The organism is Acinetobacter sp. YH12040 (genome assembly GCF_013420005.1).
In the GTDB taxonomy this organism is placed as follows: domain Bacteria; phylum Pseudomonadota; class Gammaproteobacteria; order Pseudomonadales; family Moraxellaceae; genus Acinetobacter; species Acinetobacter amyesii.
The window spans coordinates 287,950-403,292 of the sequence record NZ_VOZB01000001.1 but is presented as its reverse complement, the minus strand read 5'-3'; the positions used below and the strand labels follow the sequence as shown (position 1 = coordinate 403,292).

Genomic DNA, 115,343 nt, shown 5'->3' with positions numbered 1-115,343 from the left:
GGATTTCGTGTTGCAACACGAACAATCACCGCTTCTTGGCTTTCTTCGTGGATTAAGGTCACATCATACAGCGTATAGTCTTGCTCTTTAAATTGCATGGCAGTTTTGCCAACTATATGCCCTTGGAACCATGCTTCATCTTCTTGTCCAAGATTTTCACCATATAGGTATGCCACCATTTTAGAAAAATCGACTGTGACTGGTGCTTTGTCATCTTCAGACTTTGGTTGCCATGCTTTAATTTGTTCGTGTAAGTCTGCAGGGGCAACACCGTTGTTTGCTGCCAAGATATCGTTTAAAGCACGATGATGTTTAATCGATGCAGGATCGTCAACGACAAGCTGTTCATGTTCTGCGACAGCTTCGAGTTCATAGGCCCAAGCATTGAGTTGCACACTGTAGGTTACATCTTTTTCATATTGGTCGTGATTGACGCTATATAAACTATCAAAAGCATACACACTGGTATTTGCGCCTAAGTCGAGGCAAAGCACAGCTTGTGTATTGGATTTACAGGTAATAATACGTTCAATGGTGGCTTTGGTTTTATACGGGCTATCAAAACTTGGAAATGCAGTTTTAACGGCTTTAGGTTTATTATTTTCTACCGCAATCACTTGGCACAGTTGAATCGACGCTTTTGATGGACCTTGAATCAGCCAGGTACTTTGATCCATATCAGATTCTTGTGCACATAAGCCCATCGGCATAATGGGTGCATCCAATGCCTGACCCAGCCAAACTGGTACATCCGTTGTCGGGTTGCCGGTGAGCAAATTCCAATGTTCAACATGACTACCAAAAGTTTGATCTTCAATAGTGATAATTTCAGGGCTATTTTGTTTTTTCATATGCACAATTGATATTGGGTTGGTTTCATAGTTAATAAATCGAGGGTTATTTGAAATTTTCAAGTCACCGACGTCATATTTATCATGAAATCATGCATAAAAAATGTTTTCAGTAGGATTTAAATGTTAAAGCATTGGAAAATAGGCTCAACTTTGGCTCATTTTGCAGCTTTTCGATTCTCATGATTAGAGAAATGTAGATCCATTCAGCGGATGCAGATCCCCAAATTGTCATGTAGATTTGTTACTATGGGCCATGTTTAAAAGTGAATGGAAAATCAGTGCTGCCATTTAAATTATGGGTGGATGCAGATGCGTTACCACGCATTTTACGTGATGTAATTATTCGTGCTTCTGATCGTTACAAGTTAGAAGTCACTTTTGTCGCCAATCAAAATGTTGGGATAACGCCTTCGGTGCGAATTAACTCGATTCAAGTCATGAGTGGGGCAGATGCAGCGGATAAAGAAATTATTCAGCGCATGAAAGAGCACGACATCGTGATGACACAGGATATTCCACTTGCTGCTGAAGTGATTGAGCGGGGCGGTATAGCGATACATCCTCGGGGTGAGATTTATACCACAGCAAATGTCAAAGCACGTCTACACTTACGCGACTTTATGGATACTTTACGGGGCGCAGGTGTGCAAACCGGTGGTCCAGCCCCGATTTCAGAACGTGATAAGCGCGAATTTTCTAGTAGCTTAGATCAAACCATTCAAAAGCAAAAACGTAAAACGGCGCAGAAGTAAAAACCATGCCATCTAAAACAAATCTAGCGACGACCTATGCGTTGTTGGTGTTCATTTGGTCGACCACGCCACTTGCCATCGTTTGGAGTGTCAGTGATATCAATGCGTTTTGGGCACTGACATTACGCTTTTTTATCGCATTACCCTTGGCTGTCGCATTATTGTTTATTTTTAAACATAAACTTCCGATGGATAAAACCTCGCTGCACAGTTATTTGGCGGGGGCATTTAGTTTTATTGGTTCTCAGATTTTTACCTATATGGCAACGGCCTATCTCAGCTCAGGCATTATTGCCCTGATGTTTGGTTTGGCACCAATTATGACGGGTCTGATCGGTCGTTTCTTCTTTCATACCTATCTGCATCGCTTGCAATGGATTGGGATGTTGATTGCCGTCTGTGGTTTAGCCATTATTTGCTTGGGCGGCAGTGATCAGCACGTACAGCCTGTTGGTATCGTCTTAATGTTAATGAGCGTATTCGTCTACTGTATGTCGATTTTTTGGGTGAAAAAAGTCAATGCACCATTGCAGCCCATGTCTCAAGCCACGGGTTCGATTCTTATCTCAGCACTATTTTCTGCTGCAATGCTACCGTTTATTTGGCAGTATGCACCGACACAGATGCCTTCGACCAAAGCACTCATTGGCTTATTTTATGCAGTGATTATGGCTTCATTGATTGCAATGTTTTGTTATTTCAAACTGGTACAAAACATCAAGGCGACAACTTTGTCTTTAACAACGGTACTCACACCCATGCTTGCTATGCTCTTTGGTGCTTTACTGAATGATGAAAAATTATCATTGATGGTTTTACTTGGTGCTGTGATTCTATTATCAGGCTTGTTTGTTTATTTTTATAAAGATTTTCGGGCGAACAGAGAGCTCGCCCACAAATTAAAACATTGATTAAAAATCACTCTTTGTATTGGGTCAGTGCGATACACTCTGCAAGTTTGACGCGGTCTTGAGGGAGCAGTGTGATAAAATAGGCACCCGTACGGTATAAGTTGCTTTCTTCTTCACGGCTATAAACCACTTGCGCAGTTGCCGCAATATGGAAGAAATTTTCAGGGTGGCTTAAGGTCACATGGATATAAGTACCTTCTTTAATCGCGCGTTCGCTAAAAAAGCTCAAACCAGTCTCTGAAAAATTCACATGCTCAGGCACTGGTAACATGCTTTGTACAATTGCGTCGTATAAAGAACCCGTAATAAGGTTTAACTTTTGGTTAAATAAGGATAAGATTCGAGCAATTTGTTGATCTTTCTCAGCTAATTGTTCTAATTCGTAGTTGAGTGCATGATCAAATTGATCTAATTCAGCAAGTAGTAGAAAATAGCGCGGCAATACAAAATTAGGATCGTAAGGATCATTCAGTGCAACATCATCAGAGATAATCTGATAGTTGATGCGCAAAGCAGCATCGATACGCGACATTACACGGCGTTCAGTTTGAACGCTTTGATGCTGTAAGTTTTCCATAATATATATTACCTCGGACTAGATGGTTATGTTTAAACCAATCTCGCTGTATATAGGGTTGAGATACACTCGCGCTCGGCGCAGTAACCACTTTATTTCTTTTATTGCTCTGGTATCCATGATCGGCCTCACGCTTGGTGTGGCAGTCCTTATTACAGTTTTATCTGTGATGAATGGTTTCGATCGTGAGCTGAAAACTCGTGTCTTAGGAATGATACCTCAAGCCACTGTTTCTTCAACACAAATTTTAACAAATTGGCCTGAACTTGCAAAAAAAATTGAGCAGCATGAGCATGTTCAAGGGGTCGCACCATTCACCCAATTACAGGGAATGTTGACGGCACAGGGTCAAGTGTCTGGCATTATGGTCAGTGGGATTGAACCGCAGTATGAAAAAAAGGTATCAATTATCCAAGACCATATGGTGGAAGGCAGTATCGATAATCTGAAAAAAGGTGAGTTTGGTATTGTCCTCGGCAAGCAAATGACAGATGCCTTAGGTTTAGGCTTGAATGACAGTGTGACGTTGGTCCTTCCTGAAGCAACACCTTCGCCGGCTGGGGTCGTTCCGCGTTTTAAACGATTTAAAATTGTGGGTATTTTCAGTATTGGTGCAGAGGTTGATTCGATGATGGGCTATGTGGCCCTGAACGATGCGTCAACTTTATTAAGACTGCCAGATGGTGCTCAAGGCATCCGTATGAAGTTGGATGATATTTTTGCAGCACCACAAGTCTCTCAAGAAATTGTGCGTGATTTACCTGCAAACTTTTATGCTTCAGATTGGACTTATACGCACGGTAATCTCTTCAGTGCGATTCAAATGGAAAAGGCAATGGTAAGTTTATTGCTGTTCCTGATTGTATTGGTTGCAGCATTTAATATCGTGTCTTCATTGGTGATGGTGGTCACTGATAAAAAATCCGATATTGCCATTTTGCGTACACTAGGCGCTTCACCGGCTACAATCACACGGATCTTCATGGTGCAAGGTACAGTGATTGGGGTGATTGGTACGGTGTCAGGGGCGATTTTAGGGATTATCGCTGCATCGAGTATTAGTAATTTAGTCGGTTGGTTGAATACAACATTGGGCTTAAATATGTTTGATGCTTACTTCATCAACTATTTACCGTCTTATTTAAGATGGCAAGATGTTGTGGTGATTGTATCTTTATCATTGGGTCTTAGCTTTATCGCGACTATTTATCCGGCATTACGTGCAGCTAAAGTTCAACCTGCAGAGGCTCTACGCTATGAGTAATTTAGTTTTAGATGCCCAAAACATTACCAAATCTTTTACGGATGGTAAGTCTACAGTCGATGTAATTCGCGGACTTTCATTACAAGTCAAAGCAGGTGAGTTTGTTTCAATTGTTGGTTCAAGTGGCTCTGGTAAAAGTACGTTGTTGCATGTATTGGGTGGCTTGGATCGTCCAACATCGGGTCAAGTGTTGATTAATGGTCAACGCTTTGACACTTTAGGTGAAGCAGAGCGTGGTTATATTCGCAATGAACATTTGGGTTTTGTGTACCAATTCCATCACTTGTTGCCTGAATTTACCGCGTTTGAAAATGTGGCGATGCCATTAATGTTACGGAAGTCGAGTAATTTCAAAGAAGTCAAGCAGCAAGCTGAATACCTGTTGGAACGTGTTGGACTTTCGCATCGTATGACGCACAAACCGGGTGAGCTTTCAGGCGGTGAACGTCAGCGTGTGGCTTTGGCTCGTGCATTGGTAGCAAGACCTAAGTTGATGATGGCTGATGAGCCAACAGGGAACTTAGACCGCAAAACCGCGGTGAAGATTTTTGAGTTGCTATCTGAGTTGCGTAAAGAATTTAACATGGCAATGCTAATTGTGACCCATGATGAATATTTAGCTCAATCTGCTGATGCGATTTTGCATATGCAAGATGGTTTATGGGTAGATGACTAAGCGCTAAATTGATTTTGTAAAAAAATTAGTGGATTAAGATTGTTTGATTGAAGCTCACCGCGGTGGGCTTTATTATTGCCAGCACATAATAAAAATAATGACGACTCATGTTACAAAGTTTTTGTATTGGCTGGATTTTAGGTATTTCTTTTATGGGGTTCATGTTTTGGAATCCACAACTCTCGACAGCTCAGTTGCTTTTTATTGTCCTGATTTGGCTAGTGCTACAGCTCTACATTTCACCAAAACTAAAAAGTATCTTTTCGAAAATCTTACAGCTCAGTGCAAATCTTTGCATAGGTGCAATTCTCGGTTTTAGTTTCGCCAATACTCAACTCGATCAGCGTTTGGCATTGGTTGAACATCAGAGCAGACAAGGCGAGTTTATAGCGTATATTCCACAGATCAGCCAACTCAAAGACCAAGCAATTCAGCAAAAAATTGAAGTGCTCAATGTGAATCAGCAGATTCAATATTTTATGGCGTATTTACCCAATTCAATTTTGCAAAATAATGAACAGACGATTCAGTTGGTCCCTGGACAATACTATCGTATGTATGGTGAGTTACGACCTACCCAAAGCTATGTGACAGAAGGTGCATTTGACCAAGAGCGGTGGAGCGTACAGCAAAACATACATGCCAGTTTAAAGGTGAAGTCGGTGGAATTAATACCACCTCAACATGTGATTGCGATGGGCTATGGGCAGCAGTATCAACGACATCAAGGTGTGCTACACCAGTTCAAAATAAAAGTCGAACAACAACGTTTATATTTAAGAGCGTTTATATACCAACAACCGCTGCAGAATCATGGCTTGCTGTTAGCTCTGCTTACAGGTGATAAAAGTTTACTCACTGAAGGCACCAGTGAATTATTTCAACGCTTTGGGATGAGTCATTTATTGGCGATATCTGGTCCACATGTACTTGTTTTTGCCAGTATGCTTTGTTGGGCGATGCAGTTAGCTATTCGAAAATATTGTCCCAAAATTTATCTCAAGTGGCCCAAACAATATGTATTGGTCATGCCCTTTATCTTCTGTGTCCTTCTATATTGTTCATTTACCGGTTTTGAAATACCGGCGCTGAGAACACTGACGATTTGCCTTGTCGCAAGTAGCATACTTTTGTTACGGCAAACCATTCAGCCTTTTCAACTGCTGGTTTTTAGTGCCGCAATTTTATTGCTTGTGGATCCCTTTAGTATTTTATCCGCGGCATTTTGGTTGTCTTATGGCGCATGCTTTATTTTACTGCGGATTTATCAAACCTTAAGGAAGCATTTACTGGCTCAAGCGGAAGCCAATTTTTGGCAAAAGTCAAAACATTCAATGTGGTTGATGGTGGAATCACAATGGAAAATCTTTGTCGCTTTATTTCCATTGATGGTGATTTTTTTCAAGCAAGTGACTTGGATTAGCCCACTAAGTAATTTATTTGCCATCCCGTGGTTAGGGGCAGTGGTGGTTCCTTTAGATATCATCGGAGGGGCACTTTCTTATATTTCGACTCCTCTGGCGCAATTGGTTTTTTTATTCAATGATCTGTGTTTAGAGATATTGCATGTATTTCTCTATGGCTTAGATCGACTCTTTGCACCAAAAATGCAAGATGTCGCATTGACGTCAACTCAGATCCTACTGTTGATATTGGCTATTGTGATCTTATTTTTACCTGAAGGTATCTTGCCAAAATATTGGTCGGTCATTGCCTTTTTTGCTCTGTTTATTCCATGGAAAAATTCAGCAAATTTTCAACTTTCAATTTTAGATGTGGGGCAAGGGCAGGCGATCTATATCCGTTCTGTAGATCATCATATGATGGTAGACTTCGGTGGAAACTATGATGAAAGTCAATTTAGTGTCGGGCAAAATATCATCCGGCCATTTTTGAGTGTGAATGGTGTCCATCGACTAGATCCGGTGTTATTGACTCATTTAGATCAAGACCATAGTGGTGGCTTTTTCTCATTGGAGCAACAGCTTGATATTGGGCAGCTTTCAAGTAATGAGCGGGTACAAACCATAAACCAAGCTCCACAGCGCTTATGTCAGCGTGGTCAGCAGTGGAATTGGGATCAGCAAGTCTATTTTGAAATACTCTCGCCAAAGCCTGAAGATCTGACAGATGCCAAATGGAATGCCAATGAACGTTCTTGTGTTCTATATGTCACGGTCAAAGACGTCAATGGCCCACGACATTTTCTATTGATGGGGGATGCGGGTTGGGAGACTGAATATCAAATATTAAGTGATTATCCAGACCTAAAAGTCGATGTCTTGGTGCTCGGACACCATGGTAGTCGGCACAGTTCATCCTATGCGTTTTTAAACCATTTTAAGCCCAAGTTGGCGATTGCTTCTGCGGGGCGATTTAATCGTTATGGACATCCTGCAAAGATGACCCAAACACGTCTCAAACAATTAGACATTCCACTTTTGCAAACTGCACAAAGTGGAAGTATCCATTTCAAGCAAAATAAACAGCAAATTGAACTAATTGAAGAGCGGACAAAGTATAAATGGCTCGATCTATATCGCAGGCTATCTAAAGAAGCCGAATAAAGAAACTCGCTCAAGGGCAAGGCGTGAAGATGTTATTCAGCCACTGTCATTGTTTGCTGCTGTTGATATTCCTCACGAATATCGTGGATTCGTTGAGCGGCTTCTTCATCACTAATATTGTATAGATTTCTCAATTTTGGATTGGCTTTAAAGCGTTTATAGCTCCAGTGATAATGCTCTGGGTAACGATGGATTAAATCTTCCACTGCTTTAAAGATAACCATCGAGCCATCATCTGCATTACCTTGATAAATATTGTCATCGATAGGTTCGATATGCATATCAAAACCATGATTATCGTTACGAATGGCATATAGTAAGAGCGCACGTGCTTTGGTTTTTTGAATTAGTTTTGCACTTAAGTTGCTGGTTTTTAGTGGAATACCAAAGTATGGAATCATTTCGCCGCCGGCATTGGGGGTATGGTCTGGCAAGATTACAGTCGTCCCACCTTGTTTTAAGGCTTTGAAAATTTGACGTACACCTGATTCATCCGTAGGAACCAATATTGCTTGCTCACGGCTTCGAGCAGCACGGACAAAATTGTTGGCAGATTCACTTTTTACCGGCTTGTACATGATGGTCATTTGAGTGTACTGCGCAACCCATGCATTCATGATTTCCCAAGTACCAAAATGTGGTACTACGAGTACAACGCCTTTTTGTAGGGCGAGCGCTTCATGTAAATATTCAGCGCCATGTACGTGATGAATTCGTTGAATATTTTTTTCTGTACTTGCACCCCAAATGTTAAAAAATTCAAAATAAGAACAAAGTTCGTTTCGAATCGCTTGTTTAGTGAGTTGAATGCGAGCTGACTCTGATAATTCAGGCAATGCAATTTTGAGATTGCGTTGAATCGTAGAGTAGGTTTTAGAGATTTTTAAAACATTGACTAACCCAGCCAAACCTTTTGCAATTAATCTTGAAATTTGAATAGGTTGACGGCTGATAAATTTTAACAGGTGATATGTGGTGTCCTGTGAATTTTGGTCGGTCATCTTATTTAAGTCTGAAAGAAATGAAAGAAAATTTAAAATAATTATAGGGGAAAATGAATTGATTAGACAGTTATAGCGATTAGCGTGTATATAATGACTACAAATTAACGATCAAATGGGTTTTTTTATGTCCGAATGGCCACCAAAACCTGAAGAAAAACAGCAAAGTTCTTCAAACAATATTCAGCAGCCAACTGGAAATGAATGGAAAATATTAGAAAAAGCCGTGCTTTCTTCCGTTGAAGAACAACGTAGAGCACGTAGATGGGGTATATTTTTTAAATTTTTAACCTTTGCTTATTTGTTATTTATTATCATTGCGATGGCAAAAAGTTGCAGTACAGCGAGTTCTGATCCTGCAGCAACAGCGGGTTCACATATTGCCGTGGTTGATATCATTGGGACCATTGCAGCGGACAAGCAAAGTGTAAACAGCGCAAATACCATCAAAGCTTTGAAAAAAGCCTATGAAAACAAACAAAGCAAAGCGATTGTTTTAAATATTAATTCACCAGGTGGTTCACCTGTTCAGTCTGATGAAATTTGGCAAGAAATTCAGTACTTGAAAAAAGCCCATACCGATAAAAAACTGTATGCCATTATTGGTGATACAGGCGCTTCAGGTGCGTACTATATTGCGTCTGCGGCAGATGAAATTATTGTCAATCCTTCAAGTTTAGTGGGTTCAATTGGCGTGATCATGCCGAATTATGGTGTTAGTGGTTTGATGCAAAAATTCGGTGTAGAAGATCGCACCATGACTTCGGGTGAGAACAAAGCCATTTTATCCATGACTCAACCTGTAGATGCAGCACAAAAAGCACATGTTCAAGGTGTACTTGATAATGTTCATGCGCATTTCATTAATGCAGTGAAGGAAGGTCGCGGTAAGAAATTAAAATCAAATGATCCAGCTATTTTCTCAGGTTTATTTTGGACGGGTGATCAGGCTGTGAAGCTAGGTATTGCTGACCGTACAGGTAGTTTAAATAGCCTGAAACGTGAATTGAAAACTGAAAAAGCCGTGAACTACACCATTGAAAATAGTCCGTTTGATTCTGTACTAGGTCGTATGGGAAGTTCGTTTGGTCAAGGTTTGGCAAGCGCATTGTCACAACAGGTTCAATCTGAAAACAGCACGAAGTTACAATGAAACCGTTAATTCATTTTGCGCACGCCAATGGCGTGCCATCACGGGTTTATCAAAAATTGTTTGATTTACTGAGTGATGAATATGATGTGATCTATGTACCTTTACTTGGGCCAGATAAGCGTTACCCAATCGATAACCATTGGAAGAGCTTAACACAGCAAGTCATTGACAGTATTGTACGTCAGGCCAATGGTCGTAAGGTTATTGGATTAGGTCACTCATTAGGTTCGGTTTTAACATTTCAGGCTGCTTTACAACGCCCAGAATTGTTTGAACAAGTGTTAATGATTGATCCGCCTATGATCATGGGGAAAGAGTCTTTTGCTTTGCACATCGCAAAACTCCTCAAACTTAAAGTCCTCGATAAAATGTCCCCAGCAGGATTGTCGAAGCGTCGTCGTGATCATTGGGACAGCCGTGAACAAGCAGCAGAGCTTTTAAGGCCGAAAGGTTTTTACAAAGATTTCGATCCAGACTGTTATCAAGCTTATATTGATCATGCCTTGATGGACAATAAACTGCGTGGTGGGGTGGAATTGACGATTTCACGTGATGATGAGGTTCATATTTTTCGAACTAATCCTTCACTGTGGTGGTTACCTCATGCTCAACCACAAGTACCTGTACAGCAGTTAATTGCAGAGCAGGGACCATTTTTAGCTCGGCACTTTCCACAAATGGTAGAGAAAAAATTTGCGATTCCATTTAAAGTTGCTGCGGGGAGTCATATGTTCCCCTTAGAACATCCTGTAGAAACTGTGGAATTGATCAAAGATTTACTTAAATCGTCTAAGCGTCATCATTGAACCTTAAAAAAGACAACACAAAAAAAAGCACTCTATAGAGTGCTTTTTTTATAAATGAAACATTCTACTTTCTACTTTGAGATTTATTTCGCATTTTCAAATTGTAAAACAACTTTGTTGTTGGCATCTAAAAATTTCAAATGATCTTTAGAGGCATCAAAATGAGTAACTTGGCTCAATGCCTGCGAAAAATGTTGAGGAATATTTGTCGCAGTCAAACACGCTCTTTGTGTTGTAGCAAGGTTTGAAAATTGGATTTTTGTGTTTTGCACAGCGTAACCGCCCATGAATCGATTACAACCATCTGAACCACTTACACGAGTGTCGTCGAAAGTGATGGTGGGTACGTTCGAATTGTTAGGGTCAGCTTCAAGCTTAACGCCTTGAATTTCACTCGCAACCCAATTTTTGTTTTGTAATTTATCTAAATTACGATCAGTAGCTGGATTTGATGTCGTAGCACAACCAATCATACCCAGTGTTATACATGCACAAGTCGCCAGTGTGATGGATTTTAACATGTGATTTTCTCCACTTTTGTTTGAAGGATGTAATATTTCTAGATTTATAAGGTTTTCTAATTGCAATATAAGCTTATTATTTTAATGATGCTAAAAGCTTTAATTTAACTAAAAACTACATATTGATCATAAAGTTGAACATTCTGCAAAAATGGATTTTAGATTTTAGATTTTAGATTTTAGATTTTAGATTTTAGTAATAAATAGAGTTTTATTTGGCCCTTAAAAAACAAAACGCACCCTAAGATGCGTTGATTGTTAAGTTATACAGTTGCTTAGAACTTACAGAATTGAACAGGTTGTTGCAAAGGCTCGCCACGATATAAAACACCGTTTTCAGTGTGTTGAATGGTGCCATTACAAATCCATTCTGCCACTTGAGGGTAAATCACATGCTCAAGCACGTGAACCCGATCTGCCAGACTTTCAGCATGATCATGCACATTGACTTTAAGCACGCCTTGAGCAAGCGCTTGACCAGCATCCAGCTCTGCAGTCACATAGTGAACTGTACAGCCATGGAAGACATCACCGGTGTTTAAAACACGTTGATGAGTATGCATTCCTTTATAATTTGGCAGCAGAGAAGGGTGGATGTTAATCATTTTTCCTTCCCATGCTTTGACAAATTTTGCGCTTAAAATGCGCATAAAGCCTGCCAAAATGACCAAATCAACATCCCAGTCGAGCAGTTGTTGATGCATCACATCATCAAAAGCTTCACGACTTGGATATTGCTTATGTTCAATGACTGCAGTTGCAATCTTTGCTTTTCTTGCACGTTGCAGTGCAAAAGCGTCAGGTCTATTGGAAATTACCCCAACGATTTGACCTGATAGATTGGCATCGATCAGGGCTTGCAGGTTAGATCCGCTGCCTGAAACAAGTACAGCAATTTTAATCATGAACGTTGCTTATGCGAAAACTACACGGATTTTTTCGTCAGCGCCTTCAACAGATTCAGCATTATCTGCAATGTGACCCATTGTGAATGCTTTTTCGCCAAGGCTATTGAGTAATTCAACAGTTTTGTCAGCATCGGCTGCATCAACCACGAGAACCATACCTACGCCACAGTTAAATGTGCGGTACATTTCAAATTGTTCAACACCACCTTCTTTTTGAAGTAGTTTGAATAATTCTGGCCATTCCCAAGATGCTTCATTGACTACCGCTTGAGCACCATTTGGCAGTACGCGAGGTAAGTTACCCGGTAAACCGCCGCCTGTGATGTGCGCCATAGCGTGTACATCCACTTCTTTCAATAACTGAAGAATTGGTTTTACATAAATACGTGTTGGTTCCATTGCTGTATCTGCAAGTGGACGACCATCAACGATTTGAGTAAGGTCAACGTTTTTCACATCTAAAATTTTACGAAGAAGTGAGTAACCGTTTGAGTGTGCGCCAGAAGATGCAACACCAACTAAAACGTCACCCGCTTTAACTTTAGAGCCATCAATAATTTTACTTTGCTCAACTACACCTACGCAGAAACCTGCAAGGTCATAGTCTTCGCCTTCATACATACCTGGCATTTCAGCAGTTTCACCGCCAACCAATGCACAGCCTGCAAGTTCACAACCCGCACCGATACCAGTCACAACATTTGCTGCAACGTCAACGTTGAGGTGGCCAGTTGCATAGTAGTCAAGGAAGAACAGTGGTTCAGCACCACATACAAGAAGATCGTTTACGCACATTGCAACCAAGTCTTGACCAATTGTGTCATGACGGTTCAAATTCAATGCTAAACGCAATTTTGTACCAACACCATCTGTGCCAGATACGAGAACAGGTTCTTCATAACCTTTAGGAATTTTACAAAGAGCGCCGAAGCCGCCTAGGCCGCCCATTACTTCAGGACGTGCAGTACGTTTCGCGACAGATTTGATACGATCGACTAACGCGTCGCCCGCTTCAATGTCGACACCTGCATCTTTGTAGCTTAAACCAGTGTTTGGGGTAGAAGTTGAGTTGCTCATAATGAAGTCTCCGCATTCGCGCGGGGATTATAACCTGAATATGCAAAACTCTTATGCTATTTCGCACTAAAATGTTATCTTTATTAAAATATTTTCCTTTCTATAACGATTACATTGAAAAAAGGTGACTTTATATGGGTGATCGCACCTTGCGCCGAATATTTATTCTTGCTGGGATAGCATTGATCATATGGGTTTTATACTTATTAAAGCCTGTAGTTGTTCCTTTTATCGGCGCATTTCTAATTGCATATTTATTTAGCCCTTTAGTCGATAAATTACATAATATTGGCTTGCCGCGCTGGTTATCTATCAGTTTGGTCTTTATTGGAATTGGTGTCGCTATATTCCTTTCAATGTGGTTCCTCGTACCACTGGTATGGGAACAGTTGATGTATGCGAAAAACAATATTCCAAGCAATATTCATTGGGTCAACTATACATTTCTGCCGTGGTTATCAGAGACATTTAATCTTGTACCGATGGAAATTGATACAGAGCAAATGTCAGCAGCGATCATGGAGTATATTCAAACCAACTATAGTGCAGACAGTATCCAAGCCATGTTGTTAAAAGTGGCACAATCGGGTCTGAATTTCATACAGATTGGTGGCACGATTGTCTTAATTCCAATCATAGCTTTCTATTTCTTATTAGATTGGGAACGAATGTTAGAAAACATGCGTCGCCTTATTCCACGCAAATACGAAAAAAGCACATTAACCATCGTAGGCGAATGTCATGAAGTTCTAGGCGCGTTTGTAAAAGGCCAGTTCTTGGTAATGTTCTTATTGGGCGTTGTATATGCGGTTGGACTTCAATTGGTGGGTATTGAGGTCGGCATCATCATCGGGATGATTGCGGGTCTAGCCAGTATTATTCCGTATTTGGGTTTTGCGGTTGGTATTATTTCGGCAATTGTGGCTTGCCTGTTCCAATTCGGTTTGGATTGGGTGCATTTGGCCTTAGTACTGGTGGTATTCATGGTAGGGCAGGCAATAGAAGGTTATATTTTACAGCCTTTCTTATTAGGCGACAAAATTGGTTTGTCTCCTGTGGCAGTGGTATTTGCAGTCCTTGCAGGCGCGCAATTGGCAGGACTCCTCGGAATGCTCATTGCACTACCCGTTGCAGCGATTATTGTGGTCTTATTACGTCATGCACGCGAAAATTACGAGAAAAGTAATTTATATCGAAATGATGTACTTGTCGTAAATGATGCTGCAAGTGGCACTTTAAACGTAGAAACCAATCAAGTTGCTGTTGATATTGAGCTCAAAAATCAGTCTGCAAATTCGCTGCAAGATCCTGAAATTTCGAGTAACATTGAAAGATCAGAACATAAAGATTGATAAGGCCAAAATATAGATATGCGTCAATTGCAGCTAGATATAGAACCACAACTCGATGCCCGAATTAGTGATTTTTCTGGGCCGAGTTGGGGGCATGTAATCGATGGTGTTCGTCAGTTACATGCTGGTTTAATGAATCGTTTCTATATCTATGGTGGAGCTGGCACAGGAAAAAGCCATTTACTGTCTGCAATATGTGACTCCTATTTAGAAATTGGCAAATCAGCAATTCAAGTTTCATTGCTTGAATTGCTCGATGCGCCAACTGAAGCGATTACTTCGCTTGATCGCTATGATTTGGTGGCTTTAGATGATATTGAAGCCATCAGTGGAGTTCCACATTGGCAAAAAGCTGTTTTTCACCTGATTAACTATAATAACGAAGAAGGTGGTCAATTGGTCTTTTCATCTCGACTAGCGCCAATTGAACTCAAACTTGAACTGCCAGACCTACAGTCTCGATTAACTCAGGCTGTCAGTGTAAAAGTACCAAATGGTAGTTTATACGCAGACCGTCAAGCGCTCGTGAACTCTGTTTTAGCGCGACGTGGCATCCATATGGATCAACAAATTGTGGATTATTTGTTGGCACATGGGCCGCATCAGGCGTCTATTTTACTTCGCTCTTTAGAACAACTGATTCAGATGTTAAAAGGTGAAAAAGTCAAATTGAGTCATGCCAATTTAAGACAAATTTTTGCCCTAATTGATGAATATCGGTAAGCAATAAAAATTCTTGAGTAATTACTCAAGCTGTGACAAAGTACATAAAAATATTTTAATGTTGCAAGGATTGTGCAACTTAAGAATAAAAAGATAAAAAATATTTAAGGAGATGGATATGCTCAAACAGAGCATAGGCATTGGCATGCTTCTCATGGCAGGTCATGCATTTAGCGCAGAAATTACCGTTACAACCACTGAAGATGTTGTAAAGGATGACAAGGAATGTTCACTTCGTGAAGCCATAGAATATATCAATAATGGTATGCCAGAAGCCGGATATAATGGTTGCGGGGGGAAAGACGCCTATGCCTCAATTTCTCTGAAGAAAAATGAAGTTTATAAACTCACTAAAAAAATTGATATTAAAGCGGAATTGAACCTGAAAACGGTGTATGACAGTAACGTCAATGAAGATGTCGTACTCGGTCTCAATAATGCCGTCATTGAAATGACCGGTAAGGATCAAATTTTTAATATTAATGACGGCGAAAAAGAACTAATTGCGATCAATTTTAAAGAGATTTCATTTAAAGGATGTAAGCAAGATCAGTGCGCTGATAAAGGCGGCATCCTTTTTAATAATGAAAAACTCACACTTGAAAATGTAAAGTTTGAAGATGGTAATGCACGACTTGGTGGTGCAATCTACAATGTTGGATTCTCAGAAGATGGCGCAGCTGTAGCAAGCCGTCTGTATATGCGAACCACGATTTTTCAAAACAACAAAGCGGTAGATGGTGGTGCAATTTACTCAGAAGCACCTGCTTATGAAATCTATACATCTTTGTTCAAAAATAATGAAAGCACTTCTGGTCGAGCGATTGTTTACAATCAAAATGGACTCGCGGACATCAGCAAGTTAGTGTTCAGTAACCCTCAAAATATCATTGCCAATAGTACCTTTTTCAAAAACAAAGGTTTTGCTGTCAACTTACGTGATGGTTTAGCACTCAATAATATTACAGTACTGAAGAACAGTGGTGGTATTGAACTAAATAGTACCTCTGAGCATGCTTATTTAGCCAATAGTGTGGTGATTGGTAATGCGCTCAGTGGCACCGCTCAAGATTGTAAAGTTGTGAACTCAGGAACAGACAAATCTGTTTTTTATAACAACTTAGTGGCTGCGAGTTGTCCTGTTGGGCCTGTTGCAAATTTAAATGATGTGTGGTCTGGGACAAGTTTAATCGCGGGTGAAGATGAAGGTAGCTGTAAAACCTTAACAGAAGATCGTAATGCACTTTTCTGTCCATTTACCAAAGCAAACAACGCATTTATTGGTTATTTACGTCCTCGTATTTTATTAGATTACGAAACGATTTTCTCAAGCCCGATATTAAATAAGGGGAAGACCACAGCAGATGGCAATGAGCATCATGTGTATTGTGAGTCTTCTGATCAGCGTGGAAAAAATCGTAATTTGGATGATGTTTGGTGTGATCGTGGGGCTATCGAAATTGTGGTTCCTGTGAGCATGCCTCGCTTAGGTAAAGACATACGTACAGGTGAAGTGGCGAAGTTTAATATCTTAGATGCTTTAGGTGACAGTGATTTAATTCCAAAAGAAGAATGTACAAAAGTGATGGGTATGGCAAATCCAACAGGTGAGCCATGGCAAGATGGTTGTCCAATAGTTGTACAAAGCACCGAATCAAAAGGTAAATTTACACTGAATTTGAATGGTGATTTTGAATACACGCCAAATGGAAATTGGCATGGCGCAGATATTTTTGAATTGCGTGTGGTGACGTCTTCAACCCGTTTTAATACTTCGGCAAAAAATTATTTAGCTGCAGAAGTGCGTATTTTCCAAGAACCAAACAATGAAATGGAAAGTAAAACAGTTAAAACATCAGGTGGTGCTCTAGGCTGGGCAGGTATTTTTGCACTACTTGGCTTAGTTGGATTTCGTCGCTTTAAAAAATAGTCTGGATAGAATTAAGGACAGCACATGAAAAATTATAAAAAAGGATTGCTGGCGGTCATGGTCCTTGCGGCTATGTCATCTATGGCAGCGACAAGTAACATCATCAAAGTTACGACCTTTGAGGATGAAAATGGTGAAAATCTCAATCAATGTTCTTTACGTGAAGCGATTGAAACTGCACGTAAAAACAAATCTTTTGGTGGATGTAATGTCGGTAACCCAAATAATGGGCAGACCGATTATATTCAACTTGAAGCAGGTGAATATCTTCTGACCAAAGGTGAGTTAGTTCCGCTCAATCAGATCGTGATTGAGGGGAAAAGTCGCTTTAACTATGATTCAAAAAATTTACTGACGCAGAAATTTCCTGCCTATGAAGATATTAGAACGACGATTAATGCCCAAGGCAAATCGCGTATTTTTAATACTTCACGCTCAGAAGCCAACTTTATCGTCAATAATGTACGCCTTACTGGCGGGATGGCAGAAGACCGTGGTGGTGCCTTGTATTTAGGGGGAGCATTTACCTTAAATAATGGTGCAATTGAAAACTCTCAAGCCAAAGTTGCTGGCGGTGCAATCTACTCCGTTGCGCATAATATGTCGAAAAAAACATTATTGGTGAGCAGTTTAGTTCAGGGCAACATCGCACCTAAAGGTAGTGTTGTCGCTATGGATTGTATCGGGAACTTGGGGGATACCCAGCCTGAAATTGTGTTCCAACAAAGCAGTATTATTCAAAATGGTTCATCGACGAGCAATAGTGTGATGGACTTCTGTGGAAATGCCAAAGTTGAACTGACAGCAAATACGATTGCAAAAAACCAAGCAAATCTAAGTACGGGTAGTATTATCCGTGCCATTTCTCAGGGAACGGAACGTTTAAGTGCTTTTTCTAGCTTCGTTTTAACCAGTAATACAATAGTCGAGAACAATGCGGCTAGTACCTATTATTATGATAACAATGGTACAAAGGCTTGGTATTTCAATGTATTGGCCTACAATACTGGTGGGAAATCTTGTCGTTATCTGAATAATGCAGTACCTGATAATGGTCAAAAATTTGTGGCAAGTAATAATGCATTTGAACTTGCAGCCGCACAGTGTGATTTACCAGAAAGTGTGCTGAATAGTACGGAAAGCTTTCTGCAAAACCATGATGTAAGTAGCTATGCTATGGGGACTTTGTTAAGCGCCCTACAAACAAAATCTGCTTATAATTTGTATTTACCTTTGTATTATCCGAAAGCAATCGGCAGCGGTTTTGACTTGATCAATCTTGGCTTAGAAGGTTGTAGTGATGCGGATCAACGGGGTATTTTGCGGATCACAGATGGTACTTTACAGTTATCACCTACGCAAAGAAACACATGTGATATTGGTTCGGTTGAGTTAATGAATTTAACCGCAGCAGATATGGCAGATATTACCAATGAGTCTTTAACAGCTCTGCAAGATAAGTATCAAAATACAATTGATGCTTTGAAAAAGGATATCGATGATCCTGATTATGCAGAATACAAAGTTGCCAATCAGGATGATTTAACAAAGTACGAAGCGGTATTAAGTGCATTAAAAAATAACCTTAAATATCGTGCGGTTTATTTTGATCCGTTCCCGGCATCATTACCTCAAGAAGAGTCTGTGAATGGTAGTGCTGAAACACGACAAATTGCCTTAAATGCTGACAACTATACCGTGACGACTTCACCAATCGGCATCGGTAGTGAAATTACGGTGTCTAGTACAGGCGAAGCAAGTATCGTAGGTAATCCACCGCATGACCTGCACTGTGATTGGGATGCGGGAATAAAACAAATCGTTATTTATCGCACCAGTGGGGCAACAACAGCACCTACCGAATACGGTTTTTGTAAATATACGCTAAAACAAAAGACAGGGAGTCAGGCGGAATCCTCTGGTGTAGTACGTGTGGCCTTTAAAAATATGACCCCAGTGGCCAAAGCTGCCCAATATACGATTAGTCCGTCAAATAATTTGTCTGTTACAGTCAATAATTTATTAGAAAATGCTAATGATGATGGTGATGGTCCAGTTGCATCTATGCCAGCGGGTAAATCGGTATGGCATAAAAATGAAGAAGGCCAAATTATTCCAATTCGTTTTACGAAAATCCCAGCAGGTTTAAACTTTGAAGCTGAGTATAGTGGTAGCTGTCCAGCAAGTTATTTAAAGGAAACCTGCTACGGTGGCAAAATCACCTTCTCTGTAAAAAATGGCTTTAGTCAGTTTGACTATCCTGTTGAATATAGCGTTATTGATAGTGATGGTATTGCCTCAAGTAATGCAATTCTGACCCTTAAGAATACAGCGAAAAATACCAACTCTTCTTCTAGCGGCGGTGGCTCAATGGGAGTTTTTGGACTGTTGGCATTGATTGGGTTAGGTGTGTATCGTCAGCGTCGGTTGAGCAAGTAAGACAATAAAAAAGCCTCGATAAGAGGCTTTTTTTAAGGCTTAACTAATCTAATTGATTTGATTTTCACAACACTGTTGTTTTTGATTAGTGAACGACAGCGATAGGTTGTAAGTATTTATTGATATACTCATCGCGAATAGCAGGTCGTTCATCAGGACTAGCTTTTTGCATACGTGTCGCGAGTTCTTTACGTTCTAAAGTACTCATTTTTTGCCATGTTTCGCGCATACGCTGCTTTTCACTGTCCGGAAGTTGGGTGAACCAATCCATGCGCTGTTGCAAGCTGACACGTTGATCTGCAGGAATCTCTTTGAGTGCCTGATACTTTTTAATTAAAGCCTGTTGTTCTGCTTCAGATAGCGAATCCCAAGTTTCATTAACTTGAGTATCAGCATCTTTTGAAAAAATCCAAAAGCGATCAAAGCCAGCAAAACTGGTTTGCAAAAAACTAAAAGCACAGAATGCAATTGCTAATTTTTTAGCTGCCATGTGGAACTTTGTCCTCACCCAGAACCATCAACATTTCAAGATCCTCCACCATTTGAGGGGAGAGCTTAGGGGTTGAAATCACCTGATTTTGTGGTTTGTCATCCAGTACAGTCGCATTCGGTAAAATGACGAAACCTGCAATTGCTGCTGCAAGTGCAAAGCCAGACATTTTCCAGAAACCATAACGTGAAGTTTCGCGCTGATGAATATCTTCAAGCACGTTATTCATGACAGTTGCTTTGTCTTTATGGTGCTGTGCGAGTCCATCAAGTTTGGAAGTTACTTGCTTTAAGAAATCATCTTGTTTCATTCGGATGATCCTCCCATATGTGGATTCAAATGTGCCAAAGCGGTACGTAAACCCTGAATGGCACGGTGGTAATGTGTTTTCACACTGCCTTCGGAACAATTCATAATTTCTGCAGTTGTATGCGTATCAAAGCCTTCCCAAGCTCGCAACATAAATGCTTGTTGCTGGCGAACTGGAAGTTCTGCGATAGCATCTTGTATTTCCTCTGCAGTGACAGCCTGATCCAGAAAGTCGAAAGGGTTTGGTGTAGATTCATCTACCACATCCTGTATCTCGACATCGTCGTCATCTAGGCTGACTTTTCTAAATAAGGAAAACGGCTGCGAACGACGTGCTTCTTTTCGACGCCAGTCTTGCAGCTTGTTATTTAAAATGGTGTAAAACAGGGGATACCATTCCTCTGTGGACTTTTCAGCATAAGCTTTATGTAAGGAAATAAAGGCTTCTTGCACCAAGTCCATGGCAATGCCATGTTGACCGTGCGTTGCACTTTCCATCATTACTAAAGCACGCCCCGTCACTTCATTCATGAAGTTTTTCAGGCGAGACTCAGCCGTGCTTTTTAAAACACTGCTGTCTTGCGTCTCGGACTTTTTGGGTGCTAAATCCATAGAGATGGAAAATCCTGTCATCGGATACCCACCATTATTTCCATATTCATATACAAATAACGATGGAAATAATGGTTAGGTTGACAAAAAGAATTATTATTTTTTCTAGTGTAGTCTATTTTTTTCAGGCTTAAGCGCTAAATACAATAAAATAACGATTTTACTGACGCTGACGTACCATTTCAAAAAAACAGATCGAGCCAGCAATGGCTACGTTTAACGATTCTTGACCACCCGGTTGAGGAATCGCAACGGCTTCTGCATGTTGTAATGCATACTCAGAAACACCTTGACCTTCATTGCCTAAAATCCACACACATTGTTTGCGTAAATTTTTGCTATATAGGTTTTCAGACTGATGTGAGCTTGTTGCATACACTGGAATTTTGAATTTCGTCAAAATATCTTCAAGGGCAATATTTTCAAAGGTATTTAATGAAAAATGTGCGCCCATACCTGCGCGTAATACACGCGGTGACCAGAGCGATGCAGAGCCTTTGGTACAAACGACTTGCTCAATACCTGCAGCGGCAGCAGAACGGAGTAGGGTGCCTACATTTCCTGGGTCTTGAATGTTGTCTAAAATTAAGGTGTCTTCACTGAAGTTAAGCGCTTCACTTGAACTTGGTAAATCCACAATCGCTAAGCAAGCAATAGATGTTCCAAGTGTACTGATATCTTTGTATAAAGATTCACTTAGAATAAACACCGCACCTTGATATTGTTCCGCAATGCGGTCGAAATCGGCATGGTTAATTGCTTGTTCAGTGGTGAAAATCGATTTGATTGGACGTTTTGAGTCTAACCATGACAACACCAAGTGTGTGCCTTCCAAAACAGTTTGACCTTGTTTTTTACGGTAGGCATTTTGTTCAATTAAGCCACGGAGATGCTTAATTTTCGGGTTGTCTTTTGATTCGAGATAAATCAGAGCCATGAGGGAGATATCCACGAAAGTCAGCAAAAATACTAACTTTCGTTATAAGAAATTAATTATGGTATGACGTAACTAGGTCAACTTCGTTTTTAGAACCAATAATCACAGGAACACGTTGATGAAGTTCTGTTGGTTGGATGTCTAGAATGCGGACACGGCCTGTTGTAGAAGCACCGCCAGCTTGTTCCATCAACATACTCATTGGGTTTGCTTCGTACATTAAACGTAGACGGCCTGCTTTTTTCGGATCTTTGAAATCGTATGGATACATGAATATACCGCTACGGCAAAGAATACGATGAATATCACCCACCATGCATGCAACCCAACGCATATTGAAGTCTTTTTCACGCGGGCCAGTTTTACCTGCAAGAAGTTCGTCGATATAACGTTTTACAGGCTCTTCCCAGTGACGTTGGTTCGATGCATTAATTGCATATTCTTTAGTGTCTGCTGCAACCGCAATCGCATCTTTAGTTAATAAGAATTCTTTGCTTTCTGGATCAAAAGTAAAGAAGACTACGCCAGCACCGACAGTTAGAGCCATCATTGTTGATGGGCCATACAGTACATAACCTGCAGCCGCTTGGTTAACACCCGCTTGCATGAAATCTTCAGCTTGCGTTACCGCATTTTTTGCAGGAAGAATTGAGAAAATTGTGCCTACACACATATTGATATCGATGTTGCTTGAACCATCTAATGGGTCAAACAAGACAAGATAATCGCCATTTTCTTGAGCTGGAGTGAATTCATCTAATTCTTCAGAAGCCAAACCACCGACATGTGGATGAACTTTCAATGCATCGATGAGGTAATCATTTGAAATGACATCAAGTTTCTTTTGTTCTTCACCTTGAACGTTTTCGTGTTGCGCGCTACCCAATACACCAGCCAAAGCACCTTTTTGTAATAGAAGGTCAATGTCTTTGCATGTATTACCAATTGTTTCAATAACTTGTGCTAATGCAGGAGTAAGATTACCACTTTGTTGTTGTAGAAATTGGGAAAGGGTGAGATTTGACATAACCGGAAAACTCCAAATATTAATTTATCAAAAATGATAAAAATGTGATTGTGCAACATTTTAGATGAGAACGAAGGAAAAGAAAAATTAAACTAGACTATTTGTCGTGATTTTACCCTTGCAAGTCCTGAATAACATGCTATGTTGAACCTAATGTATAAATCGAAAGACAGGGAGCACAACAATGACCACACAAAAATTTGATGCGACTCCGACTGCAACTGAGGGATTGAATTTAGACGATATTTCTGCGGATACTGTTAAAGCTGCATGGAGCAGTTACGAAGCAAAAGCAGAGTATAAAAAGTTCAATAAACATGACCTCATTGAGTCGATGCAAACAGAAAAAGAAAATGCTGAACATCCAGAAGCAGAAGCGTAATGATTTGGATTGTTAAGCTAATTTTCTAGTTGGTAAAGCTAAGGATCTCGTTTTTAAAGTCGTTCACTTGCATTTTCATTGGATATTTTCTTAAAGTTCTAAAGTTGCTAACTGAATTTATCCTGAGTTAAAGGGCTAAAATTAGTAAAAGCACAGAACGATGCAAATGAAACGATATAAATAAAAAAAGCACTCATCAATGAGTGCTTTTTTTAGCTCAGACTTATTCAAGTCTTATTTAAGTAGTGGAGGAACAGCTTCGTAGTTAATTTCTACACGGCGGTTTTCTTTCCATGCATTTTCATCATGACCCGCATTGATTGGCATTTCTTTACCATAGCTGACTGCTTCAAGCTGGTTAGGGCTTACACCTGTTGTAATCAGGAAGCTTTCAACAGCTTTGGCACGACGCTCACCAAGCGCCATGTTGTATTCACGAGTACCACGTTCATCGGTGTGACCTGTTAAAGCCACGCGTGAGTTTGCATTAGCAACAAGGAACTGTGCATGAGCTTGAAGGGTTTGTAAATCTTCATTGCTAAGCTCGGTACTATCGTAGTCAAAGTGTACTACGCGCTTCGCTAAAAATGCTTTATTCGCTTCAGTTACACCTTTCGATGATGCACCGGCTAGGTTTTGTGCATTGAGTGCTGCATCTTCACTTAAACCAGAAGTGTTTACAGTGGTTGAGCTATTTGGGTTTTGTCCTGCTTGTACGTCTGCTGCAGGTTTACGGCTGGCACAACCAGTCATTACTAATGCTGTAGCTAAAACAGGTAATGCAATCAGTTTCATCGCTTTCATATTGATCTCCATGACGGTTATTTATGATGTTTCATTAAAAAGTTATTGTTGAAAAAATCATGCAGTGTTTATTTCGGTGCCCAAGCTGGTTCACGAACTTCACCTTGTTCACTTGGTAAGTTCATGCGGAAACGACCATCTAAAGACATGATCGAGAGCAAACCACGGTTTGCTTCACGTGTTGCATACACGACCATTTGACCATTTGGTGAGAAGCTTGGGGATTCATCTAAACTAGTTGGCGTTAAAATATTGGTTACACCAGAACCAATGTCTTGAACCGCAACTTTATAGTTACTACCGCTAGGACGATGTACCAAAGCTAATTTTTTACCGTCCGCACTTAACGTACCACGTGCATTGAAAGCGCCACGGAAAGTTAAACGTTTGACACTTTCAGCACTTAAGTTGTAGGTGTAAATTTGTGGAGAGCCACCACGGTCAGAGGTAAAAATAAATGATTTACCGTCAGGTGCATAACGTGCTTCTGTATCAATCGCTGTGTCATTGGTCATGCGTTTTAATTGGCGAGTCTGTAAATCCATTTGATAGATTTCAGGATTGCCATGCATCGATGCGGTAAATAACATTGATTTACCATCAGGTGAGAAGCTTGGTGCACCATTCAGGCCACGGAAACTTGCTACTTTTTCACGGTTACCACTTGCTAAATCTTGGATGTAAATCGCAGGGCGTTTGGTTTCAAATGAAACATAGGCTAGCTTTTTCGCATCAGGCGTCCATGCAGGGGACAAGATTGGATCACGTGAAGTCAAAATGGTACGGGGTTGTTCACCATCCGTATCTGCAATTTGTAGGGTATAGCGCTGATCTGGTGTTGCTGCATTACGCAATACATAGGCAATACGGCCGCTGAAGTCACCTGGAATGCCAGTTAAAGCTTGATAGATTGCATCACTGATCATATGCGCTGCTTGACGATAACGTGAAGCAGGTACAGTGAGTAGTTCATTTAACAGGTATTGTTTTTTTTCAACATCATACAGTTGGTAGTGAATTTCATAAGAGCCATCAGCCGTTGTTTTTGATGTGCCTGTCACGACATAGGGTACGCCCGCAGCTTTCCATGCTTCTGCATTAGGTGAATTTATTGTTGCAGTTGCAGGTAAGTTTTTAGAGGCACTGGTAAATTTACCTGAGCGGTTCAAGTCATTTTCAACCACTGGATAAATATTTGAGTCATTACTAAAAGGCACGATCGCAATTTTAGGTGCTTCTTCAGGAGCTTTAGTGATTTCGAGGTGAAGCTGCGCATGCGTTTGAGTCACTAAAACTGGGCTCAAAGCAGTGAATACGGCTAAGCAAAGAAGATGTTTACGCGTCATTTCCATCATTCGCTAATTACTCTAAAAATGTGAGTTATTGTCTGTATTTGGTTGTGTCACATAATGGCATGATTTTGGGATATTAAAAGCATGAAAATATGACTGAACTGTTATAACACTGTGAAAAATGCAGAGATTTTATCCGAGTTTCGTCAAGTCTAGCTTAAAAATCATGAACACAACATCACATTTTGGAATGAAAATGATAATTCTTTAGTTATAAGATTCTATTTTTGAATCAAGTGTTTAGAAAATTTTAGTAATACTTGATGTTGCTGAGTCCCACATACACGGCGTTATATAGAACGAAGACAAGAATGGATCAATTAGTCGGGGCTAGAGCTTTATAAAAGCTCAAGTATTGAAACACACAGGTACAATCGATTGAGTATTCATTTTAGGAAAGGGGGGAACTGGGGGGATGGATGTAGAAGCTTAAAAATAAACATCATACCAGCGATGAAACTTGATCTATTGAAGATAAGAAAAAATGGGTATGGGGTGATTCATTGCTTAACCACAAAAAAATCCCCGCAATCAATGCAAGGATTTATCAAACTTAATTTGAAGATCTAAATGTAGAGGTAAAACTTTGTGCTTCACGTCTAGCATCTGGGTCGCTAGGCATCGGATATGGTGCAGCAGCACGAACTGCAGCCTCAATACTGGCTTTCATATCAGGATCACTGGAGCTTACGATGACTGCTTGGACAGCACCTGTTTCAGATAAAATCACGCGAGCAATGGCCGTTTTACCGCTAGAGCCAGGTGGTGTATCCCAAGCACGTTTGATTTTATGTTCAAAATCACGTTTAGCGGTTGAAGCGATTTTCTTGGCTTCCGCTTTTTTCTTTGCATCTTCTTCATTTAGAGCATGTGAAATGGTTTTAAGAGGCGTTTTTACGTCCTGTACTGATTTCTCAAGTTGAGTTGTTTTAGCATGATCCATCAGCAAAGCATTAAATTGTTCAGGTGGAATATGGTCAGGCATGGTCGAAGAAGGGATGTAAATTGAACGATTTTCGGCGAATGATTGAGAGCCTAGGAGTCTTAGTGTCGAAAATAATAATGTTTTCATGTTATATAATTCAGTATATAAGTAAATGAAAAATCCCCACAAGGTTTGCAGGGATTTAAAAATTAACGTGATGACTTGAAGGTGGACGTAAAACTTTGAGCTTCACGTTTTGCATCTGGGTCACTCGGCATTGGGTATGGTGCAGCAGCTCGAACAGCAGCCTCAATACTGGCTTTCATATCAGGATCACTAGAGTTCACAATCACTGACCGAACTGAACCACTTTCCGTAAGGGTAACGCGAGCAGTTGCCGATTTACCCGCAGAGTCAGAAGGTGTGTCCCATGCACGACGGATTTTATTTTCAAAATCTTTCTTTGCAGTAGATGCAATCTTCTTCGCTTCAGCCTTTTTCTGTGCGGCTTCTTCAGCTGCTTTTTTAGCTGATGAAGCTTTGGCTTCTTCGGCTGCACGTTCGCGTGCTTCGGCATCGGCTTTAGCCTTTGCATCTGCCTTGGCTTTTGCATCGGCATCTGCTTTACGTTTTGCAGCTTCCGCATTGGCCTTAGCTTTGGCATCAGCATCTGCTTTACGTTTTGCAGCTTCCGCATTGACTTTAGCTTTTGCATCGGCGTCTGCTTTACGTTTTGCAGCTTCTGCATTGGCCTTGGCTTTCGCATCAGCATCAGCTTTACGTTTTGCAGCTTCTGCATTGGCTTTAGCTTTGGCATCAGCATCAGCATCTGCTTTACGCTTTGCAGCTTCAGCATTAGCTTTCGATTTGGCATCAGCGTTTGCCTTGGCTGCTGCCGCAGCTTTGGCTTTGTCAGCTTCTGCTTTTCTTAAAGCATCGGCACGGATTTTTTCAGCCTTGGCTTTGGCATCAGCATCTGCTTTACGTTTTGCTGCTTCAGCATTGGCTTTCGCCGTAGCATCTGCTTTTGCCTTAGCCGCATCCGCTTTGGCTTCTTGTTGTGCTTTTAGTTTTGCAGCTTCAGCCGCTTTAGCTTGTTCTTGAGCACGCTTTGCATTGTCCGCAGCTTTTTGTTCAGCAAGCTGCTGTGCTTTTGCCGCAGCGAGTGCCTGTTGAGCAGCAATCTGTGGATCTGCCTTAGGTGGTTCTGCTGGTTTAGGTGGTGCAGCCGTTGGAATCTCGGGTGCTGGTTCAACGCTAGGTTCTGCTGTTTGCGTGATTTGTTCAGCTACATTTTCATGTGCGGTTTCATCAAACTCAGTGACTTCACGTGTTACAGGTTTTAAATCTTCCGGTTTTACCAAAACAGTGGTTATTTTTTTAGGGGGCTCAGGTGGTTTACTCATGCCAAGATAAAGTAAGCCAACCACAGCGACGATATGAACACCTAGTGTGAAACCAATCGCAACGGCTTTTTGTTTAAAAGGCGGCTTGTTGAAATCTTTCATAAATTATTTTAATGGCTCAGTCAGTAAACCTACTTGTGTTAAACCTGCATCTTGAAGGGCAGACATGAGTTTCATGACTTCACCATAAGGACGAGATTCACTGCCGTTAATCAGGACACTCATTTGCTTTTTCTGTTCGTTGGCTTCATTTTGCGAGGCCGTTAAAACAGATTTTAGTTCATCGAGTGTGAGTACATCATTTTGATGATTTTTATCTTCGAGTTTGATCGTCCCATCCGCCTCAAGTGTAACAATCGCAGGGCGATCTTCCGCTTGCATAGGCGTGCCATTCGCCTGTGGTAAGTCGACTTTGACACCTGTGGTGATCATAGGTGCAGTGACCATGAAAATCACCAAAAGAACTAACATGACATCAATATAAGGCACGACGTTCATGTCACTTTTTAATGGTTTTTTGATGCGCTCAAAGCGTCCAGAACGTTGAATAGCCATTAGTCATTGTCCTGAGTTGAACCTACAGACTGGCGTTGTAATAACGCAACCATTTCTTCGGCAAAAAGCGCACGATCGTTATAAACGGCTTCACCTTTGGCTGTAAAATGGTTAAATGCAAGTACAGCAGGGATTGCCGCAAAAAGACCAATGGCCGTTGCAATCAATGCTTCTGCAATACCAGGAGCAACCGTAGCAAGGGTGACTTGGTCAACATCTGCCAAACCAATAAAGGCATTCATAATGCCCCAAACGGTACCGAATAAACCGACATAGGGTGCAACCGAGCCAATACTCGCAAGCGCGCCTAAACCATTTTCTAAATGTCCTTGGTCACGGCTTAAACCCACACGAAGAATACGTTCTGTACCTTCAATTGATTGTTCTGCGCTGGCATTACGTTTTTTAAGTTTGAAAAACTCGCCTAAACCTTGATAGAAAACATCTTCAAGGCCAACACGTTTCGAGTTGAGTTGAGCATTGTTGTATAAAGTGTTGAGTTCGGCACCAGACCAAAAGATTTTTTGGAAATGTTCATCGTCAGCCTGCGCTTTTTTATAACTCATGTGTAACTTGGCAATCAGATACCAACTGAATAACGAAGCTAAGAGCAGCAGGAGCATTACCAGTTGTACGACAGGACTTGCTTGTAAGATGAGGTCTGAAACTTTGAGTGTTGATTCTAGTTGAGTTGCCATAGTTACTACATGTGCCAAATAATTTTTTTAATCTTGTTCCAATTCTTTCAGAATCAGTTCACGTATTTCATCAGGAAGGCGACGGGGTTTCATCTCTGCACTGATACATGCCAATTCTACCTCACCTGATGCCAGCATAATATCACCACGATAAATATTTTGTTGCAACACAAATGACGTAGCCTTACACGAAACTACACTTGCTGTAACAGTAATCAGGTCATCCATTAATATAGGACGTGAATATTTCACATTAATTTTATGAACGACAAAGTTGTAATCTTTTTGATGCCAATAATGGTCTACACCTGAAGCGCGTAGCCATTCTGTGCGGGTACGTTCCATAAAGCGAATATGATTTGCGTGGTAAACAATGCCACCTGCATCTGTATCTTCAATATATACACGAATGTTGAATTCGAATTTATTCGCCATGAGAGTGTTCCGTCTTTATAAAATCTGAAAAATATTGGTCTGCACTTCAGCAAAGAATTAGAGCATTTAAAAATGGCGATAATTCAATGATTCGTCAAGTGCTTCAATGACGGGCAGTTTAGCACCGTGAGTCATCAGTCCAATGGCACAAGGTTTCAACTCACGTAAATCTTTAACTTTCGTAGTTGTCATTATTGTTTAAAAAAAGAGACTACTTTTAATTTGTTTGTTCATCTAATTTAAATTTTGCATCGACAAAATCCTGTAGATGAGCTGCTAAATATCCCGCAATATGAAAGTGAGTTTCTTCCATTTTCTTTTTCTGTTGCTTGGGGAGTAATGCCTTCAAAGATTCATACATATACGTTAAGCAGCAAAAGCCAAGGCCAATAACTAACATAAGTGAAAGTTTATTAGGTAGATCTATCCAGAAAAATACATAAACGAGTATGGCTAAAGCAAAGAATGAGAAGCTGAAATACAAAGTATTAATTTTTGCTGGCTTAAAGTTTTCCTTGACCAAAACTTGTACGTCGTCGTGATAGTACGTCCCAATAAAAATGAGGGCAGAAGTATAGTTGAAGCTCAGGTTTTTTATACGATATGCAGAAGGCGATTGTTTAATAGTTAAGATATTATCTTCACTTACTTCTATGGTTTCTTTGCTGAGAATTTTTTCACATTCGACAGTGATAAAATAATTGTATTCGGCGTGAAATAAGCTTTCAAAATCACTCATTTGTTTAGGGCTAAATGAACTGATGGGTTGTTCTCTGGGAATGTGTTCAATGGCACTGTCTAATGGTAGGTTTTGAATGTATTCGCTATTAATTTTGTTAATTATTCTATTCTCAAGATTTATCATATCAGTCTATTGTTTGTAGTGGCTTGAATTTATTTTAAAAATTTAAATAAACATGCAGGGAGCATTTAACTCCCTAAAGTTGTTCAGTGAATAATCGTTTACTTATCCTTCGGCTCTGGTGGTGTCATCCCAAACTGTAAATACGCCATATTGGTGGCAATACGTCCACGTGCAGTACGCATGACATAGCCTTGCTGAATGAGGTAGGGTTCGATCACATCTTCTAGGGTCCCTGAGTCTTCTGCCATAGCAGCAGCTAGAGCTTCTACACCTGCAGGGCCACCATCAAAACGCTCAAGCAGCATTGATAAATAACGACGGTCTAGTGTGTCTAAACCATCTTTATCGACATTCAGCATGTCCAAAGCACGTTGAGCCATCTCTTGGGTTACTTCACCCGTACCTTTAACTTGCGCATAATCACGGACTCGGCGTAATAAACGGTTTGCAATACGAGGTGTCCCACGAGCACGGCGTGCAACTTCCTGTGCGCCTTCGGCAGTCATGGGTACATCCATCAAGTTTGCAGATCGAGTCACAATATGCGTTAAGTCTTTGACAGAATAAAACTCTAAGCGTTGTACGATACCAAAACGGTCACGTAAAGGAGAGGTCAGTAGGCCTGCACGAGTCGTCGCTGCAACAAGAGTGAAGGGTGGTAAATCCAGTTTGATCGAACGGGCAGCAGGGCCTTCACCAATCATGATGTCGAGTTGGTAATCCTCCATCGCTGGATAGAGAATTTCCTCGATGACCGGTGAAAGACGATGGATCTCATCAATAAATAAAACATCACCTTCTTCGAGGTTGGTTAGCATTGCAGCCAAATCGCCTGCACGCTCAAGGACAGGGCCTGATGTCGATTTTAAGTTACCACCCATTTCACGGGCAATAATATTGGCCAGTGTGGTTTTACCTAAACCCGGTGGGCCAAAAATTAAGGTGTGATCGAGTGCTTCTTCACGGCCACGTGCAGCACCAATAAAGATTTCCATTTGTTCACGGACGACAGGCTGCCCGATGTAGTCATCGAGGGAAGTTGGGCGAATGGCGCGGTCGAAGTGGTCTTCGGGTTTTTCTGAACCACTGATAAGACGGTCTTGCATAATTATTTAACTAATCTCTATATGGTTGTGGAAGAATCACAGCCTCAAAAAGCGATTGAACTTTAAATGCCATTGTATAGGCGATTCTCACTTTTGACTGGGCAAAAGTGACAAAACCCATTTGTTAAACTGATGCTACGTCCTTGTAGCACAGTTTAACGGCGACATCCTTGTCGCCTGCGTGATTCACATACTGTCTATAACCCTAAAAGGCAAAGGATGCAGTGCTCATTAGAAACTAAAAATTATTTATTCATCGACTTTAATGCAGCACGGATAATGTCGCTGGCTTCAGTAAAGTCACCTTTGGCAGCATTCACTAATTTTTGTGCTTCAATTGGTTTGTAGCCTAATGATTGTAAGGCCGCCTCAGCTTCGGCTACGGCAGAGTTGCCCGTAAATTGAATTTGTTCAACAGTTGAATTCGTTGGTGCAGTGCCTGAAGCCATGGCTTTAAAGCGATCACGTAACTCAATCATGAGGCGTTCAGCGGTTTTTTTACCTACACCCGGAACTTTGACTAAAGTGTTTACATCTTCATGTTCAACCGTGTGAATCAGCATTTCAACGTTTAAGGTCGACAAAATGCCCAGTGCCATTTTAGGGCCTACGCCGTTGACTTTTAATAGTGTGCGAAAGATCAGTTTTTCTTGAGCATTGCTAAATCCATACAGCAGTTGTGCATCTTCACGAACAGCCAAATGTGTCCACAGGGTGATTTTTTGACCTTTCTGTAGTTGGCAAAATGTTGAAAGTGGGGTGTCAATCTCATAGCCCACACCATTTACATTGAGTAATACTGTTGGTGCTTCCAATGCCAGCACTTCACCAATTAAACATCCGATCATGTCATTTATTCACTTTATTTCAGTTTAGTCTGAGCTATTTGCTCAATTTCAATTTGTTGTGAGATTAGCTTGAAGGCCAGCGAATTACTAGCCTTCACATTTTTTCAGCTTTAAAAGAAACCAACTTTATTGCCTTGAAGTTCTTGTGCAAGGTTATAAGCCTGATGGTCTGAAAACTTAGAGATGATATCGAGTACTTGCATAATATTGTCATAATGCGACATACCAAAATGTGCTCCTGAACGATGTAAAATAGACATCAATCGTTGCTCTTTAAAGCTCAAAGTTTTATTGGGCGTGGTCAGTGGAATAAAGGCATCCAAAATATTTTGCAAACTTTGGTGTGCAATAATTTCCAAACCTGCCTTATGCGGATGTTCAAAGATTTTATCACGAGCCAGTTCTTTGGCACGGTTAATCCCGATTTCAATATCTTCACTGCAATATTGCAATAAACTGCCTTTAAGTTGGCCAGACAAAATTTCATTATGATGACGTGCAAAAGCTGTAGTTACTTCTTCAACCAAACGCTTCATCACACGGCCACGCAAAGCGGCAATTTTCTGCTGCCAAGTGGTATCGGTCATCGCCAATTCGGCAGGTATGCCATAGTCACCGACCAAATCAAGGAAAATTGGCTCAACTTCCTTATAGTTCAACATGTTGAGGATAATGCCATCTTCAAGATCAATTAAGGCATAACAAATGTCATCTGCGGCTTCAAGCAAATAGGTCAATGGATGACGGCAATAGTGATATTCGCCCAGTTGAATTAAACCCAATTGTTCTGCAATTTGCTGCAAGATTTCTTTTTCTGCTTGATAACAACCAAACTTTGCACGTTGACTCGCAGGTTTATTGCCTTGCGATGCAATGGTTTTTGATAGCCACGGGTATTTTAAATATGCACCCAACGTTGCATAGGTTAAACGCATACCACCATCATTCGGGTGATAGTCAATTTTAGTCAGTAAACGTAAGCCTTGTGCATTACCTTCAAACTGACGCACATCGGCTTCTTCTTCAGGGCTTAAGTCCTGTAAAAAGTTGGTATGCGATGCGTCATCAAACCATTCTCGAATGGCATATTCGCCTGCATGGCCAAAAGGTGGATTACCAATATCGTGTGCCAAGCACGCAGCTTGAATAATTGCACCGACATCGGCAGGTGAAATCCACATCGGGAGTTCATCTTTAATTTTTTCAGCCGCCAGCATCCCCAATGAACGTCCAATACAAGACACTTCTAAAGAGTGAGTCAGGCGAGTATGAATACCATCGTGTTGGGTGAGGGGATGGACTTGGGTCTTGCGGTTTAATTGTCGAAAGCTTTGCGAAAATATAATGCGGTCATAGTCTTTGTGGAAGGGGCTTCGTGCCTGTTCAGAACTGTGTTTATTGCTACCAATACGAACTGTAGAAAGAAGTTCAAGCCAACGCATTTGAGTCATTTATCATTATTCAATTATTACTTGAATTGAATAATGCCAAACTTAGCAGAAAAGCACTAGTCTGGGGCGACACAACTTGTCTTAAAAGATGTATGAGTGATTTGCCTTAATGAAATGCAAAACAAAACAGAAATTTAAAAATGGGCTGTTAGTATAGATGGGCAAATTTTACCTTTTATCCCATTTTTTAATTTTCAATGAGAATAATTTAAATGTATAGAAAACAATTTCTTCCTACTTTGACTGCACTAAGTTTGGGCGTGACATTTTTTTTGTCAGGTTGTAGAAGTTTCAATACAGAAAAAAATATAACGAAAGTGCAGCCAAACCAAAATGTTGCTGCATCAGAAAATAGCATGATGCATCATTTACAAACATTTGAAGAAATTGCGGAACAAAATGGTGGCAATCGTGCAGTAGGTACAGCAGGTGGATTGGCTTCTGCACAATATATTCTTGAACAAGCCAAGAAAGCAGGCTTGCACGCGCAAATGTTGCCATTTGAAAATCGAGAAAAGACCGTTGGGCAAAATATTGTGATTGAGATTGAAGGGCAATCCAAAGATACCGCTGTGATTGTCGGCGCACACTATGATTCGGTGAAAATGGGGCCTGGGATTAATGATAATGCTTCAGGCGTTGCAGTATTGTTAGCATTATTACAAGACTATGCGAAGCAAAAGGTAAAACCTAAACACACACTATATCTTGCCTTTTGGGATTCGGAAGAGGTTGGTATTGCAGGTTCACAAGCTTTTGTGAAATCACTCAGTGAGAAACAGCTTCAAGGCATTCAAGCCTATATCAATGTTGATATGGTGGGAACAAAGAATCCGAATATCATGATTGCCGATGGTGACCATTCATCAATTGCAGAAATGGCGGCACAGTTTAAAGCCAATGGACTTGCACAAAGTGATTATCAGCCAATCTTAGACAGCATGAGTCAATTACCTAAGCACCCGCAGGATGCTGCATTAGAACAAAGTATGCGTCAATATTTTAAAACCAATAATATGCAGATTAAAGATGATGTAACGACTTTAACAGCAAGCGATACTTTGCCATTTTTAGGGAAAGTTCCCGTTACTTCACTAATTTTATTTAATGAGCAAATGAAAGGTGATGAACTCGAATTTGCACCGTGCTACCACAAGGCTTGCGATACGATTGATGGTGTAGATGTAAACTCACTGAACTTAGCCCTTAATGTTATTCAACATCTATTGTCAGATTTGAATAAATAAAATGTTTCAATTTCAAATGTGAATTGATTTTAGTCTTTATGAATTTCAGGTTTAAATCTCACACATTTAGACCTGAAATTAATTTTCAAATATGGTTTGAACGCTTGATTAAAAAGTGAGTTGTTGTTGAAAAATAAAACATTTTTCTAGTTTGAATATTATTCTTAGGATGAAATGAAAAAATCAGATAATTTTGTGTTAATCTGTGCGACTAAATTCAATTTTATTATTTAAAAATAAAAGCATTATTGCCTAAACTTCCCGATATAAGCACTACAATTTCACTTTCACATCTAGCTGATTTAACTAATACACAGTAGAATATGCGCTCTCTCAAGTCACATTGTGGCATGGTCTTTTCGATCATCCCGTGGAGCCAAAATCAGCATGTTTATCGTTGCCGGTGCACCTGCACATTCTTCATTTAAGAAAACTCAACTATTATCACGTTTAACGTCAATTAGTTCTGTTCAATCAATTGAAAGTCAATGGGTTTACCTTTTTGACCAAGCGCTCAACGAGCAACAACAGCAATCCGCTTTACAGCTTCTCAACGATGGTCAATCTTTTGAATTGCACCAAGCAGCAAGTGACGAAGTCCAAATTTTAGTGACGCCACGTGTTGGAACCATCTCTCCGTGGTCGTCTAAGGCAACAGACATTTTTGCCAACTGTAATACACCGGTTCATCGCCTTGAACGCGGTGTTTTGTTTACTTTGAAGGGTGTAAATGCTGTTTCTGATGAAGTAAAACTAGCATTACATGATCGCATGACAGAAAGCGTTTTCAATGCTATTGAAGATGCTGCGGCACTTTTCTCTGAAACTGAACCAAAGCCTTTAAACTCAATTGATATTTTGGGTCAAGGTAAAGAAGCGTTGGTGAAAGCTAACTCTGAATTTGGTTTTGCGCTTTCTGATGAAGAAATCGATTATTTAACCGATGCTTTCACAAAAATGGGTCGTAACCCGCATGACATCGAATTGATGATGTTTGCCCAAGCGAACTCAGAGCATTGCCGTCACAAAATTTTCGGTTCTGAATGGACAATTGATGGTGAAGTTCAACCATTGTCATTGTTCCAAATGATTAAAAACACCTATAAAGAATCACCTACAGATGTATTGTCGGCATATAAAGACAACGCTTCTGTAATAGTTGGCTTTGACACTCAACGTTTCTATCCGAAAAAAGACGAAGAAACAGGTCAGCACGTTTACAAATATAAGAGCCAAGCTGCTCACATCTTAATGAAGGTGGAAACGCATAACCATCCGACAGCAATTGCACCATTTGCGGGTGCTGCGACAGGTTCAGGCGGTGAAATCCGTGATGAAGGCGCAACTGGCCGTGGCGGTAAGCCAAAAGCAGGTTTAACAGGTTTCACTGTTTCTAACTTGAACATTCCGGGCTTTGAACAGCCTTGGGAAGAAAACTACGGTAAGCCATCTCGTATGGCATCTCCGCTTCAAATCATGATTGAAGGCCCATTGGGCGGTGCAGCGTTTAACAACGAATTCGGTCGTCCTGCATTAAATGGTTACTTCCGTACCTTTGAACAAAATGTAAATGGCGACGTAAAAGGCTTCCATAAGCCAATTATGATTGCCGGCGGTTACGGTAACATCCGTCCTGACCACGTTGAAAAAGATGCAATTCAGCCAGGCGATCTTTTAATCGTACTTGGCGGTCCTGCAATGCTAATCGGTCTTGGCGGCGGTGCAGCATCTTCTGTAGACAGCGGTAAGTTAGGTGAAAATCTAGACTTCGCTTCTGTACAGCGTGAAAACCCAGAAATGGAACGCCGTTGCCAAGAAGTGATTGATGCATGCTGGCGCATGGAAGACCATAACCCAATCGTATCTGTACATGACGTGGGTGCGGGCGGTATCTCAAATGCAATGCCTGAACTTGTGAACGATCACGAGTTAGGTGCAATTCTTGATCTTCGTAAAATTCCATCATTGGAAAAAGGCATGTCTCCAATGGAGATCTGGTCGAACGAAGCGCAAGAGCGTTATGTATTGGCGATTCGTCCAAGTTCATTAGAATTATTTGAATCACTATGTGCACGTGAACGCTGCCCATTCGCCGTACTTGGTGAAGCAACTGAAGCGCGTCAATTGACAGTGAACGATCCATTGTTTGAAAACAAAGCTGTGGATATGCCAATGCAAGTCATGCTTGGCGGTACACCGCGTATGAGCCGTTCATATGAAACGATTGAACGAAAAGGCGATGACTTCACTGCCGAAACAGTAACAGATTTGAAAGATGCGATTTACCGCGTTCTTAAGAACCCAACGGTTGCATCTAAATCGTTCTTGATCACGATTGGTGACCGTTCGATTACAGGTATGGTTGCACGTGATCAGTTTGTAGGTAAGTGGCAAGTGCCTGTAGCTGATGCTGCAGTAACAACGACGAGCCTTGTTGGTTATACAGGTGAAGCAATGGCAATGGGTGAACGCCCGCCAGTTGCGTTGTTGAATCCTGCTGCTTCTGCACGTTTATCTGTAGCAGAATCAATTTCAAACATCATGTCTGCAAAAATCGACCAGATCAGTGACATTAAATTGTCTGCAAACTGGATGGCTGCTGCAGGTCAACAAGGTGAAGATCAAGCGCTATTCGAAGGCGTTAAAGCCATCGGTATGGAAATGTGTCCTGCACTAGGTATCGCAATTCCAGTAGGTAAAGACTCATTGTCTATGCGTACCACTTGGAATGACGAAGGCGAAGACAAATCTGTCACTTCACCAATGTCAGGCGTGATCACAGCATTTGCACCTGTGACGGATGTTCGCAAAACATTGACACCTGAACTTAAAAATATCGAGTCTGTACTGGTACGTATTGATTTGTCTAAAGGTCAATTTCGTCTAGGCGGTTCGATCCTTGCTCAGGTTTATAAAGCAATCGGTTCTGTAACTCCTGATGTAGACAGCTTCGATGACTTCAAAGCATTCTTTGCCTTGGTTCAAGACTGGAACAACCGTGGTCTAATCAAGGCTTACCATGACATCGGTGATGGCGGTCTGCTGGCAACTGTTGCAGAAATGATGTTTGCTTCACGCCTAGGTGTAGCACTTGAAGATCAATCTACTGCAAGCTTGTTTGCAGAAGAAATTGGTGCAGTGCTTCAAATCAGCAAAGCGGATTGGGCTGTCTTAGAAGCTGAAGTTGCAGCGTCTAGCCTTAAAGATGCAATTGCGGTTGTAGGTACTGTAAACGATACAGATACTTTAACTGTAAATGGTTTGAGCTTAGACCGTGCTGAATTACAGCAAGCATGGACCGAAGTGTCACATCAAATCCAGCGTTTACGTGACAACGTAGAAACTGCGGATCAAGAATATGCGCTAATTGCTGACAAATCTCATGCGGGTTTAATTGCAAAACCAACATTTGATTTGAACGAGCCAATCGAAGCACCGTACATCAATGAACGCCGTCCAAACATGGTGATTCTGCGTGAACAAGGTGTAAACGGTCATGTAGAAATGGCTGCTGCATTCGATAAAGTCGGCTTCAACACTGTAGACGTACACATGAGCGACTTGCTTGCTGGCCGTATCAGTCTTGATGACTTTGAAGGCTTAGTGGCATGTGGCGGTTTCTCTTACGGTGACGTATTGGGTGCAGGCGGCGGTTGGGCTAAATCTGTATTGTTCAATCCTAAACTTCGTGACCAATTTGAGAAATTCTTTAACCGTGACGAAACATTCTCCCTAGGTATCTGTAATGGCTGTCAAATGCTGTCTCAGCTTGCACCATTAATTCCAGGTGCAGAAGCTTGGCCTCGTTTCCACCGCAATACTTCAGAGATGTTTGAAGCTCGTGCTGTAAACGTACGCGTTGAGAAATCAAATTCTGTACTGTTAGAAGGTATGGAAGGTTCGATTCTTCCTATCGCTGTAGCACATGGTGAAGGTCGTGTGGTTACAAGCGCAGAAAACATTGCAGCATTGAATGCTGGCGATCAAGTGATCTTGCGTTATGTAGATAGTCACGGCAACCCAACGCAGCATTACCCAATGAACCCGAATGGTTCGCCAGAAGCAATTTCTGGTGTAACGTCTAAAGACGGTCGTGCAACGATTATGATGCCGCACCCTGAACGTAACTTCCGTGCGATTCAGCATTCTTGGAAACCTGAAGATTGGGATCAAGATGGTGCATGGTTACGTATGTTCCGTAATGCACGTAAATTTATTGGTTAATCTTAGATAGATGAATTATAGAAAAGAGCCGCCTTCGGGTGGCTTTTTTTATGGTTAAAATTTACCAAAAGATATATTAATTATTGTGAATGTTTATTTTTACACATATAATCGCTCTCGATTTTTAACCACCTGCGGGTGGTTTTTTGTTGGTTTTAAATTTTTATTTCTCCCGCTGAACTTGGTTTAGATTTTGCTTTTATATTTGTGGAAACATGCTAGTGTGTGATTTATGCGCAATAACTATGCAAGATTAAAGACAGCAAGATAAAAGAAAGATGGATAACTAAACGAGTTCAGTATCAACACTCATGATGAGGTGATGACATGATTAAAACAGCGGAATATTCGGCAGTTGATAAGTCTGCGCTGCGTAAAAAGGGCTGGAAGCTTTTTGGTGCAGTGGTGTGTTTGCAGTTGGTGTTTTTAGTTTTGGGTTATGCTTTGCAGATGTAATATTTGAACAATTGAAACCGCCGTGAGGCGGTTTTTTATGTAAACTAATGCATAATTAAAAAACTGCAAAAATTAATAATGAGCTTTAAACAATTTGTATTATTAAAAGATATAAAAATATTTTTACTTTTAGGCTTTATGTTTCCGTCAACATTGTTAAGTGGGTGCTTTCCTATTTTAAAAACGAAGCATCCGAAAATTAATATAACTGTTATCAATGATCAAAATGAAAAGTTGGACGATGCAGAAGTATTTTTAAATCTTACAACATGGCAAGGCAAGTCTTTTACTGAATTTACATATAAAAAAACACAGGACGGAATTGCTACATTTTCTGCAGAGAAAAGTTTACAATTTATTCATATATTTCCAGCAAAATATAGTTGGTCGATTTGCGTTTATAAAAATGGATATAGTCAAAATAGTTTTGTGCCAAAAAGTTCAAATAATCGAACACAAAATTTAGTATTGTTGTTAGATAAAGCTGAAATAGGTGTAGAAAAAAAACAACATTGTTGGAAAGAAAAATCCTAAAATATTGAATTAATAAAACCACTCGAAGGTGGTTTTTGATTAAATAGCCAATTGGATCTGCTTTAACACCGCCTTCAACGTATTTTCAAAATCAAAAGCAGCATTGGTACTGTCTTGGTATCGCCAAGCCACATAACCATCTGGACGAACTAAGACAGCGCCTGATTCATGAATTTCAGATTTAGCATTCCACGTACCGTACACATCACGGTATTCACGGTAACCAATTTGAATCACATCTAAATAAGGTAGATTCAACGATTCAGCAGCAGATTTCCAACCTTTGCCTGAAAGACCTGTCAGTAGGGTGAAACGCCCTTTGCCTGTGATGTCTAAGGTTGAAATTTTTTGGCCTTTGGTATTAATCAACCATGTATGCGGAACTTTTGCCCCCGGACGTGTGGTCGCTTGCAAGTAAAGCTGTTGATCTTTCTCAAAGACTTCCGCTTCAGATTCAGCAATCATGGCATTGGATGTATAACGCTGATTCAGCTCTACACCTTGGGCATTAAACTCAAAGTTTTTAATTTCTAAGGCTTGATAAAGCTTTTGACGTATTTCTGCAGCTTGTTCATCTTCTGCAAAAATACGTTGCATCATTTGAGCTTGAGTTGTGATGCCTTGGTCAAAACCAAATACCTCTTTGAGATGCTTATAGTCAAAGCGAGATTGATTGGCACGCGCCACGATTTGCTTGCCCACAGGCGCACGCTCTAATGTATAAGAATCAAGTAGAGTAGGAGCAGCCCAACCTTTAATGGCATATGCCAATTTCCAACCGAGGTTAAAAGCATCTTGCATACAGGTATTTGAACCTAAGCCACTTGATGGTGGATGACGATGTACCGCATCACCGCCGCAGAATACACGACCTTTTGAATATTCGGTTGCCCATGTTTGGTTCACATACCAATAAGACAATTTTTGAATCTCGACATTTTCAATTTCAGCACCGACAAAGGTATTAAGTCGAGCACGAACTTGTTCTTCGGTGACTTGTGGTTCGCCTTTGGAAATATCAAAGCCCCAACCCATGATCCATTCATTCCAAGGTGTAATGGCACGGAGTAAGCCCATACCCAGATCACCAAAGCTGGCTTCAGGGTTAACAATCCATTGCAAAATAGCAGGGCGGTGTTTCACGTATTTGGAAAGATCAGCTTTAAAGGTTACATAGACTGTACCTGCACGAGACATCACCCCTTCAAGGGGTAAATCAAGCTGTTCAAGGACTCTGGATTTTGCCCCATCCATACCGACCAAATATTTGGCACGTAAGCTGAATTCAGTATTTGTAATACGATTTAAAAAGGTTGCTGTTACACCATGCTCATCTTGCACATGGGACAAATATTCAGTATTAAAATTATAAATTGCACCACGTTCAGCCGCATTTTTTACCAACAAAGCTTCCATTTTCGGCTGAATGAGATCGACCAATGGACAAGGACTGCCTTTAATATAATCGCCATGACGTTCATCACCGGTTCCCCAAGCACTCATACGGGCAATTTCTTCACCGACAAGGCTCGTGGTAATGAGGCTTTCACCCATTTGTTCCCAAGGTGTGGCAATGTCGAGAACTTGTTCTTCGATACCTAAGTCACGTAACACTTCCATCGCACGTTGGTTGGTAATATGGGCACGAGGACTATTGGCTAACCAATTAAATTGGGTAAAAAGCTGAACCTGAATACCGTAATTTGCCAAGGCTAAACCTAAAGTAGAACCTGCAGGCCCTGTGCCAATAATCAGAACATCGGTATCGTATTGCTGTGTCATACAAAACTCCATGTGTATGTGAAGCGCAAACTTGGAATAGTCCGCAGTCTAGGCAAATGATTTTCCGAGTAGAATGGATATTCATATAAACTATAGATCTATTGGTATTTTGACTGCATGACACGGGTGATGTAGTGAGTGTGTGGAGTGAAGCGAATGGAATTACGACATTTACGTTATTTTGTGACGGTGGCGAAAGAACAGAGTTTCACTAAGGCAGCGGAAAAACTATTTACAGCACAACCATCGCTCAGTCAGCAAATTAAAGACTTAGAGCAGGAGGTTGGGGTGCAATTATTTGAACGTTCTGCCCGAAAAGTCTTACTGACCGATGAGGGGCAGGCTTTTCTGAAATATGCAGAGCAAGCACTAGAAAATGCCAAACAAGCTATAGCAGCAGCTCGTCACGTGGCGCAAGCCAAAAATAATCAAATACATATTGGCTTTTTAAATGTCGCAGAATTGAAAATTATGCCGAGTATTTTGGCGCAATTAAAACAACATATCCCTGATTTGAAAATTCATTTACATAGCTTGACGTGTACAGAGCAGATTCAAAAACTAAAAAATACTGAATTGGATATTAGCTTTACTCGTTATCACTTAAGTCATGATGACTTTACGAATATTCAGGTTTTAAGTGAGCAGATCTATCTAGTCGGTGCAGCGCATCTGCATCCATCAGATCGAATCTTAAAACTTCAAGAATTAAAAAATCACACCATTATTATGTGTGAGCAAAATGCTTCTCCTGTGTTTTACGATACCTTAAATGCCTTGATTCCTTTTGATCAGCATCAACATGATCATATGCTGTGGGTAACAAATGTCATGCAGCATTTAAATTTGATTAATATGGGCATGGGCCTGAGTTTTGTGCCCGAATATTTACTCAAATTTTTAAATGATTCGGTCAAAGTCATTCAAACAGATGTGGATTTACCGAAACTAGGTTTATATGCTACCTATCCGCATGCATCGAATAATGTGGCATTGAACATGATTTGCAGTGCTTTAAATGATGTGACTACACAATAGCGTCTGGAATAGTCAATGTTAAAACTAATTTATTATGTACCTGAGTCTCACTTAGAGTCGACTAAACTGGCCGTATTTGAAGCTGGAGCAGGTGGTATAGGCAACTATGAACACTGCGCTTGGCAAGTACTTGGAACAGGGCAGTTTAAACCTGTAAAAGGTGCAAATTCTTTTATTGGTGAGTTGGATCAGCTAGAGTCTATCCCTGAATGGCGTGTGGAAACCATCGTGCCTGAAGAGAAGGCGAGTGAGGTCGCAAGGGCTTTAAAAGCAAGTCATCCTTATGAAGAGCCGGCATTTGAGTTTATTCAAATGGTGGATGTAAGTTTTTAATTCATAATGAAAGTTCCCTCTCCTTTTAAAGGAGAGGGTTAGGGAGAGGATTTATCAGATTATGCCCCTCATCCTCTTACGAAGAATGCTCCTCTTCCCGAAGGGAGACGGGACTTACCTAATATTTAAAGTTATGCAGTCAATTGCGGTTGTGACTATTCTTTTGAAAGCAAATTATATCTTCTGAATAAACAGCTCACGGTCAAAACGATACTGCGGGAAGAACACACCATCTTTAGCACGTTCACCTGCACCAATCACCATCACTGGGTATTGCTGAGCATTTAATCCTAAAATTTTCTTCACCAAAGGTTCATCAAAACCTTCCATCATACAACTGTCAAAACCATAGGCACGTAAAGCCAAAACTAAGTTTTCACAAGCCAAGGCTGTAGTTTTGCTCGCCCAAAGTTTAGCATCGGCTTCATTAAATGCTGTTACAGGCAATTGTTTATCCAATGTCCGTGCAACTTTGAAAGCTACTTTCTTAAAGTTACCTAGTGCGTTTAAGTAACCTGTTTTATAGTTATAAGGAATAAACTTGTAATACTTTTGCACAGCTGCAGGTGCTTCAGGAAATGGGAATTCCGAAATATTACGCTTTGCCATTTCATCTACACGGTCGGTACGCGCGACACAGACAATCAATTCAGCAGCAGTTTTTGCAGCTAGTTGCCCTAGGCAAGCTTTCACTAATTGTTTTTTCTTTGTAGGGTTTTGAACGACGTAGAATGTCCACGGTTGTAAATTCGATGAATTGGGTGCAAGTAAGGCGAGGTCTAAGCATTCATCTAAAACATCGTTTGGAATGGCCTTGTCGGTAAACTTACGTACAGAACGACGGCTTTGTACAATTTTTTTAAAATTCTCGATATCGATGCCTTCAGGCGCAGGCTCGTAGTAGCGTTTCTTTTCAGGTTTAGTTTCAGTTTGTGATGCTGCAGTCATGTGGAAACATCCAGTTTTTAAATTTAGAAAATAGATTGGGGCTAAGATGAAAAAAACCACCCAAATATGAGTGGTTTTTTACGTTCCATTAAAACATTAATTGAACTGAGAGAAGTCAGGTTTGCGTTTTTGCATAAAGGCTGCAACAGCTTCCATCATTTCTGGAGAACCTACTCGATCCATGAAAATCTCAGCTTCATGGTCAATCCATGCCACGATTTCATCTACATTATGTTTCATTAATGCTTTTGATTGAACCAAAGACGCTAGTGGAAGTGCAGATAACTGTGCTGCTTTTTTCGCAGCTGTCGCATAAGCATCTTCTTCAATACTATTGACCAAATTTGCTGAAAGCGCTGTCGCACTATCAAACTTTTGAGCAGTTAACAGTAATTCAGCAGCTTTATGGTAGCCGGCTTGTTGAACCAATAGCTTGCTCGATGCACCTTCAGGTGATAAACCAAGGCTCACAAACGGAATTTGGAATAGGGCGGTATTGTCGCTGTAGACTAGATCGCAATGAAGCAGAATCGTAACACCAATCCCAATGGCAACACCGCGAACCGCAGCAATCAGCGGCTTAGAAAATTGAGCAGCAGATTTTAATAAAATGAACGGTGCGCCTTCTGAAGCTGGAGCTTGTCCTTTTTGAGCAGCAGATTTCATAAAATCTTGCATGTCATTGCCCGCACTGAAGTCCGCATCTTGACCACGGAGTACAATTACACGCACTGAAGTATCCTGATCAGCTTCATCTAATGCTTTTGCAATCCACAGATATAATTCTGTATACAGCGCGTTCTTCGCCTGAGGTCGGTTAATGGCTAAGGTCAGTACGCCATTGTCCAAATTCGCATTCAAATGTTCATGGGGTTGTTGAATACAGCTCAGTGTCATCGTACTATCCTTGCGTAAAAGTTTCGTTTTGATTTTATGCTCGACATTATGTCGCATATTTCAGCCTGTGGCACAACTGCTCAGTTCATAAAAAGTTTGATTTGATATGAAATATACATTTGATTATTTGGTTTTCATTGGGCGTTTTCAGCCGTTCCATTTAGCACATCTGCAAACCATTAAAATTGCCTTACAACAAAGTCAGTATGTGCTTTTAGCACTGGGTTCAGCGCAAAATGAACGTAATATCAAAAATCCATTTTTAGCGTCAGAACGTGAGCAGATGATCCTGTCAAATTTTTCAGAGCAAGATCAGAAGCGAATCAAGTTTGTGCATGTGATAGATGTATATAACGATGAAAAATGGCAAAAGTTAGTCAAATCTTTGGTGAATGATTTAGTTGAAACGAATGCAAAAGTCGGTTTGATTGGACATTTTAAAGATGATTCTTCTTATTATTTAAAATTCTTCCCCGAATGGGAAATGGTTGAGCTGGATAGTCTAGAAGGGGCGATCTCTGCGACACCGGTACGCGAGGCGTATTATCGTGGTGAAATTCAGCATGATGCTTTTCCTCAAGGTACCGTCGAATTTTTGCAAAAATTTCAACAGACAGACATTTATAAACAACTTCAACACAAATTTATGACTCAGGATAAAACAAATCTGCTATAAAAAAACGCTAAAATTTCTAGCACTACAATGGAGCAAAAAAATAAACGTTGTAGTGATTTTAGGCTGTGTTTTATTCAGGAGAAAAACATGAATTTGCGTCACGGAACGTTAGCAAAATATATGGGAGCCTTCGCTTTATGCTGCGTATTGCCCCTACATGCTGCTGAATGGACGCTAACGCCTAATAGTCAGGTCACTTTTGGTATTAAATCTGTGGGGCTGTCGATTGTTGAAGGGCGCTTTAATAAGGTTCAGTCGAACCTTAAGTTTGATCCTGAAATTCCACATAAAGGTTCAGCTCATTTGGTGTTAGATGTAGATAGCATCAGTTTTAGTAACCCAAGCTTAAAGGGATTAATCTTGGGAAGTGAATATTTTGATGCCGCTGAATTTAAGCAAGTGAAGTTTGTCAGTAAACAAATCGAACCCGTGGCTTATGCGAAATATATGATTCGAGGGGATCTGACCATTCGTGGTATCACTAAACCTGTGATCTTCGATACTACACTTACCCCAAGTCCGCAAAATCCAAAAGTGTTGGATGTTCAATCTTTAGCAACCATTAAGCGTAGTGATTTTGGTATGCGTAAAGCACTCGGTGGAGTTGGTGAGCAAGTACTGATTCAGCTCAAAGGCCAATGGCGGCTTGAATAACCGCAGTCTTACAGGGTTTAACACATATGATCTTTGGCATGTTGCAGCACAACAGCAGTCAATTTTTGTAATTGAACAGATTGTTGGTTCCAATGATGCCAATACAAAGCTAGATCAATACTGAGTTCTGTTGAAAGCTCTATCAATTTTCCCGCTGCTAATAAGTCTTTACTTTGATAGTCGGGTAACCATCCATAGCCCAAGCCCATCGTAATGGCATCAAAAAATGCCGTTGAAGAGGGAATGAAATGATGTGGATATTGTGAAGGGTTGAGTCCGAAATTCTTCTGAATCGATTGTGTATGTAAGTCATCTTTCTCATTAAAAATCAGTGCAGGCGCAGCCCTTAACGCATTTCGCGTCACACCTTGACCGAACCATCTTTGGATAAAATCAGGGGTTGCTACAAAGCGATAATGCATTTCTCCCAGATATTCTGCGACGCAGCCCTTCATGGCTTCTGATTCTGTTGTGACACAGGCATTGACCAAACCGGCTTCTAATAAATGATGTGTTTGTGACTGATCATCGACCTGAAAATGAATCACGATTTTTTCTTCAATTAAGAGATCTTTGAGTAGCGGAAGCAACCATGTCGCAAGTGAGTCAGCATTGGTCGCAATATTGACTTGATAGAAAGCATTCGCCGTTTGTCCTGTTAGATTTTGCAGAAAATTATGTTCTAGTAATTTGCTGTGTTGTAAATAATGTAATAATGATTGGCCCGCGAGTGTTGGGCGGCAGGGTCGTTCACGTACAATGAGTACATGACCTAATTTCTTTTCTAAGGTTTGCAGCCTGAGCGTGACCGCAGATGCCGTAATGTTTAAACGCAGTGCCGCTTGTTCAAAGCTTCCTGTTTCAGCAACTGCAAGAAAAGCTTCACTATGTTTGCTTTGTAACATGAGTCACCTATGAGCATTAGAAATTTTATAAACTAAGAAAAACTTAGTTATAGTGATATTTATTTATAAATACTTATTTTAAACAATAAGCTTGGATAATAGCTACATTCATTTAAAGCTTTGAAAGTGTAGTTAAAAATGTTGCACAGTTATATGCAAGGGCTAGCAATTGGATTCAGCTTAATTATCGCGATTGGTGCGCAAAATGCGTTTATTCTCAAGCAAGGGTTAAAAAAGCAGTATGTCTTTTGGCTTTGCGCTATTTGTGCTACTTCTGATTCGATACTCATCTTACTGGGAGTGCTCGGATTCTCCCAATTGGTTGAAAGTCACCCTGAAATTGTGAGTGGGGCGAAATATTTGGGCGCAACGTTTTTAGCAGTTTATGGTGCACAGCATTTTCTGCAAGCCTTTAAAACTTCGAGCAGCTTAGCGCCAAGTGAGAAGAATGAAACCAAACTATTGAAGTTGGTGCTGATTTGCTTGGCTTTAACGTGGTTAAATCCACATGTATATCTCGATACGGTTGTGCTGATTGGGTCTATTTCAACGAAGTTTGAGTCGACTGCTGTATATTTTGCGGTTGGGGCAATTACAGCTTCATGGGTATTTTTCTTTGTCCTCGGATTTGGTGCGCGCTATTTATTACCGCTCTTCCAAAGTGCAAAGGCATGGAAAATTTTAGACTTTATTATTGGCGTTGTGATGTGGGGAATTGCAATTTCATTATTGCTCTAGTTTGAAGCTCTTATTAAGTTTGAGCCCATTCCTATAGGAGCAGGCTCAAATCATTACATTTATGCTGCTTGTAGTGCTTTTAAATCTTCTAAGACTTGTTCTGCATGGCCTGCAGCTTTGACTTTGCGATATTCTTTTACCAGCTTGCCATGATGGAAAATAAAGGTTGAACGTTCGATGCCCATAACCTTTTTGCCATACATATTTTTTTCTTTAATCACGTCAAAATGCTGACATAGCACTTCTTCTTTATCACTGATTAAATCAATGCTTAGATTTTGCTTTTCAGTGAAGTTTTGATGGGCTTTAACCGAGTCACGAGAAATGCCGTAGATTGGGGTATTAAGCGCATCAAACTGATCTTTTAAGCATGAAAACCCAATGGCTTGCGTCGTACAACCCGGTGTTGAATCTTTAGGATAGAAGTAGACGATCAGCCAGTCATTGTTGACTTCTGCAAGGTTGACTTCACCAGTCGTTGTTGGAAAGGTTTGATTTGGTAAGCTAATTTCAGTCATGAAGATTTCCTTTTTCATGTCTTATCCCTAAACGGGCTTAAACAAAGTATGTGAAATATGACCATCATACAGAATTTACTTTGAACTTAAAGCAATAAAAAAGCCTGCAATTGCAGGCTTTTTTAAGACGAAAAATTATTTTTTCGCTTGAGCAGATTTCATTGCTTCTTCAGTTAAAGTTTTTAATTTACCTGTTAACTGAGGACCGAAGCATGCTTGTAAATCTTTATTTTGTTTTTGAACAAAAGCGAGTGTTGCAGGGCTTTTCTTCTGGTTGATTGTGCTTTGGATTTCCCATTTTTGAGCATTGGTTAAACGACCATCTGCTTCAACAGCACAAGTACAGTATTTGCTAACTTCAGCGGCAGTTAGTTTTTTACCTTTGCCAGTTTCTTCTTTACAAACATTAATTAACGAAGATTTTACGTTAGTGCTCTTATATGCTTGTTGAAGCTTGTCGTTGTCAGCGTGTGCAACTGAAGCAAACAATGCAGCTGCAGAGAACGCAGCAGAAAGAATAATGTTTGATTTTAAATTTTTCATAAACCCTACCTTGTTATTTCGGTATGTAACGTGTCGGATCTTCAACACCTGCGTCAACGAAACCTTGTTTACGAAGACGGCAGCTATCGCATTTACCGCAAGCACGACCTTGGTCATCTGCTTGATAGCAAGACACCGTTTGACTGTAGTCTACGCCATGTTCTATACCTAAGCGAATGATATTTGCTTTGGATAAATGTAACAGAGGTGTTTCAAATTTAAGTGGTTTTCCTTCAACGCCAACCTTCGTTGCAAGGCGAGCCATGTTGGCAAATGCTTCGATAAACTCTGGACGGCAGTCTGGATAGCCTGAGTAATCAACTGCATTGATACCAATGACAATCGCTTCTGCACCAAAAACTTCCGCCACAGCTAAAGCATATGACAAGAAAATCGTGTTACGCGCTGGTACATAAGTTACAGGAATACCGGCTTGTTCATGATCAGGAACTTCAATGCTATGGTCAGTTAACGCAGAGCCACCTAAGTTACCTAAATCGATATTAATAACACGATGTTCTACACCAGCCTGCTTAGTTAACTCACGAGCAGCATCTAGTTCTGTCGTAGAACGTTGACCATACATAAAACTCAAGGCGATACATTCATAACGCGCTTGAGCCCAAGCTAAACAAGTGGTTGAGTCTAAGCCGCCAGACAATAAAACTATGGCACGAGGGCGCATATGCATTACTCCAAATAATTCTTTAAAACTTAACGACCAGTTTCATCGTTCCAAAGCAACTTATGTAATTGCAATTGGAAGCGAACAGGGAGATGGTCTTCTAAAATCCATTGTGCTAAATCACGTGCAAGCTGAGGCAAACGAACAGCACCTTTTTCAACGGCAAAGGCCGGAGAGAACCAAATGGTGCTAACTTTTTCGTTTAGCTTATAGCGCTCAACTTGCTGTTTTGACCATTCATAGTCTTCACGATTACAAATCACAAATTTGATCTGATCATGCGCTGTTAAATGGTCGAAGTTGCTAAGCAAGTTTCGTGCAACTTCACCCGATGTCGGGGTTTTTAAATCCATAACCTTTGAAACACGTGGGTCAACTTTAGACACATCTAAAGCACCACTGGTTTCTACAGATACTTCGCAGCCTAAATCGGCCAGACGAGTCATAAGGGGAAGGGCGTTCGGTTGAGCAAGCGGCTCACCACCCGTCACGCAAATATAAGGGGTTTTAAAATCTAAAGTAGTTTGAATAATTTCTTCTAATGATTGGCGTTCACCGCCTTCAAACGAATAGGTTGTATCACAATAAGTGCAACGTAACGGACAGCCCGTTAAGCGGATAAAGACCGTAGGCAAACCTGCGGTATTGGCTTCACCTTGCAATGAATAAAAAATCTCCGTAATACGTAAACCCGCAGACGGATCAGAAACAGGAATAGCGGAAGATCGAAGGGTACTCATAACAAAATTAACCAGATATAAAAAAACAAAAAATCTCTACGATTATTGCTAACCGTAGAGACGAGGAGCGATAGAAGCTCCACGGAACAAGAATGCTCCGCTGAAATAAAACTTAGTCTTCGCGTAATAATTCGTTCAAGCTTGTTTTCGCACGAGTTTTCGCGTCAACTTTTTTCACGATTACTGCAGCATATAGGCTGTATTTGCCGCATTTTGAAGGCAGGCTACCAGAAACCACAACAGAGCCAGCAGGAACACGGCCGTAATGGATTTCGCCAGTTTCACGGTCATAAATTTTAGTCGATTGACCAATGAATACACCCATTGAAATCACAGAACCTTCTTCTACGATCACACCTTCAACGATTTCAGAACGCGCGCCGATAAAGCAGTTGTCTTCAATGATTGTTGGATTCGCTTGAAGTGGCTCAAGAACGCCACCAATACCAACGCCACCAGATAAGTGAACATTTTTACCAATTTGAGCACATGAACCAACAGTTGCCCATGTATCAACCATTGTACCTTCATCAACATATGCACCAATATTGACATATGAAGGCATCAATACAACATTTTTTGCTTGGAAAGAACCTTTACGTGCTACAGCAGGTGGTACTACACGTACACCTGCAGCTTTAAATTGTTCTTCAGTCCAGTCAGAGAACTTAGTATCAACTTTGTCATAGAAGCGTAAGTCACAAGCTTCCATTGGTTTGTTGTCGTTCAATTTGAATGAAAGCAAAACGGCTTTTTTCACCCATTGATGAACAATCCATTCACCATCAATTTTTTCAGCAACACGTAATGTACCGTTATCTAGGCCAGCGATCACTTCTTCTACTGCTGCACGTACTTCAGCAGGACAGTCAGCTGCAGTGAAATTAGCACGGTCTTCAAACGCTTGTTCAATGATTGTTGAAAGCTGAGACATGTTCTTCCATCCAGAAAAAAATTTTCCAAGATTTTACACTAAATCGAGTTAAAAATAGATGGTAAATCGGCCTAGGATCGGAATTAATTATTAAGCAAGCACTAAAACCAAGAAATTAAGAGTGATGAATTTAGCATTTTCATAAGGTTTGTATAAAAAATACGCAAAATATACAGAATTGTTCCTTAACATCATTATTATATTTAAAAAAATGAAACAAAAACTCTTTATTAATCAATATTAAAATCTAAATGTATCAAAAGTTAACAAAAAATCAGTAAATTTGCATAAATGTTGAGCTGTGTTTCCTTTTAACATGTGCCATATAACAAGTCTGTAAAATCTGAATAACAGTTTATTTTGAGGAGAAACACATGAAATCATTACGTTTATTAACAGTAGCTGCTCTACTTACTGCTGCAGGTACTGCAATGGCAGATACCTCTGTAGTTCATGATGGCTATGCATTTGATCAAAACCAACTTATCCCAACTGGCGGTCGTCTAGAAGTGGGTACGACTGGTTATGGTGGTGCGTTACTTTGGACTGCGAACCCATACGTCGGCCTTGCATTAGGTTATAACGGTGGTGATATTTCATGGTCTGATGATTTATCTGTCGATGGCGTAAAATACGACATGGATATGGATAACAAAGTTGGTTACTTAAATGCAGAAGTTCGTCCTTGGGGTGCAAGTGCTAATCCATGGGCTCAAGGTCTTTATGTTGCTGCGGGTGTAGGTTATATCGACACTGAATATGGTTTGAAATCTACAGCGAAAAGCGGTGAAATCGAAATTGATGGTAAAGAAACTTCTTTCGAACGCCTAAACGGTAAAGTGTCTTACGATAACGATATCGCACCATACCTAGGTTTTGGTTTTGCACCAAAATTAAATAAAAACTGGGGCGTATTCGGTGAAGTAGGTGCTTATTACACTGGTAACCCAACTGCAAAATTAACGGCTGTTGGTGGTACTGCTGCTGACCGCGAATTACTTGCTGACCATGAACGTAGCATCGAACAAGATGACAAATATGAATGGCTTCCAGTAGGTAAAGTAGGTGTGAGCTACCATTGGTAAGTTCTTACTGAAACAAAAAAAACGAGCTTCGGCTCGTTTTTTTTGTTTTTAGAAAGCGTTTAAAATCTGTGACCAAATTTCAGACCATAGATCATGGCATCATTGTCTGAGACACTTGCAAGACCTGAAATATGCGATGTTTCAGTATTAGATGGTTTTGAGAGTTTCATATAATACAGGCCAGTCGCTAGAAAATTGTTCGGGTTAAATTTATGCATCATACCTAAACCTAAACCTCGATAGCCATCACTTGGGTTTAAGGTCGACGCCGGATTTCCTGTCCCGTTGTCCCAAATAAACTCTGCAGCAGCGAGCCAACTCGGATTCAATTGATGTGCAATCCCTAACTTTCCTGACCATTGATCTTTCTGATATTCCACCAATTGGATATCAGTTAAATCACGGTATTGTGGATCGAGTGCTGCGTATTGAAGCACGGCATTAAACTGCGGTGGCTGAATGTTGAAATCTTTCCAATTAATCCACCGAACTGTGCCATATACAACATTGTGTGGGCTAATGGCTGTTTGAAAATCAAAATTGACGCTTTGTGGCGTTTGAATTGAGGTATGGGTGTCAAGTACTAATTGAAAAGGACCATTTGAATATAAAGTTGATTCAGAGGTCTTATTTTCATGTTTGATTTTTGAACGAAAGGTTAGGCTAGTTTTAATAGCATATTCAGGGATTTGATAACTGAATCCGAGCAGCCAACCAAGCGCTTCATCTTGTTTAAAATCGGCATGGTAGCCATTGAGAGCAGCATATTGTTGTCCAGAAATTTTTAAATCACCTTTAAATGTTTGTAGGCTTAAACCGCTATAAATATTCCAATTATTATTGGGTTGATAGCCTACCAGTCCAGTTAGGTTATGCGTTCTAAAGTTAATATCGGCGCTTTCAATATCGATATTTGAGCTATCTGGTAAGCGAGGACTATATTGGTAACTGATATCAGTATGAAAAGGTTGCTCATAAATTACTCCCGCAGAAATATTTTCATGTGGTTGAATTTTGAGTGCCAATTTCCCAGAAAATTGTTGATGGGCGAGATTCCCTGTAGAAAAATCAGTTACACCTAGTTCACTAATTGAAGCTTGGTTCTGTACTTTCCCGTTAATTTGAGCATCAACATAAGCGAAACTGGCTTCAGTATAATTTCCGGGTTCAAGAAAGGCCGAGATCGATTGATCTGAGTTTTCTATCCCTGCTGCATACATGATTTGTATGGGGCAGACGATACCGACTGCCACTGCGACGAATTGATTTTTCATAAAGTCCTGGCTTATGGGTCGGAAGTAATGAAGTTTTAATTTTTATTGTGTTGAACGTATTTTAATCACAATTAAAAATAAAGCCAAGAAAACCTAGATAAAATATGTGTTTACCAAAAAAAGAGGACAGCAGGTGTCCTCTTTAATTCGTCAATTGGTCTATCAGTCTTCTGGGTAAGCGACTTTTTTCAACGCTTTGATGTCAGCATCTGGTGAACATAAAGAAATAAACTCATAGCCATAACCGCGTAGTAAATGTCCTTTGCGAACAGCAATCCAAGTGGTATTAACACCAAAAATATCGGTAGGAATTTGTTTTAAACGGTAATCACGTTCTGGGTCATATGCCACATCGTTGACAATACCCACTCCCATATTAAGTTCAACATAGGTTTTAATAACGTCTGCATCAAGTGCGGACATCACGATATCAACATCAAAGCCTGAATCTTCAAAGGCTTTATCAATTTTTGAACGACCTGTAAAACCACCGTGATAGGTAATAATTGGATAGTTCGATAAATCTTCAATGGAGATATTTGATTTTTGGGTCAGTGGGTGCTCTTTAGGCGTAATGATGCTGTGTTGCCAGTTGTAGTAAGGCACGCTTGCCAGGTTATCTTCATTGGTTAATGATTCGGTTGCGATCCCGATATCCGCTTCACCTTGAAGGAGCATTTCTGTAATTTCAATAGGGCTTGCTTGTTGCAAAATTAGATGAACTTTTGGAAATTCTTTTTTAAATTGGTTCACAATCGGCGGCAAGACATAACGTGCTTGCGTATGTGTGGTCGCAATCGTCAATGTCCCTTCATCTACTTTGTTAAAGTCATCTGCCAGACGTTTAATATTATCTGCATCTACGAGCATGCGTTCAACGATACCCAATAATGACTGGCCTGGTTCGGTTAAACCGAGTAGACGTTTACCTTTACGAATAAATAGCTGTACACCAAGTTCATCTTCTAGATCTTTGATGTGTTTACTTACGCCAGACTGCGAGGTGTAAAGTGCAGCAGACGCTTCTGTTAAATTAAAATTCTGACGTACTGTTTCTCGAATAATTCTTAATTGTTGGAAATTCATAATTTTATTTTACCTTAAAAGCAAGTGGGGCTTGTGAAGGCCCCAACTTTTTGTTTTATGCAACTTGGTTTTCAAATAAATGCAAGTTCGTTGCACTTAACCATACCGTTTGATTTGGGCGGAATTGATGCGCTTTCGCTTCATCTGCCGTTAATGAAATTTCAATCAGATTGCCTTGACGGTCATGCAGTTCAGCAATGACTTTACCTGCAATCCAAAGCTCACGTACAAAAGTCGCTTGGATGGCATTTTCTTGCGGCTGTGTATGAATACGCAGTTCATCCGGACGAGCGAAGGCAATGACATTTCCTTGCGGCGCATTGGAGTTTTGTGGCAACAAAATTCGGTCTTCACCAATTTGAATGAGGCCATTGCTATTTTGACCTTCAAAACGGTTGGCTTGACCTAAAAAGTCAAATACAAACGGTGTTGCAGGTTTTTCATAAACTTCACGTGGCGAGCCAATCTGTTCTACGTTGCCTTTGTTCATCACAATGATTTGATCAGCCACTTCAAGCGCTTCTTCTTGGTCATGGGTCACGAAAATAGAGGTGATGTGGAGTTCGTCATGCAAGGTACGTAACCAGCGGCGTAATTCTTTACGAACTTTGGCATCCAATGCACCAAAAGGTTCATCCAGTAATAACACACGCGGTTCAACCGCTAAAGCACGCGCTAAGGCAATACGTTGACGTTGACCACCTGAAAGCTGAGCTGGGTAACGGTCAGCCAAGAAACCAAGCTGAACAAGATCAAGCAAACGAGTAACCCGTTTTTTGATTTCAGCTTCAGATGGGCGTGTTGCACGTGGGCGTACACGTAAACCAAAAGCAATGTTGTCAAATACGGTCATATGACGGAACAGTGCATAATGTTGGAATACAAAACCAACTTCACGTTCACGGACATGAACTTTGGTGGCATCTTCACCTTCTAGAATGACTTGACCGCCATCGGCAGATTCAAGTCCTGCAATGATACGGAGCAGGGTGGTTTTGCCACAGCCTGATGGGCCAAGCAGCGCAACGAGCTGGCCATCAGGGAAATCTAAAGAGATATTTTTAAGTGCATGGAATGCACCAAAGTGTTTTTCAATATTTTTTACTTGAATACTCATGAGGTCATTCCTTAAGAAACTTGTGAATCTTCTTTACGCTTGTCTTGTCGTTCCTGACGTAGTTCAACCCATGTTTTTAAAATCAGGGTCACAATCGCCAAGAGCGCTAATAGTGAAGACACAGCAAAAGCAGCACTAAAGGTATATTCGTTATAAAGGATTTCTACGTGTAGCGGTAAGGTGTTGGTTTCGCCGCGAATGTGACCTGAAACCACAGAAACAGCACCAAACTCACCCATTGCACGTGCATTACAGAGAATCACGCCGTAGATTAAGCCCCATTTGATATTTGGAAGTGTCACTTTCCAGAAGGTCTGCCAGCCTGAAGCACCCAATACGATTGCTGCTTCTTCTTCCTCAGTCCCTTGAGCTTCCATTAATGGAATCAACTCACGTGCCACAAAAGGAACGGTAATAAACACAGTAGCAAGGACAATGGCTGGAACGGCATATAAAATTTTGATGTCGTTATCCATTAGCCAGCCGCCTAACCAACCTTGAGTACCAAAAATCAATACCAACATTAAGCCAGCAATAACTGGAGAGACTGAAAATGGCATATCAATAATCGTGGTTAAAATAGATTTACCACGGAAATTAAACTTGGCAACAGACCATGCCGCAGCTACACCAAAGACGACGTTCAACGGTACGGCAATCACAGCTGTCAGTAACGTAAGTTTTACTGCTGATAATGTATCTGGATGAACCAGTGCTTGGAAGTAAACGCCAACACCTTGTTTAAAGGCTTCAACGAAAACCAAAACCAATGGCAGAATCAGGCAGCTTAAGAAGAAAATTAAAGCAATGATGATCAGGGTATAACGAACCCATGTCGGTTCACGCGTTGCATCACGCGACTGTAATTTTTCCGCAAGCGCATTACTGTTCGTATTCATCGTGCAGTTCTCCCTGTACGGCGACTTGCCCATGCTTGAACCAAGTTAATTAAGAATAAAATGGCAAAAGAAATCACCAGCATCACGACTGCAATCGTGGTCGCGCCTGCATAATCATATTCCTCAAGACGAGAGATGATCATCAATGGCGCAATTTCAGTTTTGAAGGGTTGGTTACCTGCGATAAAAATCACCGATCCATATTCACCCACACCACGAGCAAATGCCAGAGCAAAACCTGTTAACAGCGCAGGAAATAGAATAGGTAAGATCACTTTGGTCACGATCTGAAAGCGGTTTGCGCCCAGTGCCGAAGCTGCTTCTTCAAGTTCAGTTTCTAGATCACTCAGTACAGGCTGTACAGTGCGAACCACAAAAGGAATACCAATAAAGATGAGGGCTAAGGTAATACCGATCGGGGTATATGCGACTTTAATGCCAATAGGTTCAAGGTACTGACCGATCCAACCAGTCGGTGCATATAACGAAGTCAATGCAATACCCGCAACGGCAGTTGGCAATGCAAAAGGTAAATCAACCAATGCATCGACAATACGTTTACCCGGGAAGGTATAACGAACCAAACACCATGCTAAGAGCAAACCAAAAACCACATTGACTAACGCAGCAATAATGGCGGCACTAAAACTCAGTTGTAACGATTTTAAAATACGTTCTGAGCTTAAAATTTCCCATAGTCCATCCCAACCGATACCTAAAGATTTAATAAATACGGCCGAAAGGGGAATGAGCACAATTAAGGATAAATACGCTAGGGTAAAGCCTAGAGAAAGACCAAATCCTGGCAGCACTCGGGATCGCTGCGACATGTTGACTCCTCAAAATGAGAAAAGCTGACTTAAAAGGTCAGCAAAATTGAATAAATGATTTTGCGACAAGCTTAATGCTCAGTACTTAAAAAGCAAATTGAAATAAATACTTGTTTTCATCAGTAAAGCTGATATATTTCATGTGGTTTTCTGAAATTAAGTAATTGAAAATTTCAGGAAACGGTCCAAAACCTGATGCAACATTAATGTGACCCACAGCACCCATATTCACAGGGTAAAGCTTCCAAGCATCAGCAAGTTGTTTTGCATCTTCAAAGCCAAGCCAAGGATCATTTTCACTAATCAACATCGTTGTCGGCACACGAATACTCAGCTGATGAAAAAATGCTTTGTAATCCGTTGTACTGTCGCGTGCAAAGCCGTTTTCTCCAAAGCGAGCTGGATTGGCTGGCGCAACCAAAACTAAATTTTTGATTTTTTTATTCAGTTCAGGATGCAAGGCCAATGCTGCCACTGTGGTCAAACAACCAAAGCTATGCGCCACAATTTGAATTTCACCCTGTAGAGGTCGTACGGTTTGAACAAATTGTTTAATCCAGTCTTTTAGTACAGGGTGATTCCAATCTTTTTGCTGAACACGAGAGCTAGACATGAGCTGACGTTGTAACCAAGATTGCCAATGTGCGTGTTCACTACCGCCTACACCCGGGACAATTACTGTATGTGTCATGTCAAGTTCTCCTGATTCAGTCAATGACTGGTCTTATTTTCCGTTGTTGGCTTTAACGATTTGGTCAAACACGCCGCCATTTTCAAAGTGTGCTTTTTGGACTTTATCCCAACCACCAAATTCTTTATCAATGGTTACGAGTTTAAGTGGCTTAAAGACTGATGCGTATTGTGCAAGCGTTGTAGCGTTACGTGGACGGTAAAAATTCTGAGCTGCGATTTGCTGACCACGTGGTGAATAAAGGAAGTTTAAATAGCCTTTGGCTAAATAAAGATTGCCTTTTTTCTCCGCATTCTTTTCTAGAACAGCAACAGGTGGCTCAGCTAAAATTGAAAGTGAAGGGGTCACAATTTCAAACTTACCCGGTTGTTCACGAATCGCTAAATGTGCTTCATTTTCCCAAGCCAATAACACGTCACCAATACCACGTTCAGCAAAGGTTGTAGTCGAACCACGTGCGCCTGAATCGAGTACTTTCGTGTTTTTATAAATCTTACGGACAAATTCTTGAGCCGTTGTATCATTACCACCCGCTTGATGTTTTGCCCACGCCCATGCAGCTAAATAGTTCCAACGCGCACCGCCTGAAGTTTTCGGGTTTGGGGTAATAATACCCACGCCTGGTTTAACTAGATCGCCCCAATCTTTAATCGCTTTTGGGTTGCCTTTGCGTACTAAGAACACAATCGTTGAGGTATATGGCGTTGAGTTTTGCGGAAGTTTCTTTTGCCAATCTGCAGGTAAAAGTTTGGCTTTTTCTGCAATCACATCAATATCTGCTGCGAGAGCTAAAGTCACCACATCGGCATCTAAGCCATCAATGACGGCACGCGCTTGTTTACCTGAACCACCATGAGATTGTTTAAAATTAATTTTTTGACCTGTACGGCTTTCCCAATATTTACTGAAGTCTTTATTCACACTTTCATAGAGTTCACGCGTTGGGTCGTAAGATACGTTTAAGAAGTCTTTTGCAGCTGCGCCAAAAGAAACCGTCGAAATGACTGCAGCAAGAACACCCAATTTTAATTTTGCGGAAATACTCATGTGAACCTCAATAATTTTTACTTTATCTGTAACATGGGTGAAGAATAGCGCCAATCTTTATGCATAAAAAATAATTAAAAACGAATTTTATATGAATAAAAAAGATAAAAGGCATGTCTATGAAAAAAAAGCATCGACCTTATGCGAAAGGACGATGCTTTTCGGTATTTAAAGCATTATTTGGAATTATTGGTCTTCACGATTTGGTCAAAGATGCCACCATTTTCAAAATGCTTTTTCTGCACTTTGCTCCAACCGCCAAACTCTTTATCAATAGTCACTAATTTTAAAGGTTTAAAGACGGATTTATATTTTGCTAGTACCGCAGCATTACGTGGACGATAAAAGTTCTGTGCAGCAATGGTTTGACCTGCAGGTGAGTACAGATAATTTAAATACGCTTTGGCTAAATTTTCATTGCCATCTTTCTTGGCATTTTTTTCTACAATCGCAACAGGCGGCTCGGCCAAGATAGAAAGTGAAGGGGTCACAATCTCAAACTTACCTGGCTGTTCACGAACTGCCAAATGTGCTTCATTTTCCCAAGCCAGCAATACATCACCAATACCACGTTCAGCGAATGTAGTTGTTGCACCACGTGCGCCTGAGTCGAGAACTTTGGTTTGCTTATAAATTTGACGTACAAATTCTTGGGCTTTTGTATCATTACCACCTGCTTGATGTTTGGCCCAAGCCCACGCTGCTAGATAGTTCCAACGCGCACCGCCCGATGTTTTTGGGTTCGGGGTAATAATGTCGACACCCGGTTTAATTAAATCGCCCCAGTCTTTGATGCCTTTCGGGTTGCCTTTATGTACTAAGAACACAATGGTTGACGTATACGGCGTTGAATTTTGTGGGAATTTCTTTTGCCAGTCTTTTGCAACTAAACCACGTGCAGCAATTTCATCAATATCTGCAGCCAAGGCCAAAGTGACGACATCGGCATCTAGACCATCAATAACAGCACGAGCCTGTTTACCTGATCCACCATGAGATTGTTTAAAGTTAATGTCTTGGCCTGTGGTTTTTTTCCAGTAAACACTAAAGTCTTTATTGAAGTTGTCATACAATTCACGGGTTGGATCATATGACACATTTAAGAAATCTTTGGCAGATGCACTGAATGCTGTGGCAGAAATGAATGCAGCCAAAACCCCAAGTTTTAATTTAGATAGATTCATGTTGTCCTCAATTTTTATACATGTTTTGTTGGATGAGGCAAGAATATCTGTAGTTTTTATGCAGAAAAAATAATTAAAAAAGAATTTAATATGAACAAAAAAGAAATATATGCTGAGCGATTATTTTTTAAAATAAAGTGATGTAATTGGGATGACGACGTATGCAGTGTTTTAAAAATGCGCAGCAAATAGAACAAGTTAATTTACTTGATCGAGCCTTTCACTATGGCGATGGCTGTTTTAGCACGGCACGTATTCGCCAAGGACAAATAGAACTTTTAGCTTTACATATTACACGATTAAAACTGAGCAATGAGCGATTAAAGCTAAATGCAGATTTAAACCTTATTGAAGACACTTTAAAATTGTTACGTAAACAAGATGTCGTCAATGGCACTTTAAAAATTGTGTTGAGTCGTGGTATTGGTCAGCGTGGCTATAGTTTACCTGAGCACCCAGCAGATGTTTGGGTGTTTTATTACCCCAAAACCGTTGCAGATTTTGAGTACGAAACTGTCGAAAGTGGTGTATTACATCAAGCTATTGGGTTAACCATGCCAAGTTTGGTGGGCTTAAAGTCCTTAAATCGATTAGAACAAGTCATGCTCAAAGCAGAGTTGGATCAAACCCCATGGGGCGAAGCTTTGGTGACGGATGTACAAGGTACAGTTGTTGAAGGTGTGAGCAGTAATTGTTTTATTCGCACAAATGAAGGATGGATTACGCCCGAACTTCGTTATAATGGCGTACATGGTGTCATGCGTGCAGAAATTTTAAAACGGATGCAGCAGCTTCAGATTCCATGTACTCAACGTCACGTCAATATGGATGAAATTACGCATTTTCAGAGTGTTTTTTTCTGTAATGCCTTAAGTCCCATGAAAATTGCATCAACTCTGAATGGAGTTGAGTTAGATGTTCAAGCTTGTATTGAACTTTTCCGAACACTTCAATTAAGTCAGATTCGTTAATATGTCCACCGTGTCTAAAAAAACAAATAAGAAAAAATCTGCCAAAGCAGGTTTTCCATTTAAAGCATGTTTGGTTGTGCTACTTGGTATCGTTGTACTTGTGGCGATCTTACTGTGGTCGAGTTTGTTTAAAGCCTATCCTGTGGAAGGCAAAAAGCAAATGTTGGCGATTGGTGCAGGGGATACCTATTCAGGATTTATTGACAGACTAGCCAAAGAGAAACAAGTTCATTTTCCTATTATTTTGAAGTTGTACCAAAAGTTCATGATTAATGACACCTTAAAAGCAGGTGTGTATGAAATTCATGAAGGTATGAGTGTACGAGAAGTTATGGAGTTGATTTCGAATTCTGAAAATGCGCAAATGAATCGAATTTTAGTGATCGAAGGGACGACATTTAAGCAACTGATAGATGCTTTAAAAAATGACCCTTTGGTGACGCATGACATCAGTCATTTACCGTATGCAGAAATCTTAAAAGAGCTCGGCATTCCCTATTCACACCCTGAAGGATTATTTGCACCGAATACGTATTTCTTTGCAAAAGGCGAGTCTGATCGAAAAATTTTGAAGGATTTATATAACCGACAAATCAAAGCCTTAGATCAGGCTTGGACTAATCGAGCTCAAAATTTACCGTATAAAGATAAATATGAAGCCTTGATCATGGCATCGATTATTGAAAAAGAAACCAGTATTGATAGTGAGCTTGAACAAGTGTCTGGTGTATTTGTGCGTCGTCTCAAACAAGGGATGCGTTTGCAAACAGATCCAACTGTGATTTACGGTATGGGTGATAAATACCAAGGCAATATCACTCGCCAAGATTTACGTACACCTACAGCATATAATACTTATACGATCAATGGCTTACCGCCTACACCGATTGCTTTGCCAAGTCAAAAAGCTATTGAAGCCGCGATGCATCCAGATGCGTCAAATAACATCTATTTCGTGGCAACAGGTAACGGTGGTCATAAATTTAGCAGTAATTTGTCAGACCATAACCAAGCGGTACAAGAGTATTTATCGGTAATTCGTGCGAAAAATTGAGGAGTGAGCATGTTTATTAGTTTTGAAGGCACGGAAGGTGTGGGTAAAACCACATTGATTCGTAAACTACATGAGCATTTCCAAAATTTGGGTAAAAATGTCGTACTTACACGTGAGCCGGGTGGTACACCTATGGCTGAACAAATTCGTGCATTACTTCTGGCCGTCAATCATGATGAAGCAATGAGTGATGATACAGAGTTGTTACTTATGTATGCTGCACGCGCACAGCATTTGGCGCGCGTGATTTTACCTGCATTGGCAGAAGGTAAAATCGTTTTATGTGATCGTTTTGCCGATTCGAGTTTTGCTTATCAATGTGCAGGACGTGGTTTAGATCGTGACAAGCTCAATGTCTTAAATGCAAGTTTTGTTGCGCGTATACCGGATATTACTTTTTGGCTTGATGCACCGATTGAAACAGGAATGTTAAGAGCAAGAGAGCGTGGTGCTTTAGACCGTTTTGAACAAGAGAAAGCAACTTTCTTTGAGAAAGTAAGATCAGGTTTTGCTGAGATTCATCAAACGCACCCTGAACGAATGAAACGCCTTGACGCAACCCAAACACCTGAGCATGTTTTCCAACAGGCATTATCGCATCTACAGCAGATCTAAAATGCCATAGTATTTGTTAGGCAATTGATTTAAAAATCATTCATAGCAAAAGTTATGGATGATTTTTTATGCATGCTACAAAACAGGAGATTATCAATTTCCTTAAGACTGAATTTGCGCCAAGCTTAAAGCATTGCACTATCGTTGAAGTTGGTGAAAAGGCTGCCACTTTAATTTGGCATGTGACTGAAAAAGATTTGCGGCCTGGCAATACTGTTTCAGGCCCGACTATGATGACTTTGGCGGACTTTGCATTGTATGTGGCAATACTTGCAGAGATTGGAATTGTCGGACTTGCAGTCACCACAAGTATGAATATTAACTTTTTAAGGAAGCCTGAGGCGAATAAAGATTTGCGGGGAGAATGTCGATTACTTAAAGTCGGTAAAAGCATCATTTATGGTGAAGTGTTGGTGTATTCAGCAGGTGTGGATGAGCCTGTGGCACATATTACTGGTAGCTATTCGATTCCACCGCAGCGACACTGAACTGAAAATATGCAGTTGATCCATTAGATTGGATTAAAATGCAGCAGTCTGTCTAAATAAATTGTGCATTGGTTGGTGAATTTTCTGCGTAGTGTATTTTTATTTGCATAATTTCAAAAACTTAGTAGGAATCAATCAGCTCACAAGTGCTGTTTTAAATCTATAATTGAATCACAGATTTGATTGGTTAAATACATGACTGCTACTGCACATGAAGTTGTTCGGCTCTTTCAGGAGCATGCATATCCTTTGTCAGAAAAATTGACAGAAATGCTGAATGAGCATTACTCACATCAAACAGAACGACGTGGCTGTGGATATACTCAAGCCACACGTGTATTAGCTGAATATATTAATTTGCCGCGTGCATCACATGAATTTCAAGATCTCAAACTCTTTGATCAATATGACACGCATGGTTTACGCAAAATTTTAGATCAAAGTCGTGCTTATCATTTAGATTTGTCAGGTTGGCGTCATCTAGATTTAAATCAAAATTTAATTCAAAATATTCAGCAATTGAAACAATTTACAGACTTTTACGAGGTTTTACAGAAAGAATTACATCTTCAAAAAAGTTTGCGTCAAATTCAGCAACATGCAAATTTGGAAGAAAGTCAGCTTATTTGTACCTTGATTGAAGATCTGATTTTGCCAAAATCGTCAACTGAAAACCAAATCGTTGAAGTACAAGCACTGGCTAATAAGCCAAAAGTTGGCTCTTGTCCAATGGCTGAAAATTTCTTTTTAAAAATTGCACATCGACGTGTATTTCGTAGCGGTGAAATTAATATTTTTGTAGATGAATACGGTCAGCCCTTATTTATGGAAAAATTAAATATGGGGGATAACCATTCTTGTATCAGCTTGAAACCTGTACTCATGAATGGTGTCCGTATTCCAGCCGGTTCACTTTTTTCCGTCGATTATGATGCAGAACAATTAGTTGAAAAACGGGGGAATCGTGAATTTAAAGGTTTTGTGATTCCTTATCAGGCCATTTCTGGGTGGTGGTTTTTACGCTTAACGACTTTGGCTGTGTCGCCACAAAATCGAAAACGTGCATTCAGTACACATTTTCAGCAGCAAGTGGATAATGGTCTGTATAGTCCAGGTACGACTGAGCTTCAGCAATTAATAGATGTGGCGATAGCGCAACTTTGAGTATTTCCATCATGTTAGATGTATGCTTTTCGCCAAAATATTTTGCTCATACCCATACCAATAGTATGGAAAAATTATTGGCGGTTGGAACAGCTTTAGAACAATGGCAGAACATCCGAATACATGAACCTGAGTGTATTGACGCTGAAATTTTAAGCCAAGTGCATGATCCTGTTTATGTGGACGCATTTATGACAGGGCAGCCCACTAAGCTTGCGACCTTTTCAGGTTTTAAGCCTTGGAATACTCAGCTTCGAGATGCAGTGCTGAGAATCAATGCAGGGCAGTTGATGGCTGCAGATTTGGCTTTACAAAAAGGTATCGCAGCGAATGTTGCACAAGGTTTTCACCATGCAGTGTTTGAATATGGCGGATCATTTTGCACATTCAATGGTTTGGCTTTGGTGGCACAGCAGAATCCGAATAAAAAAATCTTTGTACTCGATTGCGATCAACATGGGGGGAACGGCACAGCTGATTTTACTAGACGGTTAGAGAACCTTTTTAATTTTAGTATTTATGGGCTACATTTTGGTTGTCCTACTTATGAACGTTCTTTAACACGGAATGTGCATAAAGATCGTGGAAATTTCGCACAATATACTTTGGCTTTACATGAAGGAATACAGCAAGCTAAAGCATGGGGTGCAGATTTAATTATTTATCAAGCAGGGATGGATTGTCATCAAGCTGACCCTTTTGGTTCATCATGGTTTAGCACCGCTTTGATACAGAAACGCGAAGAAATGGTCTTTAAATTGGCTAAACGTGCAGATATTCCGCTGATGTTTGTATTGGCTGGGGGCTATCAAAATATGAATGATCTTGTAAATCTGCACTTAGAAACTTTCAAAGCGGCATTACATATTTATGGGTAGTAAAATCAAAAAAAGCCGACATCATGTGCGGCTTCTTTTTTAATTTAAAAGTTTTAAGAGACTAACTCAGTATTAACTACAGGGCAATCAACCGTGAAATCAGGTGGTGTTAACACTGTTTTACGCAGTTCATCGGCTTGTTCTGGATAATCCAAAGTAAAATGTAAGCCACGAGACTCTTTACGTTCCATTGCACAGCGCACAATCATTTCTGATACCAGTACCAAGTTACGGAGTTCAATCAGATTTTTACTGACTTGGTAATCTTGGTAATACTCGGTAATTTCACGATTGAGCATTTCAATACGATGGAGCGCACGTTGAAGCCGCTTGGTTGTTCTGACAATACCCACGTAGTTCCACATGGTTTGGCGAAGCTCGTCCCAATTCTGCAAAATCACCACGTCTTCATCAGGGTTGGTCACTTGCGAGTCATCCCATTCTGGGACATGAGGCGCCTGATAAGTCCCTTGATGCTGTGCAGTGATATGTGCTGAAGCACTCATGCCATAAACGAAACATTCCAGTAAGGAGTTACTCGCCATACGGTTTGCACCATGTAGACCAGTATAAGAGGTTTCCCCAATGGCATATAGGCCTGGAATATCGGTCTGACTGTTTTCATCAACCACAACGCCGCCACAGGTGTAGTGAGCAGCAGGAACCACAGGAATCATTTCTTTGGTGATATCAATGCCAAGTTCCATTAAGCGTGCATACAATGTAGGAAAATGTTCTTTGACAAATTCTGCAGGTTTATGGGTGATATCAAGCCAAACATGACGTATGCCCAGACGTTTGATTTCATAATCAATAGCGCGCGCTACAATATCGCGTGGTGCTAATTCGGCACGCTCATCAAAGCGCAGCATAAAGCGTTCACCATCTGGAAGACGTAAATAGGCACCTTCGCCACGCATCGCTTCGGTAATTAAGAAAGAGCGAGCTTGAGGATGATATAAACAGGTTGGATGGAATTGGTTAAACTCCATATTGGCAACACGGCAGCCTGCACGATACGCCATGGCAATACCATCACCCGTCGCAATGTCGGGATTTGATGTATATAAATATGCCTTCATGGCACCACCACAGGCAAGGGCAGTGAACGGTGCTAAAAAGGTATGTACTTTTTCGGTTTTTTCATCTAAAGCATATAGACCGAGAGCACGGTTTTCAGCTTCAGGATTTAATTTTTGTGCGGTGATTAAATCGATTGCAATAAAATTTTCAAAAATATGAATATTGGCTTTTTCTTGCGCACGTTCAACCAATGTTGTGGAAATAGCACGACCTGTGGCATCTGCTGCATGGATAATCCGCCGGTGAGAGTGACCACCTTCACGTGTCAGATGTAACTGTTCTTGTTCGTCTAAAGTAAATTGCACACCCTGATTCAGTAGAAAATCGACAGAAGATTTACCACCTTCAACGGTTTGTTTTACCGCCGCCATTTCACATAAATGCGCACCGGCAATCATGGTGTCATTGATATGCTGTTCAATGGAATCTGTTTTATCGAGGACGGCAGCAACACCACCTTGGGCATAATATGTGCTGGCATCCGTCAGCGTCGATTTAGCTAAAACAGCAATATTAAAATGATCTGGTAGCGATAGGGCTAAACTTAGGCCTGCACCGCCACTTCCCACAATAATTACATCAAATTGATGTATCGTGTTTAAATTAGACATGTCCATCAGCTAATTTTAAAAATGTCCGATCATCACAACTGTTTTTGCCTAAAAACGCAATGACTATAAATTAACTAAATAATGAAAAATATTCATAGATCTGTAATATTTAAGGAATGTTTAAGATTGTTTATCATAAATAATCATCAAACATTTTATTACGAAGCTTAGACTTGCATTGTGATAAAAACTAACGTATTTCAAATGATAAGCACAATTGAGTGAATGCTAACAATGAATAAATCGTATTTACAAAAGGGACTCTATGCAGCTGTGTTTACGGTTGCTAGCGTGCAGACTCAGGCAGCGGGTCCTGTTGATTTTTCCAATTTGGTTGAACAAGTCAGCCCAGCTGTCGTAAGCGTGAATGTGGTTAAAAAGCTTAGTCAAGAAGAGCTTTTGCAGCAACAAGTCCCAGAAATATTACGACGCTTTTTCGGTAATCAGGTGGTTATTCCGCAGCAAAAAATGCCGCAAGAAAAGACCGGTTATGGAAGCGCATTCTTTATTAGTAAAGATGGTTATTTATTGACAAATCACCATGTGGTAGAAGATGCCTCGAAAGTCACCATCGTACTGAATGACCGCCGTGAAATTGATGCCACAGTTGTGGGTAGTGATGAGCGGACTGACGTGGCTTTGTTAAAGGTCAAAGGTTCAAATTTTCCTGAGCTACGCACAGGCAATGTTGACCGTTTACGTGTAGGTGAGCCAGTGTTGGCCATTGGTTCACCATTTGGCTTTGACTATTCAGCTTCGGCAGGAATCGTTAGTGCTAAAATGCGTAATATGATGGGAGAAACCTCGGTTCCATTCATTCAAACCGACGTGGCATTGAACCCGGGTAATTCTGGTGGTCCATTATTTAATCAGTCTGGTGAAGTGGTCGGGGTAAATTCTCGTATCTTTAGTGGTACAGGCGGTTATATGGGGTTATCGTTCTCGATTCCCATTGATGTTGCAATGGATGTTGCAGACCAATTAAAGAAAAACGGCAAGGTAACACGTGCTTATTTAGGCGTCATGCTACAAGATATCGATCGTAATCTTGCAGAGTCTTATAACCTTTCAAAACCAGAAGGTTCTTTGATTACTCAAGTTGCACCAAATTCACCTGCTGCAAAAGCTGGCTTTAAAGTGGGTGATGTCATTTTGAAATTTAATGGCACACCAATTTCACGTACAGGCGAACTGCTGAATTATCTTAATCGTACAGGTCCAAATCAAAGTATTCAGCTTGAAGTACTGCGTGATGATAAACGCCAAAATATTTCAGCAACTTTGATCACAGCACCAGATGATACGCCTGCAAAAGCTGAAACGACATCTGTGAAAAAAGGTCCAGTGATTGGGGTGTCGATCCGCAACTTAAACGCAGATGAATTAAAACAACTGAGTCTAAAAGGCGGTGTCTTGATTCAAGATGTGCGAGCTGGTGGTATAGCTTCACAAGCGAGAATTCAGCCGGGGGATGTTGTCACCCAAGTTAATAATAAAGTCGTAAACAATGCTGAAGATTTTGTGAAAGTTATTTCTGAGTTGAAAAATGGTAGCATTGCACGTGTTTCTTTGATTCGTCAGGGACAGCGTGCGATTGTGGGCATGCGTATTCAGTAATGAGTTACTAAATGAAAACCACTCCAAGCGAGTGGTTTTTTAACTTTAGCGTTTTTGCAATTCACCCTTAGATAAAAATGGGTAGACTGTGGGCCACAATTTAAAATTTGCAGGACGCTATGAGCGATATCTTTGATTTAAAAATTACAGTTCAAGCTGAACATATCGACACATTAAATCATGTGAATAACGTGGTGTACGTCAGTTGGATGCAAGATGTCGCGACAGCACATATTGAAGCTTTGGGTTTAGGCTTAAAAGAATATATTGAATTGAAGCATGCCATGGTCGCTGTTGAGCATCATGTGCAATATCGTAAAGCAGCGCTCGAAGGTGAGGAGATTATTTTACGAACTTGGCTAAATGATATCAATGCATTGTATTCGTTTCGGCAGTACGTATTTTATCGCCCTAAAGACAAAGCGATATTATTTACAGGCAATACACAGTGGGCATGCATTGAAATTGCTACAGGCCGTCCAAAGCGCATGTCGCCAACATTTACCCAAGCTTATCAACCCATCGCAGATAGCATAAATCCGCTTGATTTTAGTGCTTATGATCTCTGAGTTTTAATTGAAACCTCATATTAATGCGAAGACTAGTTAAGTTGTACACGCAGGAAAAGTGGTTAGCATAAAAGCAATGCATTATTTTCGATACTTTGAAAAATCCATCTGCTATAATCCTCGGCAATTTCTATTCGGCTTTTGCTATGCATAAAGAATTGCATGCATAGCGCTTTTATTTTTCCAAGGTAGCCCATGGCGCAAGCTAAAAAATCTGTTGATATAAAAAACATTCGTAACTTCTCGATCATTGCGCATATCGACCATGGTAAGTCGACGCTTGCCGACCGATTTATTCAAACTTGTGGTGGCCTGCAAGATCGTGAAATGCAGGCACAGGTTCTAGATTCTATGGAATTAGAACGTGAGCGTGGTATCACGATTAAAGCTACGTCTGTGACTTTGTATTACACTCATCCTAACGGTGAAGAATACCAACTCAACTTCATTGACACACCTGGGCACGTTGACTTTTCTTATGAAGTTTCACGTTCATTGGCTGCGTGTGAAGGTGCACTGTTGGTTGTCGATGCTGCACAAGGTGTCGAAGCACAGTCTGTTGCTAACTGCTATACAGCAATTGAACAAGGTTTAGAAGTCCTACCTGTTTTAAATAAAATTGATTTGCCGCAAGCAGAGCCAGAGCGTGTTATTCAAGAAATTGAAGACATTATTGGTATCGAAGCGACTGAAGCACCTACATGTTCAGCTAAAACCGGTCTAGGCATTGAAGGGGTGCTTGAAACACTAGTCAATGTCATTCCTGCACCCGAAGGCGATCGTAATGCACCATTACAAGCCTTAATTGTTGACTCTTGGTTCGACAACTATTTGGGCGTGGTTTCTTTAGTTCGTATTAAAGAAGGTCGTGTGCGTAAAGGCGATAAAATGTTGATGAAATCAACTGGTCAAACGCACATTATCACCTCAGTAGGTATTTTTAATCCTAAACATACAGAAACTGACATGCTCGAAGCAGGTGAAGTTGGTTTCGTGATTGCGGGTATTAAAGATATTTTTGGTGCTCCAGTTGGTGATACGATTACCTTGGCAACTACACCAGAAGTTGAAAGCTTACCGGGTTTCAAAAAAGTGAAACCACAGGTCTATGCAGGTTTATTCCCAATCGATTCAAGTGAATTTGAACCGTTCCGTGAGGCGCTGCACAAACTGCAAATTAATGACTCAGCGTTGTTCTTTGAACCTGAAAGTTCAGATGCACTTGGTTTTGGCTTCCGTTGTGGCTTCTTGGGTATGCTGCACATGGAAATCGTACAAGAGCGTTTAGAGCGTGAGTATGATCTTGACCTGATTTCTTCAGCACCAACCGTAATTTATGAAGCGGTGATGAAAAATGGTCAAACCATTTATATCGACAGTCCTTCTAAAATGCCGGATGGTTCAACAGTTGAAGATTTACGTGAGCCAATTGCTGAATGTCACATTTTAGTACCGCAAGAATACTTGGGTAATGTGATGACTTTATGTGTTGAACGTCGCGGCGTTCAAAAGAATATGAAGTTTATGGCGAACCAAGTGGCCATTACGTTTGAAATTCCAATGGCTGAAGTAGTGATGGATTTCTTTGATAAATTGAAATCATGTTCACGCGGTTTTGCATCGTTAGACTATAACTTTGTGCGTTTTGAGTCTTCATCCCTAGTTAAGGTGGATGTGTTAATCAACGGTGAAAAGGTTGATGCCTTGGCTATGATTTGCCACCGACAAGATGCACGCCATCGTGGTATTGCACTTGTGGAAAAAATGAAAGATTTGATTCCACGTCAAATGTTCGATGTGGCTATTCAAGCAGCAATTGGCGCGCAAATCATTGCACGTTCAACTGTAAAAGCGATGCGTAAAAACGTATTGGCAAAATGTTATGGTGGTGACGTGTCACGTAAGAAGAAACTTCTTGCGAAACAAAAAGAAGGTAAGAAACGTATGAAGCAAGTGGGCAGTGTTGAAATCCCACAAGAAGCGTTCCTTGCGGTATTGAAAGTAGAAAGATAATAAATAGAGGTTTATGAGCTCATGGATTTTGACTTTAATTTGATCCTTGTTCCTGCCACAGTCATTTTTTTCTTAATTTGGCTGTTGGATAAGTTTGTCTGGAAGCAACGGCAGACCAAAGGTAAAGGGAATGAAAATGTCGTTATCGCATGGGCTTATGATTTCTGGCCGATTCTAGCGATAGTCTTGGTGATGCGTTCATTCTTATATGAGCCATTTAATATTCCATCTGACTCTATGGTTCCAACCTTAGAAACAGGTGATTTTATTGTGGTGAATAAATATCAGTATGGCGTACGTTTACCTATCGTCAATAAAAAAATTCTTGATGTCGGTGAACCTGAGCGTGGTGATGTCATTGTATTCCGTTATCCACCACAACCAACCATCAGCTATATTAAACGAGTGGTCGGTTTACCAGGTGATCATATTATTTACGATCATGGTCAACTGAGTGTGAATGGTCAAAAGGTGGCAAAAGTTCCTGTAGAATTTAGCCGTGAAAAAGATCAACTTGATACACCTACATCGATTTATCATAAAGAAACCATGGGTAAGCATACGTTTACCATGCGTGAGCTTGAAGGCGTCAATGTTGCGCGCCAAGCACCATTTATCAACTATGTTGAAAATGGTAAATATTCAACAGAAAATGGTTTATATTGGGAAGTTAAGGTTCCTGAAGGTCACTATTTCGCGATGGGGGATAATCGTGATCAAAGTGCGGACAGTCGTTTTTGGGGCTTTGTGCCTGAAGAAAACCTCACTGGACGTGCTTTTTACAAGTGGATGCATAAGGAACCTGGTTTAAAACTGCCTTCATTTAGTCGTAATGGCAGTATTGATTAGTCTTACATCAGGAAAATAAAATGAGACATCAACGGGGAACGTCTTATATCGCAATTTTAATTGCTGTGATTGGTTTTGCTTTTTTAGCTAAAGTTGTTGTTGCGGTTTGGGGACCGTATCTCGATAACAAAATGATTAATGGGTTAATCGAGGAGCAGTTAAAAAGTGGACCTGCGAATATTAGTCCAAGTAAATTTGTTCAAGAAATGGATAAAAGATTTTCAATGAACAGTATTCGCGATGTTAGTTTTAAAGATATTGCTCAAGTCTCTAATGAAAAGGGGCTTGAAGTAAAAACGGATTATGAAATAAGAAAACCTTTCTTATTGAATATTGATATTGTGTTGAAGTTCGAGAAAAGTTTTGATCAAAGCTCAGTCCAAGCTAAATGAAGCTCGTTTAGCAAGTCGTATCGGTTATCAGTTTAAACAACCTGAATTGTTACAACTGGCCTTGACCCACCGATCGGTGAGCCATAAATACAATTATGAACGCCTAGAATATCTGGGCGATTCATTGTTGGGTATGATAATTGCCAATTATCTGTACCATGCCTACCCGCATGAAAATGAAGGGCGTCTAACGCGTATGCGTGCGACACTGGTTCGTCAGGAAGCGCTAGGAAAAATTGCCAATGACTTAAAACTCAGTCAAGAATTAATCTTGAGTACAGGTGAGTTGAAATCTGGCGGTCATCATCGTGAGTCTATACTTGCGGATACCGTTGAATCGATCATTGGTGCAATCTATGTCGATTGTCAGGATTTAAAAATTCTGGAACCGATTGTTCTTAAATGGTATGTGCCATATTTAGATCATATTGAACCGACCGATCAACTGAAAGACCCTAAATCACGTTTGCAAGAGTATTTACAAGCACGTAAAAAACCTCTCCCGGTTTACGAGGTTGTAGATATTCACGGTGATGCTCCGAACCAACATTTTAAAGTTGAATGTACAGTTGAAGGGCTCCCTGTTAAATACGGTGAAGGTTCAAGCCGTCGCTTTGCTGAACAGGCAGTAGCGGCAGAAATCTTAGAAATTTTGGAGAAAAAGTCTTAATGACTACTCATTCCGATCACGTAGATGCTGATCACGAGTCGCAAGGCGACAGTAACGATTTAATTAGTCAGTTCTTTAGTGCACAAGGCACTGAAATTCCAGCCGATTTTAAAAGTGGGTTTGTGGCGATTGTTGGTCGTCCAAACGTGGGTAAATCAACGTTGATGAACCATATTTTGGGTCAAAAACTTTCCATTACCTCTCGTAAACCACAGACCACACGTCATAAAATTGTGGGTATTGACTCACGCGAAAAATCTCAAGCGGTATTCGTAGATACCCCGGGGATGCACAAAAAAGAAGTCCGTGCCATCAATAAAATGATGAACCGTGCGGCACATTCTGCACTTCGTGATGTGAACTTAGTTTTGTTTGTGATTGATGCAGACAAATGGACACAGAATGATGATTTAGTGTTAGAAAAGCTAAAAAATGCCGATATGCCAGTGATTCTTGTGATCAATAAAATTGATACACTAGAGAATAAAAACCATGCATTACCATTGATACAAGAGCGTGCAAAATTAATGAATTTTGCAGAAATTGTTCCTGTATCAGCATTACGTGGTGCAAATTTAGATCATTTGCGCAGCACGATTGAGAAATATTTACCATTCCAACCACCACTGTATTCACTTGAGCAATTAACGGATCGTTCAGAGCGCTTCCTTGCCTCTGAAATTATTCGTGAAAAAATCATGCGTCAATTGGGTGAAGAGCTTCCTTATGATTTAACGGTTCAAATTGAGTCGTTTAAAACAGAAGAAGCAACAGTTAATCCAAAAACTGGTCGTCCTAAAGCGGCGTGTACCTATATTGATGCGACGATTTTCGTCGATCGCTCTGGCCAAAAAGCGATTGTTATTGGTGAGAAGGGTGCCAAACTGAAGAAAATCGGTATGGATGCACGTGTGGATATGGAAAAAATGTTCGAGCAAAAGATCATGTTGACGCTTTGGGTGAAAGTCAAAGGCGGTTGGTCTGATGATGAGCGTGCATTGAAAAGCTTAGGTTATAGCGATATCTAATCGTTAAATAACAAACTTTGAGGGAAGAGTAATGATGAAAGTATTGGCCGTAGTTGCATGTGTTTTGTTTCTACAAGGGTGTATTCATAAAATCGTTACTGTTCCTGTCAAAGTCGCTTATAAAACCACAAAAGGCGTGGTTAAAGGTACTGCTGCAGTTGTGGGTGCAGTCATTCCAGATGGGGATGAAGATGAAGAAGACAAGAAAAAGAAAGACAAGGATTAATATTTCAAATCATGCGTAATGAGATACTGCATGGTTATTTAATTCACCATCGTAAATATCGTGAAAAAAGTCATATTGTGCACTTGTTTACTCAGGAGCATGGTCGAATTGATGGTATTCTCAGGCAAACGCCACCTCCCCAGTATCAACCAATTTGCTTGCAAGCATCTGGTAAGTCCGAACTTAAAAACTTTAGTAAACTCGAAATTGTAAATCAACCGATTTTCTTTTTTGGTGATGCTTTTTTTTCAGGATTTTATCTAAATGAAGTTTTATTGAGGCTATGTCCGTTAGAGGTTGAGATGCCTGAGACATTTGCTCAATATGCACACACCTTGGAAAAACTTCAATGCATGTCTGTCCAGGCCCACCCAGATCTATTCTTACGGCAAATCCTTAGACAATTTGAGCATGTGCTGCTTGAAGAGTTGGGTTTTGCGTTGGATTTTTCAATTGATGCAAATCAACAGCAAATTCAGCCTCATGAAAATTATCAATTTCATTTAAACGAAGGTTTTCAACCTGTCATTAAAGCCTCACGCGCAACATTGTCAGGTCAACATATTTTAAGTATGTGTGATTATGAAAAAGGTGGGGAATTTAATTCTGAACAGTTACAATTACTTTCTAAGTTGTACCGACAAATGATTACTTCCTTGCTTGGCGATCGTCCATTAAAAAGTCGTCAATTGTGGATACAGAATTATCAAACTCAACGTCATTAGGAAAGAATTATGGCAGCTTTGCTTGGTGTAAATATTGACCATGTGGCAACACTACGAAATGCACGTGGGACAACTTATCCAGATCCTGTGAATGCCGCAATTATTTGTGAGCAAGCGGGGGCGGAAGGGATTACGCTGCATTTACGTGAAGATCGTCGCCATATTAAAGATAATGATGTACGTCGTATGCGTTCTGTATTAAAAACCCATATGAACCTTGAAATGGCAGTGACCAATGAAATGGTTGAATTTGCCAAAGAGATTCAGCCGCATCATGTATGCTTTGTTCCTGAAAAGCGTGAAGAAGTCACGACTGAAGGCGGTCTAGATGTGGTTGGGCATTTTGAAGATGTAAAAAACGCGACTCAAGCACTCGCGGCGATTGGTTGCGAAGTTTCATTATTTATTGATGCTGACTTTGCTCAAATTGATGCAGCGATTGCCTGTGGTGCGCCTACGATTGAGTTGCATACAGGTGCATATGCAGATGCTGAAACACCTGAAGCGCAGAAAGCAGAGCTGGAACGTATTATTCGAGGTGCTGAATATGCGGCATCTAAAGGATTGATTGTGAATGCTGGCCATGGCTTAAATATTGACAATGTCACTCCGATTGCGCGCATTGCGCAAATTCATGAATTGAATATTGGTCACTCGATTATTGCTGATGCTGTATTTATTGGATTGGCACAGTCTGTAAAACAAATGAAAGCTGCGATTAAATCTGCACGTTAATTTTTAAGTAAAGTATATGTCAAATATTGATTATGATGCCCTAATGAAGCCAGTCATTGGCTTCTTGGGGTGTGAAACACCAAAAGCATGGCTAGATGAAGCTTTAAATAATTTGGATATCCTGATGCAGGATCATGCCAATTGTGAAAAGAAAGCAGCAAGTACAGCAATGAATTTGATGTTTCGTTATAGTTTTTTCTCGGATTTACAAATCAAACTGGCACAGCTAGTACGTGAAGAAATGCTGCACTATGAGCAAGTGCTGGAACTGATGGCAAAACGTGGTCAGGAATGGACTGCAATCAGTGCTGGTCGGTATGCAGGTGGTCTACGTAAAGAAGTGCGGACTTACGAGCCAGAAGCGTTAATTGATATCTTGGTGATTGGCGCATTTGTTGAAGCACGGTCATGTGAGCGTTTCTATGCGCTTGCACCACATGTGGATGAAGAGTTGGGGCGTTACTACCGCTATTTGCTAAAGTCTGAATCACGCCATTATGAGGACTATTTGGCATTGGCCATGGATGTGGCGATGACCAATAAGCTAAAGAACCCGAAAGAAGATATTCAGATGCGTATTGAGCATATTCGTGAAGTTGAAAAAAATCTGATTAGCAGCCCAGATGATTTATTCCGCTTTCATAGTGGTGTGCCAGTCAAAGCAGCTTGATAAAAAGAATCCTCCAGAATGGGGGATTTTTTATACACTTAAAATAAACGATAATAAGAATTATTTACAATTGTCTTGGGTGAATCTAAAATGAAACGATCTCTATGAATCAAACAATTTAAGCTCACTTATTCAATATGAAATTACAATTCACTTTACTCTGTATCGCTTTGTGTGCGGTTGGTCAGGCTGAAGCGCATTATCCTTATGTTGCACCTCTAAACTATCAAACATTTAATAATCATAGTGCCATTCTTTCTGGTTTTTATGACAATCCGTTTGTTTCTGAAATAGCCATTAAAAATTTTAATTTCCATGTACATACACCGTCAGGTGAAAAGCTGCATTTAACGGATGCTGATTGGGCAAAAACTCAAACAGTCAGCAGTTATAGTTTAGAAAATAAGCAGGATGGCACGTATCGTATTCGTGGTGAAAAGCAGGGAAGTACAGCGCGTTTTGCTTATGATCAAAAGCAATGGAAAGCGTTAATCAATGGTGTACGTGATCCTCAAAAAACTGCGAATGCAAATGTCATTTATACAGCCGAGTTGACTAAAAAGTCGCAAATCAAAAGTATTCAAACCCAAGAAATCATTGAAACTTTTGTATCGCGCCGTGTAACGTCTACAAATGTAGTGAATTATTTGCATGATGGTTTTGATGTGCAATTTAGAACCCATCCGAATGCCATTATGCAAAATGAGCCAGTACAACTGAAAGTGCTAGATCAGAAAAAAGCGGTTGCGGGTTTGCAGATTGAAATTTTGCAGCAAACAACGGATTACAGCCGTGAAGGAAAAGTTTATAAAACGCTTAAAACTGATCAAGAAGGAAACTTGAATTTTAGCCTATCAGATCGTGGTCAGTATTTACTGAAAATTGACTATCAACAGCCTTTTGAAATGAAAGGCGATACATTAAAACGATATAAATATACCTTGAGTTTTAATGTGATTTAAGATTATTAAAAGAAAAAAGCTCTGCGATTTGCGGAGCTTTTTTATGAAAATGATTTAGCTATCTTTAGGTTCAAGATAAAACATCGATAAACCTATCAATAAAATTAAACTGGTTTGGGTGAAGAAGTGTTTATTAAAACCACCATAATATTGCTGCGAATAGCCTGCAATTAGTAAATAACCCGTTAAATAAAGCAATCGATAATATCGGCTCTCAAAACAATAACAGACACTTGCAAAACATAAAATCAGGCAACCAATCACCATATAGTGGATATCCCAAATGATGGTGTTGATTACAAATAAAAGTGCTGAAAGTGCGCCGATAGATAAATTACGAAGGCTTTCAAACCCTTGAAAAATATGCATCAAAGCGAATATGAAGAGTGGTAATAGTGCAAGTACATATTTTATTTTCATATTCTTTTGCGTCATGAGCATATAATTCTGCTGTTTCTCAACAATGGGGCTAGTACTGATGCTTAGGCGAAGCCATTGCAGGGTTAAGTGTTCAGGGATGTTGGCTTTAACTAGAAATTTGAGAGTGGCTTGTGGTGGAATAATATAATTTTCTTGGAAATCATGGCCATAAAAGATCCAAGATTTATTGGTCTCCAATGTGCGATATTGCGTATTTTTTTGAGTTGAGATGTTAAAAAGTTGTCCACTTGCATTTAATCCAGCTTTCATACATGGTGTTTCTTTTTCGTTAACAATGCATAACGGAAGTACCGAAATTTCAAGATCTTTTCGTGTTTGTTGCTGACCTGCAAAATCGATATGAACATATAGCTGATCAGAGTGGTTTTGCAGCGTAATCGGTGTGCTTGACCAATATAGTCCTTCTGTCATATCGTTCAATACAGATTCAGATATTTCGGGAATAGTATTGTGATTTTGAATCTGCTGAGGTGGAATCAACCATTGTAGCTTGCTGTCAAGAAGGGTGTTAGATTCACTATTATATAAATTGGGTGGTGTTTTGAAATGTTGCTCAATTTCACTTTCGGGTGTGCAGCTCACCAAATAAATTGCAAATGGGCTGATAATAATTAAAAGAAAAATGAATGCAGTGAGGTAGTGTTTTAAGGCAGTTTTATTTGATTCAGCATCAACTTGAATGAACATTTTTTTTATTTTAATGACAATGACTTATAGATTATATGTAAATCATAGGCATTAAAAAAGCCCATTTAAATAAATGGGCTTTAGAATTTGGCTCTCCAACCTGGGCTCGAACCAGGGACCTGCGGATTAACAGTCCGTCGCTCTACCGACTGAGCTATTGGAGAATCTGAATGCGATTATAAGCAGATTTTGAGGAGGGTCAAGCTAAAAATACCAATATGAGAAGAAATGCGTGATAGATGTTTTTTATTTGAACAAAAAGAAGGATTTTTTAGAAAAAATGAATCTTAGGCTTGCAAAGAAAAAATTCAATTGATAGTCTGAATGCAACAACAGAGCGTTTAAACATATGTTTAAACAGTGTGGATTTAAACCCAACTTGCCAGCACTAAAATGGCTAAACAGGAGAAAGCGAATGAATACGCTGACTATTTCTCAGATTTTTTCAAATTTTTCTTTTTATCAAGAAAACTATCTTTCCATTATTAGTAATCAAGAGCAATATCAAACACCTGTGGAAGGTGCGTACGTTGACGTTTGGCCTTTGGGTCGACGTGACTTGGCATTGGGTGATTTATTACAACTGTGGTTTAGTGAAAAATGGTTGATCAACACGCCATGTCATTTACGTTTTGAACATCAAGATGATGGCCGTCGTGTGCCTTTGCAACGCAAGCAAGATTTGTATTTATACCAATTGGCCGGTAATGCGTTATCAGGCTCAAATCGTTCTAAAGTATGGTCTATTTCAGAACAACGGGAACTTCGTGTTGAGTTAGATAGTGCTTTAAAATATTACTGCTTTCAAAAGGGCAGTAATCGCATTGATCTAAGCGAAGGCCAATTAATTCGCGCCTTACATTCAGCAATTTAAGTTTGAACCATCATCTGCTCGCATTGAATTGCGAGCAGAAAAATAAAATATTAAGGACGTATAATCATGCATGTCGCTGTTGCATGAGCATATATCTTTCCATTGTTATCCATAATTCTGCCTTCTGAAATTGCTAAATTTTTGCTGATATTAATTAAATGGCCTATTGCGGTTAAATCTTGATTTTTAGGGATAGGTCGACACATTTTTATATTGAGATCAATGGTGCCATAGCCTATACCAGCTTCTAATGCCGAGTGTACGACACACCCTGTAACTGTATCTAAGACTGTTGCTGCAAAGCCACCATGCACACCACCAAGGGGATTTAAATGGCGCTGATCGGCTTTTACAACAAACTCTACATTATCTTGCTCAATCTTTTTGGGTTGCATTGGAATAATTTCACTAATGCTTGCAGGTGGAATTTGGCCTTGCATCATTGCCTTTAAAATTTCTAGTCCAGTCATTTCTTTGATGTTCATTGGTATATCTCTGGATAGGTTAGTTTTGTGGTTGTTTTGGGTTCTAAAAAGGAACTTATTTAAATAACATAGCTGAAAACGTAAAAAGAATGCAAACCAAAGATTTGAATATGAAGGTTAGTTTTAGGTTTTATCGTTTGGTTTTTTAATATTTAAGTTGATTTGAAGGAAGTCAAATGGGCTGGATGAGCTTTGTTATTTAGTTTGAACCGCGAAAAAAATTGATCAAAAGCGTGTAGAAGTGAAGCGTATTAATTTATTTTTTTGATGAGTATAAAAAAAACCCGCGATATTCGCGGGTTTTTTAAAAGCAGATTATTTTTCAGCAGCAATTGAAGCAATCGCAGCATCTACGCCTTCGATTGAATCAGCAGCTTTCTTAATACGTGCAAGCGCATCTACAAGTACTTCGTCTGCAGTTGCATAAGAAATACGCATGTAGCCACCAAGACCGAACGCATCGCCAGGAACTACTGCAACACCAGTTTCTTCCAACAACCATGCAGAAAATTCTGTGCAAGATTTTAAACCTTTGGCACGAATTAAAGGACGGATGTTTGCGTATGCATAGAATGCACCGTCAGCAGGAAGGCAAGTAATACCGTTGATGTCGTTCAAGCCTTTCACAACTAGGTCGTGACGGCGTTTGAATGCTTCAATCATTGGCTCAAGAACGTCTTGAGGGCCATTCAATGCAGCTTCAGCAGCAACTTGTGAAATAGAAGTTGGGTTTGAAGTTGATTGAGATTGGATTTTTTTCATCGCACCGATCAGTTTAGCAGGGCCCGCTGCGTAGCCAATACGCCAGCCAGTCATTGCATAAGCTTTAGATACACCGTTAAGAACGATTACACGGTCGTAAAGGTCTGGTGCAACTGTTGCGATGTTGTAGAATTCGTCGTCCCAACGGATTGGTTCGTACATATCATCAGAAGCAACTAAAACTTCTGGGTATTTACGTAGTACGTCAGCTAAAGCAAGCAATTCTTCTTTAGTGTAGATCATACCTGTTGGGTTAGAAGGGCTGTTTAGAACCACTAAACGAGTTTTGTCAGTGATTGCAGCTTCTAATTGAGCAGGCGTAATTTTGAAACGTTGGTCTTCACCACATTTCACGATTACAGGAGTACCTTCAGCAATGATCACCATGTCTGGGTAGCTTACCCAGTAAGGAGCAGGGATAATTACTTCGTCACCTTTGTTTAACAAAGCAAGTGCCAAGTTAAAGAAAGATTGTTTACCACCACAAGAAACCAAGATTTGGTTTGCAGCGTAATCAAGGTTATTGTCGCGTTTTAATTTAGCAATAATTGCTTTTTTAAGACCTGGAGTACCGTCAACAGCTGTATATTTAGTGAAGCCATTGTTGATAGCAGCAATTGCAGCATCTTTGATGTGTTGTGGGGTATCGAAATCCGGTTCACCTGCGCCTAAACCAATTACGTTTTTACCAGCAGCTTTCAATTCAGCAGCTTTGTTAGTAACAGCAAGTGTAGGGGACGGTTTGATGCTATTTACACGATCAGACAGACGTACGTCCACGGCAGTATTCCTTCTTATAGGGATTAAAAAATAAAAAGCACACTATCTTAGCTTAAATGTACAGTAATGGGGAGTGGCAAAATCAACAATGTGCAAAAAAGTGTGATATTCCATCCTAACCTTATAATTAAGAAAATTTACATTGAGTTACTTAAATTTTTAATCAAATTTTATGGAAAAATCTTAAAGTCACGGATAAAAAAAGGCATAAAAAAGGCCACAATATGTGTGACCTTTTTAATTAAATTTTATACTTCAAATACTTTGCTTATTGAACAAAACGCGATAAATCTTCTTCAGGGCGAGCAGTTAGCACTTCTACACCATTTTTTGTTACAAGTAGCGTGTGTTCGTACTGTGCAGACAAGCTATGATCTTTAGTCACGACAGTCCATTTATCGCCAAGAAGTTTGGTTTTCCAGTCGCCACCATTCACCATTGGTTCAATCGTGAATGTCATGCCTTCTTCTAAGATCATGCCTGTATTTGGTTGACCGTAGTGTAAAACTTGTGGTTCGTCATGGAAAACGGTACCAATACCATGACCACAATATTCACGTACAACACCAAAACGTTCTGATTCAACATATTGTTGAATAGCATGGCCGATATCACCCATGGTTGCGCCTGGTTTTACCACCGCCATACCACGGTACATGGCTTCTTGGGCAACTTTGCATAAACGGTTCGCTAAAATAGTGGTTTCACCACCCACGATGTACATCATGTTGGTATCACCATGGTAACCATCTTTGATCACAGTGACATCGATGTTTAAGATGTCACCTTTTTTTAATTTTTTGCTTTCAGATGGAATACCGTGACACACCACATGGTTCACTGAAGTGCAGATCACGTGCTGAAATGCTGGACGACCCGGCGCAGCGCCATAACCTAAACATGCAGGAATAGCTTCTTGTTTATTGACAATATAGTCATGACAAATCGTATCAAGTTCGAGGGTAGTCACACCTGGAACAATATGCGGTTTGATCATATCCAAAACTTCTGCCGCCAGTCGACCCGCGACGCGCATTTTTTCAATTTCGTCAGGCGTTTTAATTAATCGACGTGGAGCTTCGTAAGTACTGTTCATGATCTCTAAAAACTTTTGGAAATTTGTATGTGACTATGGTATAAATAGCCGCCCATTTTATCAAATGCTTTTTCGTGAATATCTTTCACGAGCTTTGTGCGATGGGGCAATAAAATCCGCACATATATCGACACATTTCTCTGGGTGCCTTTTTAGGTGGAGAATGCGGGTATATGGAGGCCTAACCCAAACTTTAAGGTAAAGAAAATGGCAGATTACAACGTAAGCATGCGCGACCTTCTTCAAGCAGGCGCACACTTCGGTCACCAAACACGTTTTTGGAATCCAAAAATGCGCGAATACATCTTCGGCGCGCGCAACAAAATTCACATCATCAACCTTGAGCACACTGTTCCTGCGTTAAATGATGCTTTGAACTTTGCTAACAACTTGGCTAGCAAAAAGAACAAAGTTTTGTTCGTTGGTACAAAACGTGCAGCTTCTGCAATCATCCGTGAACAAGCTCAACGTGCAGGTCAACCATATGTTGATCACCGCTGGTTGGGTGGTATGTTGACTAACTGGAAAACTCTTCGCCAGTCAATCAACCGTCTAAAAGACCTTCAAACTCAATCTACTGACGGTACTTTCGCTAAACTTACTAAACGTGAAGCTTTAGAACGTACTCGTGAGATGGAAAAACTTGAACGCGCTCTTGGCGGCGTTAAAAACATGGGTGGTTTACCTGACGCATTATTCGTAATCGATGTTGATCACGAAGCAATTGCAATTAAAGAAGCTAAAAACCTTGGTATTCCTGTAATCGGTATCGTTGATACAAACTCTAACCCAGACAACGTAGACTACGTTATCCCTGGTAACGACGATGCGATCCGTGCAGTTACTCTTTACGCTTCTGCTATGGCTGATGCGATTCTTGCTGGTAAAGAATATGCTCAATCACAAGCAAATGCACAAGCTAAAGGCGAAGAAGCTCCTGCTTCTGAGGCTTAATGCGTTTGACGTAAGCTTGTCATTTTTGCGACACGTGATGGTGGCAAAGTAAGCGTCATGTATGCAGACGGCCCAAGAGACAGCTCTGGGCCGTTTCTGTTCTAAAAAAGAATTCATTTTCTACCGTATTTAGGAGATTAACATGACTGCAGTTACAGCAAGCATGGTTAAAGAATTGCGCGATCGTACTGGTCTTGCAATGATGGAATGTAAAAAAGCATTAACAGAAGCGGGCGGTGACATCGAATTAGCGATCGACAACCTTCGTAAATCTGGTCAAGCTAAAGCTGCTAAAAAAGCAGGTAACATTGCTGCTGACGGCGCGATCACTATCGCTCAAGAAGGTAATAAAGCAATCCTTTTAGAAGTTAACTGTCAAACTGACTTCGTTGCTAAAGACGAAAACTTTGCTGGTTTCTCTGCTAAAGTTGCTGCTGCTGCGCTTGCTGCTGGTGTAACTGACGTTGCTCAAATTGCTGAATTGAAACTTGAAGATGGTGCTACTGTTGAAGAAGCTCGTATCGCGCTTGTTCAAAAAATCGGTGAAAACATCCAAGTACGTCGTGCTCAAATCGTTGAAGGCGACAACCTTGCAGTTTACAAACACGGTTTAAAAATCGGTGTTGTAGTTGCATATGCTGGTGATGCTGAAACTGGTAAAGGTTTGGCTATGCACATCGCTGCATTTAACCCAGTTGCTGTAAACGAAGCTGGCGTATCTGCTGAACTTATCGCTAAAGAAAAAGAAATTGCTGAAGCGAAAGCAATTGAATCTGGTAAACCAGCAAACATCGTTGAAAAAATGGTAACTGGTTCAGTTCAGAAATACTTGAACGAAGTTGTTCTTGAGAACCAAATGTACGTTATCGACAACGATAAGAAAGTTGCAGAAGTTCTTAAAGCAACTGGTACTACTGTTGCTAACTTCGTACGTTTCGAAGTTGGTGAAGGTATTGAGAAAAAAGCTGAACTTTCTTTCGCTGAAGAAGTTGCTGCTGCTCAAGCTGCTGCAAAATAATCTCTGATTATTTGTAGAAAAAAGCCCTCGTTTTTGAGGGCTTTTTTTATGGCTGTAGCTTTACTGATTTCAAAGCTATTTAAACTTTATATTGTGTGCATTCTTGTGCATAGATTCTATTTTTATCCATATTAATGACTATAATGAGTTGAAAATTTAGATTTAAACTATCTTATGGCAAACAAAACAAATTTAACCATCGGCGGAATTATTGTTGCGCTTACAGCCGCTTATTTCGGAATCGATTTACAACAACAAAAATCTGCACCAGTTCAGACGACAGCGGAACAAAACGCACAGCCACAAATAGAATCAGTACAACCTGTAGATGCTCAACAAAAAGGGCAGAGTGCTGAAGATGTTATTGCGCATGCATTTAAAAATAAACTCAGTAATGTTCAGGTTGAGGGTACAGGTCGAGTGAAAGCGGTACTTCGAGATGATAATGAAGGTAGTCGCCATCAAAAGTTCATTTTGACCTTAAATAATGGTCAAACGCTTTTGGTCGCGCATAATATCGATCTTGCTCCACGAATTGATGATTTGCAAAAAGGCGATACAGTTCAATTTTATGGTGAATATGAATATTCAGATCAGGGGGGTGTGATGCACTGGACACATCACGATCCGAATGGACGTCATCAGGATGGTTGGTTAAAGCATCAAGGTAAAACCTATCAATAAAAATCACGTAGTCATTTTTAACTTTAGTCATTTAAATGATCATGATTCAGATGAAGCTATCAACATAAAATTGGATTAACCATATTGAGTAAAAGCCAGTGTTTAAACACTGGCTTTTTGGTCGTATAAATAGAAAAAATGATTGGAAATACCAGAGATAAATACACCTATAAACAATAGGGTTTTAAGCATCGAATATGAAGAAAACCGATGTGGAAGAAGTGAAAAAGAGATCTATGAAATTAATCGTGCTCTAAATGCTCTTTATTTGCGATTTATGGCGTGTTTTCCAATTACTAAGTACTTTTCCTGCAAATGTATCTAAACACCAAATAGGGCCAATGAGGAGGAATTGGAGATCTTTGAAAAAAGAGGGCTTTTTACCTTCAATTTTATGGCCATAAAATTGACCAATCCATGCGAATATAAAGAGCGCGATATAAAAGCCATATCCAACTGGTAACACCCAAATTAGCCATGCCATGATTAATGTTAACGCGGCCATTGCAACAGCAAGGACAATGTCTAAACGTGCGTAAAAGATAAATGCTAAAGCAAGTAAGACAGCAGTAAGTAGCGCGCTAAAATGCGCCAATATGCCAACGATTGAAAAATAAATCGTGGGTACGCAAATCCAGTGAATCATTTTATTGGTTTTATTTTGATGACTTTCGCTGTATTCATCAAACCATTCGTTGATTGTTTTCATGATAGTCCTTAATCATGGGGAAGGACTCCAATATAAACAAGAATGGAGGAAGGGTCAAAATCAGGATTACTGATGATTTGAAAGGCTAAGAGGCTACAAATAAAAAAACCACGCTAGGCGTGGTCTGTTAAATGCAGTCACTTCATTGGAGAATTAAGAATTTGGACCGTCTACGCGCTCAATGCTCACATTTGCAGTACCCGCACTGGTAATACCTAATTGCTTAGCAGCACCATAAGATAAATCAAGAACACGGTTACCATGGAATGGACCACGGTCATTTACTTTCACCACGACGCTTTTACCATTATTGCGATTCGTAACACGAATAAAGCAATTAAGTGGCAGGCTACGATGTGCTGCTGTAAGTGCGTTCATGTCAAACGTTTCACCGCTTGCTGTTTTACGACCGTGGAATTGACGACCGTACCAAGAAGCAGTACCTGTTTGAGTGAACTTACGAACAGTATTCGATGCAACAGTATTTAACTTTTCAATCACTGAAGGCTCATCTTCAGGAATTTCGATTTTAGCAGCGATTGTTTGACGACGAATTTTATCGCCAGAACGCTCAGTGATTGAAAGGCTACTTAAATTCGTAAAGTTTGAATTGAAGCTTTGAGCTTCTTTATTCAATACACGAGCTGCAAGACGAGAGTTGCCATTATCATGATTGAATGATGATGACTGAACCATCTCAGCTTGTGACTGACTTAGCGCAACTGCCGTGGCAACCGCTAAGGCATATTTAATAATTGATGACTGCATTGTTTATCTCCCAATGGCATATTTACTGGTTCAACTAAGTCGCTGATATCCATGTAAACACGTCTGATATTTCACTTTTGCAACTATATTTAACGAGATGGATAATATTCATGCCATCAATAGGCTGTCTAGTGTTTAATTAAAATACTTTGAAAATGTCTAAAAAATTAACAATAGTTGGTTAAAAAATAATCAATAATGTAACAAGGTGTGTAAAATGTCGAATAAATGCTCATTTTGGTGAAAATATTTGTTGACTTTTTTGCTTTATAAGAAAAAACCAGTCTTATCGACTGGTAACTTCAGTGCCTAAAAGCCATAGTGCAGTCGCATACATACGGCTTTTGTTATAGGTTGTAATGACCTGAAAATTTGGATAAGTGATGTAATAAATTGGTCCATAACTATCTTGCAATTGGATGACATTGACTAAATCGAGATCATCGATTTTTACCAATGGATTCATAGGGGTTACACCTTGAGCCTTGAGTACACCATAGGGTGTTGGCTGGTTTAAATCCTTTGCAATAATAGCATCTGGGTTGTTTCCGCTATAGCGAGCAGCAAAAGCAATCGGTTGATTACGCTGCCAACCATAATTTGCTAGATAATTTGCAATTGAACCAATGGCATCGACAGCCGAATTACGCAGGTCAACATGACCATTGCCATCGTAGTCCACACCAAATTTTGGAATGTTACTTGGCATAAATTGAGGATAACCCACAGCACCTGCATATGAACCGACGACAGAGTTGGTTGGAACACCATCTTTATATGACCAAGCAATCAGTGCAGCAAGTTCATCTTGGAAATATTGCGCACGGCGTTCATAGCCAAAACCAAGGGTCGCCAAAGCATCACGGGTAATAAAATTACCTTTATTGCTGCCGTAGCCTGTTTCAACACCCAAAATGCCTAAAATCACGGATTGAGGCACACCAAATTGTTGTTCTGCACGATTTAAAGTGTCGGCATATTGATTTTTGAAGCGAACGCCGCGTTGAATTGTACTTTCAGCTAAAAAATTGGTTTTATATTGATACCAAGGCTTTGATTCGCCGGGTCGATTCATAATGCTAATAATATTGGGTAGGTTTTTACTACCTTGCATTGCCCAATCAATTTGATTTTCACTCAGACCATAGGTTTGCATTGCATTTTGTTTAAAGCTTGCATATGCCGGATGAGATTGGAAGTCGTTGGCCTGACAAAAACTGGTCAGTGAAAGTGAACCGGCCATAATGGCAATATGTGATAGTTTTTTATAAAAATTTCGATTTAGCATAAATAAAAAATTTCCAGTTGCTTTAGCGATGAGTATGAACAAAATTTCGAGGGGGTAAAGGTCCTGAAAATTGTGATGACCTTCTGGTTTCATAGCTAATTAAAGGTAAAGGTTACCAATAGCAACTAAGATACCACTGACAGTGCATGCTTTCATAAATAGATATACAAAAAAAGACAAAGCAAAGGTTTTTTTCGCAGTTAACATATTGAAAAGTGACATATTCATTTACATAACTTGCAAATATTCACAAATCATTTGAAATAAAGATGACTCTAAAACTCATGCGTCATAAAAACGCAGAACGAATAACCTTTATTGTGTTGCGAAATATTGTTTAGAAGCTACAAATTTTGCAAAGTAAAATCCAAAAACGAAGAGGCTTGATTAGAAAAGTACCGGTCTAAAACACCCATATGCAAGCAGTGGTTTATTCATTACATAGTTTTTTTCGCTAACGCTTCAATGCTGTTGAAAACGTCGCTATATATAGTAGAAATATAGACTGAATGATAAAAAAGAAAGAGATTGAATATTAAAATGGACGCATTGAAATTTAAACCAAAATGACGGCTCACATTAAAATATGATCTATATTCAGGTTCTTCCTGTTCTTTGTAGATTTTTAAAAATTGTGAATATCAATGTACTGTCTTTCTTTTAATAAAAATCTGTTCAATTCTAGAACTGTGTTTGCATGACTATATAGTCATTGTATCGGGATTCGATTTTATGCGTTTAGCCATAAAAAAACCTAGCCAAAGCTAGGTTTTGACGAAAAGCGAGATTTATTTGTTAAACATCGCATCATGTGCTTCTGCAAGGGCACCTAGCTCTTCTTTAGTTAGATTTGGGAAAATCTTATCAATTGCAATATGAATAGCTTTAATTACTGCAGAAGAACCGATATCGGCTGCTTTACGTTTAATCATGCCTAAATCGAGTGTTTTATTAAAGTCATTCATAAAATGACGCACTGCAGCTTCGGCAAACTGTTTATACAGTTCACCAAAAGCAGCTTTATTGATATCTACACCCGATTTAATTTCGGCATAACTGTTCTTAAGGTTAGTGACTAGTCCAGCATCTAAGCTCAGACCTACACGATGAGCGCCGGCTGTGTCCTGAAATAAACTTCGTTCTGAAAATTCAATGGATTGTTTCACCACATCATTCGGAGATTTACCCAATAGCTGCTTTAACAATACAGCGACTGTTGATTTGACATAGCCTGCCAGTTTTTCTGCTGTGTCGCGCTTGTCGCTTGCAGGAAACAGATGAACAGGAGCTAATATAGTTGCACCAATGATTTCTTCATTAATCAGCAAAGCTGTTTTATCACGTAAAGGATAAAGGGGTTCACTCGAATTTTTTTTCGCGTGACCATTTTGGATACTGCTTAGAAGTTCCTCAGAAGGAATAAAACCAAAAAATGGCATCACTAACCTCAATTTTTTTATTGTCGCGCCAATCGAATGGGGCGAGGCATCCATGTTAAATCCGATACACGACAAGGGTTGATATCCAATCCACCACGGCGTGTATAGGCAGCATATACCATCAGCTCACTTGGTTTTAAATGTTGCCAAATATCGGCAAACATTTGCTCCACACATTGTTCGTGGAAACCATTATGCTGACGGTAAGAAATAATATAAGCCAGAATACTACGATAACAAGGCTTAGTACCTTTATACCGTATAAATACCGTTCCCCAATCAGGTTGACCCGTGACTGGACAGTTACTTCTTAATAAATGTGAATAAAGTTGAATTTCAACTTCTTCTTGCGCTGCATCTTCATCTAAAGCGAGTAAAGCTGCATTTGGATGATTTTCTAACTGGGTGGGTTCTAACTCATCAATACAGATGCCTTGCGGTTTTGAAATTTCAACTTCATCAACATGAAATAGATCAATAGTCACAGCGGCATTGGCTGCAGCAGATAAGTCTTTTTCAACGGTTGCTTTAAACGCTGCCTGAGAATCAAATTTGGTAAAGTTCATACTATTAAAGTAGAGCTTTAAAGATTTCGATTCGATGAGGTTGTCTGAACTTGCAGGCAAAGTTAAACGGCCAATAGCGACTTGAGGCACACCAGAAGCATTTAACCAAGAAATTTCAAAAACATGCCACCAGTCTTTACCTTGGCGTATGCCTTCCACATGGGCATATTGTTCACGTGCAGTGGCACGTGCAATCGGAAACAGAATATCGGGTTGATATTCTGTTGGGTAGTTGGTGTCTTTACCTAAAAGGGATTGTTCTACACTCATTATTCACGCATTCCTGAACCACGAGAAAGTAAATGATACGCCACGCCATAAAGTACAACGCAACATGCAGTAATAACTGTCAGTGAAATGCCGACATTCACATCGCTATGGCCCAAAATACCGTAGCGGAAAGCATTGACCATATACACGACAGGGTTGATTAAAGAGAGATTTTGCCAAAAAGGACTCAGTGATGAGATGGCATAGAAAACACCGCCTAAATAAGTCAGCGGAGTCAGGACGAAAGTCGGGATAATCGAAATGTCGTCAAAAGATTTTGCATAAACAGCATTAATAAATCCGCCAAGAGAAAACAGCAGCGAAGTAATGAGAACTGTATATATAGTTACGAAGATATTGGTCAGGTGTAATTCAGTAAAAAATAGGCTCATCACAGTGACAATAAAACCGACTAAAACACCACGGCAAACACCACCGATCACATAACCCCAAAGCACCATGTGTAACGGCACTGGACTCATGATTAATTCTTCGATGCTTTTTTGAAATTTTGCACTAAAGAAACTGGATGACACATTGGCATAGCTGTTGGTAATGACCGCCATCATAATTAAGCCGGGCACGATGAACTGCATATAGCTAAAACCACCCATTTGCCCAATGCGTGAACCGACTAAATTACCGAAAATCACAAAGTACAAACTCATGGTGATTGCCGGTGGGAGAAGGGTTTGCGGCCAAATACGCATGAAACGGCGAATTTCTTTATACACTAAGGTGTAGAGGGCAATACACAGTTGGTTAAAATTCATTGTGCTGCACCTTCAAGATTTTTTTCGACCATACGGACAAATAGTTCTTCTAGTCGGTTAGATTTATTACGCATACTTCGAACTTGAATACCTTGAGATTCCATGAGTTGGAATAAATCATTCAAGGTATGGCCTTTATCCATAGTGACTTCTAAGGTGACAGGATCTACTAAGTTGAAACGAACACCAATAATTTCAATATGGATCGGTTCAATGGGTTCGGCTAAATCGAAAATAAAGGTTTCTTCATTCAGCTGACTAAGGAAACCTTTCATGCTGGTGTCTTCTTTAATCACACCACGGTCAATAATTGCGATTCGACGGCACAACATTTCTGCTTCTTCTAAATAGTGTGTCGTTAAAATAATAGACGTACCTTTTTCGTTCATTTCTGTGAGGAAATCCCACATCGAACGGCGTAGCTCAATATCAACACCAGCAGTCGGTTCATCTAAAATCAGCAGTTTAGGTTCATGCATCATGGCACGAGCGATCATTAAACGGCGTTTCATACCACCTGATAGCATACGTGCTTGGGTACTACGTTTTTCCCAAAGACCAAGTTTTTCTAAATATTCCTCGGCACGTTTTTCTGCAATCTTTTTGGGAATGCCGTAATAGCCAGCTTGAGTCACTAAAATATCAAATGTTTTTTCAAATTGACCAAAGTTAAATTCTTGAGGGACAACGCCCAAACACTGCTTTGCATGCGAGGGATGGGTATCTAAATTATGGCCAAAGATTTCAACAGAACCTGAAGTTTTACGGGTAAGTGAACTGATAATACTAATCGTGGTAGATTTTCCTGCACCATTGGGACCTAACAGTGCATAAAATTCACCTTCGGGTACTGTTAAATCAATACCTTTAAGCGCCTGAAACCCGTTTTTATAGGTTTTTGACAGCTGCTTTAACGTTAGTGCATCAGTCATAAATAATTCACTCTATAAATAGTGTGAGTATTGTGCGATATCGGGGCAAATAAACCAAGTAAATCGTATGGAATTCTGCATTTTAAAAATAGAACGTTGTATAAAGCTTAAGCAGAAAAAAGCCTAACATCTATATAGTTGCTTTACCTTACAGTTTTTTTTGTTATGATGTGCGCAATCCAAAATAAGCGCTCATAGCTCAACTGGATAGAGTACAGGTCTCCGAAGCCTGTGGCGTGGGTTCGAGTCCCGCTGAGCGCACCATTTTTTAGTTTTGATTGTTTAACTAAATTTTGCAAATCAACTGCTTTTTTTATATCTCTATTTCTATTCATCCCAATCAATTTCAAAAAACAATATTGATGTATCTTTTTCCAAACACATAAATTTCAAAATATTTCTCAATCTTTATATTGAAAGTTAAAAGTGATACAAAACTTTAAATTGAAAGCTTATAAATAGTGGCAATAGTAATTTCACTGTATTTAGATCTGCATCTAAATGAAAAGAATCTATTGAAAACACGATTATAAAAGTCATGCACCAAAATAGTGGAGCTTGGAAACTTAATAGAACACTTATCGTTTTATATTGCCTAAATAAAATAGGGAAATGATTGGTGTTTTTATAATAAGATATTGAAAAATAATAAAAAATTAATTTTGGCATGATGTGTGCAATACAGTATTCAAACTTGGATACAAGAATGAGCACATCAATGAACCCAATAAAAACTTTAGGTTGGACTTTAGCAGAATGGAAAGCGGGCTACGCGAATAACACAATTCAATTGGAAGACTTATATGCCTTGGTTGAGCAATTTGACCATGCAGATCCAGCATGGATTTCAATTGCCTCTATAGAACAATTAACTGCACAGATTGACGCTTTAAAACAAATCGAAAATGCTGGGGCCTTACCTTTATTTGGTGTGCCTATTGCAGTGAAAGACAATATTGATGTGGTGGGCTTTGCGTCAACGGCTGCGTTTAAATTATTTACGGACATAAAAACTGAAGATGCTTATGTGGTGCAACGCTTAAAACAAGCGGGTGCGATTATTGTAGGCAAAACCAATTTAGATCAATTCGCTACTGGTTTAGTGGGTACACGTTCGCCATTTGGTGCAGTACCAAATACTTTTAATCCTGACTATGTAAGCGGTGGTTCAAGCTCAGGTTCAGGCAGTGTGGTGGCGCGCGGTTTAGTCCCGATTGCGCTCGGTACAGATACAGCAGGCTCAGGGCGTATACCCGCAGCATTTAATAATATTGTTGGCTTAAAGCCGACCAAAGGTCGCTTTTCAAATACTGGCTTACTGCCTGCGTGTAAAAGCTTAGATTGCATTTCAATTTTTGCTTTAACTGTCGTTGATGCAACTGCAGTGGCAGAAGTTATGGAAGGTTTTGATGTAACCGACAGTTATTCACGTGTGAATCCTGCTACAGCGCCTGCAAAGTTCAGCGCACAATTAAATTTAGCCATTCCAAAACAATTAGATTTTTTTGGCGATGCTCAATCTGCTGTTGCATTTCAGCAAGCATTAATTGAATTAAAAAACTTAGGTGCAGAACTGACTGAAATTGATTTCAGTGCTTTTGGTCAATTGGCGAGCCAACTTTACCAAGGGTCATGGGTTGCAGAGCGTACTGCTGCAGTTGCAGACTTATTAGAAACATCGGTACACGACTTTGATCCAACAGTTTTAGAAATTATTCAAAAAGGCCAGCAGTACACTGCGGTTGATGCTTATAATGCCGAATATTTAAAGCAAGAATTGGCTCGAGACATTCAGCAAACCTTAGCGCAATTTGATGCCTTAGTGGTGCCAAGCTCGCCAACCATTCACACACTTGCAGAAATGGCTGAAGCGCCAATTGAAAATAATAGCCACTTTGGCACCTATACCAACTTTACCAATTTAGCAGACCTCAGTGCCATCGCTGTACCTGCAGGCTTTCGTGCCGACGGGCTGCCTTTTGGAATCACATTCATTGCACCGGCTTGGCACGATACGGCTTTAGCAGATTTTGCCGAAAAATGGCAAAAGCATTTGAAATTACCACTCGGTGCAGTAGCTAAAACATTTCCTGAAGCAAATTCAGTCATGTCTGCACCATCCGCACAACATTTTCGAGTTGCAGTCGTAGGCGCACATCTCACAGGCATGCCACTCAATTTCCAACTGACAACACGCCAAGCCGTGCATGTTGAAACCACAACCACTTCTGCCGATTACGCCCTTTATGCACTGTCGGGCACTGTACCGCCGAAACCAGGTTTAGCACGTCAGGAATCGGGTCAAAAAATTATTGTCGAGCTTTGGGATATTCCAAAAGCACGCTTTGGTGAATTTGTCGCCGAAATTCCAACACCACTGGGTATGGGCAATATCGAGCTTGCCGATGGACGTTGGGTGAAAGGCTTTATTTGTGAACCTTATGGCTTAAACGGTGCAAAAAATATCAGTGAATTTGGCGGCTGGCGCGCCTATATCCAATCACTGCAAGCAACAACAGCAAAATCAAATTAAAAAATTCGGGGAAATAATCATGTTTAAAACAGTTTTAATTGCAAACCGTGGTGAAATTGCTGTTCGTGCGATTCGTACATTAAAGAAACTCGGTGTTCAGTCGGTTGCCGTATATTCAGAGACAGACCGTTATGCACAGCATGTCTTAGATGCAGATGTGGCGGTTTCACTTGAGGGCATCAAACCTGCAGAGACTTATTTAAGTATTGAAAAATTGATTCAAGCAGCCAAACAAACTGGCGCTGAAGCAATATTTCCCGGTTATGGTTTTTTGTCAGAGAGTGCTGACTTTGCCCGTACATGTGAAGAAAATAACATTGCCTTTATGGGGCCAACGGCTGAACAAATTTTAGAGTTTGGTTTGAAGCATCGTGCACGTGAATTGGCTGCGGCAGCCAATGTACCCATGACACCGGGCACAGGTTTATTGGCAAGTTTGGATGAAGCACTCGCATCTGCTGCAGAGATTGGCTATCCCATCATGCTGAAAAGTACCGCAGGCGGTGGCGGGATTGGTTTAACCCGCTGTGATGATGAGCAATCATTAAAAGACGCGTATGAAAGTGTAAAGCGTCTAGGCGAGCAGTTCTTTAAAGATGCGGGCGTGTTCCTCGAACGTTTTGTCGATAAAGCCCGTCATGTCGAAGTACAAATTTTTGGTGATGGTTTGGGGCAAGTCGTTGCCTTTGGTGAGCGTGACTGTTCATTGCAGCGCCGTAACCAAAAAGTTGTTGAGGAAACACCGGCACCGCATTTACCAGAAGCAACCCGTCAAAAATTGCACCGTGCTGCTGTAGAGCTCGGTCAATTGGTGAAATACCGTAGCGCAGGCACGGTTGAGTTTATCTATGATGCTGCCCGTGATGAAGTGTATTTCCTTGAAGTGAATACCCGTTTGCAGGTTGAACATCCAGTCACTGAAATGGTGACGGGTTTAGATCTGATTGAATGCATGCTGAAAGTGGCGGCAGGTGATGCTTTGGACTGGGAAAAACTTAGCAATATTCAGCCCAATGGCGCTGCCATTGAAGTGCGCATTTATGCGGAAGACCCAGTGAAAAACTTCCAGCCAAGTCCTGGTGTACTCACGGATGTATATTTCCCAGAAGACATTCGTGTGGATACTTGGGTGTCTACAGGCACTGAAATTTCACAATATTTTGACCCGATGATTGCCAAAATTATTGTGCATGCTGCAGATCGAGACAGTGCGATTGCTAAGTTAAAAATAGCCTTGGCGGAAACCCGTTTGAATGGCATCAGCACCAACTTAGACTATGCACATACCGTAGTTTCAGATGCACGCTTTGAAAATATGCAAATCTGGACACGTCTGCTGGATGATTTTAAATATGTGCCAAATGTGATTGAGGTGCTGCAACCGGGCACGCAAAGTACGATTCAAGACTATCCGGGGCGTGTGGGCTATTGGGATATTGGTGTACCGCCATCAGGCCCGATGGATGATTATGCATTTCAGTTGGCCAATCAAATTGTCGGTAATCCAAAATCGGCAGCAGGCTTTGAGTTTACCTTACAAGGGCCGAGTCTAAAATTTCATGCAGACAACATTGTAGCCCTTGCAGGTGCGCCATGTAGCGCGACTCTAGATGGTGTGAATGTCGATTTTTGGCAACCGATCAGCATCAAAGCAGGGCAAACATTAGTACTTGGACAAGTTGAGTCGGGTTGCCGTACTTATCTTGCGATCCGTAACGGGCTAAATGTACCTGAATATCTAGGCAGCCGCTCAACCTTTGCATTGGGTAATTTTGGCGGTCATGCAGGGCGAGTGCTGCGTGCAGGTGACATGATTAAAATGGTCAATCCAAGCTTGCCTTTAGATGGATTGGAAATTGCAACAGCAGCACCGCAAGCTTTAGCTGCAGACCGTATTCCAAGCTATGGCAAAGAATGGAAAATTGGTGTGCTCTATGGCCCGCATGGCGCACCAGATTTCTTTAAACCTGAATATATTGAAGAATTTTTTGCTTCAACATGGAATGTACACTTTAACTCAAACCGTTTAGGCATTCGCTTAACAGGCCCAACCCCAAGCTGGGCACGTGAAAATGGTGGTGAAGCAGGTTTGCATCCATCCAATGTGCATGACTGTGAATATGCTATTGGGGCGATTAACTTCACCGGTGATTTCCCTGTGATTTTGGCTAAAGATGGCCCAAGCCTCGGTGGCTTTGTTTGCCCAGTGACGATTGCCAAAGCTGAACTTTGGAAAATTGGTCAACTTAAGGCAGATGACAGTATTAGTTTCTATCCGATGAGTGTTGAACAAGCCAATGCATTGGAAGTTCAGCAAATTGCCGATATCCAAAACTTTGCTCAAGCACCTGAAAAGTCAGCGTTGGTCAATTTTGAATGCAAGCCTGAAGGGATATTGGCTGTGCGTGAAGCGGATGCACATGCGCCAAAAGCGGTCTATCGTCAGGCAGGTGACAGTTATATCTTGTTGGAATATGGCGAAAATGTCCTCGATCTTGCATTGCGCTTACGTGTTTATAGACTGATGCAGCTCATTCGTGAAGCGAATATTGATGGAATCTTAGAGCTTTCACCAGGTGTACGTTCACTGCAAATTAAATATGATGGATTGCGTTTCAGCCAAGCGAATTTAATCCAGTTCTTATTAGGACTCGAAAATGAGATGGGAGATTTGAGCCAAATCAAGATTCCATCCCGTATTATTCACTTGCCGATGGCATTTGAGGACTCGGCCACTTTAGGTGCTGTGGAACGTTATCAAGAAAGTGTCTGTGCCAAAGCGCCTTGGTTGCCAAATAACGTCGATTTCATTCAGCGCATTAATGGCTTAGACAGTCGTGAGCAAGTCAAAGACATTCTTTTTGATGCAAATTACTTAATTTTAGGTTTGGGCGATGTGTATTTAACTGCACCTTGTGCAGTGCCAATTGATCCGCGTCATCGTTTGCTCAGCTCGAAATATAACCCTGCACGTACTTTTACTGCAGAAGGCACAGTGGGTATTGGCGGTATGTACATGTGTATCTATGGCATGGACTCACCGGGCGGTTATCAGTTGATTGGCCGTACACTGCCTATTTGGAATAAGTTTAAAAAGAACAAACAGTTTGGCGATCAGCAATGGTTCTTACGCTTCTTTGATCAAATTAAATATTATGAAGTAACCGAAGCTGAACTGGATCAATTCCGTGCCGACTTTGCCAATGGTGTGGCGGAAATCAAAATTGAAGAAACTGAATTTGATTTTGCAGCCTATCAAGCCTTTTTGGAAACAGAGAAGGACAGTATTGCCGAATTTAAAGCACAGCAGCAGCAGGCATTTACAACTGAAGTTGAACGCTGGAAAGATGAGTTTGATGCACCTGCGGAAATGGAAATCCTGCAAGATGATACCGACTATAGCCAGTATGCAGCTTTAAATGCATCGATGACCGGCAACATTTGGAAAATTTTTGTCGAAGCTGGACAGTCTGTGAAGAAAGGTGAGACTGTAGCCATTATTGAAGCGATGAAAATGGAGCTTCCAGTCTATGCCGATGATGATGGTATCGTGAAAGCGATTATTTGCCGTGCAGGACAAACGGTACATAGCGGTGAACCGCTAGTTTATATGGAATAAACATGAGCTCAGCTATTGTTGGGAAAAGCTCAGACAACTTGTCTGAGCTGGTTTTCCAAAAAATAAAAAACGATATCTTTGATTTTCAGCTCAAACCTGGTGCACGTTTTACCGAATCTGAAATTGCAGAATTGTATGAAGTCAGCCGTACACCCGTACGGCAGGCTTTATACCGTTTACAGCAAGATGGTTATGTAAGGGTGCATTTTCGCAGCGGTTGGGAAGTGAAGCCACTCAATTTTAAAGCCTACGAAGAACTGTACGATTTACGGATTTTGCTGGAATGCTATGCCATTGAGCAGCTCTGTAAAATGGAATCAGAGCAGCTCAAACAGGCTTTACAGGACTTAGTAAATGTGTGGTGTATTCCGCCTGAGCAGTTTTTGCATGATTTAAAAACTTTATCGATGCAAGATGAAGCATTTCACTGCCAATTGCTTGAAGCAATCGGTAATAGTGAAATGGCAAAGGTGCATCGAGACGTCAGTGAAAAAATCCGTATTATTCGCCGTTTAGATTTTTCTAAAGATTATCGAATTGAAGCCACTTATGCAGAGCATCAACAGATTTTACAATTGATCCTTGGGCATAATGTGACAGCGGCATTAGAGAAAATGCGCAGCCATATTCAGCAAAGTAAAGAAGAGGTGAAAAAAATTACTTTGGAAATGTTGGCGCGAATGGCATAGAACTATTTGCAAAAGATCTAGCTCACGATAATTCACGGTAGATATGTATTTTACGAGTCAATCTGTGTCGTTAGGGGCGTACTTAGAGCTATAAATAGATGTATTCATTGGTTAATATGATGGAGAAAAATAAAAAAGACCACGAAGGGGAGATTCTTTATTTCAACTTTAGAAAACGCGATTTCATTGGCGACTGAACGCCATTTCGAACAAGTCGATAAAGCGGGTCAAGCTTATATTCAGCATCCACTTCGTGTGATGCAAAATGTGCAACATCCCGATGCTAAAATCGTCGCTGTATTACATGACATTTTAGAAGATACTGCGACAACGACGGATGAGCTTCGTGCTATGGGTTTTCAAGCCCATATTATCGACGCGATACTAGCACTGACTAAAACAGCCGGTGAGAACCGATTTCAAGCTGCGCAGCGTACTGCTAAAAATGCAATTGCGTGTGAAGTAAAACTCAGTGATTTACACGACAATATGGATTTGTCTCGCTTAACTTTGGTCACAGCAAAAGATCGACGTCGTTATCAACAATATTTAAAAGTTAAAAGTAGATTAGAGCGTGCTCGGAGCGTCCATTTACATTTGATCGATTTAAATCTAACAACAGATTATCCGAGATTTCAATTTCAAAGTTCAAAGCAAAATTTTCAATATCTGCTTAATGCGATGTTTGATCTAGAGCATTCATTAGGTGGCGTTCAGATTGGAAGTCCACATGAGTGGTGGATTTTATTTGAAGATGTCAGTGCATATTTTGCATATTGCCAAAGAAAGGGTGCCGTTCCCAAGCAGGCAACATTCTTAGATTTAATTTTAACCACAGATCGGGACTATTTCGGGGGCATCTTTCAAGCTGAACAAGATCGGCAATTATTTGCTTCTATGTTTGGCGTCTTTATGCAAAATCATTTTTATCGCGTGGAAACTTAAGACAGAAACTGTAGACTGTATCGGCAATACAACAATATAAAGTCACCATTGATTGATGAATTTTATCTAAATGTTGAGCTACTGAGCGTCATTTAAAAACATCTCAAAATGCTTGATTTCGAGATGTTTAAAGTGATTCCATCTATTTAGACGTAAATGAATTTTGAAATTTTATCGGCACATTCTATGACGGTATTGGCAACTTCTCCACGGAATTGAGCTTCTGTATAGGTGCTCAAAGGGCAACTGACCGACAAAATAGCGCTCATTTTCCCACTTGCCTGACTATATATAGGCGCAGCACAAGCGGCCATATCTGTATTGAAATGTCCCCAGCTCACCATAAATGGCTGATTGCGTACTTCACGTAGTCGTTCTAATAAAGCCTCAATATTACGCGGTGTACGTTCCGAAAATATTTTCCAATCTTGAATATTTTCATAACGCTTGATGACTTCAGCTTCCGAAAGTTGCGACAAAATCAATTGACCAATCACCGTTGCATGTGCAGGCCAGCGTGTGCCGATATGCACGGTACTGGTAAATGGACCATTGGACTGAACATTGCTGACGAAAACAATATCTGTGCCTTCTAAAACCGATAAATGCACCGCAATTTTAATTCGGTCACGCAGTTCGCGCATGATCGGCGCAGCCAAATCGGTCAGTGATGATTTAGATAAGCTGTTAAAGCCCAGTTCCATCACATTGCTGTTGAGCGCATAGGTTTTTTGCGACATTTTTCGCAGGTAGCCGCAGTGCTCTAAGGTGTGAATTAAACGAAAAGCGCTGGAACGGTTTACATCTATTTTTTCCGCGATTTCAGAAATGGTCATTTCCTGATGATGTTGATCGAATAATTTTAAAATGGCCAAGCCACGAATTAAGCCTGGGACTAAATAGCGCTCGTCATTGGAAGATTCAGTTTCTTTCTCTAAAGAGGCATCGTTATTAATTGAATTCATTTGCCAAGCTCATCTTTGATCAAGTTTATATAAAAATAAATAACCTATTGGGGCTATTTTAGCGGCCTAAAAATGAGATCGCAATGTTTATATATAAAACATTTATTTGTAAATAAAACATTGCAAAATGTGTTTTTTAACTATCTTGATGAAATATATAAATTTATAAAAATTGACAATTAAATTGCTCACGCATTATCCTATTATCAATGTTTCAAATATTAAATATTGTTTTGCATATAAAACATGGAAGATGAGCATATGAACTGGATATCTGTTTGCAAAGTGAATGAAGTCGCTGATGAAGAGCCAAAAGCGGTTGAAGTCGAAGACAAAAAGATCGGTGTCTTTCTTATCGAAGAAAATTATTTCGCGGTTGAAAATGTATGCCCGCATGCATTTGCGTTACTGACAGAAGGCTTCATTGAAGGACTGACAGTTGAATGCCCGCTGCATGAAGCGATTTTCAACTTGGAAACAGGGGCTTTGGAAAGTGGCCCTGGTTGCAGAGATTTATGTACTTACCCAGTACGCGTTGAAAACGGTGAAGTTCAAATTCAACTCTAAGGCTGAAGGAAGAAAAGGAAATATTCACATGAAAGCATTTAACGAAAAGCTAGCTAAATGGATTAACGCAACGCCTTCGAATGACGCAGGCATTAACAATATTCAAATTCCGGGTCAGGTTGAACATTTGGTTTGGCAAAACCGCAGCCGCGCGCCGAGCCAATATGAATTGGATTTTGTGCAGCATTTAATTCAAGCCTTCAATAACGATGTGACAGAACTGGATGCATTAACCGATGCACTGAATCAGCAAGGGTTTAGAACAGTAGCAGGAGAGGTTTGGACCACTGAGAGCTTCTCGAAAGAAATGCAGCGTCTAGGCTATTAAGAAAAGGATTTCATCATGACTGCAGAAATTAATTTAGAACAATATTTGGATCTTGGCCTGCGTGATCAATGGTATCCAGTCTTAGCAAGTTGGGAAGTGGGCTCAAATCCAGTTGGGATTACTCGTTTAGGCGAAAATATTGTGGTCTGGCGAGATGAACAAGGCGCGGTGCATGCACTAGAAGATCGCTGTCCACACCGCGGCGCACGTTTATCACTAGGCTGGAATTTGGGTAATCGGGTTGCTTGCTGGTATCACGGTGTAGAAGTGCGTCATGACGGCGTGGTGGAAGATGTGCCAGCAGTCCATGATTGCCCGCTCAAAGGCAGCGACTGCGTAAAATCATATCAAGTCAAAGAAATGAATGATGCAATCTTTATTTGGTTTGGTCTTGATGCTGCAGAAGCGCCTGCGGAACTTAATTTGCCCGATCAGCTATCAAGTGATGAGTGGAGCTCATTCTTATGTATGGCGGATTGGAAAGTGAATCATCAATATGCCATTGATAACGTGATGGACCCGATGCACGGCACATACCTTCATTGCACATCGCACTCGATGGCGGAAGGTGAACGTACAGCAGAAATGAAGCACCGCGCAACCCAAGATGGTTTTGTCTTTGAAAAAGAAGGCCAAACTGGTGTGAACTTTGACTGGGTTGAATATGGTCAAACGGGTGCAGCATGGTTGCGTTTATCGATTCCTTACCGTAAGTCTTTTGGTCCGGGTGGTGAGTTTTGGATTGTCGGTTTTGCAACTCCAATTGATGCCGACAACACGCGCGTATTTTTCTGGCGCTGCCGTAAAGTCTCTGGCTGGCAGCGTAATGTATGGCGCTTCTTGTACCGTAACCATCTTGAGCAATTGCACTGGGATGTACTGGAACAAGACCGCATTATCTTAGAAAACATGGCGCCCAATGCACGTCAACACGAATTCCTTTATCAGCACGATGTAGGCTTATCTCGCTTACGCCGCCTGATGAAAAAAGAGGCGGAAAAGCAAATCAAAAAAATCTTAGCGCTGCGTGAAGTGAAAGATGAAAATCGCATTGAAATGAAGGAAGCGTCAAATGGCTAATGTGCAGATTTTAGCCGGCAAGCGCATCTTGGTTACCGGAGCTGCGCGCGGCCTAGGACTTGATTTCGCCCAAGCGGCTGCTGAAGCAGGCGCTGCGGTGGTGATGGCTGATATCTTGGCCGATCAAGTGCATGATGAAGCGCAAAGCTTGGCGAAAAATGGCTTAAAAGTCTCATCTGTCATGATTGATTTGAGCGATAAAAATTCGATTCAAAATGCCGTACAAATTGCCGTAGGTGTTTTAGGTGGATTGGATGGCTTGATCAACTGTGCTGCTTTGGCGACAGGGGTGGGCGGTGTCGACATGATGAGCTATGACGAAGCGCTTTGGGACCGTGTGATGACGGTCAATGTTAAAGGCACTTGGTTGGTTTCTCAAGCTTGCGTACCACATTTAAAAGCGTCAGGGCAGGGCAAAATTATCAATATTGCTTCCGATACAGCGCTGTGGGGCGCACCAAAGCTGATGGCTTATGTTGCAAGTAAAGGCGCCATTATTTCGATGACCCGTTCAATGGCAAGTGAGTTAGGCGCAGATAATATCTGTGTGAATACCATCAGCCCAGGTTTAACACTAGTCGAAGCCACAGAATATGTCCCGCAATCACGCCATGATTTGTATGTGAATGGAAGAGCAATACAGCGTCAACAACTTCCGCAGGATGTGAACGGCACAGCGATTTATCTGCTTTCAGATTTATCATCTTTTGTGACCGGACAGAATATTCCTGTGAATGGCGGTTTCGTATTTAATTAAGGAGCAAGACATGATTACAGGAATTGAAGTCCTTAAATTTGGTGTCGAAAACCGCCAAGAGGCAAAGACATTTTTAGCTGATTTTGGCTTAAAGTCGGTGGCAACAGATATTGATGGTACAGATTTATATCAAACGCAAAATGGCAGCAAACTGTATCTTTTTGATACTTCTGATGCACGTTTACCGCCAGCCATTGAAGCCGGTTCAACACTACGTGAAGTAACATGGGGTGTTGAAAATGATCAAGATTTTGACAGTTTAAAAGCAAATTTAGCCAATGAGCCGGGTTTTGCAAGTTCAGCATCGCATGTGCAGTGCCGCGATCCTAACGGCATGACCATTGTGTTTGAAAAAAGCATAACGCATGCATTGCCAGAAGCAAAAACAGAAGGCATTAACCAATTTGGCAATATACAGCGTGTGAATGCAGCTAGTCCTGTGTATGAAAAAGCAGAACCGGTAGCCATTGGTCATGTGGTGTTTTTCACACCAGATTTGGAAACGACACAAGCATTTTATATTGAGAAAGTTGGCTTCCATTTATCCGATGCTTACCGTAAGCGCGGTGCATTCTTACGCTGCCGCGGCGAAGGTTTCCATCATGATTTGTTCTTATTGTCCGTGCCGAATAAACCAGCGGGCTTGAACCATGTCGCATTTGTGGTCCGTGATATTCATGAAGTCATTGGCGGCGGTTTAAGTATGAATCGTCAAGACTGGTCAACCTTTATTGGTCCGGGTCGCCACCCGATTTCATCTGCATATTTTTGGTATGTGAATTCTCCATTGGGTGGTGCGTTTGAGTACTACACCAATGATGATTACCTAACTGAAGCATGGCAGCCGCGTGTAGAAGAGCACAGCTTGGAATTATTTACCGAATGGGCAATTGAAGGTGGTTTGGACCATGAAACCCGCCGTCAAGTAAAGCCTGCCTAAGGTAAATGGTGATAAGGAGATCAGCATGAACAGAATAGTGATTGTCGGTGCAGGCCAAGCTGCAGGATGGGCAGTACATACTTTACGTGGTCAAGGCTTTGACGGTGAAATTCACGTAGTTTCAAATGAAGAGCAGGTGTTCTATGAACGTCCACCATTGTCAAAGCAAGTGCTGTCACAAGAAGCAGAAGTAGAAAGCTTGAATCTGTTTTCTCAGGAGCAGGTGAATGATTTTTCAGTGACTTGGCATAAGCCAGATCATGCGGTCAAACTGGATAAAGCGGATAAAACCGTTCATTTGGAAAGCGGCAAAGTTTTGCCTTATGACAAATTACTAATTGCGACAGGAAGCCGAGCGCGTATTCCTGTTTCAGCTTGGTCGAGCATGCAGAATGTATACACCCTGCGTGATATTCAAGACTGCCAAAAGCTGACAGAAAAATTTAAAGCTGCTGAACATATTGCCGTGATTGGCGGTGGTTGGATTGGTCTAGAAATTGCTGCGACTGCGCGTAAGCAGGGCAAGCAGGTCGAAATTTTTGAATACGGTTCACGCCTTTGCGCACGCAGTGTCAGCCCAGAAGTCTCTGATTTTCTCAAGCACTTGCATGAAAGCAATGGTACAGCGATTCATTTAAATGCGACCAAATTGCATTTGATTGAAACTGCAGATCATCATGTTGAAGTATTTGATGCAGACATTAAATTAAAACAGTTTGATTGTGTGGTGGTCGGCGCAGGTGCAGAAATTGCAAAAGAATTGGCTACTTTAGCTGAACTCGAAGTTAAAGACGGCATTGTGGTAAATGAATATGGACAAACCTCAGATGTAGATATCTATGCTGCAGGTGATGTGGCTATTCATCCATCACTCGGTTACTGCATTCAGTCTTGGGCGAATGCGCAAAATCAGGCTATTTCTGCAGCAAAATCAATGTTGGGTGAGATGACAGCCTATCAGGATATACCTTGGTTATGGTCAGATCAGTATCAATGCAACATTCAGATTTTAGGGACTTATCAGCCTGAAAAAACTCATCAGGTGGTGATTCGTAAAACTACAGAAACGCAAATCAGTTTTTTCTATTTAGATGCAAATCAACAGCTGCTGAATATGATCGCAGTGAATGATTCAAAATTAATCAAACTGGCAAAACGATGGATGGCCAGCCAGCGCGAATTGGATCCAGCTCAATTGCAAGATCCACACTTTAATTTAATGAAATTGAAATAAGCGTTTAAAAAATATTAGCCCATGAATGAAAGGATTTACCCATGGATAATGATGCAAAAACAGGATTAAAGCATTGGACCCCAGCGATCATTTTAATGATCTGCGTGGTACTGGCTTTCTTTGACAAAATCAGTATTGCAGTCTTGTTTTCAGATGCAACCTTCCAAAATGCGATGGGCATTGCACAGGACAAGGCAAAACTAGGCTGGCTGATGACGAGCTTTTTGCTGGCTTACGGTTTTTCGTCAATGTTCCTGAGCTTTTTAGGCGATATTTTCTGTCCTAAAAAAATGCTGTTTTGGAGTGTGACCTCTTGGGGCCTATTGATGTTTTTGATGGGTTTCACCACAGATTATTCTACGATGATGACGCTGCGCGTTCTGCTCGGTTTAGCAGAAGGCCCATTGTTTGCTTTGGCTTATACCATTGTGAAACAAACCTATACCGACCGTCAGCAAGCGCGTGCTTCGACAATGTTCCTCCTCGGAACTCCCATTGGCGCATTCCTAGGCTTTCCGATTACTGCATTTGTTTTGGCGCACTATGACTGGCACACCACGTTCTTTGTTATGGGGGCATTGACCTTCATTGTATTGATACTGATTGTGTATGGCCTACGTAACCTACAGTTGAAACGCACAGTGGATTTGGAAGGTGTTGGTAAACGCGTAAATTTCCGTACCCATGTGGCGCATACCAAGACTTTGCTAAGCAACGGTTCATTCTGGTTACTGTGCATCTTTAACATTGCATTGATGACTTACCTCTGGGGTTTAAACAGCTGGGTGCCTTCGTACTTAATTCAAGACAAAGGCTTTAACTTAAAAGAATTCGGTGCCTACTCAAGTCTTCCATTCATTGCGATGTTAGTGGGTGAAGTCGCTGGTGCATTCCTTTCGGACAAAATGGGCAAACGTGCGATTCAAGTGAGCGGTGGCTTACTGATTGCAGGGATATTCATGTATGCCATGGTGATTGCAACTGATCCTGTGATGGTGATTCTAGCGATGTCTCTAAGTGCTATGGCATGGGGCTTCGGTGTAGCAGCAGTATTTGCACTGTTAGCACGTATTACTACAGCAGATGTAGGCGCAACAGCAGGCGGTATTTTCAATGGTCTTGGTAACTTTGCCAGTGCAGCGGCACCGGTATTAATTGGTGCGATCGTAATGCAAACCGGTAGTTTCAATATTGGCATTACCTTCTTGGCAGCAGTCGCCGTGATCGGTTCCTTCTTCCTCGCGCCATTGCTGAAACGTTATTAAGGCTTGAGCCAAAGTTAAAGCCAAGAAATCAGCCCTTACTTTTATTTAACCGATATACATGACCGTCATGACGCTTAAAGCAACTGGTGCTGACGGTAAGAACAATTTAGATCAGATCCAGCTCCACTTTTATGAAATCGCAGTGAGCTGAAATAAGGAGAGAATCATGTCTGTACAGCAATTTGAATCTTGGAAACAGCCTGAAGGTCAAACATTAGAAGAATGGATTGGCGGACGCATCGCTCGCTTTGAAACGCGTCAATACGATTATGATGCACTCAAATTCCAAGCAGATTACGACCCAAAATACCGCCGTGCGCAAATGCGTTATATGGGGACAGGTGCAACAGGTGTAGCAAATGATGGAAATACGGTGCCTGCAGAAAACTTTACCTTTTCAACTATGGTCTTGCCACCGCAGTGCGAAGGTCCGTTGCATATTCATCACGATGTAGAAGAAGTGTTCTTTATGCTGCGTGGTGAAATTGATCTTTTTATCGAACATGAAGGCGAGAAGTTTTCAACCCGCTTAAAAGAACGTGACTTGATTTCAATTCCACCGGGGATTTACCGCGGCTTATTTAACCCAGGAAGTGAAGATGCCCTAATGTGCGTAATGCTAGGTACTGGCAAGCCGACGATTCCGAACTATCCGCCTGAACACCCTCTGTCTCAAATCAAGCGTTAATTTTAGGAAGAAAAGAGATGACTTTAGTTGAGCAATTGGCACAGTTTGAATTAAAAACCGTTCAGTTTGACGGTGTACAGCAATCTTACCGTGAGGCAGGCGCAGGCAAAGTTCTGGTCTTGCTGCATGGCATCAGTTCGGGTTCAGGTTCATGGGTCAAGCAGTTGCAAGATTTGAGTCATCATTTTCATGTGATTGCATGGGATGCACCGGGTTATGGCCAGTCAGATCCTTTAGCTGCAGAACAGCCGAATGCAGAAGATTATGCACAGCGTTTAAAAGGCATGTTGACTGCATTAGGCCTGAACTTAGGATCAGCTCCGGATCAAAACAAAATGATTTTGGTCGGTCATTCTTTAGGTGCAATGCAGGCAGCAGCCTTTAATGCACGCTATCCAGACATGGTAGATGCAGTGGTCCTTGCCAATGCAGCGCAGGGTTATAAAGGTAGTGATGCACAAAAGCAGCAGGATGTCTTTGAAAAGCGTCCAAAAATGCTGCAGACCTTAGGCGCATCAGGCATGGCGCAATCACGTGGGCCGCATTTGGTTGCTAATGCTTCAGCAGAGGCATTAGCGCTGATTGAAACAGTGATGCAAAACATTCAATTAGAAGGCTTTACTGATGCATCGTATCTTTTGGCCTATGACGCGATTCAAAGTTATTTAAACCCAGAACAGTACAATATTCATGTGATTAAAGGCATGGCGGATGGCATAACGCCTCCACAGGATATTCAAGCATTGGCGGATCAGTTTCAGTTGAATCCATGCTACGAAATTGCCGCTGCAGGCCACTTGAGTTATTTGGATCAAGCAGCGCAATTTAACCAAATTTTATTGTCGCTACATGACGCACGGATGTGAGATAGGAAAATGAGCTTCCAATTAGAAGGCAAAAAAGCAGTAGTCACCGGTGGCTCGTCTGGTATTGGCTTGGCAACGGTTGAGCTTTTGGTAGCCGAAGGCGCACAAGTTGCTTGGTGTGGTCGTGACGAACAGCGTTTGAATGAGTCAAAAGCACAGGTTTTATCACGGTACCCAAATGCCAAAGTCTTTACCTCAACTTGCAACGTTTTAGATAAAGTTGATGTGAAAAAATTTGCAGATCAAGTTCAAAAAGAATTTGGTGGCGTGGATATTTTAATTAATAACGCAGGCCAAGGTCGTGTTTCAAACTTCGAAAATACTGCGGATGAAGATTGGCTGAAAGAAGTTGAATTGAAATATTTCAGTGTGCTGCATCCTATCCGCGCATTTTTGCCGGCATTGCAGCAGTCAGAGTGTGCATCGATTACCAATGTCAATTCATTACTAGCGTTGCAGCCTGAACCGCACATGATAGCGACCTCATCTGCACGTGCAGCATTGTTGAATTTAACCCATTCATTGGCGCATGAATTTTCTCAATACGGTATTCGTGTCAACTCAATCCTATTGGGCATGGTGGAATCTGCACAGTGGAAACGCCGTTTTGCAGCCCGTTCTGATCAAAATCAAACGTGGGAAGAATGGATTGGCAATATCGCTAAAAAACGAGGTATTCCAATGGAGAGATTAGGCAAACCTGAAGAGCCCGCGCGCGCTTTGGTTTTCTTGGCATCGCCAATGGCGTCATATACCACAGGTTCCGCAATCGATGTTTCTGGCGGCTTTAACAAGCATTTATAAGGTGGGCATATGAAACAGCTGATGATGATTGGTTTTGGCGCAATGGCCAATGAGGTTCGCAGCCATTTGCCCAAAGACCTTAAATTGAAATGGGTGGTGGTACCAGAGCGCAGTATTGCCAGTGTACAGGACGCGCTTGCCGCAGATGTGCAGGTCATTTCCGATATCGACGATTGTGATGGCACGCCCGACTATGTGATTGAAGTGGCAGGCCAAGCTGCGGTGAAAGAACATGCCACGAAAGTTTTAGCAAAAGGCTGGAACATTGGCCTGATCTCTGTGGGCACTTTGGCTGACAGCGCTTTCTTTGAAGAGTTGCAAAATACCGCTGAACATTCGGGTGCACACATTCACTTACTGGCAGGTGCGATTGCAGGAATTGACGGCATTTCAGCGGCCAAAGAAGGTGGATTGGAAAAGGTCACTTATAAAGGCTGCAAAAGTCCAAACAGTTGGCGTGGCAGTTATGCAGAAAAGCTCATTGATTTAGATCAAGTGACTGAAGCCACCGTTTTTTATACCGGTACTGCGCGTGAAGCGGCATTGCATTTTCCAGCCAATGCCAACGTGGCTGCCACCATTGCATTGGCGGGTATCGGCATGGATGAAACCATGGTTGAGCTAACGGTCGATCCACATATTAACCAAAACAAACATACCATTATTGCCCAAGGGCGGTTTGGTCAAATGAGTATTGAAATGATTGGTGTGCCTTTGGAGAGCAATCCCAAAACATCAACATTGGCAGCATTGAGCGTGATCCGTGCATGCCGCAACAGCGTAGATGCGATTCAGATTTAAAAGGAATTTGGTGAGTGCCATGGTTAAAGAAATTTATATTGCAGGTGAATGGCGTTTAGGCCGCGGCAACGTAATTCAAAGTGTTTTTCCAGCAGACAATTCAGTCAATGCGGAAATTTCTACCGCAACGTTGGACGATGTTGAAGAAGCGATTACAAAGGCTGATCAAGCTTGGCGTAAGCCAGCGTGGCGCAATTCTTTGCCGCATGAGCGCGCAAAAATTTTGTACCGTGTCGCCGATATTATTGAAGCCCGCGCAGATGAATTATCTAAATTGCAAACTCGTGACAACGGGAAGCCTTTAGCCGAAACACGTGCTTTGGTGATGAGTGCAGCAGCAACGGCGCGCTTTAATGCCGCAGCTTGCGAAACATTTAATGAAGAATTGACCACGCAGCGTGCATCTGACTTTTTGACCATGAGCGTGCATGAGCCTGTGGGTGTAGTGGCAGCGATTACCCCTTGGAATTCGCCAATTGCCAGTGAAGTGCAAAAATTGGCACCCGCTATTGCAGCAGGTAACGCGGTGATTTTAAAACCAGCTGAAGCGACATCATTAATTGCTTTGGAGTTGGCAAAAATCTTTGAAGAAGCAGGCTTACCAAAAGGCATTTTGAGTGTGTTGGTTGGACGCGGCTCAGTGATTGGTGATGCTATTGCCCAACATCCTTTAGTACGCAAAATTTCTTTTACGGGCGGTACATCTACTGGCCGTCACTTGGCGCATATTGCTGCTGAAAAGCTGATTACCACGTCTTTAGAGTTAGGCGGAAAATCGCCAACAATTGTACTGCCAGATGCAGATATTGAAATTGCAGCCAAAGGTATTGCTTATGGTATTTTCAGTTCAGCAGGTCAGGCGTGTATTGCGGGTTCGCGTTTGTTTATTCACGCTTCCATTTATGACGAATTTTTAAAGCGATTAGTGGAAATCACTGAAGGTTTACGCGTGGGCCATCCTGAACAGCCAAATGTACATATGGGTTCACTCATTAACCAAAAGCATTTGGAATCTGTGCATCGGTATGTGGAATTAGCCAAAGCTGAAGGCGGTACGGTTGTTACGGGTGGTGAAGCGATCACTGAAGGTGAATTTGCCAAAGGCAGTTTCTACAAACCGACGATCATCACGGGTTTGAGCAACAGCGCGCAAACCTGCCAAGAAGAAATTTTTGGCCCTGTGTTGGTCGTTATGCCATACGACAATGAAAAAGATTTATTCGAGCAAGCCAACGATAGCTGTTTTGGTTTAGCGGCAGGGATTTGGACAGAAAGCTACCGTAAAGCATGGAAAATTGCCCGTTTGCTGGAAGTCGGTACGGTGTGGATTAACACCTATAAAAAATTCTCCATCAGCGCACCTTTTGGTGGTTTTAAAGACAGTGGAATTGGCCGTGAAAAAGGCCGTCTCGGTATCCTGTCTTATATGCAGCAAAAAAGTATTTATCTAGGTTTAAACGAGCAAGCCAATCCATGGTCGGACTAGCAGACTCAAAAAATTAGTAATCAAAAATTCAAGAATTTAAGGAAAGAACAATGACTGAACGTGTAAATGTAGGCGAAGCAATCGTTCGAGTTTTAGAACAGCATAATGTAGACAGCATGTATGGCGTGATTTCTATTCACAACTTGCCTATTGCAGATGCCGTAGGCCGCCGTGAAAAAATGCGCTTTGTCGCAGCGCGTGGTGAAGCAGGTTCTGTCACTATGGCAGACGCACATGCACGCTTTAAAGGTTTAGGTGTAGCTTTGACCAGTACTGGTGCTGGTGCAGGTAATGCTGTGGGTTCACTGATTGAAGCAATGAATGCAGGCAGTCCAGTGTTGCATTTAACCGGTCAAGTGGAACGTGAATATTTAGATCGCGATGCAAGCTTTATTCATGAAACTAAAGATCAACTGACTTTCTTAAAAGCATCAAGCAAAGCGGCTTTTCGTATTACCAGCCCAGACAATGCTGTTGGTGTTATTCGTGAAGCGATTCGCGTTGCGACGACTGTGCCTATGGGGCCAGTCAGTGTAGAAATTCCAATTGATGTGCAAGCGGCTGAAATTGATTTGCCAGCCAATCTTGGCCCAGTAAAAGCCATGCAACTGCCGCAAGCGGAAAATGCTGAAATTAACATGATTGCAGATGCATTGAAAAAGGCGAAGCGTCCACTAATTTGGATTGGCGGCGGTACTTTAAATGCAGTAGAAGAAGTGAAAGCGCTGGCTGACTTGGGTATTCCAGTCGTGTCTTCTACTCATGCACGCGGTGTATTGGCAGATGATCATCCACGCAGTTTACGTGCATTCCATAACTCTGTAGCCGTTGAAAAGCTGATGAAAGAGGCGGACTTATTGATTGTTGCAGGTTCACGTTTGCGCAGTAATGAAACCAAGACTTACTCAGTTGAATTCCCTGAAAACATCATCCAAATTGATGCCAACCCAGTTGCACAGCAACGTAACTACAAGATTTCACAATTTGTATGTGCAGATACCAAAGATACTTTTGCACGTGTCATTAGCGCATTGAATGGTCTAAGCAAAATTGATGCTGCATATGATGCAGATGTTAAGGCTGCGCGTGAACATGCGGTAGATGCACTGCGTACGCAAATGGATCAATACGCATTGATTTGCGACCACTTGCGCGCTGCATTACCAGAAGACGGTATTTTTGTACGTGACATCACCATGTCAGGCAGCACATGGGGCAGCCGTTTGTTCCCTGTACAAAGCCCTAATAAAAACATCCATTCACTTGCAGGTGCGATTGGTCTGGGCCTTGCACACGCGATTGGTTCATCGATTGCCAACCCAGACAAAAAAGTGGTGGGCTTAGTGGGTGATGGCGGATTGATGCTCGGTATTGGTGAAATTGCCACTATGGCACAAGAAAACACCGACATGGTGTTAATGATTATGAACGATGGTGGTTATGGCGTGATGCGCGGCATTCAAAATAACTACTTTGGCGGTCGTCAGTACTTCAATGAATTGCACACTCCAGACTACCGTTTATTGGGTGAGTCGATGGGTGTGAAGAGCTGGAAAGTAGGTAGTGCAGACGAGTTCAAAACTGCGATTCAAGAAGCTATTGATCTGAATGGCCCAGCAGTGATTGAACTGGATATGAACGCCATTGGTCCATTGAAATTTGCAGGTCCACCGCAGAAAAAACTTTACTAATTAAGATAAAGCGTTTTAAGCCATAACGAAGCATAGAGGGTGCAATTTTCCAAAAAGGGAGGATTGCACAAAGTTTGAATCAGAATGAACCCAATTCAGGCCATATAGGTGCGAGCAAATGCAAACAAGGATAGAGCATGATTTATTAGGAGCGAAAGAAGTTCCTGTAGATGCGTATTATGGTATTCATACCCTCAGAGCCATCGAAAATTTTCAAATCTCCAATGTGAAAATTGGACAGTTACCGCACTTTATTCGTGCCTTAGGTTTTGTTAAAAAAGCGGCAGCTCAAACCAACTTTAATTTTCGGCGTATTACCGCACAGCAACTTGCTGCCATCGAATACGGTGCAGATCAATTGATTGAACATCCTGAAAAATGGGCGGAATCCTTTCCCATTGATGTTTATCAGGGAGGAGCAGGTACCTCGGTCAACATGAACTGTAACGAGGTGATTGCCAATATTGGTTTGGAGTTCTTGGGACTGAACAAAGGCAATTATCGTGAGTTACATCCCAACGATCATGTAAATAAATCACAATCGACCAATGATGTTTATCCGACAGCGTTACGAATCAGTTTGTATCAACGCTTGGATGATTTATTACAAGGACTGACAGGCTTAGTAAGTACTATTCGACTCAAAGCAGACGAATATAAATTTGCCTTAAAAATGGGCCGTACCCAATTGCAAGATGCGGTGCCGATGACAGTTGGGCAAGAGTTCAGTGCCTTTGCCACATTATTAAATGAAGATCTACGTTTGATTGATCAGATGCGTCAGTTGCTCTTGGAAATTAATCTGGGCGCAACAGCGATTGGTACAGGTGTGAATTCCCCAGTCGGATACGCCCATCGTATTACCGAAAACCTCAGCAAATTGACTGGTTTATCGTTTAAAGGCGCGGAAGATTATATCGAAGCGACCAGTGATTGCGGCGTATTTATTATTATTTCAAGTACCTTGAAACGCTTGGCTTGTAAGCTATCAAAAATTTGTAATGACTTACGTTTATTGAGTTCAGGGCCACGTACAGGTTTGGCTGAAATCCGACTGCCAGAACTGCAGGCAGGTTCATCGATCATGCCAGCCAAAGTCAATCCAGTTATTCCTGAAGTCGTGAACCAAATCGCCTTTAAGGTCATGGGCAATGATTTAACCATCACCATGGCAGCAGAGGCAGGGCAACTTCAGTTAAATGTCATGGAGCCGGTTATTGCATTGTCACTCAACGAGTCGATTCAATTATTGGTGGAAGGCATTCATACCTTGGATGAAAAATGTTTTGCAGGCATTCAGGTGAATGAACAACAAGCCTATGACATGGTGATGCGTAGTGTGGGCATCGTGACCTTACTTGATCCGATATTAGGACATGAGCGCTGTGATGCGATTGGTAAGCAATGTATTGCAGAAAATAAAACCATTCAAGAGGTTGTACTGTCACAAGGATTGATGAC

113 protein-coding genes, 2 tRNA genes and 2 pseudogenes (2 of these 117 only partly in view) are annotated in these 115,343 nt (G+C 40.8%); 63 read left to right on the top strand and 54 right to left on the bottom strand.

Annotated elements, in window-relative coordinates:
- Positions 1-851, bottom strand: partial view of a hypothetical protein gene (locus tag FTT99_RS01920; RefSeq protein WP_180129301.1) — the 5' portion only. It extends 82 nt beyond the left edge of the window; the window shows 851 of its 933 coding nt (coding positions 1-851); the start codon lies at positions 849-851; the stop codon falls past the left edge of the window.
- A 266-nt stretch (positions 852-1,117) separates the two neighbouring features.
- Between FTT99_RS01920 and FTT99_RS01915 the strand changes: the two genes are divergently transcribed.
- Positions 1,118-1,606: a YaiI/YqxD family protein gene (locus FTT99_RS01915; protein ID WP_373683664.1), complete on the top strand. Its 489-nt coding sequence runs from the start codon at positions 1,118-1,120 to the stop codon at positions 1,604-1,606.
- A gap of 5 nt (positions 1,607-1,611) precedes the next feature.
- On the top strand, positions 1,612-2,517 hold the full coding sequence (locus tag FTT99_RS01910; protein ID WP_168378072.1) for a DMT family transporter: 906 nt from the start codon (positions 1,612-1,614) through the stop codon (positions 2,515-2,517).
- A 7-nt stretch (positions 2,518-2,524) separates the two neighbouring features.
- Here FTT99_RS01910 and FTT99_RS01905 read toward each other — a convergent pair whose 3' ends face one another.
- On the bottom strand, positions 2,525-3,094 hold the full coding sequence (locus tag FTT99_RS01905) for a PilZ domain-containing protein (protein ID WP_180114965.1): 570 nt from the start codon (positions 3,092-3,094) through the stop codon (positions 2,525-2,527).
- Positions 3,095-3,122: 28 nt separating this feature from the next.
- Here FTT99_RS01905 and FTT99_RS01900 point away from each other — a divergent pair, with 28 nt between their 5' ends.
- The 3 genes from FTT99_RS01900 (at position 3,123) to FTT99_RS01890 (ending at position 7,601) form a co-directional block, all read left to right on the top strand.
- Positions 3,123-4,358, top strand: coding sequence for a lipoprotein-releasing ABC transporter permease subunit (locus FTT99_RS01900; RefSeq protein ID WP_078190389.1), 1,236 nt, complete (start codon positions 3,123-3,125; stop codon positions 4,356-4,358).
- Positions 4,351-5,034, top strand: a complete 684-nt coding sequence (gene lolD, locus FTT99_RS01895) for a lipoprotein-releasing ABC transporter ATP-binding protein LolD (protein WP_078192053.1) — start codon at positions 4,351-4,353, stop codon at positions 5,032-5,034. Before FTT99_RS01900 ends, lolD begins: the two co-directional genes overlap by 8 nt.
- Before the next feature lie 107 nt (positions 5,035-5,141).
- Positions 5,142-7,601: a DNA internalization-related competence protein ComEC/Rec2 gene (locus FTT99_RS01890; RefSeq protein WP_180114967.1), complete on the top strand. Its 2,460-nt coding sequence runs from the start codon at positions 5,142-5,144 to the stop codon at positions 7,599-7,601.
- Between the two features lie 32 nt (positions 7,602-7,633).
- Here FTT99_RS01890 and FTT99_RS01885 read toward each other — a convergent pair whose 3' ends face one another.
- The gene (locus FTT99_RS01885; protein WP_180114969.1) at positions 7,634-8,602 is read right to left on the bottom strand and encodes a lysophospholipid acyltransferase family protein; all 969 of its coding nucleotides are present in this window, start codon (positions 8,600-8,602) and stop codon (positions 7,634-7,636) included.
- A gap of 127 nt (positions 8,603-8,729) precedes the next feature.
- On the opposite strand from FTT99_RS01885, the gene sppA reads away from it, so the two are divergent.
- Together sppA and FTT99_RS01875 are read left to right on the top strand one after the other, a co-directional pair.
- The gene (sppA, locus tag FTT99_RS01880; protein ID WP_180129302.1) at positions 8,730-9,755 is read left to right on the top strand and encodes a signal peptide peptidase SppA; all 1,026 of its coding nucleotides are present in this window, start codon (positions 8,730-8,732) and stop codon (positions 9,753-9,755) included.
- Entirely contained in the window at positions 9,752-10,561 is an 810-nt protein-coding gene (locus tag FTT99_RS01875; RefSeq protein ID WP_180161183.1) for an alpha/beta fold hydrolase, read from the top strand. Before sppA ends, FTT99_RS01875 begins: the two co-directional genes overlap by 4 nt.
- An 83-nt stretch (positions 10,562-10,644) precedes the next feature.
- On the opposite strand, the gene FTT99_RS01870 is transcribed toward FTT99_RS01875, so the two are convergent.
- From FTT99_RS01870 to purM, 3 genes are all read right to left on the bottom strand, one after another.
- Positions 10,645-11,082, bottom strand: a complete 438-nt coding sequence (locus FTT99_RS01870; protein ID WP_180161181.1) for an META domain-containing protein — start codon at positions 11,080-11,082, stop codon at positions 10,645-10,647.
- A 275-nt stretch (positions 11,083-11,357) separates the two neighbouring features.
- Positions 11,358-11,987 carry a phosphoribosylglycinamide formyltransferase gene (gene purN / locus FTT99_RS01865; protein WP_111883942.1) on the bottom strand — a complete coding sequence of 210 codons (630 nt, stop codon included), beginning with the start codon at positions 11,985-11,987 and terminating at the stop codon, positions 11,358-11,360.
- A gap of 9 nt (positions 11,988-11,996) precedes the next feature.
- Complete coding sequence (gene purM, locus FTT99_RS01860) at positions 11,997-13,067, bottom strand: phosphoribosylformylglycinamidine cyclo-ligase (protein WP_078190382.1); 1,071 nt, start codon at positions 13,065-13,067, stop codon at positions 11,997-11,999.
- 134 nt (positions 13,068-13,201) lie between these two features.
- Between purM and cxpE the strand changes: the two genes are divergently transcribed.
- From cxpE to FTT99_RS01840, 4 genes are all read left to right on the top strand, one after another.
- Positions 13,202-14,419, top strand: coding sequence for a chloramphenicol efflux transporter CxpE (cxpE, locus tag FTT99_RS01855; RefSeq protein WP_180021921.1), 1,218 nt, complete (start codon positions 13,202-13,204; stop codon positions 14,417-14,419).
- Positions 14,420-14,437: 18 nt separating this feature from the next.
- A complete protein-coding gene (hda, locus tag FTT99_RS01850; RefSeq protein WP_078190380.1) occupies positions 14,438-15,142 on the top strand; it encodes a DnaA regulatory inactivator Hda in 705 nt (234 codons plus the stop codon).
- A 118-nt stretch (positions 15,143-15,260) separates the two neighbouring features.
- A complete protein-coding gene (gene rbtA, locus FTT99_RS01845; RefSeq protein WP_180129305.1) occupies positions 15,261-17,072 on the top strand; it encodes a rhombotarget A in 1,812 nt (603 codons plus the stop codon).
- Positions 17,073-17,096: 24 nt separating this feature from the next.
- On the top strand, positions 17,097-19,511 hold the full coding sequence (locus FTT99_RS01840; RefSeq protein ID WP_180129417.1) for a CSLREA domain-containing protein: 2,415 nt from the start codon (positions 17,097-17,099) through the stop codon (positions 19,509-19,511).
- A gap of 85 nt (positions 19,512-19,596) precedes the next feature.
- Here the strand turns inward: FTT99_RS01840 and FTT99_RS01835 are convergent, their stop codons facing one another.
- The 5 genes from FTT99_RS01835 to FTT99_RS01815 form a co-directional block, all read right to left on the bottom strand.
- Positions 19,597-20,001: a DUF3106 domain-containing protein gene (locus FTT99_RS01835; protein WP_078190378.1), complete on the bottom strand. Its 405-nt coding sequence runs from the start codon at positions 19,999-20,001 to the stop codon at positions 19,597-19,599.
- Positions 19,991-20,311: a hypothetical protein gene (locus FTT99_RS01830; protein WP_078190377.1), complete on the bottom strand. Its 321-nt coding sequence runs from the start codon at positions 20,309-20,311 to the stop codon at positions 19,991-19,993. Before FTT99_RS01830 ends, FTT99_RS01835 begins: the two co-directional genes overlap by 11 nt.
- The gene (locus FTT99_RS01825; protein WP_111883945.1) at positions 20,308-20,922 is read right to left on the bottom strand and encodes an RNA polymerase sigma factor; all 615 of its coding nucleotides are present in this window, start codon (positions 20,920-20,922) and stop codon (positions 20,308-20,310) included. Before FTT99_RS01825 ends, FTT99_RS01830 begins: the two co-directional genes overlap by 4 nt.
- Positions 20,923-21,082: 160 nt before the next feature.
- Positions 21,083-21,859, bottom strand: coding sequence for an RNA methyltransferase (locus FTT99_RS01820; protein WP_078192042.1), 777 nt, complete (start codon positions 21,857-21,859; stop codon positions 21,083-21,085).
- Between the two features lie 52 nt (positions 21,860-21,911).
- Positions 21,912-22,886, bottom strand: coding sequence for a class 1 fructose-bisphosphatase (locus tag FTT99_RS01815; RefSeq protein WP_078192041.1), 975 nt, complete (start codon positions 22,884-22,886; stop codon positions 21,912-21,914).
- A gap of 184 nt (positions 22,887-23,070) precedes the next feature.
- Here FTT99_RS01815 and FTT99_RS01810 point away from each other — a divergent pair, with 184 nt between their 5' ends.
- Entirely contained in the window at positions 23,071-23,268 is a 198-nt protein-coding gene (locus FTT99_RS01810; RefSeq protein WP_078190373.1) for an NF038105 family protein, read from the top strand.
- A gap of 234 nt (positions 23,269-23,502) precedes the next feature.
- On the opposite strand, the gene pal is transcribed toward FTT99_RS01810, so the two are convergent.
- The 12 genes and pseudogenes from pal to FTT99_RS01755 form a co-directional block, all read right to left on the bottom strand.
- Positions 23,503-24,072, bottom strand: coding sequence for a peptidoglycan-associated lipoprotein Pal (gene pal, locus FTT99_RS01805; RefSeq protein WP_180034379.1), 570 nt, complete (start codon positions 24,070-24,072; stop codon positions 23,503-23,505).
- A 68-nt stretch (positions 24,073-24,140) separates the two neighbouring features.
- Positions 24,141-25,424 carry a Tol-Pal system beta propeller repeat protein TolB gene (tolB, locus tag FTT99_RS01800; protein WP_171319182.1) on the bottom strand — a complete coding sequence of 428 codons (1,284 nt, stop codon included), beginning with the start codon at positions 25,422-25,424 and terminating at the stop codon, positions 24,141-24,143.
- Positions 25,425-25,977: 553 nt separating this feature from the next.
- Positions 25,978-26,283: pseudogene (locus tag FTT99_RS01795) on the bottom strand (cell envelope integrity protein TolA); the annotation flags it as partial.
- Positions 26,284-26,558: 275 nt separating this feature from the next.
- Entirely contained in the window at positions 26,559-27,857 is a 1,299-nt protein-coding gene (gene tolA, locus FTT99_RS01790) for a cell envelope integrity protein TolA (protein ID WP_180129307.1), read from the bottom strand.
- Between the two features lie 3 nt (positions 27,858-27,860).
- Positions 27,861-28,310, bottom strand: coding sequence for a protein TolR (tolR, locus tag FTT99_RS01785; RefSeq protein WP_078190369.1), 450 nt, complete (start codon positions 28,308-28,310; stop codon positions 27,861-27,863).
- Positions 28,310-29,008 carry a protein TolQ gene (gene tolQ, locus FTT99_RS01780; RefSeq protein ID WP_078192037.1) on the bottom strand — a complete coding sequence of 233 codons (699 nt, stop codon included), beginning with the start codon at positions 29,006-29,008 and terminating at the stop codon, positions 28,310-28,312. Before tolQ ends, tolR begins: the two co-directional genes overlap by 1 nt.
- A 27-nt stretch (positions 29,009-29,035) precedes the next feature.
- Entirely contained in the window at positions 29,036-29,443 is a 408-nt protein-coding gene (ybgC, locus tag FTT99_RS01775; protein ID WP_078190367.1) for a tol-pal system-associated acyl-CoA thioesterase, read from the bottom strand.
- A gap of 66 nt (positions 29,444-29,509) precedes the next feature.
- Positions 29,510-29,635 (bottom strand): hypothetical protein, encoded by a 126-nt coding sequence (locus tag FTT99_RS16425; RefSeq protein WP_257223222.1) that lies wholly within the window; start codon positions 29,633-29,635, stop codon positions 29,510-29,512.
- 25 nt (positions 29,636-29,660) lie between these two features.
- Complete coding sequence (locus tag FTT99_RS01770; RefSeq protein WP_180129308.1) at positions 29,661-30,308, bottom strand: hypothetical protein; 648 nt, start codon at positions 30,306-30,308, stop codon at positions 29,661-29,663.
- A 98-nt stretch (positions 30,309-30,406) separates the two neighbouring features.
- A complete protein-coding gene (gene ruvB / locus FTT99_RS01765) occupies positions 30,407-31,414 on the bottom strand; it encodes a Holliday junction branch migration DNA helicase RuvB (protein ID WP_168378058.1) in 1,008 nt (335 codons plus the stop codon).
- Positions 31,415-31,659: 245 nt separating this feature from the next.
- Positions 31,660-32,262, bottom strand: a complete 603-nt coding sequence (gene ruvA / locus FTT99_RS01760) for a Holliday junction branch migration protein RuvA (protein ID WP_180129309.1) — start codon at positions 32,260-32,262, stop codon at positions 31,660-31,662.
- Between the two features lie 110 nt (positions 32,263-32,372).
- Positions 32,373-33,713 (bottom strand): deoxyguanosinetriphosphate triphosphohydrolase, encoded by a 1,341-nt coding sequence (locus FTT99_RS01755; RefSeq protein WP_180129311.1) that lies wholly within the window; start codon positions 33,711-33,713, stop codon positions 32,373-32,375.
- A 212-nt stretch (positions 33,714-33,925) separates the two neighbouring features.
- On the opposite strand from FTT99_RS01755, the gene FTT99_RS01750 reads away from it, so the two are divergent.
- The 4 genes from FTT99_RS01750 to FTT99_RS01740 all read left to right on the top strand — a co-directional run bounded on the left by FTT99_RS01750 (position 33,926) and on the right by FTT99_RS01740 (position 40,174).
- The gene (locus FTT99_RS01750) at positions 33,926-34,960 is read left to right on the top strand and encodes a M20/M25/M40 family metallo-hydrolase (protein WP_373684538.1); all 1,035 of its coding nucleotides are present in this window, start codon (positions 33,926-33,928) and stop codon (positions 34,958-34,960) included.
- 387 nt (positions 34,961-35,347) lie between these two features.
- Positions 35,348-39,184: a phosphoribosylformylglycinamidine synthase gene (gene purL / locus FTT99_RS01745; protein ID WP_180129312.1), complete on the top strand. Its 3,837-nt coding sequence runs from the start codon at positions 35,348-35,350 to the stop codon at positions 39,182-39,184.
- Positions 39,185-39,511: 327 nt separating this feature from the next.
- Positions 39,512-39,640, top strand: coding sequence for a KGW motif small protein (locus FTT99_RS16420; protein ID WP_257223017.1), 129 nt, complete (start codon positions 39,512-39,514; stop codon positions 39,638-39,640).
- A 78-nt stretch (positions 39,641-39,718) separates the two neighbouring features.
- A complete protein-coding gene (locus tag FTT99_RS01740) occupies positions 39,719-40,174 on the top strand; it encodes a hypothetical protein (protein WP_180129314.1) in 456 nt (151 codons plus the stop codon).
- Positions 40,175-40,213: 39 nt separating this feature from the next.
- Here the strand turns inward: FTT99_RS01740 and FTT99_RS01735 are convergent, their stop codons facing one another.
- Positions 40,214-41,956, bottom strand: a complete 1,743-nt coding sequence (locus tag FTT99_RS01735; protein ID WP_180129316.1) for an FAD-dependent monooxygenase — start codon at positions 41,954-41,956, stop codon at positions 40,214-40,216.
- 156 nt (positions 41,957-42,112) lie between these two features.
- Between FTT99_RS01735 and FTT99_RS01730 the strand changes: the two genes are divergently transcribed.
- Positions 42,113-42,994, top strand: a complete 882-nt coding sequence (locus FTT99_RS01730) for a LysR family transcriptional regulator (RefSeq protein WP_180129317.1) — start codon at positions 42,113-42,115, stop codon at positions 42,992-42,994.
- 15 nt (positions 42,995-43,009) lie between these two features.
- A complete protein-coding gene (locus FTT99_RS01725) occupies positions 43,010-43,327 on the top strand; it encodes a YqfO family protein (RefSeq protein ID WP_180161179.1) in 318 nt (105 codons plus the stop codon).
- A gap of 174 nt (positions 43,328-43,501) precedes the next feature.
- Here the strand turns inward: FTT99_RS01725 and FTT99_RS01720 are convergent, their stop codons facing one another.
- Positions 43,502-44,275 carry a nitroreductase family protein gene (locus tag FTT99_RS01720; protein ID WP_180063428.1) on the bottom strand — a complete coding sequence of 258 codons (774 nt, stop codon included), beginning with the start codon at positions 44,273-44,275 and terminating at the stop codon, positions 43,502-43,504.
- A 96-nt stretch (positions 44,276-44,371) separates the two neighbouring features.
- Positions 44,372-45,172, bottom strand: a complete 801-nt coding sequence (locus tag FTT99_RS01715; RefSeq protein ID WP_078190356.1) for an enoyl-CoA hydratase-related protein — start codon at positions 45,170-45,172, stop codon at positions 44,372-44,374.
- 106 nt (positions 45,173-45,278) lie between these two features.
- On the opposite strand from FTT99_RS01715, the gene FTT99_RS01710 reads away from it, so the two are divergent.
- Positions 45,279-45,848: a nicotinate-nicotinamide nucleotide adenylyltransferase gene (locus FTT99_RS01710; RefSeq protein WP_180129319.1), complete on the top strand. Its 570-nt coding sequence runs from the start codon at positions 45,279-45,281 to the stop codon at positions 45,846-45,848.
- A gap of 87 nt (positions 45,849-45,935) precedes the next feature.
- A complete protein-coding gene (locus FTT99_RS01705) occupies positions 45,936-46,502 on the top strand; it encodes a YceI family protein (RefSeq protein WP_180007620.1) in 567 nt (188 codons plus the stop codon).
- A gap of 17 nt (positions 46,503-46,519) precedes the next feature.
- On the opposite strand, the gene FTT99_RS01700 is transcribed toward FTT99_RS01705, so the two are convergent.
- On the bottom strand, positions 46,520-47,407 hold the full coding sequence (locus FTT99_RS01700; protein WP_180009956.1) for a LysR family transcriptional regulator ArgP: 888 nt from the start codon (positions 47,405-47,407) through the stop codon (positions 46,520-46,522).
- 138 nt (positions 47,408-47,545) lie between these two features.
- On the opposite strand from FTT99_RS01700, the gene FTT99_RS01695 reads away from it, so the two are divergent.
- Complete coding sequence (locus FTT99_RS01695) at positions 47,546-48,145, top strand: LysE/ArgO family amino acid transporter (RefSeq protein ID WP_180129320.1); 600 nt, start codon at positions 47,546-47,548, stop codon at positions 48,143-48,145.
- A 59-nt stretch (positions 48,146-48,204) separates the two neighbouring features.
- Here the strand turns inward: FTT99_RS01695 and FTT99_RS01690 are convergent, their stop codons facing one another.
- The 5 genes from FTT99_RS01690 to dapD form a co-directional block, all read right to left on the bottom strand.
- Positions 48,205-48,663: a peroxiredoxin gene (locus tag FTT99_RS01690; protein WP_180129419.1), complete on the bottom strand. Its 459-nt coding sequence runs from the start codon at positions 48,661-48,663 to the stop codon at positions 48,205-48,207.
- 135 nt (positions 48,664-48,798) lie between these two features.
- Positions 48,799-49,206 carry a hypothetical protein gene (locus FTT99_RS01685; RefSeq protein ID WP_078190350.1) on the bottom strand — a complete coding sequence of 136 codons (408 nt, stop codon included), beginning with the start codon at positions 49,204-49,206 and terminating at the stop codon, positions 48,799-48,801.
- A gap of 13 nt (positions 49,207-49,219) precedes the next feature.
- Entirely contained in the window at positions 49,220-49,891 is a 672-nt protein-coding gene (gene queC, locus FTT99_RS01680; protein WP_180129321.1) for a 7-cyano-7-deazaguanine synthase QueC, read from the bottom strand.
- 29 nt (positions 49,892-49,920) lie between these two features.
- Positions 49,921-50,631, bottom strand: a complete 711-nt coding sequence (gene queE, locus FTT99_RS01675; protein WP_180129322.1) for a 7-carboxy-7-deazaguanine synthase QueE — start codon at positions 50,629-50,631, stop codon at positions 49,921-49,923.
- Between the two features lie 112 nt (positions 50,632-50,743).
- On the bottom strand, positions 50,744-51,565 hold the full coding sequence (gene dapD, locus FTT99_RS01670) for a 2,3,4,5-tetrahydropyridine-2,6-dicarboxylate N-succinyltransferase (RefSeq protein ID WP_078190347.1): 822 nt from the start codon (positions 51,563-51,565) through the stop codon (positions 50,744-50,746).
- Positions 51,566-51,939: 374 nt separating this feature from the next.
- Between dapD and carO the strand changes: the two genes are divergently transcribed.
- Positions 51,940-52,650 (top strand): ornithine uptake porin CarO, encoded by a 711-nt coding sequence (gene carO, locus FTT99_RS01665; RefSeq protein WP_180129323.1) that lies wholly within the window; start codon positions 51,940-51,942, stop codon positions 52,648-52,650.
- Between the two features lie 59 nt (positions 52,651-52,709).
- Here the strand turns inward: carO and FTT99_RS01660 are convergent, their stop codons facing one another.
- The 8 genes from FTT99_RS01660 to FTT99_RS01625 all read right to left on the bottom strand — a co-directional run bounded on the left by FTT99_RS01660 (position 52,710) and on the right by FTT99_RS01625 (position 60,778).
- Positions 52,710-53,924, bottom strand: coding sequence for an OmpP1/FadL family transporter (locus FTT99_RS01660; protein WP_180129324.1), 1,215 nt, complete (start codon positions 53,922-53,924; stop codon positions 52,710-52,712).
- A gap of 162 nt (positions 53,925-54,086) precedes the next feature.
- Positions 54,087-55,010, bottom strand: a complete 924-nt coding sequence (locus tag FTT99_RS01655; RefSeq protein ID WP_180129325.1) for a CysB family HTH-type transcriptional regulator — start codon at positions 55,008-55,010, stop codon at positions 54,087-54,089.
- Positions 55,011-55,065: 55 nt separating this feature from the next.
- On the bottom strand, positions 55,066-56,127 hold the full coding sequence (locus tag FTT99_RS01650) for a sulfate/molybdate ABC transporter ATP-binding protein (protein ID WP_180129326.1): 1,062 nt from the start codon (positions 56,125-56,127) through the stop codon (positions 55,066-55,068).
- Between the two features lie 11 nt (positions 56,128-56,138).
- Positions 56,139-57,026 carry a sulfate ABC transporter permease subunit CysW gene (gene cysW / locus FTT99_RS01645; protein ID WP_078192018.1) on the bottom strand — a complete coding sequence of 296 codons (888 nt, stop codon included), beginning with the start codon at positions 57,024-57,026 and terminating at the stop codon, positions 56,139-56,141.
- Positions 57,023-57,856, bottom strand: a complete 834-nt coding sequence (gene cysT, locus FTT99_RS01640) for a sulfate ABC transporter permease subunit CysT (protein WP_078190342.1) — start codon at positions 57,854-57,856, stop codon at positions 57,023-57,025. The genes cysW and cysT overlap by 4 nt, the downstream gene beginning before the upstream one ends.
- 85 nt (positions 57,857-57,941) lie before the next feature.
- Positions 57,942-58,547: an alpha/beta hydrolase gene (locus FTT99_RS01635; RefSeq protein WP_180022492.1), complete on the bottom strand. Its 606-nt coding sequence runs from the start codon at positions 58,545-58,547 to the stop codon at positions 57,942-57,944.
- Positions 58,548-58,580: 33 nt separating this feature from the next.
- Complete coding sequence (locus tag FTT99_RS01630; protein ID WP_111883967.1) at positions 58,581-59,594, bottom strand: sulfate ABC transporter substrate-binding protein; 1,014 nt, start codon at positions 59,592-59,594, stop codon at positions 58,581-58,583.
- A gap of 176 nt (positions 59,595-59,770) precedes the next feature.
- Entirely contained in the window at positions 59,771-60,778 is a 1,008-nt protein-coding gene (locus FTT99_RS01625) for a sulfate ABC transporter substrate-binding protein (protein ID WP_180161178.1), read from the bottom strand.
- A 161-nt stretch (positions 60,779-60,939) separates the two neighbouring features.
- On the opposite strand from FTT99_RS01625, the gene pabC reads away from it, so the two are divergent.
- The 6 genes from pabC to FTT99_RS01595 all read left to right on the top strand — a co-directional run bounded on the left by pabC (position 60,940) and on the right by FTT99_RS01595 (position 65,948).
- A complete protein-coding gene (gene pabC, locus FTT99_RS01620; protein WP_180023347.1) occupies positions 60,940-61,749 on the top strand; it encodes an aminodeoxychorismate lyase in 810 nt (269 codons plus the stop codon).
- 1 nt (position 61,750) lies between these two features.
- Positions 61,751-62,803, top strand: a complete 1,053-nt coding sequence (gene mltG / locus FTT99_RS01615; protein WP_180161176.1) for an endolytic transglycosylase MltG — start codon at positions 61,751-61,753, stop codon at positions 62,801-62,803.
- Positions 62,804-62,812: 9 nt separating this feature from the next.
- Positions 62,813-63,418 (top strand): dTMP kinase, encoded by a 606-nt coding sequence (tmk, locus tag FTT99_RS01610; RefSeq protein WP_180161174.1) that lies wholly within the window; start codon positions 62,813-62,815, stop codon positions 63,416-63,418.
- Between the two features lie 68 nt (positions 63,419-63,486).
- The gene (locus tag FTT99_RS01605) at positions 63,487-63,906 is read left to right on the top strand and encodes a PaaI family thioesterase (protein WP_180161172.1); all 420 of its coding nucleotides are present in this window, start codon (positions 63,487-63,489) and stop codon (positions 63,904-63,906) included.
- 195 nt (positions 63,907-64,101) lie between these two features.
- Positions 64,102-65,070, top strand: a complete 969-nt coding sequence (locus FTT99_RS01600; RefSeq protein WP_180129331.1) for a hypothetical protein — start codon at positions 64,102-64,104, stop codon at positions 65,068-65,070.
- Positions 65,071-65,081: 11 nt separating this feature from the next.
- A complete protein-coding gene (locus FTT99_RS01595; protein WP_180129333.1) occupies positions 65,082-65,948 on the top strand; it encodes a histone deacetylase in 867 nt (288 codons plus the stop codon).
- 53 nt (positions 65,949-66,001) lie between these two features.
- Here FTT99_RS01595 and nadB read toward each other — a convergent pair whose 3' ends face one another.
- A complete protein-coding gene (gene nadB / locus FTT99_RS01590; protein WP_180129334.1) occupies positions 66,002-67,648 on the bottom strand; it encodes an L-aspartate oxidase in 1,647 nt (548 codons plus the stop codon).
- A gap of 228 nt (positions 67,649-67,876) precedes the next feature.
- On the opposite strand from nadB, the gene FTT99_RS01585 reads away from it, so the two are divergent.
- The 12 genes from FTT99_RS01585 (at position 67,877) to FTT99_RS01530 (ending at position 78,098) form a co-directional block, all read left to right on the top strand.
- Positions 67,877-69,259, top strand: a complete 1,383-nt coding sequence (locus FTT99_RS01585; RefSeq protein WP_111883975.1) for a Do family serine endopeptidase — start codon at positions 67,877-67,879, stop codon at positions 69,257-69,259.
- Positions 69,260-69,378: 119 nt separating this feature from the next.
- Entirely contained in the window at positions 69,379-69,828 is a 450-nt protein-coding gene (locus FTT99_RS01580) for a thioesterase family protein (protein ID WP_180101969.1), read from the top strand.
- A 195-nt stretch (positions 69,829-70,023) separates the two neighbouring features.
- A complete protein-coding gene (lepA, locus tag FTT99_RS01575; protein WP_111883977.1) occupies positions 70,024-71,841 on the top strand; it encodes a translation elongation factor 4 in 1,818 nt (605 codons plus the stop codon).
- A 21-nt stretch (positions 71,842-71,862) separates the two neighbouring features.
- Positions 71,863-72,690: a signal peptidase I gene (gene lepB, locus FTT99_RS01570; protein WP_111883978.1), complete on the top strand. Its 828-nt coding sequence runs from the start codon at positions 71,863-71,865 to the stop codon at positions 72,688-72,690.
- 20 nt (positions 72,691-72,710) lie between these two features.
- Positions 72,711-73,082 (top strand): DUF4845 domain-containing protein, encoded by a 372-nt coding sequence (locus tag FTT99_RS01565; RefSeq protein WP_180129337.1) that lies wholly within the window; start codon positions 72,711-72,713, stop codon positions 73,080-73,082.
- Positions 73,054-73,752 (top strand): ribonuclease III, encoded by a 699-nt coding sequence (gene rnc, locus FTT99_RS01560; RefSeq protein ID WP_168378030.1) that lies wholly within the window; start codon positions 73,054-73,056, stop codon positions 73,750-73,752. Before FTT99_RS01565 ends, rnc begins: the two co-directional genes overlap by 29 nt.
- Positions 73,752-74,780 carry a GTPase Era gene (gene era, locus FTT99_RS01555; RefSeq protein ID WP_067765139.1) on the top strand — a complete coding sequence of 343 codons (1,029 nt, stop codon included), beginning with the start codon at positions 73,752-73,754 and terminating at the stop codon, positions 74,778-74,780. Before rnc ends, era begins: the two co-directional genes overlap by 1 nt.
- Before the next feature lie 31 nt (positions 74,781-74,811).
- Entirely contained in the window at positions 74,812-75,006 is a 195-nt protein-coding gene (locus FTT99_RS01550; RefSeq protein WP_180129338.1) for an NF038104 family lipoprotein, read from the top strand.
- 8 nt (positions 75,007-75,014) lie between these two features.
- Positions 75,015-75,731 carry a DNA repair protein RecO gene (recO, locus tag FTT99_RS01545; protein WP_180129420.1) on the top strand — a complete coding sequence of 239 codons (717 nt, stop codon included), beginning with the start codon at positions 75,015-75,017 and terminating at the stop codon, positions 75,729-75,731.
- Positions 75,732-75,740: 9 nt separating this feature from the next.
- Positions 75,741-76,466, top strand: a complete 726-nt coding sequence (gene pdxJ, locus FTT99_RS01540) for a pyridoxine 5'-phosphate synthase (RefSeq protein WP_180129340.1) — start codon at positions 75,741-75,743, stop codon at positions 76,464-76,466.
- A 16-nt stretch (positions 76,467-76,482) separates the two neighbouring features.
- Positions 76,483-77,136 carry a tRNA-(ms[2]io[6]A)-hydroxylase gene (locus FTT99_RS01535; protein WP_180003242.1) on the top strand — a complete coding sequence of 218 codons (654 nt, stop codon included), beginning with the start codon at positions 76,483-76,485 and terminating at the stop codon, positions 77,134-77,136.
- Positions 77,137-77,273: 137 nt separating this feature from the next.
- A complete protein-coding gene (locus tag FTT99_RS01530) occupies positions 77,274-78,098 on the top strand; it encodes a DUF4198 domain-containing protein (protein WP_180129341.1) in 825 nt (274 codons plus the stop codon).
- A 54-nt stretch (positions 78,099-78,152) separates the two neighbouring features.
- On the opposite strand, the gene FTT99_RS01525 is transcribed toward FTT99_RS01530, so the two are convergent.
- Positions 78,153-79,226, bottom strand: coding sequence for a hypothetical protein (locus FTT99_RS01525; protein ID WP_180129343.1), 1,074 nt, complete (start codon positions 79,224-79,226; stop codon positions 78,153-78,155).
- A gap of 88 nt (positions 79,227-79,314) precedes the next feature.
- Positions 79,315-79,390, bottom strand: a tRNA-Asn gene (locus FTT99_RS01520).
- A gap of 251 nt (positions 79,391-79,641) precedes the next feature.
- Here FTT99_RS01520 and FTT99_RS01515 point away from each other — a divergent pair.
- Entirely contained in the window at positions 79,642-80,100 is a 459-nt protein-coding gene (locus FTT99_RS01515; RefSeq protein ID WP_180023362.1) for a hypothetical protein, read from the top strand.
- Between the two features lie 50 nt (positions 80,101-80,150).
- Here FTT99_RS01515 and FTT99_RS01510 read toward each other — a convergent pair whose 3' ends face one another.
- The 3 genes from FTT99_RS01510 to map all read right to left on the bottom strand — a co-directional run bounded on the left by FTT99_RS01510 (position 80,151) and on the right by map (position 83,223).
- Positions 80,151-80,585, bottom strand: a complete 435-nt coding sequence (locus FTT99_RS01510; RefSeq protein ID WP_180094997.1) for a PaaI family thioesterase — start codon at positions 80,583-80,585, stop codon at positions 80,151-80,153.
- Between the two features lie 315 nt (positions 80,586-80,900).
- Positions 80,901-82,127 carry a pyridoxal phosphate-dependent aminotransferase gene (locus FTT99_RS01505; RefSeq protein ID WP_111883988.1) on the bottom strand — a complete coding sequence of 409 codons (1,227 nt, stop codon included), beginning with the start codon at positions 82,125-82,127 and terminating at the stop codon, positions 80,901-80,903.
- Between the two features lie 268 nt (positions 82,128-82,395).
- Entirely contained in the window at positions 82,396-83,223 is an 828-nt protein-coding gene (gene map / locus FTT99_RS01500; RefSeq protein WP_180003232.1) for a type I methionyl aminopeptidase, read from the bottom strand.
- A gap of 207 nt (positions 83,224-83,430) precedes the next feature.
- Between map and rpsB the strand changes: the two genes are divergently transcribed.
- From rpsB to FTT99_RS01485, 3 genes are all read left to right on the top strand, one after another.
- Positions 83,431-84,177 (top strand): 30S ribosomal protein S2, encoded by a 747-nt coding sequence (gene rpsB / locus FTT99_RS01495; protein WP_078190314.1) that lies wholly within the window; start codon positions 83,431-83,433, stop codon positions 84,175-84,177.
- A 142-nt stretch (positions 84,178-84,319) separates the two neighbouring features.
- Positions 84,320-85,195 (top strand): translation elongation factor Ts, encoded by an 876-nt coding sequence (tsf, locus tag FTT99_RS01490; protein ID WP_180066391.1) that lies wholly within the window; start codon positions 84,320-84,322, stop codon positions 85,193-85,195.
- A 174-nt stretch (positions 85,196-85,369) separates the two neighbouring features.
- Positions 85,370-85,879, top strand: coding sequence for a DUF3465 domain-containing protein (locus FTT99_RS01485; protein WP_180129345.1), 510 nt, complete (start codon positions 85,370-85,372; stop codon positions 85,877-85,879).
- Positions 85,880-86,132: 253 nt separating this feature from the next.
- Here the strand turns inward: FTT99_RS01485 and FTT99_RS01480 are convergent, their stop codons facing one another.
- The 7 genes from FTT99_RS01480 to FTT99_RS01450 form a co-directional block, all read right to left on the bottom strand.
- Entirely contained in the window at positions 86,133-86,588 is a 456-nt protein-coding gene (locus tag FTT99_RS01480; RefSeq protein ID WP_180095001.1) for a DUF962 domain-containing protein, read from the bottom strand.
- A 153-nt stretch (positions 86,589-86,741) separates the two neighbouring features.
- Positions 86,742-87,356 carry a septal ring lytic transglycosylase RlpA family protein gene (locus tag FTT99_RS01475; protein WP_180129347.1) on the bottom strand — a complete coding sequence of 205 codons (615 nt, stop codon included), beginning with the start codon at positions 87,354-87,356 and terminating at the stop codon, positions 86,742-86,744.
- Between the two features lie 286 nt (positions 87,357-87,642).
- Entirely contained in the window at positions 87,643-88,644 is a 1,002-nt protein-coding gene (gene mltB / locus FTT99_RS01470; RefSeq protein WP_078190309.1) for a lytic murein transglycosylase B, read from the bottom strand.
- Positions 88,645-89,432: 788 nt separating this feature from the next.
- Positions 89,433-90,083, bottom strand: a complete 651-nt coding sequence (locus tag FTT99_RS01465; protein ID WP_180129348.1) for a hypothetical protein — start codon at positions 90,081-90,083, stop codon at positions 89,433-89,435.
- A 17-nt stretch (positions 90,084-90,100) separates the two neighbouring features.
- Positions 90,101-90,919 carry an NADPH-dependent 7-cyano-7-deazaguanine reductase QueF gene (gene queF / locus FTT99_RS01460; protein ID WP_180129349.1) on the bottom strand — a complete coding sequence of 273 codons (819 nt, stop codon included), beginning with the start codon at positions 90,917-90,919 and terminating at the stop codon, positions 90,101-90,103.
- A complete protein-coding gene (locus tag FTT99_RS01455; protein ID WP_180023368.1) occupies positions 90,919-91,692 on the bottom strand; it encodes an ABC transporter permease in 774 nt (257 codons plus the stop codon). The genes queF and FTT99_RS01455 overlap by 1 nt, the downstream gene beginning before the upstream one ends.
- Complete coding sequence (locus tag FTT99_RS01450; RefSeq protein ID WP_180129351.1) at positions 91,689-92,624, bottom strand: ABC transporter ATP-binding protein; 936 nt, start codon at positions 92,622-92,624, stop codon at positions 91,689-91,691. The genes FTT99_RS01455 and FTT99_RS01450 overlap by 4 nt, the downstream gene beginning before the upstream one ends.
- A 188-nt stretch (positions 92,625-92,812) precedes the next feature.
- Between FTT99_RS01450 and FTT99_RS01445 the strand changes: the two genes are divergently transcribed.
- The 5 genes and pseudogenes from FTT99_RS01445 to FTT99_RS16415 all read left to right on the top strand — a co-directional run.
- Positions 92,813-92,888, top strand: a tRNA-Arg gene (locus FTT99_RS01445).
- Between the two features lie 454 nt (positions 92,889-93,342).
- Entirely contained in the window at positions 93,343-95,157 is a 1,815-nt protein-coding gene (gene atzF / locus FTT99_RS01440) for an allophanate hydrolase (RefSeq protein WP_180129421.1), read from the top strand.
- 19 nt (positions 95,158-95,176) lie between these two features.
- A complete protein-coding gene (uca, locus tag FTT99_RS01435) occupies positions 95,177-98,776 on the top strand; it encodes an urea carboxylase (protein ID WP_180129352.1) in 3,600 nt (1,199 codons plus the stop codon).
- A gap of 2 nt (positions 98,777-98,778) precedes the next feature.
- Positions 98,779-99,465, top strand: a complete 687-nt coding sequence (locus tag FTT99_RS01430; RefSeq protein ID WP_180076839.1) for a GntR family transcriptional regulator — start codon at positions 98,779-98,781, stop codon at positions 99,463-99,465.
- Positions 99,466-99,624: 159 nt separating this feature from the next.
- Positions 99,625-100,035 (top strand): annotated as a pseudogene (locus FTT99_RS16415) (guanosine-3',5'-bis(diphosphate) 3'-pyrophosphohydrolase); the annotation flags it as partial.
- Positions 100,036-100,556: 521 nt separating this feature from the next.
- On the opposite strand, the gene FTT99_RS01420 reads toward FTT99_RS16415, so the two are convergent.
- On the bottom strand, positions 100,557-101,375 hold the full coding sequence (locus FTT99_RS01420) for an IclR family transcriptional regulator (protein WP_180076840.1): 819 nt from the start codon (positions 101,373-101,375) through the stop codon (positions 100,557-100,559).
- Positions 101,376-101,636: 261 nt separating this feature from the next.
- Here FTT99_RS01420 and FTT99_RS01415 point away from each other — a divergent pair, with 261 nt between their 5' ends.
- The 14 genes from FTT99_RS01415 to FTT99_RS01350 form a co-directional block, all read left to right on the top strand.
- Positions 101,637-101,942 (top strand): non-heme iron oxygenase ferredoxin subunit, encoded by a 306-nt coding sequence (locus FTT99_RS01415; RefSeq protein WP_078190446.1) that lies wholly within the window; start codon positions 101,637-101,639, stop codon positions 101,940-101,942.
- A 28-nt stretch (positions 101,943-101,970) separates the two neighbouring features.
- A complete protein-coding gene (locus tag FTT99_RS01410) occupies positions 101,971-102,270 on the top strand; it encodes a recombinase-like helix-turn-helix domain-containing protein (RefSeq protein ID WP_180076841.1) in 300 nt (99 codons plus the stop codon).
- Positions 102,271-102,285: 15 nt separating this feature from the next.
- Positions 102,286-103,350 carry an aromatic ring-hydroxylating dioxygenase subunit alpha gene (locus tag FTT99_RS01405; protein ID WP_180076842.1) on the top strand — a complete coding sequence of 355 codons (1,065 nt, stop codon included), beginning with the start codon at positions 102,286-102,288 and terminating at the stop codon, positions 103,348-103,350.
- Positions 103,343-104,107 (top strand): SDR family oxidoreductase, encoded by a 765-nt coding sequence (locus FTT99_RS01400; RefSeq protein WP_180076843.1) that lies wholly within the window; start codon positions 103,343-103,345, stop codon positions 104,105-104,107. Before FTT99_RS01405 ends, FTT99_RS01400 begins: the two co-directional genes overlap by 8 nt.
- 10 nt (positions 104,108-104,117) lie before the next feature.
- The gene (locus FTT99_RS01395) at positions 104,118-105,047 is read left to right on the top strand and encodes a VOC family protein (RefSeq protein WP_180076844.1); all 930 of its coding nucleotides are present in this window, start codon (positions 104,118-104,120) and stop codon (positions 105,045-105,047) included.
- 25 nt (positions 105,048-105,072) lie between these two features.
- Positions 105,073-106,281 (top strand): NAD(P)/FAD-dependent oxidoreductase, encoded by a 1,209-nt coding sequence (locus tag FTT99_RS01390; protein ID WP_180129354.1) that lies wholly within the window; start codon positions 105,073-105,075, stop codon positions 106,279-106,281.
- A gap of 41 nt (positions 106,282-106,322) precedes the next feature.
- Positions 106,323-107,546, top strand: a complete 1,224-nt coding sequence (locus FTT99_RS01385; protein WP_180076846.1) for an MFS transporter — start codon at positions 106,323-106,325, stop codon at positions 107,544-107,546.
- Between the two features lie 166 nt (positions 107,547-107,712).
- Positions 107,713-108,234, top strand: a complete 522-nt coding sequence (locus FTT99_RS01380; RefSeq protein ID WP_180076847.1) for a cupin domain-containing protein — start codon at positions 107,713-107,715, stop codon at positions 108,232-108,234.
- 17 nt (positions 108,235-108,251) lie between these two features.
- Positions 108,252-109,100 (top strand): alpha/beta fold hydrolase, encoded by an 849-nt coding sequence (locus tag FTT99_RS01375; RefSeq protein WP_180083991.1) that lies wholly within the window; start codon positions 108,252-108,254, stop codon positions 109,098-109,100.
- A gap of 9 nt (positions 109,101-109,109) precedes the next feature.
- Complete coding sequence (locus FTT99_RS01370) at positions 109,110-109,904, top strand: SDR family oxidoreductase (protein ID WP_180076849.1); 795 nt, start codon at positions 109,110-109,112, stop codon at positions 109,902-109,904.
- A gap of 9 nt (positions 109,905-109,913) precedes the next feature.
- A complete protein-coding gene (locus FTT99_RS01365; RefSeq protein ID WP_180076850.1) occupies positions 109,914-110,705 on the top strand; it encodes an aspartate dehydrogenase in 792 nt (263 codons plus the stop codon).
- A 19-nt stretch (positions 110,706-110,724) separates the two neighbouring features.
- On the top strand, positions 110,725-112,191 hold the full coding sequence (locus FTT99_RS01360; RefSeq protein WP_180076851.1) for an aldehyde dehydrogenase: 1,467 nt from the start codon (positions 110,725-110,727) through the stop codon (positions 112,189-112,191).
- 50 nt (positions 112,192-112,241) lie between these two features.
- Positions 112,242-113,882 (top strand): thiamine pyrophosphate-binding protein, encoded by a 1,641-nt coding sequence (locus FTT99_RS01355; protein ID WP_180129356.1) that lies wholly within the window; start codon positions 112,242-112,244, stop codon positions 113,880-113,882.
- Between the two features lie 118 nt (positions 113,883-114,000).
- Positions 114,001-115,343, top strand: partial view of an aspartate ammonia-lyase gene (locus FTT99_RS01350; protein WP_180120851.1) — the 5' portion only. It continues 85 nt past the right edge of the window; the window shows 1,343 of its 1,428 coding nt (coding positions 1-1,343); it begins with the start codon at positions 114,001-114,003; its stop codon lies beyond the right edge, outside the window.

Coding starts and splice junctions, on each gene's coding strand:
- FTT99_RS01700 (WP_180009956.1), bottom strand. CDS start 47,407: ATGTTACAAAGCAAACATAGTGAAGCTTTTCTTGCAGTTGCTGAAACA.
- ybgC (WP_078190367.1), bottom strand. CDS start 29,443: ATGGCGAATAAATTCGAATTCAACATTCGTGTATATATTGAAGATACA.
- FTT99_RS01480 (WP_180095001.1), bottom strand. CDS start 86,588: ATGAAAACAATCAACGAATGGTTTGATGAATACAGCGAAAGTCATCAA.
- ruvB (WP_168378058.1), bottom strand. CDS start 31,414: ATGCAAGACCGTCTTATCAGTGGTTCAGAAAAACCCGAAGACCACTTC.
- tsf (WP_180066391.1), top strand. CDS start 84,320: ATGACTGCAGTTACAGCAAGCATGGTTAAAGAATTGCGCGATCGTACT.
- tolB (WP_171319182.1), bottom strand. CDS start 25,424: ATGGAAATGACGCGTAAACATCTTCTTTGCTTAGCCGTATTCACTGCT.
- FTT99_RS01840 (WP_180129417.1), top strand. CDS start 17,097: ATGAAAAATTATAAAAAAGGATTGCTGGCGGTCATGGTCCTTGCGGCT.
- FTT99_RS01585 (WP_111883975.1), top strand. CDS start 67,877: ATGAATAAATCGTATTTACAAAAGGGACTCTATGCAGCTGTGTTTACG.
- FTT99_RS01735 (WP_180129316.1), bottom strand. CDS start 41,956: ATGACACAGCAATACGATACCGATGTTCTGATTATTGGCACAGGGCCT.
- carO (WP_180129323.1), top strand. CDS start 51,940: ATGAAATCATTACGTTTATTAACAGTAGCTGCTCTACTTACTGCTGCA.
- FTT99_RS01430 (WP_180076839.1), top strand. CDS start 98,779: ATGAGCTCAGCTATTGTTGGGAAAAGCTCAGACAACTTGTCTGAGCTG.
- FTT99_RS01455 (WP_180023368.1), bottom strand. CDS start 91,692: ATGAATTTTAACCAACTGTGTATTGCCCTCTACACCTTAGTGTATAAA.
- FTT99_RS01415 (WP_078190446.1), top strand. CDS start 101,637: ATGAACTGGATATCTGTTTGCAAAGTGAATGAAGTCGCTGATGAAGAG.
- FTT99_RS01380 (WP_180076847.1), top strand. CDS start 107,713: ATGTCTGTACAGCAATTTGAATCTTGGAAACAGCCTGAAGGTCAAACA.
- FTT99_RS01530 (WP_180129341.1), top strand. CDS start 77,274: ATGAAATTACAATTCACTTTACTCTGTATCGCTTTGTGTGCGGTTGGT.
- FTT99_RS01835 (WP_078190378.1), bottom strand. CDS start 20,001: ATGGCAGCTAAAAAATTAGCAATTGCATTCTGTGCTTTTAGTTTTTTG.
- FTT99_RS01635 (WP_180022492.1), bottom strand. CDS start 58,547: ATGACACATACAGTAATTGTCCCGGGTGTAGGCGGTAGTGAACACGCA.
- FTT99_RS01820 (WP_078192042.1), bottom strand. CDS start 21,859: ATGGCTCTGATTTATCTCGAATCAAAAGACAACCCGAAAATTAAGCAT.
- FTT99_RS01660 (WP_180129324.1), bottom strand. CDS start 53,924: ATGAAAAATCAATTCGTCGCAGTGGCAGTCGGTATCGTCTGCCCCATA.
- FTT99_RS01655 (WP_180129325.1), bottom strand. CDS start 55,010: ATGAATTTCCAACAATTAAGAATTATTCGAGAAACAGTACGTCAGAAT.
- lepB (WP_111883978.1), top strand. CDS start 71,863: ATGGATTTTGACTTTAATTTGATCCTTGTTCCTGCCACAGTCATTTTT.
- rpsB (WP_078190314.1), top strand. CDS start 83,431: ATGGCAGATTACAACGTAAGCATGCGCGACCTTCTTCAAGCAGGCGCA.
- tolR (WP_078190369.1), bottom strand. CDS start 28,310: ATGGCTATTCAACGTTCTGGACGCTTTGAGCGCATCAAAAAACCATTA.
- queE (WP_180129322.1), bottom strand. CDS start 50,631: ATGAGTACCCTTCGATCTTCCGCTATTCCTGTTTCTGATCCGTCTGCG.
- FTT99_RS01705 (WP_180007620.1), top strand. CDS start 45,936: ATGAATTTGCGTCACGGAACGTTAGCAAAATATATGGGAGCCTTCGCT.
- queC (WP_180129321.1), bottom strand. CDS start 49,891: ATGCGCCCTCGTGCCATAGTTTTATTGTCTGGCGGCTTAGACTCAACC.
- lepA (WP_111883977.1), top strand. CDS start 70,024: ATGGCGCAAGCTAAAAAATCTGTTGATATAAAAAACATTCGTAACTTC.
- FTT99_RS01510 (WP_180094997.1), bottom strand. CDS start 80,585: ATGAACATCAAAGAAATGACTGGACTAGAAATTTTAAAGGCAATGATG.
- tolQ (WP_078192037.1), bottom strand. CDS start 29,008: ATGGCAACTCAACTAGAATCAACACTCAAAGTTTCAGACCTCATCTTA.
- FTT99_RS01465 (WP_180129348.1), bottom strand. CDS start 90,083: ATGCCATTTTTTGGTTTTATTCCTTCTGAGGAACTTCTAAGCAGTATC.
- FTT99_RS01515 (WP_180023362.1), top strand. CDS start 79,642: ATGAATACGCTGACTATTTCTCAGATTTTTTCAAATTTTTCTTTTTAT.
- purN (WP_111883942.1), bottom strand. CDS start 11,987: ATGATTAAAATTGCTGTACTTGTTTCAGGCAGCGGATCTAACCTGCAA.
- FTT99_RS01830 (WP_078190377.1), bottom strand. CDS start 20,311: ATGAAACAAGATGATTTCTTAAAGCAAGTAACTTCCAAACTTGATGGA.
- FTT99_RS01565 (WP_180129337.1), top strand. CDS start 72,711: ATGAGACATCAACGGGGAACGTCTTATATCGCAATTTTAATTGCTGTG.
- FTT99_RS01375 (WP_180083991.1), top strand. CDS start 108,252: ATGACTTTAGTTGAGCAATTGGCACAGTTTGAATTAAAAACCGTTCAG.
- nadB (WP_180129334.1), bottom strand. CDS start 67,648: ATGGACATGTCTAATTTAAACACGATACATCAATTTGATGTAATTATT.
- FTT99_RS01750 (WP_373684538.1), top strand. CDS start 33,926: ATGTATAGAAAACAATTTCTTCCTACTTTGACTGCACTAAGTTTGGGC.
- queF (WP_180129349.1), bottom strand. CDS start 90,919: ATGAGTGTAGAACAATCCCTTTTAGGTAAAGACACCAACTACCCAACA.
- FTT99_RS01715 (WP_078190356.1), bottom strand. CDS start 45,172: ATGACACTGAGCTGTATTCAACAACCCCATGAACATTTGAATGCGAAT.
- FTT99_RS01650 (WP_180129326.1), bottom strand. CDS start 56,127: ATGAGTATTCAAGTAAAAAATATTGAAAAACACTTTGGTGCATTCCAT.
- FTT99_RS01725 (WP_180161179.1), top strand. CDS start 43,010: ATGTTAAAACTAATTTATTATGTACCTGAGTCTCACTTAGAGTCGACT.
- FTT99_RS01450 (WP_180129351.1), bottom strand. CDS start 92,624: ATGACTGATGCACTAACGTTAAAGCAGCTGTCAAAAACCTATAAAAAC.
- FTT99_RS01695 (WP_180129320.1), top strand. CDS start 47,546: ATGTTGCACAGTTATATGCAAGGGCTAGCAATTGGATTCAGCTTAATT.
- FTT99_RS01580 (WP_180101969.1), top strand. CDS start 69,379: ATGAGCGATATCTTTGATTTAAAAATTACAGTTCAAGCTGAACATATC.
- tmk (WP_180161174.1), top strand. CDS start 62,813: ATGTTTATTAGTTTTGAAGGCACGGAAGGTGTGGGTAAAACCACATTG.
- FTT99_RS01875 (WP_180161183.1), top strand. CDS start 9,752: ATGAAACCGTTAATTCATTTTGCGCACGCCAATGGCGTGCCATCACGG.
- FTT99_RS01355 (WP_180129356.1), top strand. CDS start 112,242: ATGACTGAACGTGTAAATGTAGGCGAAGCAATCGTTCGAGTTTTAGAA.
- FTT99_RS01550 (WP_180129338.1), top strand. CDS start 74,812: ATGATGAAAGTATTGGCCGTAGTTGCATGTGTTTTGTTTCTACAAGGG.
- FTT99_RS01740 (WP_180129314.1), top strand. CDS start 39,719: ATGAGCTTTAAACAATTTGTATTATTAAAAGATATAAAAATATTTTTA.
- FTT99_RS01485 (WP_180129345.1), top strand. CDS start 85,370: ATGGCAAACAAAACAAATTTAACCATCGGCGGAATTATTGTTGCGCTT.
- FTT99_RS01595 (WP_180129333.1), top strand. CDS start 65,082: ATGTTAGATGTATGCTTTTCGCCAAAATATTTTGCTCATACCCATACC.
- FTT99_RS01630 (WP_111883967.1), bottom strand. CDS start 59,594: ATGAGTATTTCCGCAAAATTAAAATTGGGTGTTCTTGCTGCAGTCATT.
- FTT99_RS01370 (WP_180076849.1), top strand. CDS start 109,110: ATGAGCTTCCAATTAGAAGGCAAAAAAGCAGTAGTCACCGGTGGCTCG.
- FTT99_RS01710 (WP_180129319.1), top strand. CDS start 45,279: ATGAAATATACATTTGATTATTTGGTTTTCATTGGGCGTTTTCAGCCG.
- FTT99_RS01405 (WP_180076842.1), top strand. CDS start 102,286: ATGACTGCAGAAATTAATTTAGAACAATATTTGGATCTTGGCCTGCGT.
- FTT99_RS01360 (WP_180076851.1), top strand. CDS start 110,725: ATGGTTAAAGAAATTTATATTGCAGGTGAATGGCGTTTAGGCCGCGGC.
- FTT99_RS01390 (WP_180129354.1), top strand. CDS start 105,073: ATGAACAGAATAGTGATTGTCGGTGCAGGCCAAGCTGCAGGATGGGCA.
- FTT99_RS01685 (WP_078190350.1), bottom strand. CDS start 49,206: ATGAAAAATTTAAAATCAAACATTATTCTTTCTGCTGCGTTCTCTGCA.
- FTT99_RS01730 (WP_180129317.1), top strand. CDS start 42,113: ATGGAATTACGACATTTACGTTATTTTGTGACGGTGGCGAAAGAACAG.
- FTT99_RS01825 (WP_111883945.1), bottom strand. CDS start 20,922: ATGGATTTAGCACCCAAAAAGTCCGAGACGCAAGACAGCAGTGTTTTA.
- FTT99_RS01910 (WP_168378072.1), top strand. CDS start 1,612: ATGCCATCTAAAACAAATCTAGCGACGACCTATGCGTTGTTGGTGTTC.
- FTT99_RS01535 (WP_180003242.1), top strand. CDS start 76,483: ATGTCAAATATTGATTATGATGCCCTAATGAAGCCAGTCATTGGCTTC.
- FTT99_RS01755 (WP_180129311.1), bottom strand. CDS start 33,713: ATGACTCAAATGCGTTGGCTTGAACTTCTTTCTACAGTTCGTATTGGT.
- FTT99_RS01385 (WP_180076846.1), top strand. CDS start 106,323: ATGGATAATGATGCAAAAACAGGATTAAAGCATTGGACCCCAGCGATC.
- era (WP_067765139.1), top strand. CDS start 73,752: ATGACTACTCATTCCGATCACGTAGATGCTGATCACGAGTCGCAAGGC.
- mltB (WP_078190309.1), bottom strand. CDS start 88,644: ATGCTAAATCGAAATTTTTATAAAAAACTATCACATATTGCCATTATG.
- FTT99_RS01475 (WP_180129347.1), bottom strand. CDS start 87,356: ATGCAGTCATCAATTATTAAATATGCCTTAGCGGTTGCCACGGCAGTT.
- FTT99_RS01890 (WP_180114967.1), top strand. CDS start 5,142: ATGTTACAAAGTTTTTGTATTGGCTGGATTTTAGGTATTTCTTTTATG.
- FTT99_RS01625 (WP_180161178.1), bottom strand. CDS start 60,778: ATGAATCTATCTAAATTAAAACTTGGGGTTTTGGCTGCATTCATTTCT.
- FTT99_RS01605 (WP_180161172.1), top strand. CDS start 63,487: ATGCATGCTACAAAACAGGAGATTATCAATTTCCTTAAGACTGAATTT.
- tolA (WP_180129307.1), bottom strand. CDS start 27,857: ATGAAAGATTTCAACAAGCCGCCTTTTAAACAAAAAGCCGTTGCGATT.
- FTT99_RS16420 (WP_257223017.1), top strand. CDS start 39,512: ATGATTAAAACAGCGGAATATTCGGCAGTTGATAAGTCTGCGCTGCGT.
- FTT99_RS01410 (WP_180076841.1), top strand. CDS start 101,971: ATGAAAGCATTTAACGAAAAGCTAGCTAAATGGATTAACGCAACGCCT.
- map (WP_180003232.1), bottom strand. CDS start 83,223: ATGAACAGTACTTACGAAGCTCCACGTCGATTAATTAAAACGCCTGAC.
- cxpE (WP_180021921.1), top strand. CDS start 13,202: ATGGGTGATCGCACCTTGCGCCGAATATTTATTCTTGCTGGGATAGCA.
- FTT99_RS01815 (WP_078192041.1), bottom strand. CDS start 22,886: ATGTCAAATCTCACCCTTTCCCAATTTCTACAACAACAAAGTGGTAAT.
- hda (WP_078190380.1), top strand. CDS start 14,438: ATGCGTCAATTGCAGCTAGATATAGAACCACAACTCGATGCCCGAATT.
- FTT99_RS01365 (WP_180076850.1), top strand. CDS start 109,914: ATGAAACAGCTGATGATGATTGGTTTTGGCGCAATGGCCAATGAGGTT.
- mltG (WP_180161176.1), top strand. CDS start 61,751: ATGTCCACCGTGTCTAAAAAAACAAATAAGAAAAAATCTGCCAAAGCA.
- pabC (WP_180023347.1), top strand. CDS start 60,940: ATGCAGTGTTTTAAAAATGCGCAGCAAATAGAACAAGTTAATTTACTT.
- FTT99_RS01525 (WP_180129343.1), bottom strand. CDS start 79,226: ATGTTCATTCAAGTTGATGCTGAATCAAATAAAACTGCCTTAAAACAC.
- pdxJ (WP_180129340.1), top strand. CDS start 75,741: ATGGCAGCTTTGCTTGGTGTAAATATTGACCATGTGGCAACACTACGA.
- atzF (WP_180129421.1), top strand. CDS start 93,343: ATGAACCCAATAAAAACTTTAGGTTGGACTTTAGCAGAATGGAAAGCG.
- FTT99_RS01810 (WP_078190373.1), top strand. CDS start 23,071: ATGACCACACAAAAATTTGATGCGACTCCGACTGCAACTGAGGGATTG.
- FTT99_RS16425 (WP_257223222.1), bottom strand. CDS start 29,635: ATGACAACTACGAAAGTTAAAGATTTACGTGAGTTGAAACCTTGTGCC.
- FTT99_RS01720 (WP_180063428.1), bottom strand. CDS start 44,275: ATGACTGCAGCATCACAAACTGAAACTAAACCTGAAAAGAAACGCTAC.
- FTT99_RS01400 (WP_180076843.1), top strand. CDS start 103,343: ATGGCTAATGTGCAGATTTTAGCCGGCAAGCGCATCTTGGTTACCGGA.
- uca (WP_180129352.1), top strand. CDS start 95,177: ATGTTTAAAACAGTTTTAATTGCAAACCGTGGTGAAATTGCTGTTCGT.
- FTT99_RS01420 (WP_180076840.1), bottom strand. CDS start 101,375: ATGAATTCAATTAATAACGATGCCTCTTTAGAGAAAGAAACTGAATCT.
- lolD (WP_078192053.1), top strand. CDS start 4,351: ATGAGTAATTTAGTTTTAGATGCCCAAAACATTACCAAATCTTTTACG.
- FTT99_RS01395 (WP_180076844.1), top strand. CDS start 104,118: ATGATTACAGGAATTGAAGTCCTTAAATTTGGTGTCGAAAACCGCCAA.
- FTT99_RS01690 (WP_180129419.1), bottom strand. CDS start 48,663: ATGACTGAAATTAGCTTACCAAATCAAACCTTTCCAACAACGACTGGT.
- FTT99_RS01900 (WP_078190389.1), top strand. CDS start 3,123: ATGTTTAAACCAATCTCGCTGTATATAGGGTTGAGATACACTCGCGCT.
- FTT99_RS01770 (WP_180129308.1), bottom strand. CDS start 30,308: ATGATAAATCTTGAGAATAGAATAATTAACAAAATTAATAGCGAATAC.
- FTT99_RS01600 (WP_180129331.1), top strand. CDS start 64,102: ATGACTGCTACTGCACATGAAGTTGTTCGGCTCTTTCAGGAGCATGCA.
- rbtA (WP_180129305.1), top strand. CDS start 15,261: ATGCTCAAACAGAGCATAGGCATTGGCATGCTTCTCATGGCAGGTCAT.
- FTT99_RS01905 (WP_180114965.1), bottom strand. CDS start 3,094: ATGGAAAACTTACAGCATCAAAGCGTTCAAACTGAACGCCGTGTAATG.
- FTT99_RS01885 (WP_180114969.1), bottom strand. CDS start 8,602: ATGACCGACCAAAATTCACAGGACACCACATATCACCTGTTAAAATTT.
- purM (WP_078190382.1), bottom strand. CDS start 13,067: ATGAGCAACTCAACTTCTACCCCAAACACTGGTTTAAGCTACAAAGAT.
- cysT (WP_078190342.1), bottom strand. CDS start 57,856: ATGTCGCAGCGATCCCGAGTGCTGCCAGGATTTGGTCTTTCTCTAGGC.
- pal (WP_180034379.1), bottom strand. CDS start 24,072: ATGAAAGCGATGAAACTGATTGCATTACCTGTTTTAGCTACAGCATTA.
- FTT99_RS01870 (WP_180161181.1), bottom strand. CDS start 11,082: ATGTTAAAATCCATCACACTGGCGACTTGTGCATGTATAACACTGGGT.
- cysW (WP_078192018.1), bottom strand. CDS start 57,026: ATGAATACGAACAGTAATGCGCTTGCGGAAAAATTACAGTCGCGTGAT.
- purL (WP_180129312.1), top strand. CDS start 35,348: ATGTTTATCGTTGCCGGTGCACCTGCACATTCTTCATTTAAGAAAACT.
- sppA (WP_180129302.1), top strand. CDS start 8,730: ATGTCCGAATGGCCACCAAAACCTGAAGAAAAACAGCAAAGTTCTTCA.
- ruvA (WP_180129309.1), bottom strand. CDS start 32,262: ATGATCGGATGTTTAATTGGTGAAGTGCTGGCATTGGAAGCACCAACA.
- dapD (WP_078190347.1), bottom strand. CDS start 51,565: ATGTCTCAGCTTTCAACAATCATTGAACAAGCGTTTGAAGACCGTGCT.